Origin of the sequence: Flavobacterium endoglycinae (genome assembly GCF_017352115.1) — a bacterium.
GTDB classification, from domain to species: domain Bacteria; phylum Bacteroidota; class Bacteroidia; order Flavobacteriales; family Flavobacteriaceae; genus Flavobacterium; species Flavobacterium endoglycinae.
In genome coordinates, this window is the sequence record NZ_CP071448.1 from 3,858,356 (window position 1) to 3,973,698 (window position 115,343).

The following is a 115,343-nucleotide window of genomic DNA, read 5'->3' on the forward strand; positions in this document are numbered from 1 at the left end:
GAAAAAACGATTACAATAAAGATTATCGCGATAATGTTTGGCAGAATGAATTAAGACAGCGTTATAATGTTGCTTTTTCGGGTAGTACAAGCAAACAGAATACGTATGTTTCGCTTAATTACGATGAATCAAAAGCTCGTATAAAATACAATAAAGGGCGCGCGTTTAACCTTTATGCAAAAAGCAGTTTTCAGGTAAACAACTGGCTGAATGCAACATTTGGAGTAAATGGAACTTATAGTAACGATGAAGCGACTGAATATGATCTTGGCAATTACGATATTCAAAAACGATACGAACGCATAACCGATGATAACGGAAATTTGGTGCAATCAACAGGTGTAGCAATTAAAGATGGCTTTACTTCTAGTAATGTTATAAATCCGGCAATGGTTGAAAAATTACAAGGTTTGACAGGTTTCAAATCTTTGAATTTTAATGTTTTAGATGCACTTCAAGATGGTATTACAGAGCAGAATTCATTAAGTTTAAGAACTTTTGCTAATATAAAAGCCAAATTGTACAAAGGTTTGAGCTTTAATACCCAATTTCAATATGAGGTAAGAAAAAACGACAGCGAACAGTATTACGACGTTAACTCTTATAGAATGCGTTATGCAATTAATGCATTGACAGGATATAACCCGACTACAAATGCCTATACCTATGTTGATGGTTTTTCAGCAGGTGGAAGGTACAAGCAAATGAGCAGCCAAGCGAGTAATTATTCTTTTAGAAATCAATTAGATTTTAATCAAGAATTTGCAGATGGTAAGCACTCTATAAATGCTTTGGCAGGTACAGAAATGCGTGAGACTTATGTTCCGAGAACAATAGAACAATTAAGATACGGTTACGATCCAGTAACGTTAACTTCTGCCGTACTTAATAACCTTGCATTAAGCCAGACTGGAGTTTCTAGTTATATTTTTGGCAGCAACCGTACACTCGCAGCTTTAGGAAGATCGCAAACGGAGGTTTTACACCGTTATTTTTCTATTTTTAGTACGGCGAGCTATACTTATTTATCAAAATATAATATCACAGGAAGTTACCGTGTTGATCAAGCCGATTTATTTGGTGTTGATCCAAAATATAAAAACCGCCCGTTATGGTCTGCAGGTTTAGGATGGAACATCAGTAACGAAGATTTCATGAAACCGCTAAAATGGGTAAGTATGCTTAAATTGAGATCAACTTATGGTATTAACGGAAACGTAGATCAAAGTACAACTCCTTACATAACTGCAACTAGAAAAAACGATAACTTGTATCAGTCTTTACAATATACAAATATCACCATGCAGCCAAATCCAATGCTGAGATGGGAAAAAACGCAAACTGCCAATTTTGGGGTAGATTATAGTTTGTTCCGTGCCAAATTAAATGGTTCCATAGACATTTATCGCAAATACAGTACTGATTTATTGGCAACCACAGATCTTGATCCTACCGTTGGTGCCTTGTCAAGAAGGATTAATGCAGGAGCGTTATTAAATAAAGGTATCGAATTTACTGTAGGTTCTGAGTGGTTTAATAATGGTGATTTACGAATTAATTCAAATTTTGTTTTTGCCTTTAACCAAACAACCGTAAAAAAAGTTACAAGAGCTGAATCTACGGCGTCTGTTTATGTTTCTTCTCCAGCTAGTTACTTTGTAGAAGGGGATTATTTTAATAGCATGTATGCGTACAAATATGGCGGAATGGTTAATGGTTATCCTTATGTTTTGGATGAAAATGGAAATCCCTCTATTACTTTTGATGCAAATGGAAATCCAATTTCAACAAGCATAAAAACAATTACAAATCCAGATGCCTTACAGAATATGGGCTCTTTAATGCCAACTTATACAGGTTCATTATCACAGCGTTTTTCTTATAAGCAATTTGATCTAAATTTCTTATTTGTATTCTCTGGAGGAAATGTAATGCGTAAAGAAACTCTAGACATGAGTTCTGATAATGTAAACCTTTCTGGAATTACAGATCGTTACACCGATATTAATAGAAATGATAATACTCGTTTGTTCGTAGATCTAGACGAAAGTGTTAGAAATTATGCTGGAACTATGAGCAGCCAATGGCGATATTCTACTGCAAATGTCGTAGATGGCGATTATATTAAATTGAGAAATGTTTCTTTGGGTTATAACTTACCAAAGGCTTTCGCCAATAAAATTAAAATAGCATCGGCAAAGTTTACTTTCCAGATGAATAATATCTGGTATTGGAGCGCGGCAGGAAATCATATCGATCCAGAAGTATATTCTGCAAATAATGGTACACGTAATTTACCATTACCGAAGACTTATTTATTTGGGTTTAATCTTACTCTTTAAAAAAATGAAAAACATATATATAACACTTTTGTCGTTTGTAATGTTTGCCGTAACATCGTGCGAAGATTATACAGATGTAACACCAAAAGGAGCTCTAGTAATCGAAACTCCAGAACAATTCCTAGAATTGGTATCACTACCGGGAAGAGGTTATCCTATTACTAACTTTCAGTATTTATCAGATGATCAGTGGATGAAAGAATCAAATGTAATTGGAAGAACATCAAACATCGATATCATTAATTTTACTTTTGATGAAAATACAGATCGAGTTTCTTTAATGACTGGTTCAAGTTTTTACAATCAAGCTTATGCATATATCAACCGATGGAATACAATTATTTCTTTAGTTGATAATAGTAAAGGAGATGAAAATATAAAACGATTAGCAAAAGCAGAAGCTAAAATTTACAGAGCCTACGATCACTTTTTGTTAGTGAATACCTATGCCAAAGCGTACGATGCGCAGACTGCAGCAACAGATGGCGGAATCTGTATCATGGATAAATTTGACCTCGAAGCGCAGCCTTCAAAATCTACAGTAGCACAGGTTTACGATTTTATACAAAAAGATATTGAAGAAGCTTTGCCATATCTTCAGGAAAAACCAGCAGATGTTTACCATCCGTCACTAGCATTTGCTTATGCTTTTAAAGCCAAAGTACATTTGTTCAAACGTGAAATTGCAAGTGCGAAGGAAGCCGCAGAAAAATCATTAAGTTACAGAAATCAAATATTTGATATGGTAGCCTATAATACACAAGGCGGACCAGCATCAGTTTCTGTTCCCGCAGCAGATAATATCGAAGTATTAAGTTATATGTATATGAATGGTTACAATGAACTGAATTTTGGACAATTGTATATCATCAGTCCAGAATTGCGAAATTTATTCGGAACCAATGATGCACGTTTTAATTTATTCTTCAACTCTACCAGTGCAACCAATTTAGATCAAGGATCGAATACAGCGTACTGGGGAATACAATACACCAAGTTTTTTTATCCAACAGTTGGTATGAAAACCACAGAAGTATATTTAATGCTGGCTGAATGTTATGCTAGAGAAAATAAACTTAATGAAGCTGTAGATGTTTTAAATACTTTGAGAGCAAAACGCATTTTGTCAGGAACTGTAAACTTAACGGTGCCAGCGACGAGAAAAGAAACCATGGAACTTGTAGTGAACGAGCGAAGAAAAGAACTGCTTTTTGGTTTTAATCGATTTTTTGATTTAAAAAGATTGAATACAGAAACCGAATATGCAAAAACAATTACAAGAGTATTTCCACTTGTAAACCAAACTGTTCCGCAGAAAACATACACATTACAACCCAATTCCAGATTATACATTATTCCGTTCCCCTTATCGGCACTTACCAAAAATCCAAAACTTACATTAAACACAGACGAAAAAGTTCCGTTTTAATTACAATGAAGAAACTAATTATTTTACTAATCATGCTGTCTGCCGGACAGCATGGTTTTTCTCAAAACTCCGAAAAAAAAGCCGACAGTACCAGCACACTGCCAAAAGGCGTGCAGGCGTATAACAAAGTAATTACTGATAAAGCCAAAAGCAAATCAGGGCTATTTACAGTTAGCCAGGTAGATGCGAAATATTACTTTCAGATTCCAGACAGCTTGTTTAATAGATACCTGCTTGTAGTAACACGTTATCTTTCAACACCCGAAGGATTTGGACGTTTTGGAGGTGAAAAAGCCAATGAGCAGACCGTTTATTTTGAAAAAGGGGTAAATAATACCGTTTATTTACGATCCTTGCAATACAAGCAAGATGTTCGTTCAGCCGATTCGATGCTGGCAAAAGCATTAGCAGGAAGTAATGAAAACCCAATTGTTGCTGCTTTTCCAATCAAAACAACGCATCCAGATACTGGAAATGTGGTGATTGAAGTAACAGATGCTTTTAAAAAAGAAAATCCGGTTTTTTCTATTGGAAGTACCGAAAAAACAGAAAAAAAATTGACCTCTCTTGCTGACGATAAATCTTTTATTGAAAATGCAGATACATATCCAATTAATATCGAAATAAAAACCACGAAAACTTATACAAGTTCTATAGCAAGCAGCGGTACTATAACATTAAGATTAAATACTTCAATAGTTCTGCTTCCAAAAATACCAATGCGTAAACGTTTTTTTGATGAAAGGGTAGGATATTTTGCTAACAAATATGTTTTGTTTGATGATGATGAACAGCGTGCTCAAACCAAATATATTATTCAGCGGTATCGTTTGGAACCCAAAGATAAAGACATTAAAAAATACCTTAATGGCGAATTGGTTGAACCCAAAAAACAAATTGTTTATTATATCGATCCGGCAACACCAAAAAAATGGAGGCCCTATTTAATTGCAGGAATAAATGATTGGCAGAAAGCTTTTGAAGCAGCCGGATTTAAAAACGCAATTGTAGGTAAAGAATGGCCGGAAGATGATAAAACCATGAGTTTAGAAGATGCTAGATATTCTGTTGTACGCTATTATGCTTCTGAAACCCCAAATGCCTACGGACCTCGTGTAAGTGACCCTCGAAGCGGAGAAATTATCGAAAGCCATGTAGGCTGGTATCATAATGTGATGAAATTAGTGCAGAGATGGTATATGATTCAGGCTGGTCCTTTAGATCCAAGAGCCAGAAAAATGCATTTAGATGATGAATTAATGGGACAATTAATCCGTTTTGTTTCCTCACACGAAATTGGACATACTATTGGTCTTCGTCATAATATGGGAGCGAGCAGTGCTACTCCAGTTGAAAAATTAAGAGATAAAAAATGGGTGGAAGCCAATGGGCACACAGTTTCGATAATGGACTATGCTCGTTTTAATTATGTTGCGCAGCCGGAAGATAATATTAGCCCGCAGGGAATTTATCCTAGAATTGGAATGTACGATAAATGGGCAGTGAAGTGGGGATATGGCTATTTTCCAAAGGCAAAAGATGAATTCGAAGAAGAAACTTTATTAACTAAAATGACAACTGACAGTCTAGCCGTTAATCCTAAATTGTGGTTTGGAGGCGAAGGCAAAGATGAAGATCCGCGAAGTCAGACAGAAGATCTTGGAGACGATGCAGTACTTGCCAGCGATTACGGAATTAAAAACCTAAAACGAGTAGTTCCTAATCTAATAGAATGGACATATCAGCCTAACGATGCTTATGATAATTTAGCAGATATGCATAAAGCTGTTGTAAGACAGTATACCACGTATTTATATCACGTATTAAAATATGTCGGAAATAATTATGTTACAAAAAGAACAGTTGATGAAAAGGGAATAGTCTATCAGCCCGTTCCAAAAGCAAAAGTAAAAGCAGCCATAGAGTATATTGGAAGACAATTATTTGTAGCGCCGCTTTGGATGTATCCGCAGGAAATTGACCAGCTTATTGCTTTAAAGAGAGAAGATCAAATATTAGATCAGCAGAATCAAGTTCTCAATATGCTTTTAAGTTCAGGAATACTTTACAATATCAGTTTAAAATCAATGCAGTTCGAGGGCGCTTATACTGTTCCAGAATTTTTAAACGATTTGCAGCAGACAGTCTGGGTAAAATTTAGCGTCAACGAAAAACAAGACTTTTACAGAAGAAGTTTACAGCGCAGTTATATCGAAAAAATGAATTTATTATTACTGCCAAAAGAAACCGAACCAGGAAAAGCATTAAATACCGCACAGCGAAGTGATATAAGATTATATGGAAGACAGCATATTTTAAAACTAAAAGCTGATATCACAAAGTTGATGAGTACCACAACAGGACTCAATAAAGAACATTATGAAAGCATCCTTATAGAAATAGAAAAAATCATTATCAAATTAGACAAACCTACAACATGAAAAAAATATTAATTATTGCATTCATTTTCTTAAGTACTCTGACTTATGCGCAGTTAACATCAAAAGAAGAAGTTGCTCAGGATTTAGTAGCAAAACGAGAAAAAGAGAAAAAAGAAATCACACAAAGTTACTTGAATTTAAAAAACAGTCTTTTAGTTTCAGATAGTCTTGCCGTAGTTAAAAACGCAGAAGCATTGAAAAATTCACTAAAAAATTTCAAATTTAAAAAGCTGAGCCTAGAGCAAATGAGTGAAGCAACAAAAACAAGAAAAGAAATTATAGAATTATCAAGTGCTGTCGCAGCGACCAAAAACATCAATAAACAACGTAAAATTTTCGAATCGCTTTCTGCCAAATATTGGAGCCAAGCAGCAAAATTCAAACCAGCAGATGCTACCCTCCATTTACAGGTTTGTCCAATGACAGGCGCAACGTGGTTAAGTGATTCTAAAGAAATTAAAAATCCTTATTATCCAAAAAATATGCTGACTTGCGGAGAAGTAAAAGCAAGTTTATAAAATCAAAAATTGAATTAGTTCGTATGGATACGGTATTCTGAATAAGGAGCCGTATTTGTCGTTTAGACGCAAACATCAAAATAAATAATTGTGAAATAAAAAAAGCCTGTAAATAAAGAGTTTACAGGCTTTTTTGTGGAGTCGCCGGGAATCGAACCCGGGTCCAAACAAGCAGCTAAAGAGCTTTCTACACGCTTATTTCCTGATTGGATTTTCGTTGTTGAGCTAGGTCAGAAACAACCACCCAACACTTATCTTCTTAAATTTCGAAATCCACCCGAAGCTCATGAATATCTAGGTTTATTTTTACGGTTCCCCTTGACAGAACGCCACAAACCAAGGCTTTCTAGGAGAATCCAGCTTCCCTACCTTGTAGGGACGTGGCTAATCGTACTATAATTCAGATTATGCAGCTAAAGCGTAATTATTTTCGCCGTTTAAAAGTGTGAGATCTTATATTTACGAGCAAGGTCTCAATGCTCGGCGTGCTTACTGTTCAACTCGACTCGCTGTCAAAACCAGTCGACCCCAAAAATAAGTTTGCAAATTTAGACTTTTTGAAATTACTTTCTATTAAAATTTTTTAAAAAAAGTCATAAAGTCCAAAGTCGATAGTCCAAAGTCAGCATTTGCAAATGTTTTTAAGACTTTACGACCTTTAAACTTTCGGCTTTACGTCTATAATTTTACTCTTCGTCCTTGAAATTAAAAGGATAATCTCCAAAAATAGGAGCTAGTTTACGAACAGCATACGTGTTTCTCGTCATTTTATTTGACAACGCTATTATCGTAACATTTTCCTTCATTAAAGTAATGTATGATGAGGTATTGCCATGCCACCAGCCATTGTGGAAATAGTAATTTTGTCCAGTTTCCCAATTAATCATTCGAATTCCTAAACCATAATTCTTAGTTCCTTTACGCTCGTTGCTGTAACCTGTATAAACTTGTTTTAATAACTCAGGTTTTAAAAAATCTGGCGATTGTCTAGCCCTGTCAAATTTTAAAAGATCTCTTGCTGTCGAAAAAACGTTTTTATCTCCGTAAACATTATCCAGATAATCAAACCCAATTTCTACGCCATTACCTTTATAAGAAGGAACAATTTTCTTTCTGTCTTTATCATCATCAAAAACATAGGTGTGTGTCATTCCCAATGGTTTGAAAATCATTTCAGACATAGCTTCTTTATAACTTAGACCTGTAATTTTTTCAATAATAAGTGCTAACATCGCATAATTGGTATTGCAATAGCTGAAACGAGTCCCGGTTTTAGATTCCAGACCAATATCTTTGGTAGCCAGAATTTCTAAAATATCTTTATTGGTTAATTGATTATGTCTGTCCCAAACCGATTTATCATGATCTGTAAAGTAAGCATAATTACGCATTCCAGTACGGTGACTTAAAAGCATTCTAATCGTGCAGTCTTCGTACGGAAACGTTTTTAAAATCGTATTTACTTTTTGATCTAGATCAATTTTACCAGCATTTACCAATTTCAAAACTGCTGTAGCCGTTAAAACCTTGCTTACAGAAGCAATCTGTACAGGTGTTTCAGGTGTTATTTTAGTACCTTCATTTTTATTCGCAAAGCCATTATAACGTTCAAAAATAATTTGTCCGTTTCGAGCGACTAAAAAACTGCCATTCATTGTATTGTTTGGCCAGTTTTTATTATAAAAGTGATTTATTCTGCCAGCTACCGAATTTTTATAGGCCTGTGAAATTTTCTTTTCAGGACCTAATGGTTTCATTTTAGGTAAAGTATCTTCGACTGTTGGAGTATTGACTGTATCTGTTTTTTTGTCTTTGCCACATGAACTTAAAACTAGTATAGAAAAAAGTATTTGTGGTATATTTGTTTTTTTAAGGAAAATCATTTGCATCGTTCTTTAAAAACAAATATATCGAATTCAATTTTGTTGTTTTCTCAATTTTTAGGCTTTAAAATGTGTTTTTTAACATAGTTTTAACGAGTACTTTTTTTAGTGCTTTGTTTTTCAGCTTGTAACGGTTTCGAAACATTCTAAATTACATTTTTAAAACAAAATTTTAACTATATTTGTTATATTTGAAACAAATAACCTGTAAAAAGTTATATTTATTAAACTAGCAAAAACCTATTTAAATGAAGTTTGGAATTATAAAAGAAAGAAAAAATCCGCCTGACAGAAGAGTTGTTTTTTCTCCTAATGAACTGACAAAATTAAAACAAACCTACCATGATGCTTCTGTAAAAGTAGAAAGTTCAGATATCAGAATATTTTCTGATGAAGAATATAAAAACATGGGAATAACCGTTTCTGATGATGTTTCAGACTGTGATGTTTTATTTGGGGTCAAAGAAGTTCCTGTTGAGAATTTAATTCCAAATAAATCCTATTTCTTTTTTTCGCATACGATTAAAAAACAACCTCATAACCGAAAATTGCTTCAGGCAGTTTTAGAAAAGAATATCGATCTGTACGATCATGAAACCATTGTTGATGCGCACGATCATCGTTTGATTGGCTTTGGAAAATATGCAGGAATGGTTGGAGTTTATAACGGAATTCGTGCTTTCGGAATTAAATTCGAATTGTTTAAACTTCCAAAAGCAGAAACTCTTTCGGGAAAAGAAGCTTTGATCATGCATTTAAAACGCATAACAATGCCTGCTTTAAAATTTGTAGTTACTGGAACCGGAAAGGTTGGAAGCGGGGCAAAAGAGATTTTGGATGCCATAAAAGTAAAAGAAATCACAGTAGATAATTATCTGACGAAAAAATACGCACAAGCAGTTTATGTACAGCTTGATGTTTTAGAATACAACAAAAGAAAAGACGGACAGGTTCTGGATTTTAAGGATTTTGTAAATCATCCTGAAGAATATGAATCTGATTTTGAAAGATTCACAAAAGTATCTGACATCTATTTTGCAGGACATTTTTATGCGAACAACGCACCTATGATTTTAACTAAGGAAATGTTGAATGCAAAAGATTGTAAATTAAAAGTGGTAGCCGATATTTCTTGCGATGTAAACGGTCCAATTGCGTGTACAGTGAGATCTTCTACAATTGCTGAACCTTTGTATGGTTATTTCCCTTTAGAAGATAAAGAAGTTGATTTTTTCCATCCAGCGGCAGTTGCAGTAATGGCAGTAGATAATCTGCCGTGCGAAATCCCAAAAGATGCAAGTGAAGGTTTTGGTGAACAATTCATGGAACACGTAATTCCAGCTTTCTTCAACGGTGATAAAGACGGAATTCTAAAACGAGCCAAAATCACTGAAAACGGAAAACTGACCGAAAGATTTAGTTATCTACAGGATTACGTTGATAATGGAGAATTGTAAATGGTTAATTATAAATTGAAAAAAGAGCTTTCTAAATTTAGAAAGCTCTTTTTATTTGAATGTGATGAAAATTAATAATTCATCATTAACAATTTACAATTAAACTAGACCATATCCTCAGGTTTCACCCAAGCATCAAAATCCTCAGGAGTAACATAGCCTAAACGGACAGCTTCTTCTTTAAGAGTAGTACCGTTTTTGTGAGCGGTTTGGGCGATTTCGGCAGCTTTGTAATATCCAATTTTAGTGTTTAAAGAGGTTACCAGCATTAGAGAATTGTCTACTAATTCTTTGATTCTTTTATGATTTGGTTCAATTCCTTGAGCACAATGCTCGTCAAATGAAACGCAGGCATCTCCTAATAATCTTGCCGATTGTAAAAAGTTAGCTGCCATAACTGGTTTAAAAACATTTAGTTCGTAATGTCCCTGCATTCCACCAACAGCAATTGCCATATCATTTCCAATAACTTGAGCACAAACCATTGTTAAAGCTTCGCATTGAGTTGGATTTACTTTTCCTGGCATAATTGAAGATCCTGGTTCATTTTCTGGAATGTGAATTTCTCCAATTCCAGAGCGAGGACCTGAGGCTAACATTCTAATATCGTTGGCAATTTTATTTAAAGAAACGGCCAGCTGTTTTAATGCGCTGTGAGTTTCTACAATGGCATCGTGAGCTGCAAGTGCTTCAAATTTATTCTCAGCAGTTATAAAAGGATGATTCGTAAACTTTGCTATATATTCTGCTACTTTTACATCGTATCCTTTTGGAGTGTTTAATCCAGTTCCCACTGCGGTTCCGCCTAAGGCGATTTCAGATAAATGCGCTAAAGTATTTTTCAAAGCTTTTAATCCGAATGCCAATTGTGCTGCATAACCTGAAATTTCTTGTCCGAGTGTTAAAGGTGTCGCATCCATTAAATGTGTGCGTCCAATTTTTACAACATCCTTAAATTCAGTTGCTTTTTTAACTAGAGTAGCATGTAGTTTTTCAATTCCCGGAATTGTAGTTTCTACCACCATTTTGTAAGCAGCAATGTGCATTCCGGTAGGGAAGGTGTCGTTTGAAGATTGTGATTTGTTAACGTCATCATTGGCTTTTATAAACTGTTCGCCTTCGCCAATTTTAAAACCTTTTAAAACTTGGGCGCGGTTGGCAATTACTTCATTAACATTCATATTGCTCTGTGTTCCAGAACCAGTCTGCCAAATTACTAACGGAAACTGATCGTTTAATTTCCCTTCTAAAATTTCATCGCATACTGCCGCAATAGCGTCTCTTTTTTCGATTGGTAAAACACCTAAATCGTAGTTTGCATAAGCAGCGGCTTTTTTGAGATAAGCGAAACCTTCTATGATTTCTGCTGGCATCGAACCTGAATTGCCTATTTTAAAATTGTTTCTTGAACGTTCTGTCTGCGCACCCCAATATTTATCAGCAGGCACTTTTACTTCGCCCATGGTGTCTTTCTCTATTCTGTATTCCATTATATTGTTTGTAAAATGTTATTTGTAAAATGTGAAATTTTTGAATTTTTATTTGAAATTTGTTTTGAAAATGAATGCCTTAGCCCTGATGGGAGCGGCATCCTTTTTGTTCTGCCGCGGCGGAACAAAAAGATACAGCGGACAGCAGGTTTCAGCTCTTGAAAAATATACAGCTCTTTTGCATCCCTTTATTTATGTGGACTTGATGCTTGAAAAAAGCCTTATTTAAAATGAGTATAAATATACGCATAAATGTTATTTAACGAAAATTGATTTGGATTTTATTGGCGAGAAAAAAATATATACGCTACATTTGTCGTAACATTCAAAAATTCCGGAAAACATGTTTGAATTTTCACAGTACTTAGGCTTTTTACTTTTCTTAACCATACTAACTATAGGGTTTTGGTTAATGTTTTTCTTAGTTGGTTTCGTATCTTACTGGGTTACGGGTGCTAGCTGGGAAATGATCAAAGAAAAAAGAGCTAAAAAAAGACAAGAAGAACAATCTATTTAATTTTAGATTGATGTCATAAGAAAAGGACCCGTTTTTACGAGTCCTTTTTTTTGTGCCCAAAAAAAACGAAATTCCAATATTGAAATTCCAAATTCCAATCCCGAAGTTTCGGGATAAATTTGAATAAAAAAATCCAAATTCCAATTTAAAAATTGGAATTTGGATTTTTTTTTTTGGAATTTCCCAAAGGGTTGGAGTTTAAAAAATATTATCCAGGAAATTCTCCGCCGCCATCTCCGCCGCCTTCATTTCTAGGCTGTGCGTTTTTATCTCTTTCACCTTTTGGTTTGTTAAAACGATACGTGAATGATAAATTGAATTGACGTTTACGGAACTGCATTTCACTGTACGATTTTTGGCTTTCGCCCGTAACATCATTTTGAAGGTACGTATACGATCTCATGATTCTTGAGTTGAAAATATCGCTGATATTGAAAGCTATTGTTGCTTTGTCTTTCATAACATCTTTACTTAAAGCCGTATTCATTGAAAACTGGTCTAGGTTTTTCCCTTGAGCAGTTTTTTGTGATCCGTTGTAAGTTCCGTTTAACTGCCAGTCAATTTTGTATGGCAATGTAACTTTTGAATTGATTCTGGCAAACCAAGTGTTGGCTTGATTGTCAAGATTTTGAACTACAGTAGCTCCATTTGTATCTATATAAGTATTCTCTCCGGTCGTTTTTACATTATAAAGGTTGAAATTACTATTTAATCTCCACCATTTATACGGAGTATAGTTGAATGTAAACTCGAAACCATATTTTTGCTCTTTTCCTAAGTTAATCGGACGACTTAAAATAACTGGAATTCCGTCTACAGTATCTCCATTTGGAGTTCTAACAAAGCTGAAAACATCTTTTGTGTTTTCGAAATAAGCAGAAGTGCTAAAAGTTACTTTTTCCCATCTTTTAATATATCCTACATCATATTTATCAGTTAATGAAGGGTCTAAATCTGGATTTCCTTGAAAAATATTAATATTACTAGAATAGTTAAGTGCCGGATTCATGAAACGCCCTCTTGGTCTTGTCAAACGTTTGCTATAGCTGGCAGTAAAATTACTTTGATCTGAAATTTCATAGCTTACAAAAGCACTTGGGAACAGATTGTTGTATTTCTTGGTGTTAAATTCACTATTGTCTAATAGGTTTACGTGAATGTCTGTGTCTTCCCAGCGTAAACCAAATAAATAAGAGAATTTATTTACTTTCAAACCATATTGTGCGTAAAGCGCATTGATGTTTTCTTTGTATTGTAAAGTGTTTGATTTTTTTGGATCTTTTACATAATTTTCGTCTGTTACGTAATACTCGTTTTCTAAATCTCCAAAACTTCCTTTATAACCTGCTTCAAATTGGCTTCCTTTTCCCAGTGGTAAAACATAGTCAGTTTGAAATAAGACTTGTTTTTGTACTTGATCGTTTAGCGTTGTGTTAAAACTTGGTGAAGCCGTAATGATACTGTTGCTGTCGTCTGTATTTCTTGAAATCGATAAATCGGCAGTAAGTTTATGACCTTTATCGTTGAAGTTTTTGATTAAGTTTGAAGTAAATTCTACGTTTTCGCTTCCAGTATCAGCATTGTTAAAACGAGAAGTTGCTCCTGTGAAAGCATGCGCAGCATCAAAATTATTGTAGTTGATTAAATCTTTATCTTCTCCTGTATTTTTTTGATAATTAATAGCGTTTGTCCAAAATGTAGTAGGAGTAATTGACCATTCAACTCCACCTCTTGCATTAAAACCATTTCTAATTCTTTTTGTATCACGGTCTTCATCTAAATACCCTTTAGGAGAACCGTCAGCATTATAATAAGATGTATTAGTCAAACCTCCACCTTCATTAGTTCTGTAGTTGTAGCCTGCAGTAGTAAAGTAGTTTAATTTTTCGGTTTTGTAATTTACGTTAGCACTTAACCCATACGTTTCAGGAAGCCCTGTTGAAGCTATCAAAGTACCGTTGAAACCTTGATTTTTACCTTTTTTAAGAATTATATTGATGATTCCTGATCCACCTTCTGCATCATATCGTGCAGATGGATTTGTAATAACTTCTACTTTATCGATAGCATCAGCTGGAAGCTGACGTAAAGCTTCGGCAATGTTAATCGCTTGAGAAGGTCTTCCATCAATTAAAATACGAATATTGTCGCTTCCTCTTAAACTTACGTTTCCTTCAGAATCGACAGAAACAGAAGGAACGTTGTCTAAAACGTCACTTACAGTTCCACCTTTTACCATCATATCCTGACCAACATTGTAAACTTTTTTGTCAAGCTTAATTTCAACTGTTGATTTATCGGCACGAACGACAACTTCACTTAATTGTGCAGCATCTTCAGATAAGTTAACAACGCCAAGATTGGTGTCGTCTTGAATATTCTTTTGTTTGAATTCTGTTGATTTAAACGAAATGAATTCAACTTTTATATCGTAAGTTCCTGGTGCAACGGCAACTTCAAATTCACCTTTTGGATTGGTAATACCACCTGCAATAACTTTCGTGTCATTTGGTGCCATAATTGAAATTGTAGCATATTCAAGTGGTTGTTTGCTAACTTTTTCGAATACTTTTCCAGTAACCTTAACTTTGTTTCTTGCGGGTGGTCCTTGCTGTGCATAATTGCAAAAACTCGTGAGAATAAGCACAAGTAATACAGCGAAATTGATTTTTTTCATTTTTTTCTGGTTTCTCTTTTCTTCTTAGACGGCAAATTTACCTTTTGGTTTAAAGAGAAAGATCACAAAAAAATGTTAACAATCTATTTTAGAATCAGTCTAAAAAAGAAGCTACTTTGTCTAAATCTCTTCCAATAATGGCTTTTCCGTCTTTTACTACAATTGGTCTTTCAATTAAAATTGGATTATCAACCATAGCCTGAATGGTTTGTTCGTCAGTGAGATTTTTGTTTTTGTAGTTTTCAATCCAGATTTTTTCTTTGGTTCTCACTAATTGATTGGGATTTAAATCCAGTTTTTTTAAAAGTTCTTTCAGCTCGTCAAACGTTGGAGTGTCAGTTAAATAAGAGATTATTTCATACTCTTGTTTGTTCTCATCTAGAAATGCAAGACAGTTTCTGGATTTTCCGCAGCGTGGATTATGGTAAATTTGTATCATTTTGTTATATTTAAGGTGTGATAAAATAGATTTATCAAAAAAGCTGTTGTATTAATAGCAAAAATAGGATTTAGTATTTAAATCGGATTCTCATTTAAATAATTTTAAAAAGATATGTTTTTAGAGCAAGGAATTAAACCTGAAAATCATTTTTGGAAATATCTAATTGGTTCAGTTTTTATCATAACAGCTTCGTTTATAGGTCAGATTCCTTTTTCGGTTGCGGTTTTGTATAAAAGTTTTGTTGAAAAAACGGGTTTTCCAACAGATAACGATGCTGCATTAAAAGTATTTGAGCCTAATCTTACATTGTTTTTGGTGATGATTTCGTTTGCTTTTGCTTTTGCGGGAATTTATTTTGTTGTGAAATATGTACACCGTCAAACGCTTTTGTCAATAACCACAACAAGAAAAAAAATCGATTGGAACCGAATCTTTTTTTCGTTCTTTTTATGGTCTTTGTTTTCTGTAGTGAGCTTTTTTATAATGTATTCGCAAGCTCCAAAAGAATATATATGGAATTTTAAATTAGTCCCTTTCCTGATTTTGGTGGTTATAGGAACTATTTTAATTCCCATTCAAACCAGTACCGAAGAATATGTGTTTAGAGGATATCTCATGCAGGGTTTTGCTAATCTGGCTCGAAACAGATGGTTTCCATTGATGATGACTTCGTTGATATTTGGTACTATGCATATTCTAAACCCCGAAGTTACCAAAATGGGATATGTAATTATGGTATACTATATTGGAACAGGATTGTTTTTAGGAGTAATTACACTTATGGATGAAGGAATGGAACTGGCTTTGGGTTTTCATGCCTCTAATAATCTGGTTGGAGCATTATTAGTAACCTCAGATTGGTCGGTTTTTCAAACGCATTCTATATTTAAAGATATGTCTGAGCCATCGGCAGGTGCAGATGTTATTCTTCCGGTGATAATTGTATATCCTTTACTGCTTTTTATTTTTAGTAAAAAATACAATTGGTCCAATTGGAAAGAGAAGTTAACTGGAGAAATTAAAGAAACTGATATTGAAGCAAAAGAATTTTTAAATTCAAATTAATACTATTATGCCAAACTTAACTCATAAAAATGTTCATAATTACTTTAAACTAAATGGCTATCATCTCAACGCAGCTGATTTATGCCGAATAGGATATAGTTATATTAAAGAAGGTGATGCTTTCGAACGTGCTATTGGAGAATTTTTTCTCGACTGGTTTGATAAAAAAGATTATGTCGAAATGACTACTTCTGGTACTACGGGACTTCCTAAATTAGTCAGACTTGAAAAGCAAGCTATGATTCAATCTGCGCTCGCGACAGGAGATTTTTTCGGATTAGAGCCTGGAAATCGTGCTTTACTTTGCCTGCCAACACAATTTATTGCAGGAAAAATGATGCTGGTACGAAGTCTGATTTTAGGATTAGAATTAGATGTAGTTTCGCCAAGTACAGAACCGCTGGCTTACAATAACAAACACTATGATTTTGCTGCTATGGTGCCACTGCAGGTTCAGAATTCTATAGAGAAACTCGGAAATATCAAAAAACTGATTATTGGCGGGGCTAAATTGGACAGTTCATTAGAAGAAAAATTACTGCCCTTAAAAAGGGAAATTTATGAGACGTATGGAATGACCGAAACCATAACTCATATTGCCGCCAAAAGAGTAGGAGAGAAAGCATTTTCGATTCTGCCAAATGTAAAAATAGAAAAAGATGAGCGTGGCTGTCTGGTTATTTATGTTGCGTCAATTTCTGATGAACCAATTGTTACCAATGATCTTGTTGATTTGGTAAATGAGAATCAATTTGTCTTTTTAGGAAGAATTGATAATATCATTAATAGCGGTGGAGTAAAACTGATTCCAGAACAAATCGAAGCTAAGCTGATTGATAAAATTCCAAATCGATTTTTTGTAACGGGTGTTCCTGATACTACTTTAGGAGAAAAACTTATTTTGGTTATTGAGGGAGAGAAATATGAGTTTTCTCCAGATTTTTTTGATGTTTTAGGAAAGTTCGAAAAACCAAAAGAAATTGTTTTTGTTCCGAAATTCAAAGAAAACGAAAACGGAAAATTGCTACGTAAATCTAGCTGGAAAGCTTAAAAATAATTGAAAATTAAAAATTAAAAATCCCAAATTCCAATAACTCAGATTGGAATTTGGGATTTTAAATATTGGTTTTTTAAATATAAAAATATTTTATTTTTTACGTTCCATTAATGCCATATAAAATCCGTCAAAACCAGATTCTGAAGCTAGCATTTTACGGTCTTCTATAAAAGTAAATTGCTGTCCGATTTCTGTTTTTAAGAATTTCTCAACTTGCTCTTGATTTTCAGAAGGTAAAACCGAACAAGTAGCATATACAAGTTTTCCGCCTGGTTTTACAATTTTAGAATAGCTTTCTAAAACTTCACTCTGAACTTTACGGATATTGTCGATAAATTCAGGTTGTAATTTCCATTTAGAATCAGGATTTCTTTTTAAAACTCCTAATCCGCTGCAAGGTGCATCAATTAAAACACGATCAGCTTTTTCGTGTAATTTTTTGATCACTTTTGTACTGTCGATAATACGGTATTCAATATTAAAAGCGCCATTTCTTTTTGCTCTTAACTTTAACTGCTTTAGTTTGCTTTCGTACAGATCCATTGCAATTAATTGTCCTTTATTGTTCATTAAGGAAGCCATATGCAATGTTTTTCCACCTGCTCCTGCACAAGTATCAACAACGCGCATTCCCGGCTGAACATCCAAGAAATTTGCTACTAACTGTGAATTGGCATCTTGCACTTCAAATAAACCTTGTTTAAAAGCATCTGTAAGGAAAACATTTGCTCTTTCTTTTAATACCAAAGCATCAGGTTGATCTTTTAAATATTCAGTTTCAATATTTAAATCCATCAACGTATTTCGTAGACTTTCTTTAGTTCCTTTAAGCGTATTAGTTCTTAAAATTACTTTTGCAGGCTGGTTTTGTGCTGCAATTTCTTTAGCCCAAACTTTTTCTCCAAGTTCTTTTACGCCCAATTCGTCCATCCAGTCTGGAATAGATTCTTTGATCGCTCTTGTTTTTGAAAGTTCATCAAAACGACCTTTTATTTTTCTTTCAGGAGTTCCTTCTAATTGTCTCCAATCTGGAATTGGATATCCTCTTAAAACAGCCCAAACGGCAAACATTCTCCATAGGTTATCTCTGTCGTAAGGTTCTTTAACTTCGGCAATTTCTGCGTACAGACGTTTCCAGCGTACAATTTCATATATCGTTTCGGCAACAAACTTCCTGTCGGAACTTCCCCAACGTTTGTCTTTCTTTAAGGCTCTGGCTACCACTTTGTCGGCGTATTCTCCTTCATTGAAAATAGCATTCAAAGAATCAATGGTAGTATAAACTAAATTTCTGTGTAATCTCATTTCTAATATTTGAGCTGCAAAGGTACTATTAATTGATTGAAAGTTAAATTTTTAATTTGAGTTGTTGATTCAGCTTTCTTTTTTAAAAGAAAAACACTCTGATAAAAGTTTAAAAGAGTGTTTTTCTGAAATAGTTTTCTGCAAGCAGTTTTTATTTTGTTATTCTCGTTAATCCGATATTTTCTGGAGCGTGAAGCACCATTGGGAATTTTTCTATTTTTACAGAACTACTGTCTAAACCAAAGGCTCTTTCTTCAGATAAACTTAGTTTTTTAATGAAGAAATACGAGTTCATAATAATATTTTCATGCCATCTTAAATCATTGTCATTTGATAAGAATTTCTCAGACAATACAAATTTAAAGTCACCAATAATATTGTTTTTGTTTAATGATTCGTAACGGCTGGTAATATCCACTTCGCCGCGTTTCACCATGTCACGAATTACTTCTCTAAACATTAAATTAATTTTGGTTGGCTCTCTAAAACCTAAGTTAAAGTCGATTCTGTAAATATCGTCTTTAGCAATTTCTGTAACTTTATATTGTGTTTTATAAGGTTCAGTTAGAATGTTTACGTGTACAAACCAATAAATGTCAGCTCTTTTTGGACGTTTTTGTAAAATCGAATAAATTACTTTTTCCTCCAATTCATCCACACGATTAGCATTGGTCATATATACCAAATGTGTTGCATATTTCGGGATTGATAAATCTTGGCTTAACTCCATAAGTACTTTTTTGTAATCATCAATTTTGACCACTTTCGTGTAGTTTTTGTTGATTTTCTTAGCCAAATACCAAATGGTCATTATCGAAATCAATAGAATTGCAATAATAAGGGTTACATAACCTCCTTCTGCAAATTTGGTAATATTAGCAATCAAGAAACTAAATTCAATTAAAAGATAAATAGTAATAAGCGGTACCATGAAATACAATTTTACACGCTTCATGATTAGATAATAATTCAAAAGAATCGTTGTCATAATCATACACAGTATAATGGCAAGACCATAAGCATGCTCCATATTTCCTGATTTTTTGAAGTGAAGTACGATTCCCACACAACCAAAAAACAATAACCAGTTAATAGAAGGAATGTATAATTGTCCTTTTACTTCGGTAGGATATTTGATTTTTACTTTTGGCCAGAAATTCAAGCGCATTGCTTCGTTGATTAATGTAAACGATCCGCTGATAAGTGCTTGAGAAGCAATTACGGCCGCTAAAGTTGCTACTACAATCCCAAATGGTAAAAACCAATGTGGCATAATCAGGTAAAAAGGATTTCCGTTTTCACCTCCTAATTGCTGTAAAGTGCTTCCTTGATGGTGTGTTAAATAAGCAGCTTGTCCAAAATAGTTTAATACTAAAGTCCCTTTTACAAAAATCCAGCTCATTCGGATGTTTTTTCTACCACAGTGTCCCATATCTGAATACAATGCTTCTGCTCCGGTAGTACATAAAAAGACAAAACCAAGAACGAAGAATCCATCAGGATGAATGGACAATAAGTGATATGCGTAATACGGATTTATTGCTTTAATTACTTCTGGATAGTGTAAAATCTGAATTAATCCTAATGTTCCCAGCATAGCAAACCAGATAAGCATCATTGGGGCAAAGAATTTTCCCACCAGCTTAGTTCCGAATTGTTGTATGGTAAAAAGGATGAAAAGAATGGTAATTACAATACCAATAATGGTTTCAGTTTCCATTGTTGGATAAAATGCCCTAATTCCTTCTACAGCAGATGAAATTGAGATGGGCGGCGTAATGATACCGTCTGCGAGTAATGCACTTCCTCCAATAATGGCGGGAACAATAAGCCACTGAATTTTAGTTTTCTTGACCAGGGCATATAGGGCAAAAATACCTCCTTCACCATGGTTGTCAGCGCTTAAAGTTATAAGAACATATTTTATTGTAGTTTGTAATGTCAAGGTCCAGAAAACACAAGAAATACCTCCTAATACAATATCGGCATCGATGGTATGGCTGCCAAGTATGGCTTTCATTACATATAGCGGAGAAGTACCAATATCTCCATAAATTATCCCTAATGTTATCAATAAACCCCCAATAGACAACTTACTATGTAAGTTTTTATGCGATGCGCTCATGTATATTTTTAATAAAAGACGGATGCAAATTTACTGTTTTAAAACAAATTAGCGACAATAATAATTAAAAAGATAAAAAAAAGCACAATCCCCAAATTGTGCTTTTAATTTTAAGTGTAAATTGAAATATTCTAATTATCCTCTTCTTCCGCCTCCTCTTGAATTAGATCCGTTTTCTCTCTGCTGTCCGCCGCCTCTTGATTCCTGACTTGCTCTAGGAGCTTCAGAGCGCTGAACATTTTGAGATCTTGAAGCATTTGATCTGTTTTCAGAATTTCCTCTGTTTTCTGAATAACTTCTTGGTGCTTCTGTTCTTTGTGTTGGAGCAGGTCTTGAAGTATTCATTCTGTTTTCTGAATAGCCTCTTGGTGCTTCATTGTTTTGAGCAGATGATGTTCTGCCTGTATAAGTTCTGTTTTCAGAATTTGATCTTGTAGAGTAAACATTTGAATTGTTTCTTCCATAGTCATTTCTTGAATCATTTCTTGTTTCTGCTCTGTTTTCATTTCTTACCGGAGCGTTTACACCAGAATTATCTCTATTAGCAGTACTTACACGATTGGTGTTATAAGTTCTATCAGAAGAATTTCTGTTTGAATAGTTTCTGTTATCAGAAGGCGATGCACTTCTATCAGAATTAGATCTGTTTGTATTGTATGTTCTGTTAGATTCTCTGCTCGCAATTCTTCTTTGGTCAAGATCATATCTGTTGCTTACATTTGAGTGTCTATCTGCAAAACTGTAATTAGGTCTCATTCTCTCGTAACCGTAAGTACGTCTTGTTTCGTAGATAGCAGGTGCTCTGTAACTTCTTCTGGTATTTACGTAATTATAAGTATTGTGTACATTAATACATACATTTATATTGTTTCTATATCTGTAAACTGGATAAGGTCTCCAAGCTGTATAATACGTTGGATAATAACCCCAATTCCATGTTGAATAGTAAGGTCTGTAATTAGTAACCCAGAATGAAGTATAAATAACCGGAACTACGCTGTAAACAGGCTCATAGATGTAATTTGCTCCATATAAATAAGAGTTACCTACAATTTGAACGTTTACTTTGTTGTAGTTGTCTCTTTCTACATCAATAGTAGCAACATCCTGATAAACATCACGATCTAAAACGGCTTGGATAATTACAACGTGTGTTCTGTCTTCTACGGATTCGATTACTCTTAAGTAATCTACTTCGTCGTCTCCATTTAAGTCCAGATTGGATATTTGATATTTTGGATCGTTCAATCTTCTTTCAAAATCCTGAAGATTGGCAGATTCCCCAAACATAGAAGCAACTGCTCTAAGATCTAAGTTATCACTTATGTCTGAGTTTTTTGCGTAAACAGTAGTTTGACTTTGTGCAGAACAAGAACCAAAAACTAATGCTACAAGCGCTATTAAAAGTAGTTTCGTTTTCATGATAAAATCATATTAAATTATTGTATTACGAGATATCCAATTACTGTGCCACAATTTTAAAAAGCTATTCGATATGGTTTAAAGTACTTATAGTGAGATTGTTAGTTTTTGTTTAATGATTTTTAATTTTGATTATACAATAAATGGCTTTAAAAATTATTATTTCTTAAAAAAAAGAAAACATATTTGAGATGTTATAAATAATTGTATTTTAGCATTAACCAAAATCTAATTTTATATGAGAAAAATTATACTATTTTGCAGTGTTTTTGTCTTATTTGTTTCTTTTAAAACGCTTAATGGAAGTAATAAACCGATGAACAGCGGTTTTACTTCGATAAAAATAGATACCTTGTTTCAAGATAAAATCAGTATTCGTGCCATAGTAATTGATAAAAACAAAGTTTGGTATGGAGCCGATAATTCTCGTTTTGGTTATTTTGATCTTGATAAGAAAGAAAAATTTGAAGAACGTATTTATCGTGATACACTTAATTTAGAATTTAGAAGCATCGCCCAGACTTCTAAAGATATCTTTCTATTAAGCGTGTCAAATCCGGCTTTATTGTATTCTATTTCAAAAAAAGATCACAAAGCCAAATTGGTTTATAAAGAAGTAAATCCAAAAGTGTTTTACGACAGTATGCAGTTTTGGAATGATAAAGAAGGAATTGCTATTGGTGATCCAACAGAAGATACTTTTTCAGTAATTGTGACAAGAGATGGAGGGGAAACCTGGACTAAATTACTTTCGGATAAATTGCCAACCAATGCTTCTGGTGAAAGTGCTTTTGCGGCAAGTAATACAAATATCGTAATAAAAGGAAATGATACATGGTTAGTTTCGGGAGGGAAAAAAGCACGTGTTTTTTATTCTCCAGATAAAGCTAAAACATGGAAAGTAGTAGAAACTCCAATTGTGCAAGGAAAAACAATGACGGGTATTTTTACAGCTGATTTCTACGATGCAAAACACGGATTTATCGCTGGTGGTGATTATGATCTTCCAAATAAAAAAACAGACAATAAAGCTTTTACTCAAGATGGGGGAAAAACTTGGGAACTAATAGGGCAGAACATGGGCTTTGGTTATGCATCATGTATACAGTACGTACCAGGAGGAAATGGAAAAGAAATTATTTGTGTAGGTTCTGAAGGAATACAATATTCTCAAAATGGCGGCGAAAACTGGATGCAGTTATCTACTGATTCTAAATTGTTTACTATCCGTTTTGTAAACAGGAATACTGCAATTGCTGCAGGATATAACAAAGTAGTCCGACTTAACTTTAAATAAAAAATAAATCCCCTAAATAATAAAGTAAGTATTATTATATAGGGGACTTATCACTGTTGTATTTTTAAAAACTTAATTTTTTCCAGCCTTATCTCGATATTGTTTCAATAATTTGCGGCTGAAATCATCTTCTGATCTTTTAAGTTTTAGTATTTTCTTCGCAGGCAGCACTTTTTTAAGGCTTGTCATAAATTTATCACGTAAAACATAAAGCTCCTTATCTGTGCTTTCAATTTGTGATAATAAGACAACGGCTTCTTTTTCTGAAATAGAATTCAAATTATCATCGTCCAGTTTGCGGAGGTATGTTTTCATTTTTTCATGACGAAGTTCAAATTGCTTGTCATCGTAGGCATTGTAAATTGGCCAGAATTTCTCGGCTTCTGTTGGAGTAAGTTCCAGTTCTGTTGTTAAAAAAGAAACTTTAAGCGCTTTAATTTTTTCACGTTTTTCATCTAATTTATCTTGCGCATAAAATGAAAAAGTGGCTAAAAACAGAATTACTGTTACTATATTTTTGATTTTCATATCGTAATATTTTTGTTTTTATTCAGAAATTAAATTTTCAATGTTTGGGTTTGATGCTAAAATGTCTTCCAGAGTTTCATCTTCAAGGGCAACATTTTTGTTAAGTTTATCAATGTCCTTTGTATCTAGTTCTCTAATTAAATCGTATTGGTTTAAATTAGATTGATAAGCAAGATACGTTTCCAGAGTTGATTCGTCCAATTCTTTCGAAGCCTTATAATAATGATTTGCAGTTGGAATCATAAAAGCAATAAAAATAGCTGCCGCTGCCGCTATCGAAATCACTTTCTTGCGTTTGTAAAGCGGAATTACTTTTACTTCTTTTTCGTTTATCTGTTCTAAAACTTTTGCCGAAAGTGTGTCAAAATAATGGTCTGGAGTTTTAAATCCTGACTTTATTTTCGGTTCGTTTTCTAATTTAAATTCTTTCATAATGTCTGTAAGATTAGATTAGTTACAAAAGGTTTAATTTGATGTAACATATAATTCAATTTTTTTTACCGCATGATGATACGATGCTTTTAAAGCACCTACCGATGTTCCTAAAATTTCTGCGATTTCTTCGTATTTTAATTCTTCGAAATATTTCATTTTAAAAACCAATTGCTGCTTTTCCGGCAAAGTGACAATTGCTTTTTGAAGTTTGAGCTGGATTTCATCGCCGTCATAATGCACATCCGATCGTAGGTTTTCAATCGTTTTGTTTTGTAAATCTTCAGAAGAGATTCCTTTCAACTTTGCCTTTTGATTCAAAAAAGTCAGTGCTTCATTAGTTGCGATTCTATACATCCAGGAAAAAAGTTTACTTTCTCCTTTAAAGTTTTTCAAATACTGAAATACTTTCACAAAAGTGTTCTGCAGAACATCGTCTGCATCGTCATGATTCAAAACAATGTTTCGAATATGAGAATACAGCGGTCTTTGATAATCGGATATGAGTTTTTGAAACGCAGTATTTTGCGTTTTAGGATTCAATAATTGTTCTATAAATTCCTTCTCGTCGACCAAACTTCTTGATTTATCAAACTTTATAAGCAGTTAGATTGAAATTTATATAAAAGGTTTAATCAATCTTCAAAAAAAAATTAAAATTCTGAGTCTTCCTCTGCTGGCGGAGTTGTAGCTGGAGTTGTTGCAGGTTTTTTTACTGGTTTCTGAGCCGGCTTTTGTACGGCAGGTTTAGCAACAGCAGGTTTAGAGCTTGGAGTTGTTTCTCCGGTTTCAGAATTGTAAACAGGTTCTTCAGTTGGTGTTACAGTTGTAGGTGCGGCTGGAACAATTTTCGGTTTAACTGGCAAATAAATTTCTGTTATTAATTTAGATGGACTTTTTGTATCTAATTTACTTACGGTTAAAACTTCAAGATGCGACCAGCTTAATTCTGGGGTTATTTTTTCTTTGTTAATATAAGCAGTCGTTTTGGCAATTGCTTCATTAGTATGAGAATAATCTCCTGTTAATGTTGTTTTTACAGCATCAAAAGCATTTAGTTTTCCTGTCAAAATATCACTTCCAGAACTAGTGGAAATCTCTTTGTTAATAGGTAAGCAAATAGAGATTTTTGCTAATCCTCTCGCAGTATCATAAGTATGGTAAATAATAAATGGTTTTCCGCTGGCACTTAATCCATTGGTTTCGCTAAAATGGATAAGTTTCGGAATAACAATTCTAGCGTTTTTATTGATTTTTGAAATCTCACTTGTAAAAGTCTGTTTGATGTATGGCGTTTCAGTTTTCTTTACTGGTCCGTCTACTTTTACAGCGTAAGTTTTGGTTTCGTAATCTAAGTTTTTGTCAATGTTTACAAGGCTTTTTTCGTAAATAGTTCCAATAACCTTGTCAGATCCTCCGTTAAGTGCGGCGTATATTTTAAATAAGAAACTCATCGTTCCTTTTGCTTTCCAAGTAACTTTTGTTTTTCCTGCTAAAGTATCTTTAAACGTCCAAATTACATCGGCTTCTGTACCGTCGTATTTCATTTTTTGTTCGATACTTTCACCGTCTTTCGCTTTTATTGTTATGGCATTTCCGGTCCCTTCATCGCCTGCCCATGAAAAAGAACCGCCATTTCCAACTGTTTTATTTGGAAAAGTAAACTGCAGTGTTGAATCTTCAACTGCCCAAGATTCAAAATCTTCGTAGTTTCTAAAATCATTTACATAATTGTAAACCGTTGCTTTTGATGAATTAATTACTTTGCTTCTTTCTACAGAGAAAACTCCTTTTTGAGTAGCAACAAAAACAGTAAGAGCAACTAAACTTAATAATAGTAAAAGAAATAAATATTTTAGAATCTTCATTGGGTGCAGGTTTTGCGTAAAGTTATAAATTTTATTGCGAGTCTAAACTAATATAACTAAAAATAAAAAAATAGATTGTGTTATCTTTTTAGAAAGATTTTGATAACAAATAGAATAACAATAAAAAGAAGAAAACCAATTAATACTTTGTAATTTCCTTTGTAAAATACTTTATGAAGCTTAAGATCTCTGCGGTAAGCGAAAATCATAACGATTACAAATGCAATAAAAAAACAGACTCCGAATATTAATTGTCCCTGACTAAACATAGCTAAAAATTATTTTTGGCAAATTTAGAGAATTGTACACGAATTGTTGCTAATTTGCCATTCCATTTAATAAAATAAAAAATGAAAAAACAACTTGATGCGGTTACGGAATTTCATACTGCTTTTAAAATAGGACACAGCCATACTCCCATAGCTGATTTGGGGGCAACAAAAAATCTGCTTCGTTATAATTTAATGAAAGAAGAAAACGAAGAATATCTTGAAGCAGTGCAAAATAATGATCTTGTCGAAATCGCTGATGCTCTTGGCGACATGATGTATATTTTATGCGGTACTATAATAGAACACGGTTTACAGGATAAAATTGAAGCTGTTTTTGATGAAATCCAACGCAGTAATATGAGCAAACTTGGCGAAGACGGCCAGCCGATTTATCGCGAAGACGGAAAAGTAATGAAAGGCCCAAATTATTTTAAACCAGATTTTTCTAAACTTTTATAAAATTAAAAACCCGATAGATTTTAATTTATCGGGTTTTGTTTTAATTAATGATTAATTTTCTTTTTAACAAGCTAATATTTTATATTACCTAATTCATATATTTGTAAGATAATACTTTTATTTTTTAAAATTGGTTTTTATAAATTACAAAAATGGTTATGAAAGATACATGGAAATTAATTTTGCAAGAATTAAGCAGAATTGTTAAAGGTAATAGGAAAGTTAATGCGCCTGCAACAATAGAGGAAATTGAATATTTAGAAAAAACATTAGATGTAAATTTGCCAGATAGTTTTAAAAATTATCTTTTAACTTTTAATGGTCAATCTTGTGAGCTTAATGGGATTCAACCATTGATAGGATATAATAATTTTTTATCAATCGAGGAAATTATAAAGACATGGAGAATGATGAGTGAATTGTTTGATGATGGAGAATCTATTGACTGGGTTAAAGAAAATAGAATTAAACCAGTAATTTGGAATAGAAAATGGATACCTTTTACAGATTATGAAGGTTCACAAAAAATAGTAATTGATTTAGATCCTGGGAAAAATGGTAAGATTGGGCAAATTTTTTGTTATCACTCAGGAATGGATTATGAAGAAACTGAATTTGATGAAATAATTTCTGGTTCTTTTGAAGACTTTTCAAATGAAATATTATATAGATTAAAACAAAATATCATAGAAGTGGATGATGGTATTATTGAATTTACAGATGATTTTATTGTTTAATAACCAATATTTTGTTTAAAATAAAGCTTTCAAAATTAAAAACTAAAAACCTCGATAAATTTTGAATCTATCGAGGTTTTATTTTATTCTGATTTTGGGTTTATTGAACCTTAACTGTCCATCCGTAAGTATCTTCAGAAAGTTTATTTTGAAGACTTGTTAGTTTTTCTTTTAAGAATGAAGCATAAGAGTTTTCAATTGGTGCCATTTCAAAATACTCATCTTTATATGAGAATCCTTTGATAACACTAATAACCGCTGCAGTTCCCGCTCCGAAGATTTCTTTCAAAGATCCGTTTTTAGCAGCTTCAACCAATTCAGAAACAATTACTGGGCGAACTTCTACATTTAATCCTTCTTTTTCTGCCATTGCAATCAAACTTTTTCTAGTAACACCATCTAAAATTCTTTCGCTTGTTGGAGCAGTTAATAAAGTATCATTAATTCTGAAGAAAACATTCATCGTTCCTGCTTCTTCTAATTTTGTGTGTGTTGCATCATCAGTCCAGATAACTTGTTGGAAACCATCTTTGTTTGCCAAATTAGTTGGATAAAACTGAGCAGCGTAATTTCCTGCTGCTTTTGCAGCTCCAATTCCACCATTTGCAGCACGGCTATAGTGTTCTGCAATGATTACTTTTACTTCACCACCATAATAGGCTTTTGCAGGAGAAAGTAAAATCATAAATTTATATTCGTCAGATGGATTTGCGATCACTCCAGGTCCTGTAGCAATCATAAAAGGACGAATGTACATACTGGCACCATTTCCTCTTTGAACCCATTCCTGGTCGATTTTTAATAATTCATTTAAACCTTCCATGAAAATGTCTTCAGGTACTTCTGGCATTGCCATACGAACCGCAGAGTTGTTGAAACGTTTGTAATTTTCATCAGGTCTAAATAACCAAACATCATTATTTTCATCTTTATAAGCTTTCATTCCTTCAAAAATAGCTTGACCGTAATGAAAGACTTTTGAAGAAGGATCCATTAAAATGGGAGCATAAGGCTTAATGACCGGAGTCTGCCATTGTCCATTTTTGTAATCACATTCAAATAAGTGGTCTGTAAATACAGCACCAAAGCTTAAGTTTTCAAAGTCTACAGAACTTATCTTAGACGATTCAGCTTTTCTGATTTCGATTTTGCTTGTTTGAGTTGTACTCATAATTATGTAAAGTTTTTATCTAATTTGTATTCTTACAGATGAAATATATAACGTAATGATCTGGTGAAGAATAGGTTTTACTGAATGCAAAATTACGGAAAAATATATAATTTTCTTAGCGGAAAAACATTAATTCCTCCTTTTGATTGAGATTTATTTATCTTATAATAAACCTAAATTTTTGAGGAAGTTTTATAAAGAATTTATCAAAAAAGTGTCATTTTTTAAGGCTTTACGCATTAGTTTTGATTAATTTTGAGGAAGAAAACGGACTGAAAATCAGTAAAACGCCATTATTAAATTCGAAAAATCGTGAAAAGAGAAATAATTAAAACGCTAGATGGTTCAACCACAATTCATTTAGAAGAATGGAATGAAAGTTACCACTCGAAGCATGGTGCTATACAAGAAGCCAAACACGTATTTATAAAGAATGGACTTTCATTATTTGAAAATAATCCTGTACGTATAATGGAAATTGGCTTTGGAACAGGACTAAATGCTTTTATTACTTTTTTAGAATCTGAAAATAAAAATCAGGAAATTGATTATGTTGGAATAGAGGGATATCCAGTAAATGCTGATGAAGTTTTAGCTATGAATTACGTTGAAGAACTAGAGGCGTTGGAATTTCGTAACATTTTTCAAGAAATGCATAAATCAGAATGGGGTAAAAAAATAGAAATTAGCAGCCGTTTCTCGTTAACTAAAAGGAAACAATTTTTTGATGAAATAAACGATTTTGAAATTTTCGATTTGATTTACTTTGATGCTTTCGGATACCGGGTACAGCCGGAGCTTTGGAGTACTGAAATTTTTCAGAAAATGTACAATAGTTTAAAACCTAATGGAGTACTTGTTACTTATGCAGCCCGCGGAGTTGTGAAAAGAAGTATGATTTCTGTTGGGTTTACAGTCGAAAAATTAGCAGGTCCTCCAGGAAAACGAGAAATGTTTAGAGCCTTTAAAAAGGTATAATTTAGTTGTTTAGAATGGTTCTATATTGATTTATATGTACTAAGAAAACGTATTCGTTGATAAAGTTTTTAAAAAAATAAGTTAAAAAGAAACTTTATATGTGATTAATGTTTACATTTGGTGCGAGTTTAAAAATATAGATAACCCCCAAAAATCTTATTTTATTATGTCAAAAATGATGTTTGATTACACGAAATCAATACTTGAGAGAGTAAGTTTCGATCCGGTGCTTTTCTGCAAAGAGCTAGAAAAAGCTATCAAAACACTGTTACCATACGAAATGGAACAATTGCAAGAGTGGTTATTAAGTTTTGTAATCGAAAAACCAGAATTAAAACAAAGTCTACTACTAATTAAAGTATAAAAAAAAGGAGCCGAATTGGCTCCTTTTTTTATGATTACTTTTTTTGCAGCGGACTAATGATTTGAACATTTTGAAAAACAATTGCTCCTTTTACAACTCCAGCAATTGTAGATCTGATGGCGTCAATGATTTGCATTTTTAATTCGCTCTTTGGGTAAATTAAACTTACCTCGCGAGCAGGTTTTGGTTCCTTAAAATTACGTAGTTTCAGTTTATCGGATTCTTTTAAGTCTAAGGTGTGCAAGTACGGAAGTAACGTTGTGCCCAGACCTTCGTCGGCTAACTTAATAAGGGTTTCAAAGCTTCCGCTTTGGATCTGGAAATTATTTTGGTCTGCATCTGAAACACTTTTGCAAAGATTTAAAATTCCATCTCTAAAACAATGTCCGTCTTGTAAAAGCAGGATTTCATTTAAATTTAAATCAGCAACTTCAATTTCTTGTTTTTGAAAACTCGCATGATGCTCTGGAATATATGCTACAAAAGGTTCAAAATATAGTACAATTTCTTTTATTTTTTCGTCTTCAAGCGGAGTTGCCGCAATAGCAGCATCTAAATGACCGTTTTTTAGTTTTACTATAATTTCTTCTGTATTAAGCTCTTCGATTAAAAGTTTAACTTTTGGATATTTTTTAATGAAGTTGTTTAAAAACATTGGAAGAAGTGTAGGCATGATAGTTGGAATAATTCCCAGACGGAATTCACCTCCAATAAAACCTTTTTGCTGTTCAACAATATCTTTAATACGTTCTGCTTCGTTTACAATATTCTTTGCTTGGTTAACAATCTTCTGACCTATATCAGTCAGCTGGATTGGTTTTTTGCTTCGATCAAAAATTAAAATGTTTAATTCTTCTTCAATCTTTTGAATCTGCATACTTAAAGTAGGCTGGGTTACAAAACATTTTTCGGCTGCAAGAGTAAAATTTTTGTGCTCGGCAACAGCTAATACATATTGTAATTGAGTTATCGTCATTTTGATAGTAAATTTTGATGCAAAAATAAGAAAATATAATTTTTAATTATATAAAATTTTTCAAACTTACTTTAAATTTGTAGTAAATTAGTGTAAAAAATAAGATTATGAAAACAAATATTTTAGGGTTGCCTGTAAAAGAATCAGAATTATTAGTAAAAGAATTAAATACATTATTATCAAATTTTCAGGTTTACTATCAAAATCTGCGCGGAATTCACTGGAATATTCGCGGAAAACGTTTCTTTGATTTGCATGTAAAATTTGAAGAATTATATACTGATGCTCAATTAAAAATAGATATGATAGCCGAAAGGGTTTTAACCATAGGAGGAACCCCTTTGCATACTTTTGACGACTATATTAAAAACAACAAATTAACGGTTGGGAAAAATATTTCAAATGACGAAAAAGCAGTTCAGTTGATTGTAAATTCATTATCTGATTTGTTAAAAATCGAAAGAGAAATATTAGACAAATCTGGAGAAATCAATGACGAAGGAACAAATTCTATGATGAGTGACTTCATTTCAGAGCAGGAAAAAACGATCTGGATGATGAATGCATGGCTAGATGAAAGCTTGTAATGATTTGTTTGCTACTGTATTAAAGCAGAATAGTCAGTTTTGACTATTCTGCTTTTTAATTTTTGTTAAAATTGTATAAAAATTTTACTTCCTGGCTTTGATTTTATTTGTTTAACGTTATTTTTGTTTCAATGAAATTAGTAGCACGCATATTATTATTCATATTTATAGCCTTTTTGTCGACCCCAACTATTGTTCAGGCGATCAAGAAAGGCAATAATTCCTGCGTGTCTTTTAGTATTGCCGAAGAAGAAGTTCATAAAGAACTGAAATCTATAGTTCATCCTACAATTTTAGAACATGAAATTTTAATTCCGGTTTATATCGAGAAGAAAACGATCATTTCTGAAAATATCGTAAAATTAGATAACATTTCTCCGAGCATATTTGCTCCACCTCCCAATTTAGTATAATACTTCCGATTGTTTAAAAGCAGCTGTATTTAAATAAATGCAGTTAGATCTTTATGTATCAATTTTTTAGTATTGTATTATGACAAAAAAAATCAATCTTTTTGCCAACCTTAAGTCTGACTTTGCTTCAGGGTTAGTGGTTTTTTTGGTGGCTCTTCCATTGTGTTTAGGTATTGCAATGGCTTCTGGAGCGCCGTTATTTTCTGGAATTATTGCGGGTGTTGTTGGAGGTATAGTGGTAGGATATTTAAGCCAGTCACATATTAGTGTTTCTGGTCCAGCTGCCGGTTTAACAGCTATTGTTTTGACTGCTATTACTGATTTTGGCGCTTTTGATGTGTTTTTGCTGTCAGTATTCATTGCAGGAATTATTCAATTAGCATTAGGATTTTTAAAAGCCGGAAGTATATCCAATTATTTTCCAACCAACGTAATAGAAGGAATGCTGGCGGGTATTGGAATTATTATTATTCTAAAACAAATTCCGCACGCATTTGGTTACGATGCAGATTTTGAAGGAGATCAAGCTTTCATTCAAAATGATGGAAGCAACTCATTTTCATTTCTTTTTGATGTCTTAAATCATATTCATTTAGGCGCAGTTGTAGTGTCGTTACTATCACTTGCTGTACTTATTTCTTGGGATAAAATACCTTTTTTAAAGCGATTAAAATTGGTTCCGGGAGCTCTTGTAGCCGTTATTCTAGGAGTAATTTTAAATGAAATTTTTATATCTACAGGTAGCTCATTGGCAATTGCAAAAGACCATTTGGTTTCCTTGCCTGTTCCAAAATCTTTTGATGAATTTAAATCAATTCTTGTTGCACCAAACTTCACTGCTATTACAAATCCGCAAGTTTGGGTTGTAGCTGTTACAATTGCCATTGTAGCTTCTATTGAAACACTTTTATGTATTGAAGCATCTGATAGAATGGATGTTCAAAAACGTTATACAAACACCAATGTCGAGTTAAGAGCTCAAGGTATTGGTAACATGGTAAGTGCACTTTTAGGAGGACTTCCTATGACTTCGGTTGTGGTTCGATCTTCTGCGAATAATAATGCAGGGGCAAAATCAAAAATGTCTACCATTATTCACGGTGTGCTTTTATTAATAAGCGTCTTATCTATTCCTGCCATTTTAAACAAAATTCCGTTGGCAACACTGGCTACCGTTTTGATTTTGGTAGGATATAAATTAGCTAAACCAGCAACCTTTATGCATTTCTGGGAAAAAGGAAAATACCAGTTTATCCCTTTCATTGCAACTTTGGTCTTTGTCGTTGCGACAGATTTGCTAAAAGGTGTTGCGTTAGGAATTATCATTAGTATCATTTTCGTTTTAAGAGGAAACCTGAAAAGAGCTTACAACTTTAAAAAAGAAGAATACGAAGATGGCGATATCATTCATATCGATTTAGCTCAGGAAGTTTCTTTCCTTAATAAAGCTGCTATTAAGCAGACCTTAAATGATATTCCTGAAAATTCAAAAGTAATTATCAATGCTCATGATACAGAATATATCGCGCATGATGTTCTGGATTTAATTCGTGAATTTAAAGAAACCCGTGCTGTTGATGAAAACATCACCGTAAAACTAACTGGTTTTAAAGAAGCTTATGAATTAGAAAATACTCCTGAAAACGGTAATCATGTTACTATAGAGCATTATTACGATATTGTAAAAAGAGAAGTCGTAAGAAAAGAAGAAGTCAAAGAAGATTTTTAAAACAAATTATATCAAAAGATATTTATCAGGTTTGAGAACTATCAAAATTTAAATAACTTTACAAAAATTAAAAGTCTTTTTGATATGCTTAAGCATTGATAATACAAAAAACTAAAAAAAAATGAGAGAGTTTTATAAACAAATACTTGAGAACAACAAGAAATGGGTCGAGGATTCGTTAGCGAAAGATCCTAATTATTTTGCTGATTTGGCAAAAGGACAATCTCCGCCTTTATTATGGATTGGTTGTTCTGACAGCCGTGTTCCTGCAAACGAAATTATCGGTGCTAAACCAGGTGAAGTTTTCGTGCACAGAAATATTGCCAACATGGTAGTGCACTCAGATATGAACATGTTAAGTGTACTGGATTATGCAGTAAATGTTTTAAAAGTAAAACACGTGATTGTATGCGGACATTACGGATGCGGCGGTGTTAAAGCGGCAATGGGTAAACAATCAGTTGGAATTATTGATAACTGGCTTCGTCACATTAAAGATGAATACCGTTTACACGACAAGTATTTGAACTCTATTGAAGACGAAACAGAGCGTTTCAACACATTCGTAGAAATCAACGCAAAAGAACAGGTTTACAATCTGGCAAAAACTTCAATTGTGCAGGGCGCTTGGAAAAATGGCCAAGATTTAATGCTTCACGGATGGGTGTACGGATTAAATTCTGGTTTCGTAACCGATTTAAATGTAACGATTAGTTCAAACGAAGAACTGGATGAAGTTTATCAGCTTGATCTTTAATATAAAAAGAAAAAAATCGCCTCAAGAGGGCGATTTTTTTTATTCGTTTTCATCTAAATTTTCATTAAAGGCAGATGGTAACATAGTTGGAATAAACTTAATTAATATCGGCAGTAATAAACTTCCGCCCGGAAGCAGGAAAATTGTTAATGATGGTATGGTTTTACAAATATCCAAAAGTTGTTTTTTGACTTTCTTTTTTTCTTTCGGATCAAGATCTCGAGTTGTTGAATAAGCCAGTAAAACCATTAATTCCTTACTTTGAACAATTTCTTTAATCAATCTGTTTTTATTTCTTACGATTAATTTCATAACGCTGTGCGTCATCTGGTCATAAAAATGTTTTACAGGATTTGAATAATTGAAATACGGAATTTTCTGCTTATGAGTGGTAATAAATGTGTTGGTTGTACTGATGCTTTGAGTTACAAAATCATCAGAAACTCCCATTGTTGAACCCAGTGAATATAAAAAGTACGATTCTTCGTTTTCTACAACACCATCGCTCCAAAGCGCCATTCCAGCCATATCAATTAAATAATATTGCTCTAATTTGTTTTTGAAGTAATCGAGGTGCAATGTTTCTAAGGTTTCAACCGTAACTTTCGAAAATTTCGAATATCGGATTGAAGCTTCGAAAAGTTTAATTAATAAATCGTCGTGCTGCGATTTTACAGTTTTGGTTTTTAAAGCCAAGCCTACAATTCCCAACACGGTTTCTTCAATACGTTTTAGATATTTTTCCGGAATTTCTCCGTGCTCCAAATATTTTCTAAAGGCCAAAACATCAATAAATAAAAGCGCATTGGTTACCAAATGCGAAAAGTTTTTACTGATGATACTGTCATTTGTTTGAACTCTTTCGTCAATTATGGTTTCTAGCGATAAAGAAGGCGTATCTTTTGGGAGTAACATTTTAAACAAATTAAACCCTTCAGGATTCATCTGTTTGTAGAATTTTAAAACTTCATTGATAAAGTTTCTAGGTTCGGAATTCCTTTTTTCTAAACAAAATACATGGTAAAGTGTATTTAATAAAGCTACTTTAGAGATTTCAGTTTTAAACCAGCCTTTTATAGCGATGGGAACTTGTGAATCAATTGCAATAATATGGCCGTATATAAAGCCGGTTTCCCTCACTTTATAGTAGAACGAATCTGTAGTCTCAAAAGGGATTGCCTCTGAAAACTTCTGCTCACTAAAAAATTTATCTATCCAGCCGTGTGCTGATGGGTTAATCATTGCATTACATTTATAACTGCAAAGCTATATCTTTTTCTTGTTACAGAATATATTAAAATAAAATAACCACTAGATTTTTGTGAAAAATAGTGGTTATTATAATTTTTTCTTATTTAATGATTCCTGCACAAGCTACTCGTCCTCCAGCATTTCCAGTCGGTTGAGTTGTAAAATCATCTGTTCCTTGGTGTACGATTAAACCTTTTCCGATTACGTTTTTAGTAGCGTCGTCGCAACCAATACACCATTCGTCAGTAGTAAAAGTGATTGTTCCGTTACCTTTTGCATCAGCTGTAAAGTTTCCAATATCACCTTTATGATATTCTCCAACTCCCCATTTTCCGTGTTTTTTGAAAGTTGGGTTCCAGTGTCCGCCTGCAGAACTTCCATCTGCCGAGCTGCAATCTGCTTTTTCGTGAATGTGTATGGCGTGAACTCCCGGCTCTAAACCGCTTACTTTAGCAGTAAAAGTTACTTGTCCGTTTTTTTCAGTAAAAGTCGCTGTTCCGGCTACTTTACTATTACTTTTTGGTTCTAATGCTACAGTTAGTGTTTTAGCATCATTTGATTTTGTATTTGTTTTACAACCAATAATTAAGGCTGAAATTATAGCGAATGATACGATTAATTTTTTCATATGAATGGGCAATTAAATTAAAGATTAAGTAAATTTAACATAAAATAACGGAATTGATTAACTCAAAAAGTTAAAAAAAAGTCAAACTATACGTTATAATTTAAGATCGATTGAGTTCAAAACCGGAAAATATTGTTTAAATTCGTAAGTGATTTAACGAATAATTTCTGAAAATATTAATCTCTAATTCACTCATATTTAATTCTTAAGGTTATGATGAAAAAGATTTTTTCCTTCATTTTTATAAGTATGATAGCAGTTTCCTGTAATTGTACTAAAAACAAAAAAAGTAATATTTCGCAATTAGAAGGAAGCTGGGAGCTTAATTATATCACCGGTCCAAAAATTGCTTTTGATGGTTTGTACCCAAATAAAAAACCAAGTATTAATTTCGATTTGAAAGAAAATCGAGTTTCTGGAAATAACAGCTGTAATACATATTCAGGGAAATTAGTTTTGGATGGAAACAAAATTGATTTTACACAGCCTATGATGTCTACCAAAATGATGTGTTTAGACGGGCAGGGAGAGAAGATTTATATGAATACACTTCAAAAAGTCACTTCATATGATATTACAGATGACGGCAAAACGCTCAATTTTATTTCGGGAGATATTGCAGTAATGAGATTTACAAGAAAATAATAATCGAATGAAAACGAAGATATACATTGTAATGCTTATAAGTATTTTGAGTTTTTCGGTTTACGGACAGGAAAAAACAAAAAAAGAACTTAAAGCTGAAAAGGAGCTGAAAAAACAAAAAGAAATCGAAGCCCTAATTGATGCTAAGAATTTTGTTTTTGAAGCACAAAAATTGACACCACAGGGTGGAAGGTTGATTAATTTAGATTACGGAGTGTATTTTTTGAAATTTAATGAAGAAAAAACAACTTGTGATCTTCCTTTTTTCGGACGTGGATTTAATGTTGGTTATGGAAGTGACGGTGGAATTAAATTTGAAGGCAAACCTGAGAACCTTAAAATTGAAAAGAAAAAGAAGAGTTTTATATTGAAAACAACTGTAAAAGGAAAAGATGACGTTTATGATTTAATGTTCACGATTTTTTTTGATGGCGGAACTTCACTTTCAGTAAACAGCAACAACAGATCACCAATTTTTTATGATGGAGAAATAAGCGCTCCCAAAACAGATAAAAAGTAGAATTGATTTTTTTGTTTTGAATAAGGCTTAAAATAGTGTAATGAGTTAACAATCAGAATGCATAATTATTTAGAAACAAAATTTAAAAATCGAAACTATGAAAAAAGTAAGTCTTATTTTTATGATGGCTTTTGCCATGTTTTCATCTTATGCACAGTCTTCCTTTAAAGAAGATGTAGATGTTTTACAAAGTGTTTACGGAAAATCTAAAAGTGATTTGGTAAAACAGTATATGAATTTGTCTGATGCACAATCTGCTGCTTTTACAAAAGTTTATGATGATTATGAAACAAAGAGAAAAGCCCTCGGACAAACCAAATTTCAACTTATAAATGATTACGCTGCGAATTATGAAACTTTGACTAATGCTAAAGCCGACGAGCTGGCTAAAGGAACTTTAAAAAATCATATTAGTTACGAAAAACTATATTGCAAAACGTATTCAAAAGCTAAAAAAGCAATTGGAGCTATTAATGCAGCAAAATTCATTCAGCTTGAAGTATATCTGCAGACTATAATCAGAGCAGAGATTTTAGAATCTATTCCGTTTATTGGAGAATTGGATAAAACTAAAATTCAATAACTTTTATATAAAAAGAAAAACGGCAGTCGCTCCAAGAGTTACTGCCGTTTTTTTTATTTAATGCTGTATTTATTTAGCTGTTTTTACTTCATAGATGGCATTTACCATTCCGTCTCTAAAAGTGTCTAAAGTCAATTCCCAAAACATAATACCGCCAAGTTTTTTAGCTTTTGCATATTCAGTTTTAGCTTTAATAGATTTAAGATCGTCAGAAGTTGCAAATGTTTTAGTTTGTGCATTATACCAGTATGGTGCTTTTGCTTTGTCATCCCAGAAATATTTCCATCCGTTTGCTTCTGTATAAGTAGAGGCAAAGTTTTTAAAATCAACACCTTGAATATGTTCTCCCGCTTGATATAATCCATTGTTGATGTTTTCTACATTTTTCCAAGTTCTAGAATAAAATGCACCTCCTATGATTAATTTTTCAGCAGGAACTCCTTGATTTAATAAATAAGTAACCGCACGGTCTGTAGATTCTTCTTTTGGGTTTGTGCTGTATAAAGGCGTGTGGTGTCCAGTAACAGTAGAATATCCGTTTACTAAATCGTAACTCATAATATTGATACGATTTACCAAAGGAGCTATTGCATGCCAGTCAATTGATTCGTCTAGATATTTTTGAAAACCTCCGGCAGCAAAACTTAGTTCGTATTTTTTTCCTAAAGTAGAACGTAAAATTTTGATTAATTCAGTAAAATTAGGTTTGTCAACCGGTTGGTATAAATGTCCAGGAAGACCTTCGATGGCAGGATATTCCCAATCTAAATCTAAACCGTCAACTTTAAAATAATCGCTTACTTCTTTTACTGATTTAGCAAATTTTAGTCTTCCTTCGGCTGTAGAGAAAGCTTGAGAGCAAGGTTCGCAGCCTCCCCATCCGCCAAGGGAAAGTACAATTTTTAACTGCGGATTTTTAGATTTAAGTGAAACTAAATGTTTAATAGTAATAGAATCCTTTGCCGAATCAACGCTTAATTTTCCATCTTTTAAATGACAAAAACTAAAGATAATTTGATTCAATTTATTGACTTCGTATTCATCGATAAGTTTCGAGTCACCTGTATAGTAAGCTATAATGTCCATTTTTTTGTTTTTCTGTGCGTGGATGTTTGTGGCAAAAATGCACAAGAAGATAAAGGCGAATAAATTGATTTGTTTCATTGTTTATTGTTTTTTGGAGTTTTAAAGCGTTAAAGATAAAACATTAGAATTGAATGTTTGCTATGAATCTAGTAACATAAAATCAATTTTAATAAAGATTTGTGAAATGAATGTTGCTTATGAATGATATAAGTTCATTTTTTAGACTCAGTAAAACGAGATAAAATAGACTTATAATACTTATACCGTTTACGTTAAGTTGTGTGAAAAAATAAACCCGCACAGTTTCGGACAAGTGCGGGTTTAAACAAATTAAAAGCTAAAAACTATCGTGATATTAGAAGCAGTAAGTGTTTTCTGCTACTAATTTATCTGCAATTTTATCTCTCAACGCTACTACGTTTGGAAGATTAGTATATTTTGTGAAACGTTTAAGTCCCATTAACATCATACGTTGTTCATCTCCTTCAGAGAATGACGCAATTCCTTCTTTTCCTCTTAAGTTTACAATATCTACGGCTTTGTACAAGTATAATTTTGCCATTGCAATCTGCTCTTGTACTTTATCTTCACCTTGAGATTTTGCTAATTTCTCAGTTCTCAAGATTGTACTTTCAGCCATGTAGATTTCGATTAAGATATCAGCCGCTGCCATTAATAACTGTTGGTGAGAATCTAATTCTGGACCGTATTTTTGAACAGCGCTTCCAGCAACCATTAAGAAAACTTTCTTTAAGTTGGCTATAATTGTTTTTTCTTCAGAGAATAATTCTGAGAAATCTGGAGTATCAAAAGATGGAATTCCCATTAATTCTTCTTGAACTTTCATTGCTGGTCCAAGTAAATCAACGTGTCCTTTCATTGCTTTTTTGATCAGCATTCCTACAGAAAGCATTCTGTTGATTTCGTTTGTACCTTCGTAGATACGCGCGATACGAGCATCTCTCCAAGCACTTTCCATCGGAGTATCTTCAGAGAATCCCATTCCACCGAAAACCTGAATTCCTTCGTCAGAACAGTTTTGAACATCCTCAGAAACCGCTACTTTCAAGATAGAACACTCGATAGCGTATTCTTCAACACCTTTTAATTCTGCTTCTTGGTGAGAAGTTCCTTCTGCTTCACGAGCTGCGATTCTGTCTTCGATGTCTTTTGCAGCACGGTAAGAAGCACTTTCTCCAGCGTAAGCATTTGTTGCCATTTCAGCCAATTTAGAACGGATAGCTCCAAAAGATGAAATAGAAGTATTGAACTGAATTCTTTCATTAGCATATTTTACAGCTCCAGAAGTCACTCTTCTTTGTGCATCAAGACAAGCAGCTGCCAATTTAATACGTCCAACATTTAAAGCATTCATTGCGATTTTGAAACCGTTTCCTCTTTCAGATAACATGTTTTCAACCGGAACTTTTGTTTCGTTGAAGAAAACCTGACGAGTAGAAGAAGCACGGATTCCTAATTTATGCTCTTCTTCATTCATAGAAATTCCGTTTGAGGGATCATTTTCTACGATGAAACCTGTAATATTTTTATCATCTCCAATACGAGCAAAAACGATGAACAAGCTGCAGAAACCTGCATTCGAAATCCACATTTTTTGACCTGTAATAGAGTAGTATTTTCCATCTTCAGATAAAACTGCTTTTGTTTTTCCTGAGTTAGCATCAGATCCTGCGCCTGGCTCTGTTAAACAATAAGCACCAAACCATTCTCCAGAAGCTAATTTCGGAACGTATTTTTTCTTTTGTTCCTCAGTTCCGTAAAGTGTAATTGGCATAGTTCCAATTCCGGTATGAGCACCAAAAGCTGTAGAGAAAGAACCTGTTGCTCCAGAAATGTAATCGCAAACTAACATTGTAGAAACGAATCCCATTCCTAATCCGCCGTATTCTTCTGGAACCGCAACTCCTAAAAGTCCCAATTCACCAGCTTTACGCATAGAAGCTTCCGTATACGCGTAATCTTTCTTTTCAAAACGATCTTTATGCGCCCATAATTCTTTGTCTACGAACTCTTTTACAGAGTCACGCATCATTAACTGCTCTTCTGAGAAATCTTCTGGTGTAAAGATATCCTCGCATTTTGTTTCTTTAACCAAAAACTGACCGCCACGAGTCACGTTTTTTTCGATTGTATCTGCCATTTTGTTTTTGTTTTTTATGAAAGAAAATAGAATATAGAGTATAGAAAATAGACTTTTACTTTAGTCCGTTTTGAAAACCCATTGTCATTCTTTGGAATTCTTCTATTTTAATTTCTAATTGGTTAAATTGTATCTCGTTTATATATTTTCTATGTTTAGCAATCAATAATTGTGTAATTAGTTCAAATGAAGAGCCAAGAGAGATGTCTAAAAAGTGACTAAAAGACTTATCAGTTCTTGAAGATCCTTCAGCAATATTACTAGGCATCGAAACCGAACATCTGCTTATTTGAGAACTTAAATCGTATCGTTCATGTTTTGGAAATTCTATTAATATGTCTGAAATTTCATTGGCAATTGCTATTCCGATCTTCCAAATCTTTAAGTTCTTATAATTATGTCTCATGTTTTTTTGAGTTCAAGGTAAGAAAATAAAAAGTAAGAATTTTACTATTTTATTTGTTTTCGAAACTTTTTATCATTCCAAAAAGTATATCTCTTTCTTATCAAGAAAACATCTATTCTCTTTATTCTATATTCTATTCTCTTTTTAAAGAACTTCGTAAATCCCCGCACTTCCTTGCCCAGTACCTACGCACATAGAAACAATTCCGTATTTATTACCTCTGCGTTTCATCTCATCAAATAACTGAACAGAAAGTTTAGCGCCAGTACAACCTAGAGGATGTCCTAAAGAAATTGCTCCACCGTTTACGTTTACGATATCTGGGTTTAAGCCTAATTCACGAGTTACAGCTAAAGCTTGAGAAGCAAAAGCCTCGTTTAATTCGATTAATTCGATATCGTTTAATGTTAATCCTGCTTGTTTTAAGGCTTTCGGAATTGCTTTCACAGGTCCAATACCCATAATTCTTGGCTCGACACCAGAAGAAGCAAAGTTTACCAAACGTGCAATTGGCTCAAGGTTTAATTCTTTTACCATGTCTTCACTCATGATTAAAACGAAAGCAGCACCGTCGCTCATTTGAGAAGAGTTACCAGCAGTTACACTTCCGTCCGCAGCAAAAACGGGTCTTAAGCCTGCTAAAGCTTCTTTAGAAGTTCCAGCTCTTGGTCCTTCGTCTTTATTCACTACGTATGATTTCGTTTCTTTTTTACCATTTTCGTTAATGAAAGTCTGCTCAACCGTAATTGGAACGATTTGTTTGTCAAATTTTCCTTCTGCTTGTGCTTTTAAAGCTTTCATGTGAGAATTGTAAGCAAACTCATCCTGATCTTCTCTGGAAACATTGTACTGTTTAGCAACCGCTTCGGCAGTGAGACCCATTCCCCAGTAGTAATCTTCGTGACCTGCAGCAGCAACTTTATAATCCGGAGTTGGTTTGTAACCTCCCATCGGAATATAACTCATACTTTCTGCACCACCAGCAATGATACAATCTGCCATTCCTGATTGGATTTTAGCCGTTGCCATTCCGATAGTTTCCAATCCAGATGCACAGTAACGGTTTACTGTAACTCCAGGAACGTCTTCTACTTTTAATCCCATTAAAGAGATCAAACGACCAACGTTAAGTCCTTGTTCTGCTTCTGGCATTGCATTTCCAACCATAACGTCATCAATACGTTTTTTGTCAAAATCAGGCAGTTCATTCATCATAAACTGAATGGTTTCCGCAGCTAATTCATCAGGTCTTTTAAATCTAAAAACACCTTTTGGAGCTTTTCCAACTGCTGTTCTATATGCTTTTACTATATATGCTGTTTTCATTTGTTTTTTGTTTTTTAAGATTGGTAGAAGAAAGATGCAAGAAGCAAGATTTCAAAACAGAGTTTTGTCTTTTCTCTTGCTTCTTTCTTCTTTTTATCTATTTGTCTAGTTACGAAGTGGTTTTCCTTTAGTCAACATGTATTGAATTCTCTCTAAAGTTTTACGCTCTGTACATAAACTCAAGAAAGCTTCACGTTCGATATCTAATAAATATTGTTCAGATACTAAAGTTGCTTCAGATAAGTCACCACCAGCCATTACGTAAGCTAGTTTATTAGCGATTTTTTTGTCGTGTTCAGAAATGTATTTTCCAGCTTCCATTTGATCCGTTCCCACTAAGAACATCCCTAAAGCTTGTTTTCCTAAAACTTTAATATCATTTCTTCTGATTGGCTGCGTGTAACCCGCTTCTGCCATTAACAAAGCATGTTTCTTAGCTTCCGCAATCTGACGGTCTTTGTTTACTACGATGATATCTTTACCATGTTGTAAAAGTCCTGTATCAAAAGCTTCATAACCAGAAGTTGAAACTTTTGCCATCGCGATTGTTAAGAAATACTCTTGCAGAACGTTCAATTCCACATCATTTTTGCGGAACAAATCTGAAGCTCTTAAAGTCAATTCTTTAGAACCACCACCGCCAGGAATAACTCCAACACCAAATTCAACTAATCCCATATACGTTTCTGCAGCAGCAACCACTTTATCAGCATGTAAACTCATTTCGCATCCACCACCAAAAGTCATTCCGTGAGGCGCAACTATTACTGGAATTGAAGAGTAACGAACACGCATCATAGTGTCTTGAAACAATTTGATAGCCATATTCAATTCGTCATATTCTTGCTCAACTGCCATCATGAAAATCATTCCGATATTAGCTCCTACAGAGAAATTCGCAGCTTGGTTTCCAATAACTAAACCTTGATGTTCTTTTTCAGCTAATTCAATTGCTTTATTAATCGCTGAAAGAACGTCACCGCCAATCGTATTCATTTTAGATTGGAATTCTAAGTTTAAGATTCCGTCTCCTAAATCTTGGATGATTGCTCCGCTATTGCTCCAAACTTTTTTGCTTTCGCGAATGTTGTTTAGGATAATGAAAGAATCTTGTCCAGGAACTTTTACCTGAGATTTTGTTGGAAGGTTATAGAAATAAGTAGCACCTTCTTTTACAGTATAGAAACTCTCGCTTCCAGAAGCTAACATTTCGTTTACCCATGCAGCAGGCTCTAAACCTTCTGCTTTCATGATTTCGATTCCTTTTGCAACACCAATGGCATCCCAGATTTCGAATGGGCCATTTTCCCATCCAAAACCAGCTTTCATAGCGTCGTCTATTTTGTATAATTCGTCTGAGATTTCAGGAATTCTGTTGGAAACATAAGCAAACATTCCGGCGAAACTCTTACGGTAGAATTCTCCCGCTTTGTCTGTTCCTTTTACTAAAACTTTAAAACGATTAATAGGTTTATCAATAGTTTTAGTTAATTCTAAAGTGGCAAAATTTGCTTTTTTTGCAGCGCGGTATTCTAATGTATCTAAGTCAAGAGAAAGAATATCTTTATCTACTTTTTTGTAGAAACCTTGTCCAGTTTTGCTTCCTAACCAATTATTTTCCATCATTTTGTTGATGAAATCTGGAAGTTTGAACAATTCGTGTTGCTCGTCAGTTGGACAGTTTTCGTAAATACCGTTGGCAACGTGTACCAAAGTATCTAAACCAACAACGTCAACTGTACGGAAAGTAGCCGATTTTGGACGGCCAATAACTGGTCCGGTCAATTTATCCACTTCTTCAATCGTTAATCCCATTTCTTTAACTAAATGGAATAAACTCTGAATTCCGTAAATACCAATTCTGTTTCCAATAAATGCAGGAGTATCTTTGGCAACAACCGAAGTTTTTCCTAAGAATTTAGAACCATATTCGTTTAAGAAATCCAATACTTCAGTAGAAGTTTTTGGACCAGGAATAATTTCAAATAATTTTAAGTAACGTGCAGGGTTAAAAAAGTGCGTTCCGCAGAAGTGCTGTTGGAAATCTTCGCTTCTTCCTTCGCTCATAAAGTGAATTGGAATACCAGAAGTATTAGAAGTAACCAAAGTTCCCGGTTTGCGGAATTTGTCGATTTGTTCGAATACTAATTTCTTAACGTCCAAACGCTCTACTACCACCTCGATAATCCAGTCAACATTAGCAATTTTTGCCATATCGTCTGTCGTATTTCCAGTAGTAATTCGGCTTGCAAATTTCTGACTGTAAATAGGAGAGGGTTTCGATTTTAATGAGTTCGCCAAATGGTCATTTACCACACGGTTGCGAACGGCTTTGCTTTCAAGCGTTAATCCTTTTTTAGCTTCAGCTTCTGTCAACTCGCGAGGAACGATGTCAAGCAGTAAAACTTCAACACCAATATTGGCAAAATGACAAGCTATACCCGAACCCATAATTCCGGATCCAATTACAGCAACTTTTTTAATTGTGCGTTTCATACTTTGTTATTTGTTTGTAGGAGCAAATGAATCGTTGATTATTCGTTTGCTGTGTTTTCTGTTTGATTAAATATGTTTTTGTCCTGAATTAATTCGTTGATAATTTCCGAAACTTCGATAAAATGTTTCAGCTTTTCGTCTGATACATGCTTTCTAACGGTTTCATTAAACTTCAGAACTGTATTTTTAGATAATTCTCTTTTTTCTTTTCCAAATTCGGTTAGGTATATTAAAACACCTCTTCCGTCGCTTGGGTTTTTTTTGCGAACAATCAAGCCTTTGTCTTCCATAGATTTTAAAGTTCTGGTTAAGCTTGTGGCTTCCATTCCCATTCTTGGCCCTAAAGCGGTCGATGGAGTTCCTTCTTCTTTGTCAATACTTAACAGAGCAAATCCGGTTGCCATTGTAGCATCGTATTTTGCCGCCTCTTCATTATACATTCTTGAAACAGCCTGCCATGTTGCTCTCAAAATATAATCTATCGTTTTGTCTTTCATAGGTAACTATATCGATTTCAAATATAAAGAAAAAATACTATGCATGCATATTATTTTTTCATAAATTTTTGGTTAGTTAATTATTTTCCCTGATTTACTGGGTTTTGCGGTTATTTTATTTTGAAATATACTATTCTTTTCTTGGATTTTAACAATTTTAATGCTGTAAAAATCCTTTTTTAGTTTTTAAAACGCATTTAATTCTGTATTCTGTAAAAAATTATGTATTTATTTCAGTTGGTTCTTCTGAATTATAGCGAGAAATAGCGTCCTGAAGTATCTTTTTCATACGATTTCTCAGACCTTCTGGCCTTAAAATCTCCAAACAGCTTCCGAAACCTAATAGTAGACGTTCCATTTCATAATTTGGTATTACATATATATGTATAATAACACTTCCGTCTTCATTTTGCTTAATTATGCGCTGAGAAGTATGTAAAGGTTTGGTAAGCACATAAGGCGCATTCGAAGCATCGACCCATAATTCAATACGTCTAGCTTTTAAACCCGAATTGACCGTAACGCCAATTACATCTTTATAATAAATGTCAGCATCAAAATCTTCTTCTAAATAAGGATGATTAAAATCGTAATCAATTGAAATAATTCTGTCCAACGCTAAATTGGTAATGGGCTGTGATGCTTTTTTCTTTCCAATCAAAAACCAACGATTGTTAAACTCCTTCAAAATAAAAGGATGAAAATGGAATTTCGTTTCTTCTCTCGATTTAAAAGATTTATAAGTAATAATCAGAACCATTTTTTTGATAATTGCCTGATAAATTTCGTCCAGATAATGAAGTCCTTTTAATTTTTCGTTTTTATCCAAATAAATAACGGGTTTGGTATGCGATTTTTCGGCGTAGATTTTATCTTCTAATCGTTGTAAAATATCCGATACATCGTTAAAAAGAGAGAAATCTTTGAACTGCTTCAACATGGAAACGGTTTCGGTTAAAACATTCATGTCGGTTTCCGTCAGCGGAATATCCGTTATCGAAAAATCTTCGTCTTCATATTTATAATACTTTTTATCGTAAACTACAATTGGAGCATTGTATCCCAATTTTTCGCTTCGCATCATCTGAATGTCCATTTGAATGGTTCGTTTACTAATTGGAATTTTGCGTCCCTCATATTCTTCTAAGGCCTGAGAACAACATTCGATTAAATCTTCAAGTGTCCATTGTCTGTACTTATTTTGCAGACATTTGTCGATTGTTTTATAGCGGATTAAGGCGTTTTTGTTTTGTGACATATTGTGTGTGTTTGCTCGCAAAGTCGCGAAGACGCAAAGTTTTTTAATTCAATGATTATTAAGATTTGTTCCACGCAGATTTAAAAATGATTTAGGCAGATTCAGCAGATTATTTGAAAAAATAAAAATCTTTTTAGATCTGCTCTAATCTGTAGAATCTGCGTGAAACAAAAAAACTTTGCGACTTCGCGACTTTGCGAGAATTATTTTTTTCTTTCTAAATAACTTATTTCTTTTTCAATATTTCGTCTCGCTTTCTCTTCATATAAACCTCTGAATTCCTCCGTTTGAAAAATAAATTCATATTCAAGAAAATGTTTCAATGCTTTTGCACGCCCAGGTTTATAGAGAAAATCAGGATAAATGCGGTATTCTTTTCGTATTTGCTCAAAATAGATTTTATAATCTTCCCAGTCTTTGGCAAGAATTTTCAAATCAAAATCAATTAGCCAATTAATATCTTCATTTGAATTATGTGCATGAAGCTGTGTTGCACAGATGGCATCAAACACGAATTGCTTATCTAAATGGTGTTTTTCAGATAAAATAGACAAAGCAAACTCGGCACTTTTTAATTCATTATCTTTTTTTGAAGCCGAATACACAACATCATGATAAAAAATAGAAAATAATATTTCATTCGGATTTTGAATACGATCGCGATAGGTTTCAAAACTCTCAATCATTTCTTCTAAGTGCATCAGATTATGATAATGTCTTGATTTCTTGGAATATGCTTTTTCTAAATCAGTCCAGTTTTGCTGAATTTCATTTTCTGAAAAGCCAATATTTAGAAGTAAATCGGTATAGATTTTTTTTAAAATCATATTAATAGGTGTTTGAATAGAGCTTCGGAGAAACGAAATATTTATAACCAATTTATAAGACCAAATCGTAAAGCTCCAGCGGAGCGACACTTTATGAAAAATATTTCACCCCGCTAGGGCTCTTTGCTAACAATCATAAAATAGCTATAAATATGCCGTCCCGCTGGAACTTATAAGCTGTTGCCAAATAAATGTTTTACTCAAATTTAAAATTCTTTTTTTACTGCGCAAAATAATTGCGTAGTGGTTTAGAAATCTTTGTCCTATCAAAATGAAACAATTATGAAGACTATAAAAATTTATTGTAAAGAATGTGAAATTGAATTGACTTCTGAGTTAACAGAATTTCCTGAAACAAATTTACATTGGGAAGATTATGATCAGAGTATTATAGAAAAAGGGAAATTTTCATTTTTAAAAAATACAGGATCAAACAAAGAGTCTATTGTAGTTGCGATCGATGATTATAATTTAGTAAATCATTCTGATAACTACAGATTTTATGGATGTTGCAGAAGTGACGGCACAAATGGTTTAAATAAACTTTGCGTTAATGGTCACGAAGTTGCAACAGAATTTTCGGATTGTTGGACAGGACATTATATTGAATTCGATGATGATAAAGTAATTATTGAAGAAAAAAATAGAACAATAGTATTTCTAAAAAATGAAACAAAAAATTTACTGCGCAAAATAATTGCGTACTAGTTTAGAAATCTTTGTTCAGAAATAAAAAACAAACGTTCATAGTAATAAAAAATTGAAAAAAGCAGGTCAAGTTTAAGTTACTTCTAGAAACCTTTCAACGATTTATACTTATACCATTACCGCTTCATTCAATTCTCAAGAGGCAGTAGCTCAGCGGTAGAGCAGGTAGTTTTGAAATTATCCTTAAAAGGTCAATCCAAACTTACTTCGTACACTTTTAATGTCCGGGTCGTGGGTTCGAATCCCATCTGCTTCACTATTAATGGTCAATTCAAACTTACTTCTTAGGTTCGATTCCTAACTCCCTCATTGGGAGTTTCCGGTTATAAGTTTTAAAATTATCATTAATAAAAAACGAGGGTCAAAATTAGCTTACTTCTCGGGGATAACCCACAAACTTCCAATTTGAATTAGCTAATTCATTACCCTCCAATTTAAGGTCAAGTGCTTCTTACTTCAAAATCTTTTAGGTAGAACTCAGAAGCACAATTATCTAAATTTTAAAAATTAAAAAAAATGAAAACAAAAGAATTATTAAAAATCAGTTTACGTCAGAACGCTATTTTCATTCCATCAGAAATCATTACGAATGAGAACAAGAATTTATCAGGAACAACATCGGTTTTAGCAGCTAATGTTTCAAAACTCGGATATACATTTTCTGAATCGTTACTGCATGCTTTAAATAATGTCAGCCCTAATTATAAAATCGAGGTTTTAGAAGTGCTGAGAGAAGTTTTAGGAACAGATAAAAACTGGACGCCATTGGTGAAAGAATGGAATGTGCCAACAAATGAATCTGCGATAGATCATATCATCACATTTTTCGGAAATGTTTTCCAAACTAAAAACGGAACAGTTTTAGAATGCGGACATACAATTCCGGATAACACTTTTCCATTAGAAAGATACAACGGTTGCCCTTTCTGCGGTACTCCGTTTGAATTTGGTAAATTGGAAAACACAGGTCAAGGAAGTAAATTAAAAGTCCTTGAATTGTGGAATGAAAAAGATTTAGAGGATTTTTATATCTCGTTATTGCAGTCAAAAACAGCTTTAGACGCTACTCAGGTAGATAGTTTAAAAATGACGATGAAATATTTGCCTTTGCCAAAAACTGAAATCGCAATGAAGGAAACTTTAATGCTGGTGATCGATCTTTTGATTGAAAACGGTAATGAAGAGTTGGCTTCTCAGTTTTTGAAAACGCCAACCGATATCTTACGTTATTTATGGTATAAAAATACCGGAATGTTACAGATTATCGAACCAAAAACGATTATCAAAAGAGTTGCTAAAAACAATCAGCACTTTCATTATTCTTTGGATACAAGTGCGCAGGCAAGAATTGCATCTAAAAAAGATTTGAAACTAAAATATTCTCGAAAAGAATGTTTAATGGTGGCGAATTGGTTAAATAATATGGAGTTGGATGTCGAAGTAATGTGCGAAATCATGCATCCAAAAAGAGGAATGTGGGTTCGTTTTATCCGAGCGTTGCGTTTGGCAGAATACAGCAAAAGAAAAGGATTTGAGAAATTGAATTTTTTAATGGATGTATTCTACAACCAAGTGTACGATGTTTGGCAAAGCAAAGTGAACTCGTCAAGATTGAAATTTGATGCTGATAAAACTTTTGGATTGTTGAAACAACGTCCAGGTTTGTTTGCTCGTTCATTATTTTCGAATATGCTTTGGTTTGGAGCCGATGAAACAATCGCTCATTTCGAAGAAGTTATCGATAAAGTTCCAGCGAGATTGGTGTTTACCTTAAACATGTATGCGCAAAATTATTTTGATGTGAACATGCAGAGAAGTGTGAAACCTTTGGGTGGAACAAACAAACGTGTGGGATCAAACACATTGTTGAAGTTGTACGATGATAATCAGTTGGAAACAATGAAAAATCAAATCGAAGACTTGACTATTTTGGCTATGAAAAAACGATTTGCGTCGGTTTCAAATCCAAATAAAACAATATATATAGATCCGCAATTGTTTAATATACCGGTTTCTATTGGAGACCGAAGCGAGACCATTCAAGATTTGCCAGTTGCTTTAATGGGAACACGTTTCCCAGTTGAAGGAAACGAAGTGCGATTGTTTATGCAATGGGGTAAAGACTTGCCAGCGCAGCATTTAGATATGGATTTAAGCTGTCATATCGCTTACGAAGACCGTTCAGATATTTGCTCGTTCAGCCGATTGACAACTACGGGTTGTCAGCATAGCGGTGATATCAGAAGTATTCCGAATAAAATTGGAACGGCTGAATACATCAATATCAACATCGACGAATTGGCGAAAGCTAAGGCAAAATTTGTAACTTTTACTTGTAATGCGTACAGCAACGGAAGTATTACGCCAAATCTAGTTGTAGGTTGGATGAATAGCAAATATCCGATGAAAATTTCGGAGAAAACGGGTGTTGCCTACGATCCGTCGTGTGTAGACCATCAGGTTCGTGTGACGCAAAGTGTTGCCAAAGGTTTGGCTTTTGGAGTGTTGGATGTAGCCAAAAGAGAAATCGTTTGGTTAGAGATGACTTTCGGAGGTCAGATTGTGGGAGGTTTGGATTTCAAAGGAGTTCAGGCGCTATTGGCAAAATTGAACAGCAAATTGAATATTGGTAATTTATTACAGCTAAAAGCGGAAGCTCAAGGCTTAACCATTACCGAAAATGAAATCGCTGATGAGGTGTACACAGCACAATGGGCGATGAACCCAGCGGCGGTAACGCAATTGTTAATAGATTAAATTTAAGACCACGGATTCATTTCGTTGATTTCGTGGTTTTTTACCTTAAAAACAGGAATATGTTGACAATTAAAGATATCAAATACAAAGCTGAAAAAAAGTTTAAAAGAATAAAAATCAGAGATGATGTTTGGGGATTTCAAGTACAATCAAATGCTAAATTTTTAAAAGGAATAAGTAGAAAGAAAATTGATGAATTGCAAACGTTGTTTGGATTTGATTTTCCTTGGGAATACAAAGAAATGCTATTGATTTTTTCTAATATAGACACACATTTGATTTCAATTAACCCTGATGACGAAACAGATATTGAATATGATAGAGAAAACCTTTTTTATGAGTATCCGGAGGATTACGAAAAATCACGATGGATTATAGACGAAATTAATGAAAATAAATCGATAGCAGAATTGGTTCTTACAGAAGCGGGTTTTGATATTTCAAAAATCGTAGGATATATTCCAATGCATAATCATCGCGTTTTGGTGGTTTTTGAAGATAAATATCTTTCTCCCGTTATTTCTGCTTGGGGTGCTGATATTATTATGTTTGGAAATAATTTGAAAGAATATTTAAAAAATGAACTTTTAAGATTTTAATACATCTACACAAAATAACCGCGCAGATATGTTTGAATCTTTGGAAAAACAAATCAATAGATATGAGAAATTCAGAATTTGAAATCCATCCTTTTAATGAAGATTTCTATGTTGAATCTTTATTTAATAAAACACGTTCAATTTTGAATGATGTTGAATCATTAAACAAATTTTGGAAAAAACGGAAATCATGATTGCAAAAACGATAATGCGATTCTAGATTTACTTCAAAATATTATTCTAAATGTGGGAGGAATTTCTCGTTTTTTTTGGCCTCCAAGCAGTGATGCATATCATAAAAGACGAGGAGAAAAACTAAGAGAGGTTTATCATATTAGTGATTCAAGTATTTTAAAAAATAGAGATATGCGAAATCTTATGGAACATTTTGATGAGAAATTAGATGATTTTTTAAGAAAAAATAGAATATACAAAGTGATGAAAAAATACGTCGGTCCAATAACTTACGTAGATGATGATAGAACATTTTTTAGAGCTTATTTTTATGATAAGCAGATTTTTAAAATGCTCAATGTGGAATATGAAATAAAGCCAATAATAGCTGAAGTTAGAAGAATTCATGAGATTTTGTTAAGACAAAAAGAAAGTAGTGGTCGATTTAAATTGGAATAAAAATCTAAAAATAAATGTGTTAGAAAATAAATAATTAATAAGAAATGAAAACCAATTTTCCATATCCCTATTACTTCTATGGTTCTGATGATTCTACAGACGAAGACGTAATTATTGTTATTTCAAAAGAAGAAATGCCTGAAAAGCAGGAAGACAGAAAAAATACAGTATTGGCACTTTTGAAAGAATATGATCTGAATTGGAATGCAACTTTGGCGGTAATAGAAAACGGAAAAATATCAGATACTATTTTTACCAAATCGTGGATTGATTCACTTAACAATGCACTGTTTGAAACATATTTTTTGCATCAACAAAAACACGAATTATTAATAAAAGAAAAACATATCAGAAATAAAACATTGGCTATTTACAAAGCTGTCCGTACCGTTTTGACAATGCTGACAAGAACTGAATATCGAACTCAAATTCGTCCAATTTTAAAAGGAATTCATGATTTTAATTTAAAACTAGAAGCGCTTAATAAAATAGATTTTACTTCGATTTCTCAATTCAATCAAAAGAATACAAATGATATTGATATTTGGAAAATTATTGCTTTTTATATCGGACAAAATATTGCTTTAATTGAGAATGATATTGAAATATATACGAAGAAAAAACTCATAAGCCATTTCCCAGATTTGGAACCATTTATTTATCGAAAAGTGCTTGTAGAAAGTGATAAAATAATATTGCAAAACCACATTAATCATTGGTTGTTGTTAATACACAATTTTGGGGAATTTAAATCGGCTGATGGATTTCTGACTTGTAAAAATGAGTGTATTGATATGTTAAATGAAAAGTTTTAAAAAATGAAACCAATCTATCAAATATTCGGTTCTGAAAATTCTCTGGATCTCGATTTGGTTTTCTTTATTGAAAAAATGCCCAAAACGATACTAGAAAAACTTGCACTGTCTAAAGAACTCAGCCAATCGATTATTCCATTTTTTCATGAAAAAGAAATCAACGCTAATCTTGCAATGCAAAAAAATGGTCATTTAGTTGAGGTTTACAAAGGCACAACAGACGAATTGAATAATGCATTGTTTTACACCTATAAAAATCATAATCAGAAATTCGAAAATCAGATAACAAAACTTTTGGTTAGAGATATTGATTTGAAATTTTTAAGAAGTACACGTATGATCTTGTCGTTTTTAAGTAAAACCGAACACAGGATTTTAATTAAAAATGCTTTAAAAGGAAATTTAGACGAAAAGATTCAGGCGTTAGAAAAAATAGATTTAAATCAGATTACTTCTTTCGGGAAAAATACGAATCATTTAGATATTCTAAAATCAATTGCATTTCAGTTAGGACAAGCAATTTCGCTTCATGAAGAAAAAGAATTGTACACCAAAAATGAAATTGCAAATGCATTTCCAGATTTAAAAAAATATCTTTTAAGAGAAGAAAATTCCAATTTTGAAAATTTACAAAAATGGTTTTTCAATTTCATTACGATTCTCAAAGAAAGAAGTCTTAAAATGAAAAATAAATCCGAATATAAATATGAAGATGAAAATGATGTTTTTGAAAAATAGAAAAATTTAGATTCATCTTTTTATATGCGTCGTTCCTACGGAACTCAATTCTGAAAACGTCTCTTTTTCAACGGATTAAAATCCGTTGCTACAGCATTAGCATTCCTACGGAATTTTATATATAAGTTTCGTAGAAACGATTTATTTTGTAGCAACGGATTTTAATCCGTTGGAAAATAATCAGCCACAAAATAAAATTCCGTAGGAATGATAGATATTAATTTTTAAAACTACTACGCAAAATCTCTGCGCAGTAACTTTTGAATCTTTGTTCAAAGATTAGAACTCATGAATACAACATTATTAAAAGAGATGATTTCGCAGAATTATGTCAAGGTAAACAAGCATCCTGAACATGATTTGTATATTTATAACTACACTCAAACGGCTCAATTTGAAAGAGTGTGGAATGAAATTACAATAACCTGCCGCGGACTTATTCTAGATGCTCAGGGAAATGTTGTGGCAAGACCTTTTCCTAAGTTTTTCAATTTGGGTGAAATGAAAAATGAAATCCTTCCAGACACTTCTTTTGAAGTATACGATAAAATGGACGGTTCGCTTGGCATTTTGTATTGGATCAACGATAAACCTTTTATGGCAAGCCGTGGTTCATTTTCTAGCGAGCAGTCAGATAAAGCAAATGAAATGCTGCACGGAAAATATAAAAATACCTGGTCATTATTGGATAAAACCAAAACCTATTTATTTGAAATTATTTATCCTGAAAACCGAATCGTTTTAGATTACGGAGCATCAGAAGAATTGGTTTTATTGGCCGTTATCGATACAAAATCTGGAGAAGAATTTGAACTTGAAAACATTGGATTTCCAATAGTTCAAAAGTTTGATGGAATCAAAGATATTCATGCTTTATCAGCTTTAAATCAAAATAATAAAGAAGGATTTGTGATTAAGTTTGCCAATCATTTTCGGGTAAAAATAAAATTTGAAGAATACCTTCGTTTGCATCGAATTATTACTCAGATTTCCAATTTAAATATTTGGGAATATCTGAAAAACAATCAGCCATTTGATGAAATTTTAGAACAAGTTCCAGATGAATTTTTCAACTGGGTAAAGCAAACAAAAGCCGATTTAGAAAATGAATTTAAAGCAATCGAAGATCAATGTAAATTAGATTTTAAAATTCTGGAATCCCGTAAGGAAACCTCTTTTTATTTTCAAACTTGCAAACATCCCAAAGTGTTATTTTCAATGCTTGACGAAAGAGATTACTCAGAAATAATCTGGAAAAAAATTCGGCCAAAATTTGAAAAACCTTTTAATAGAGAAGAAGAATAAACCTGTTGGGTGTAATTTTTCAACACATAGAAACAGAGTCTTATAAAGATTTAAAAAGACGTTTCACTAATTTAAATACACATAGCCATGTGAGGAAACCGGTTTCTTTTAATATCTTTTTAAGACGTAAAAAAATCTATGTTTCTATGTGTTAAAATTAAATTGTATTCAATTTCAGTCAACAGCTAAAAAAAATAATTTTAAACTGCGCGGAATTACTGCGCAGTGACAAAACTATATTTGTCACAGAAAAATAAACGCCATGATTATAAAAATAAAATCAGATAATAAATGCTTTTTGGACATCCTTCATAAAAACCCCAATACAGATCAGGGACTTTATTTGAAGGAGTTGAAAAACGGAATTTTAATTGGAAATGTAATAGCCGAAAACGAATATCACTGTCTGTTTTTAGATGGTAAACACAGTTATCTGCCTGAAGAAGGAAATCAAATCGATTTTCAGAGTCATTGCAGTCCGTTATTGGCATTAAACATAATGAGCGAGTTTTTTAATCATCTGTATAAAGAAAACAACACTTTGGCAGCAACTGTGATTCCGTGGTTAGAGAAAAATTACCAAGCAGTAGATACAGAGAAATGTACAATAGAAGTTCCTACATTTTTTATTGATTCAAACTGGTACAAAAACGGAAAATATCTGTTATCAAAATATATTGACGGAATTATACTTGTCAATAAAATAGGAAACAATTTCGAACTAAAAATCGAAGGCGCTACAGTGAGAGAAGCGATGCAGAAATTCTCGTTGGTATCATTGTTTTCGCATTTTACAAACAAATATGCGGTGTACACTTTTATCGATGATCATTTCATTCAGAAACATATCACAATGTTTACCAATCTTACTGGAATTCCGTATTTCGTATTTTACCTTTTTATAAAAAGAATTATGCGTTCTCCAAGTCAGTTTGAGAAATTTAAACCTCAGTTAGAAGCCTATTTTAATAATGAAGTTCAGTTTGTATTTACAGATACACATCAGTCTAGAAAAGAATTTATTTGCAGTAGAATCAATTTTGAAGAATCTGTTTTAGACTTTGGCTGTGGCGAATTGCAATATTACAAACAGCTTCATAAAAAAGGATTTAGAGAAGAATATTATGCTTACGACGAAGTTGATTTTAAACATATTGCCTATAAAATTCAGGAATCAGAAAGAACAGAAAATCTAATCTGGGTAGAAAGCTTAGAAGAAATAAAAGACTTTGAAGGTCAGATTGTTTTAAGTGAAGTAATTGAACATAACTCATTGGAAGAAGCAAAAAACATCTTGATTTGGATAAGAGACAATACAAAGTTCACCAAACTTTTTGTTACAACGCCAGACAAAGACTTTAATGTAAATTATGAATTGACAGAAGAATTCAGACATGATGATCATGATTTCGAATTATCAAATGCAGAGTTCGTATCGCTTATAAATGAAATTTTTCCAAATCCTAAAGAATTTCACGGAGTGGGAGATTGTGTAAAAGGAGTTTATCCGACAAGTGCGGTAATCATTCAAAAAAAGTAGAAAATGTTAGACTTTAGAGTAAGAAATAGAATAGACTGGTTTTGTGAAAACAAAATCAATGATTTTTCGCCAACCATTTCGCCAGCACCAAAATACAAAGCAAAAAACGAAATAGAGAGTATCGAAACGGCGATTCATTATTATATGGAAAATGGTGTGACCGAATTTGTAGTTCAAAAGAAATACATGGGATCTTACTGTACCATTTATTTGAAGAGAAATATTGAAGAAACGTATTTTGTTTCCCGAAACGGTTTCAAAATGGATCATATCGATACTGAACAAGCCATTGAAAGTTTGAGAGATTTACATGCTAAAATGCTCGTAGATTTCCCTGAATTCGAAACCCTTTTAATTGCTTCTGAATTATTGCCTTGGAAAGTGCTTGGAGGAGGATTAATCGAAAAAGAATTCACAGGTTATTACGACGCTTTACAGACGCAAAATTTGTACTTGAAAGAATCTGGATTGATTGAAAAAATAATCAAGGTCAAAAATGACGAAGCGTTTACAACCTATGTTTCAGATAAAGAGAAGCTTTCTAGAAAAGAATTTGCTGCGAAACATAAAACGCACATTATACGTCAGTATGATGCTTTGCAGGCGATAAGAATTCCGGATTTAGAGAAACAGCAAGAATCATTGAATGTATTTAAAAATCAGATCGATACCTTTGGTATTGATGGTGAAATCTATTTTAAACCTTTTACAATCTTAAAAGAAGTAAAAATTTCTGGTGAAGAAATATTGCCAAACAGCAATTTGACTTACGAATTGATAAACAACGATCCGTTTTTGCATTTAGAAATTAATGCTTCAAACAGAGAAGAAAAGCTAAAAGAAATTTATGCCTTTTTTGAAAAACTTACCGAAGCAAACGAAGAAGGAATCATGATAAAACCGGTTCAGAATTACATTAAAGGTTTGCCACCCTGTTTTAAAGTCAGAAACAACAATTACCTGACGATGATTTATGGAGTGAATTTTCATCAGGATTTCGATTATTATTTAGATAAAAGAAACGTAAAAAGAAAATTAGAACAGTCTATAAACGGCTGGGAAATCAATCAGAAGATGCTTCAGATTCCGTATAAAGATTTAGGAGATGAAAATTATTTAATGCGTTTGCTTCTTTTGAAAAGAATCAACAATGAAGAAATAGAAAAAACATTAGATCCAAGATTATAACATGATTATAAAATGAAAAAGACACCAACATTAACGATATTAGTCGGATGCCCGGCATCAGGGAAAAGTACGTTTGCCGAATGGAAAGTGAGAACTGAAGCCAAAACCATGCGAATTAGTCGTGATGAAATCAGGTTTTCTCAATTTCAGGAAGTAATGGATCCATCTGTTGAAAGTATGATTTCTAAAATTATCAACGTGCAGATTAAAACCCTGCTTTCAAATGGATGGAATGTAATTTTGGATACTTGTAATGCTAAAGCAGAATATCTGAAACAACCTGTAATCGAATTTTCTGAAATGGCAAATATTGAATTCAAAATGTTTGATTTACCATTGGAAGAACTTTTTACCAGAAATGACAAAAGAGACCGAAAAGTGCCAAGAAAGATAATCGAAAAGATGTATTACGAATTGAAGAAAACCAAAGAAAAATTTGATTTCAAACCTATAAAAAAAATCGAAAAAAACTTGGAATACTGTGATCAAAACCCAGATTTGCCAAAAGCAATTATCTGCGATCTTGACGGAACTCTGGCTTTAATGAACGGAAGAAACCCTTTTGATGCCAGCAAATGTGATGAAGACGAAATCAACAATCCGGTTGCAAACATATTGAGAAACTATAAGAAATTAGGATATGCGATATTACTGGTTTCTGGAAGAGAAGACCGATACAAAGACCCAACCTTGCGATTCCTTCAAAAACATGAAATTGAATACGATGATTTAATCATGCGTAAAACCAAAGACAGCCGAAAAGATTCCATCATCAAAACTGAAATCTATAACGAATTTATAAAAGATAAATACTTCGTAGAATTTGTTCTTGATGATAGAAACCAAGTTGTCGATACCTGGAGAAATGATTTGAAACTTCCTTGCTTCCAAGTATATTACGGAGATTTTTGATCTTGAAAGGAACAAAGGAACAGAGCAACAAAGCGGCAAAGGTTTTTTAACGCATCAATTGTAGAGACGCACTGCAGTGCGTTCTATAAAGAAATTAAAATATCCAAAAGACGAGGGTTCAAATTCTTCCTGCGCCGCCAATAAGTCGCGGTAGTTTAGCAAGGGAAAATAATTGGGTTTTTATTAAGTGTAAAGTTTGTTTCACTAAGATTGAAATCATTGTTAATCTACGGCAAAAAACGTAGCACCTTAATGGCAAAATAAAAATAATAAATAAAAAGCACAAAGAGGAGAAAACCTCTGAACCTCTGCCTCTTTGAGCCTTAGCAACTTAAAAAGAAATGAACAAATATGAGCGACTGAAAACAGAATTAGAAACAGTCGGAAATGGAAAGATGAAAGCGTTTGGAGATTCAATGCTCCCGATTCTAAAAAATGGAAGTCTGCTGACTTTCGAAAAAAGCGACGATTATCAAATAGGCGATATCGTCTTCTGTAAAGTAAAAGGCCGATATATTGACGCCCACAAAATTATAAAAACCGATAAAAGCAAAGGTTTCCTAATCGCCAATCACCACGGATTCGAAAATGGCTGGACCAAAATTATCTACGGAAAAGTGATCGAAGCAGAATTTAAAAACCAGATTATTTACGGGAAGAGAGAATAGAGAATGAGAGAGTGGGATAGAAGCAAGAAGCAAGAGGAAAGACTTTTGAAACTTCTGTAAAATTTAAATAAGAAAAAATTAAAGACTCAAAGAGAAGAAACCTTTGTCACTCTGTCCCTTTGAGCCTTTGTAACTTTAAAAAAAATGACATATATAGACATAGGAATCAACCTAACCAACAAACAGTTCCAAAACGACATAGACGATGTTGTACAAGACGCTATCGATGCCGACGTATCGCAAATGATATTAACTGGTACAAGTGTACGAAATAGTGAAGAATCAGCTAAAATTGCGCGACAATACCCAGGCGTGCTGTATGCGACGGCAGGAATTCACCCGCATGATGCGAAGAGTTTTGATGCACAGAGCATTTCGAAATTAAAAAATCTATTACAACAAAAACACGTAATTTCCGTTGGAGAATGTGGACTCGATTTCGATCGTGATTTTTCCCCTAGAAACAAACAAGAAGAATGTTACAAAGCCCAGTTAGAATTGGCGATCGAAGTTCAGAAACCTTTGTTTTTACACGAAAGAGCCGCTTTTAGTTCTTTTATGAACATCACAAAAGAGTATCTGCCGAAACTGCCAAAAGGCGTTGTACATTGTTTCACAGGAAGTCTGCAAGAAGCCAAAACCTATCTTGATAACGGATTTTATCTGGGTTTTACGGGAGCGATTTCAGATACCAAACGTTTCAGCCATTTAAAAGAAGTCATTCAGTACGTACCGCTCGACCGAATGATGATTGAAACCGATGCGCCATTTATGCTTCCTAAAAACGTTCCGAACAGCCTTTTAAAAAAATACCACGAACGACGATGCGAACCGTCTTTTCTGCCTTATGTAGCAGGAACAATTGCGCAGTTTAAAGGAATTGCTTTGGATAAAGTAGCGACAGAAACAACTAAAAATGCCAAAAGCTTTTTTGGGATTTAAAAGAATCCCATGGGGATGAAATATTTATAGAAATTATAAGATTATGTCGATAGAGCCCCATCGGGGTGACATATTATACATTTGCAAGATCATGACCAATCTTAAAAACCGAGGAAAAGAAGCCAGCGACGACGCTTTATTCGGAACGGCAAAAATGCAGTTCAAACTGAAAGAAGCCGTAACCGATATGCATTATTTTTTGAGCAGAGGTTATGGCGAAAAATCGACTTTAACCTTAGTTGGAAACCGTTATCGCTTAAATGCACGTCAGCAGCAAGCGGTTCGTGGCATGAGCGCTTCTGAGCAGCAAATCGAAAACCGAAAATCAAAAGAAATCCAAAGCCAGGATTTGGAAGGAAAAGAGATTTGTGTCGACGGATTTAATGTTTTGATTTTACTCGAAAGTACGTTGTCGAATGCTTATGTTTTTAAAGGACAAGATGGTTTTATCCGCGATTTGTCGAGTGTTTACGGAACGTATAAAAAAGTAAATCAGACTTCGCAGGCAATTGAAATTATAACCGACTTTTTTAGAAAGGAAAAAATTAAAAAAGCAGTCTGGTTATTTGATAAACCCGTTTCAAACAGCGGAAAGTTAAAACAAATGATAGAAGAAATCGCTCTAGACAATAACTTAAATTGGGAAGTACAATTAGTAAACAATCCCGATAAGGTAATTGCCGAAAGTGATTATATTGCCATAACTTCTGATGCTTGGATTCTGGATAACGCTTCTGCTAATTTCAATTTAATGAAATATGTTTTGGCACAAATAGATGCAAAAGAAACGGTAATAGATTTGTAGAATATGTCCCATGGGGACATTTCGTTGGTAAAAAATATAGGTAAGGTATTATGTCCCATCGGGACATTTGATTAACACAAAAAATGAATTCAAATCTTCTTTTTAATGAAATAAAAGCAGTAATCCCTCTTTTGAATAAAAGCTGGAAAGAAAGGTATGCTAGATTTTTAACAGACGAAAATCTGTGTCTTTTTTCGGAAAATCTGATTTTATTTTATAATCAGAAAACAGAAATTTCGAGATTGCCTTATTTCAAAGAAGAAATTATCGTTTCATTGCAAGATGCTGTTTTTTATTTTAAAACTGCGCTGGAAAATTTTGAAAATGAATCAAATGAGTTTCAAACCAGTTTAATTCAAGCATTCGAAAAAACACCTTTCGAAAGTATTTTACTTATTTTAGGACAGCGTTTAACACCAGCGAGTGTGCGTGATGAAAACGGAATTCCGCCTGCAAAAGAAATTCTTTTAGAAAGTTGTTTTCAGCCTTATAATAAAGAAATTTCGATAGCAGTGAGAGCTTGGGAAAAACACGTGGGAAGAAATAAAAACAGTATTTTCGGAGAAATAAAAGGAAATACAATCCAGAAAAAAGAAAAGGTAGAAAACCTCATTCAGTACATCATCAGCCATAAAACGTGGTGGAATATTTTCTACCATTACAAACACAATCTCGTATACGAAATTCGAGTAGAAAACGGACAAGGACTACGCTGGACTTCCGACGGAAAACAGTTCATAGGATTTTTAGAAGACTTTTTAGAAGAATAATTTTTCTAAAGGTTCAAAGGTACAAAGGTTCAAAGGTGCAAAGGTTTATTTTTCGCGAAAAAAAAAAACTTAGCGACTTCGTGCCTTAGTGGCATTCAAAAAACAAAACAATCATGAAAGAAAAAATACTTGAAAAATTAAAACAAATTGAACTCGAAAAAGACGTAGAAATACTCTTTGCCGCAGAATCTGGAAGCCGTGCCTGGGGATTTGCTTCTCCAGACAGCGACTATGATATCCGTTTTATATACAAGCACAAACTTGAATATTACTTATCGCTTTGGGAAAAAAATGACGTAATCGAATTCATGACCGAAGACGATCTTGACGGTTCTGGATGGGATTTACGGAAAACCGTAAGGTTATTAGCAAAATCTAGTGCATCTTTGATGGAATGGTTGTTTTCGCCTGTTGTGTATTTTGAGAATGAAGAATTTACAAAACAAATGCGTGAGATAGCCACAGAATGTTTTTCGCCAATAGCAGTTTTGCACCATTATTTAGGAACGACAAAAAACTTTATGGAAGTCTGCGAAATGCAGGAAGTAAAACTAAAAAGTTATTTCTACGCCTTACGCACCGCTTTAGCCGGAAAATGGATTATAGAAAACAATACTTTTCCGCCCGTAGCTTTTGCCGAACTATTGCCAATTGCACCGAAAAACATACAAGAAAAAATACTGGAATTACAACAAATAAAAGCCTGTCAAAACGAAAAATACCTGCACCCAAAAGAAACTTTAATAACTGATTTTTTATTGGAAACGGTAAAATTTAATCAGGAAAATGCGAGTAAGTTAGGAAGCGGGAAAAAGTTGAATGAGGAGTTGGATTTGTTTTTTAAGGGAATTGTTAAAGATTAAAACTATGGGATACAGCATTATATTTAATGATAGAAGCGTTGGAGATGATTTAAATAATTATTTTATAGATGATGAATCTAAATCACTTCTTTATTTTCCAAATTCGAATAAAATAAATATTATCGTAGGAGCTAATAATAGTGGGAAAAGTATGTTCATGAGATCCTTTATGTGTTCTGACATTGTTGGAATAGATATCAATAAATTTGAAGAGTATAATACAGCTCTTTTAAAAGCAATGGTATATATTCCACGTAATATTAATAACTTATTAGATGTATTAGAATTTGAAAAAGATGTAGCTGATAAAGTAAAAAATAACCTTGATGTGATAAATGGAATTAGACATAATTTACCTGTGGAAAAATACGATGATTTTATAAATGCCAATGCCAATTTAATTAAAGAATTTAAAAATGTGAAACGCTACTATATTCCTACATTGAGAACAGCTCATTCATTATTTAAATTAAATAATTCAGTTTATCAGAAAATAGAAAATGATATTTTTTTAGAAACACTTACAAATTACTATAAGTTAGATAAGAAAAAAGTGGATGTTTTTACAGGAATTCATCTTTACAAAGAAATTCTTAATAGTAGAAATTCAAAAAGAGAAATCAGAGAATCTTTTGAGAAGTTTGAAAATTTTATTGGAAGATACTTTTTTGATAATAAGAAAATCGATATTGTTGCTGAGTTTAATAAAGATGAAAGTTTAGCAGGAAATAATAATCTAGAAAATATTTGTGTTCACATTGAAGGAGAAAAAGATAGAGATTTATTTAGATTAGGTGATGGCATACAGGCAATCATTATTTTGATGTATAAGATTTTTATGGCTGAGGATAATTCTTTGATATTTATTGATGAACCAGAATTAAATCTTCACCCTGGAATGCAGCGTTTATTTCTAGAACAAATAACTAATAATGATGATTTAAAAAAGAAAAATCTAACTTATATAATTACTACACATTCTAATCATTTTTTAGATTTAACTATAGAGAAAGATGATGTTTCTATTTATTCATTTACTCCAAAAAAAACTAAAAACGTAGAAAAACAATTTAGTATTAAAAATGTAAACCGAGGAAATAACAAATTGCTTAAGGAATTGGGTGTAAATAATTCTTCTGTTTTTATGGCAAATTGTAGTATTTGGGTTGAAGGAATATCAGACAGGAATTATATTAAAGCCTTTTTAAAATCGTACTGCGATTCTACTAAAAAATCTTATCCAAAAGAAGATATAGATTTTGCATTTTTTGAATACGCAGGTTCTAATATTGATCATTATATTTTTGACGACAAAGCAGAAAAGGATGATGTTGAAGTTATTTTGAAAGATATAAATTCTTTGGCAATTAGTAATAGAATTTTTCTTTTAGCAGATTCTGATGCTTCTGAAGAAGATATTAGTAAAGCAATTAGATTAAAAGGATTACAAGATGCAGAAAATGATAATTTTATTCCTAAGATTATTTGGAATGTGAGAGAGATAGAAAATCTTTTGACTAATGAAATGTGGAAAGCAATCTTAATTGAATTTTGTAATAAGAAGTTAGTTAAGTCACACGAAAAAGACATTTTTTTGAAAATTGAAGAAGCATTAGCAGAAGTCAAATATTCTGATTATGCAAAAAAATATGTTGGAGAATTTTTAGAAGAAATAAGAAATAAAATGGGAAAAATTTCTTCAACTTTCATACTTAATCAATCTACATACGAAGTAAAGTCAGACGGCTCTTTTGGAACAATAATTAATAAACGAGAACTAAGTGAGTTAGTTTTTAATCAAAATTTTTCATGGGAAGTTTTATCTGAAAATAAAGAAATTGAAACATTGACAACCGAAATTTATGATTTTATCACACAGAAAAATTAATGTCATCATAAACAAAAAACGCGCAAACATCTATAAAAAGTTTGCGCATTTCCATTTTATATAAAAAAAGAAAAAAACAGTTATTTCCCTTTCATCAACTTTTCTAAATATTCAACTTTATCTTTTTCGGCTTGAACCAAACGTTCGTAAAGTTCGACAACTTTATCAAGAGGATTAAAAGTAGCATTCATACCTTGATTAAAGCTATTTCCTTGACTTGAACTATTATCATAAAAGTTATTGAAGAAATTAAAAACAGATTCTTCAGTAAAATTTTCAATCGCTTCTACTGTCACGCCAAGTGCTTTTGCAATTAGTACCAGTTTTTCGAAATCAACAGTTTCGCTGGTTTCAATTCCGGAAATAGTCTGCTGGCTTGTGCCAATGGCATCAGCGAGTGCTCCTTGTTTCATTCCGCGAAGCTCTCTAATTCGGCTGATATTTCTACCGATATGTTTGGGTTTAGTTGCTGTACTCATACTTCAAAGGTATTTAAAATTTTTAATAAAAACAGCAATCCGTAAAATACAAGATGATTTGGTAGAAAACCGTTTTTGTTGTTTTTTGCAAACCGTAAATATATTCTTTTTCTTACTTTATTAAGAGTTATTTTTGAAAAGAACTTCGGTTATCGAAACTTTTATCTTCTATATTTACAGTATTTAAAAATACATAATAATTTAAAAATGACCATTCAAGATTTAAAATCCCAAAACCTAATTCTTTTCGAAGCCATTTCGGGAAGCAGGTCTTTTGGGCTAAACACACCAACTTCGGATACTGATATAAAAGGCGTTTATTATCTTCCAAAAGAAAAATTCTTTGGTTTAGATTATATTCCGCAGATAAGTAATGAAACCAATGATGAGGTGTATTACGAAATAGGTCGTTTTGTAGAATTACTGCTTAGAAATAATCCTAATATTCTAGAGATTTTGGCTTCGCCAGATGATTGTATTTTGTACAAACATCCGTTAATGAATCATTTGAAACTAGAAAATTTTCTGTCGAAACTCTGCAAAGATTCTTTTGCCGGTTATGCCGTAACGCAGATTAAAAAGGCGAGAGGTTTAAACAAAAAAATCGTAAATCCGCTGCCAAAGGAAAAGAAAAGTCTTTTGGATTTTTGTTATGTTTTGGAAGGGTATAAAACGGTTTCTGTTTCAGAATTTCTGCAGGAGAATAATTTTCAACAAGAACAAATTGGTTTGGTTGATCTGCCCAATTCAAAAGGAATGTTTGCAATGTTTTACGATCAGGAAAAATCGCTGGGTTATAAAGGCATTATTCAGAAAGAAAACTCTAACGAAGTTTCGCTGTCGTCGATTCCTAAAACCGAAAAACCAATTGGATATTTATCCTGCAATCAAGACGGATATTCGAAATATTGCAAAGAATACACCGAATACTGGAACTGGATCGAAAAACGCAACGAAGACCGTTACAACACGAATCAGCAGCACGGAAAAAATTACGACAGCAAAAACATGATGCACACCATTCGACTTTTGCAAACGGCAGAACAGATTCTTTCAACTGGAAAATTAAATATCAGAGTTTCAAACCGAGAAGAACTTTTAGACATAAAAGCCGGAAACAAAGAATACGAGGATTTACTCGAAATGGCAGATGCATTAATTGCTTCAATCGAAAATTGTTATTCGATATCAACTTTGCCTGAAAAACCAGATGAAGAAAAAGCAATTCGGACTTTAATTCAAATTAGGGAAGAATTATACAATCAGAAGTAAATTAATACTGGAACGGATAGGTAAACAATAAACGTGTGCCTTTTTGCACGGGAATAATTTTAAAAGTTCCGTTTATGTTTTCCATTCGGGCAGACATATTAGTGAGTCCGTTTCCTTTTTGAATTTTCTCAGAAAGTCCAATTCCGTCATCGATTATGTTAATGGTAAAAGAGGTTTCGGTTTGTTGAAATTCAATAAAAAGATGATTCGCCTGGCTGTGTTTAAAAACGTTATGTACGGCTTCTTTAGTCACTAAAAAAAGATTTCGTCTTGCTTTAACCGATAAATTAGTTTCGGTTTCTAAAATACTAGAATTGAATTGCAAATCGATTGTCGTTTTATTTAAAAAACGCTTGATGTACAAAGTGCTGTATTCTATAAAGTTGTCAATAGTATCATTTTGCGAATCCAAACTCCAGAGAATTTCCCGCATAGCGAGATTCATATCTTCAGAAGTATTGATAATAGCTTCCAGATCTTCGGAATAACTTTCTTGCGGAATTTTATATTTTAAAAACTCAGCCTGAAGTTTTATAGCCGAAATCCCAGCGCCTAAATCATCGTGCATATCCTGAGAAATGCGTTCTCTTTCTAACTGAATTGCTTTTTGTCGTTCTAACTCTTTCTGTAATAATTGATTTTGGAATTCGCTTTCTTTTATTTGGTTTTCCTGCTGCTGAATGAGTTGTTTTTTGTTGTAGATAAAGACTATCATAACAATGAAACATACAAAAAGAAGCATCACAATAATAGCAATTATATACGTGAGTTTTATTTCATGTGGAAGCTCTCTCATTTGTTTCGTTCTTTGGCTATAGCTTCGTATTTTAAGAGAGAAAAATAAAATAAAGCGTACATGATAAAGTTTACTACAGAACCAATTTTTCTTAAAATGTTTAGAAAAATCTGATCTTCTTTTTCAAACAAATACATTGGTGTAAACCTAAAAATTATGTAAGTACTCCAAAAAAGTAAAGCAGTCGAAATCCAAAAGTTGGGATCATCTGTAATTTTTCCTTCCACAGGAAGTTTCAATTTTTGAAAAAACCATAAGATGGAATTAAAAATGTAAAATAAAGCGACCAATATCCCAAGCTGAGGTAAAAATTGTTTGCTTAGAATTTCAACAAAAAATAAAAGATAAAGCAGAAGACCCGAAGTTGCGAAAATTCCAATTCGTTTAAAAGTTCTAATGTAAACTCTAGAAAAATAAACTCCAAAGAAGAGAATACAAAACACTGCATAAATATTGAAAAACACTGCAAAATTAAATTGTTTTAAAAGAGTTTTAATGCTACCATAAAATTCTAGACCAAGTGTACCAATTAAATAAACAGCCAAATAGTTTTGGAACTGGAGAGAATATCTCCAGCCCAAAACTGTTGCTTTAATTGTTGCTGCTACTAAACAACAGATGTACAGAATTTGTAATACCTCCATTTTTTATGGATAAACGGTTCCGAAGTCGTAAGCATCGCCTTTATTATCTATAAAGATGTCAGTACCTTGCGCTCGAACTACTAAACTCAATTTATTTCGATTATTTTGTTCCTCAGTAGTTTTTTCAAATTGAATCATTTGAAAATATAATTCAGTGTATTTATAATTCTGTCTGATTAAAAAATGTTTAATAATAAAAAAATAAAGATCTTTAAGTTTATAACTAATTGTTTCTGTATTTCTCATTGGAAGACCATTAATCATGGTTTGAGAATTAATTCTTGGAAGTAATTTGTTTTGATAGTTTTTAGTATATTTTATAAATTCATTTACATCCATTTTTTCTATTTCTCTACCATTAATTTTAAAAAAGAAATCATTGGTTACAGACTTTTCGGTTTTTTCAGAAGATAGAGCAAAGCAGATTGAAAAGCGATTATCATCATCCTGTATGAAATAGATCTTGAAATATTCTAATGTCTTCTTTATTTCTATAGGCATAGAGTCATAAAAAACGAATATTTCATATACAAAACTTTTTGAATTAATAAATATATCATATTCCATATCTTCAAGTTCTAAACTTTTCAGATTAGCGATTCTGGAGATGACTTGATCTTCTTTCATAATATCAAGAACCTCGATTTGAGATATTAAATCTGGTAAAAGTGCTTTACCATTAATTTCTTTTTGTAATTCATCTGAACTCATAATTTTTTAGTTTTTGGTGTTAAACTTATTAATTGCTTCAATTTTGTTGCTTACTTTCAGTTTTCTGTAAATATTGCCAATGTGTTTTTTTACGGTGTCGATTGTGACATTTTTTTTATCGGCGATTTCTTTATAAAGCAGACCTTGTGCCAGCAATTCAAGGACTTCTTTTTCAGTTACTGTAAGTAAGGCTAAACTTTGTACTTGTGCCTTTGATTCCTGAAAATGCTGTAAAACACGCTTTGCAATGGAAAAACTCATTGGGGCACCTCCATTATAAGCTTCGGTTATGGACTGAATAATTTTAGCCAAAGGATCACCTTTTACAAGATAACCGCTTGCACCAGCCCTCAAAGCCGAAAATATTTTTTCGTCATTTTCAAAACTGGTGCACATTATAAAACTAGTTCCAGGCATAGCCTCAGTTAATTCAGAAACGATATCGATTCCTGATAAATCCTGAAGATGAATGTCCATTAAAACCACGTCTGGTTCTATGGATTTCAACTTCTGCATTGCGCTTTTCCCATTAAAAAACTGAGCTGCGCATTCCATGTCTTTTTGAAAGTCAATGATATTTTTCAGCGCTAGATTGTAATTCTTATCATCTTCTACTATGGCAACTTTTATTTTCATGGTCTAAACATTTTCATTACAAAGTTGAAGAATAGAACAATTGTCTGCAATTACCCTTTTGGGTGATTTTGCTGTTTAAGCTTAACGTGGATAAACTTACAAAAAAAAGATATAGGATTTTACAAAATAAATATCACCCAAAAGGGTAATTGATTGATATACTGTTCTCAGAATACATTTGAAACGTTAACTAAAAAACATAAAAAAATATGAAAAAACTAATGACAACAGTACTTGTTTTTCTAATGAGTATTTATCTGCTAAAAGCGCAGGACAAACCTACGAAATGTGAAAATTCAGTAACACCTTTTGATGCCAGTATGAAAGGTAAAATAACGAGTCAGGTGAGAACAGCTCATCAATATTATATTTTTAGCACTGACCCAAATGCAGGAAATACTTATGAACAAAGAACTTTAAATTTACAAAACGAGATAATTAAAACTTTCCAAGCTTTTATGAAAGTTCGAAGAGAAGAATATAGAAAGACGATATGTTATTACTATAAAACAGATTGGAATAGGGGAGGAAGCAGCAGTTATAGAACACTAACAGTTCAGCCTGGATTTTATTTATTAACAGGTACTTTAAAAAGAACAATGAACGGAGATTGGAAAAGAGGGCCGTATTGGCTTCCAAATGGAACTAGACCAACATCAATAAAATGGAAAACAGGAGGACATAGGAGAAATGAAACATTTGTTGATATCCAAGCCGTGTATAATGAAGATTTTATTAAAAATACTATAATAAACGAATTAAATCAAGCAAGAAAGGAATTGAATGATTTAGGAATCCCTACAGAAATACCACCATTTTTAGAAGAATAAAATTATCTGTAATAAAAACAAAAATGTACAAAGTCTAAAAATGATTTTGTGCATTTTTTGTAAAATTTCTGTTTTTGAGACATTTAATATACTTGAAAAATATCACCCGAAAGGGTAATTGATTGATATATAGTTGTTAAGATACATTTGAAATGTTAACTAAAAACATTAGAAATCATGAAAACAACCTTATTTTTTTATTTTTTATTTTTTGGATTTATAGGCTACAGCCAAGTAAATACCAAAATTATTGAAGTTGATTTGGGAACACCTCATAAACACAGTATTCGAGTTTGTAAAGATGCCGTATGTGATTTAGTAAAGACCAGATGGCTTTCTGTAAAATCGAAAGACATGGTCTCCATTAGATTAATAAATGGAGATTCCTCTAAATATACTTATAAAATTGACACCAAAAGTATATCTCTATTTAATGATACTGATGGAAATAAATTTAAAGGAGCTATTGCTGATGCCGAAAGAGGTATGTATAGTAATAATAAAATGCCGAGAACAATTGAGGATATTTTTAAAGAAAGTGACAGTTTAAGTGTAGTGATAAGTTCTTTGGATAGTAAATTACTAGATTTTAATAAACAGGAAATGTTAGATAGTGGTGTTTATGTAGAAAAGAAAGATTCATTATTAGAATCTGCAAAAGAAAATTATGGTCTTAATAATAAATTATTGAGCCAGTTAAATCAATTTAAATATGATAGAAAATATGCACAAGTTGAAAAAAAAATAAATGAAACTAAAGGAAAGGCTGAAAATAGTATTAGGGAAGTAATTCAATATTTTGATACAGTAAATTCAAATGCGTATACTTTGCCAATTGATTTACAAGGAAAAAATATTGATGTATTAGAATTTAAAATACGTAGGTTTGATAAAAAGACAAACGAAGAAGATACCAAATTTGCCCCGAATCCTTATAACGTTTGGATAAAAAATGGTTTAAAAATAGATGTGAGTGCTGGATTATTTGTTACGTCACTATTTGATGATGAATTTGATAAATATGATGATACTGCAATACCGGGAAACAAAATCATAACCTTAAAAAATAAAGGAAATTATGATTTAGCTATCGGAACGACCATTAATACCTATATCAGAATGAATTCTTGGATTGTTCCCACCATTAATTTTGGAGCAGCATTTACCCAAAACGAAAAAATACAAATTATGTTAGGCGGCGGGGTTATATTAGGAAAACAAGAACGTATTATTTTCACGGCAGGTTTAACTATGGGGAAAGTAACCAGAATTGCAGATTCGTATAACGTTGGAGGCTCGTATAATTTAGGCAGTTCTGGAGATGTACCAACACAAAGCCAATTCAAATTCGGTCATTTCTTCGGAATAACTTATAATTTATCAAAAGTTAAAAAAATAAGCCTCGATAAAGGAATCGAACAAAACTAGATATAGAGATTTTATGTTTTGTTAAAAAGAAATCTCTACCAATAAAAATCAAAACCCTGCAAATACCAATTTGCGGGGTTTCACTTTTTAGACAGATCGTATTTTTATGTAAACTTTATTTTTGTCCTAATTTAATACGATAAAGACATAATTTTCCTGTTCTTACTGTTTAGGATTTATTATTTTGCAAGTTGGAAATGTTTATACGATATATAATGAAAAAAAGTCTCAAATACATCGAAGGAAATTCAGATAAATTCTGGGAAATCGAAGTTACAGGATCAAATTATACGGTAACTTATGGAAAAAACGGAACATCAGGAACAACGCAGACCAAAAGCTTTGCTTCTGACGAGGAATGTTTGAAAATGGCAGAAAAAATACTGGCCGAAAAAGTTAAAAAAGGATATTCTGAATCTGGAGAAGTAAATATGGCTTCGATTCCAAAATCGGCTAAAAGTAAAAATTCTGATGAGGTTATTGAAGAATATGACGCTATTATAAAATCAAAAAATATTGATTTGTTGCTTCCTTTCCTAAAAGAAAAATCAAAAGGAAATATTGAAGCTTTAAAAAAGCACATCAAAAAATGTAAACGTTATTGGATGACGTATACAGATTTGAGTAAAGATCCAGGTTATGTAAAAAAAGACAAACATGATTACGGATGGGGAACAAGAGGCGACCAAAAACAAAAAGAAATCATTACTCTAAGTGCGATAGCTTTATTTGATAAAACGGATATAAATTCGTGGGATGAAGCACTTCAATTACTGGACGAAGCCAATCAGAAACCTTTGATTTTAGAAACTTTATTGTGGGCAAAACCAAACTGGCTGGAAACTTTTATTCTCGAAAAAGTAAAAAGAGACGACTGGCAAAGCTTTAACTATCACATTTTGCGTTTATTTGAAGAACAAGGTTTAATACAATTCAATCCTGAATTGTATGCTGTTTGTTTGGCTTCTATAAATGAATGGCGTACTAAAATTAAGACGAGAGTTTTTATCCAAAAAGTATTAGAAGATAAAATAACATTGCAGAGAGATATTCCTGAGTTATTTAATTATGAAACAGTACTTCATAATATGTCTTTTACTGAGGATACTAATAGAAATGAAGTATTTACTACTTGGGCTATTATTTATAAAGAATTGGTAGATCAGAAAAAAATGGGTCGTGCTTTCTTTTTTGAAAATGCGATTCAGATTCAAACCAAAGAATGGAATAATAACATTAAATCGTTTTTTAGAAAAAGAATCGAAGAATTTAATGCTACAGAAGACGAGTTAGTTGTGTATCAGGAAAATATATTTTCGCTTTTACATAATGCTTATCCACCAGTTACGAGTTACGGAATTGAATTGGTGAAGAAAATTTATACACATCCGAAATTTAAAACCAAATCATTTTTAGAATGGCTGGAGCCGATGATGATGCGAAGCGACTGCAAAGCAGGAATCAAAAGTGTCTTGCCGATTTTAGAAAAAATAAGCAAGTCAAACCCAAAATTGAATAATCAGATTGCTTCAATCATGGCTGATATTTTCGTAATTGCCGATTTAACATTGCAGGAGCGCGCCAGCAAAATCCTTGTAAAATTAGGTTCTGCGAAAGATAAAGTTTTGAAAGAGAAACTATCTTCGTATGCCTCATTAATGCAGGGAAATATCAAATCGGGTTTAAGTCAGTTTATGGATGAAGATTCATTGGCTGTTGATGATTCTGGTTTTGAAGAATACCAATTCGCACCTAAAAAAGAATTGTTATTGACAGAAGAAGTTCAGTTGCCAAAAGACTGGAACGAGATTTTGTTTCAGTATGGAAATTTTATTAGTTCAGATGAAGCTTTAGATACTGAAATCTTAATGAATACCTATATTCAGCAGAGAGATTTATTCCCTGTCGATTATAGTACACAATTACAGCCGTATGAAAAACAGCTTCAAAAACACTATTTTGAAAGTGATCATAAAAATGTGATGAAATCATTTTTATCTCAAAAAATAGTAAATAGTAACGGAGGATTTGATAGTCGCTTCAAACATTATTCAAAAATAAATACCAATCTTCTAATCAAACCTTTATTAGAAAAAGTACAGCAGAAAATTGAATCCAATTCGAAACTGCCAATGCTTTCTTTTCCAAGCCATAAACCGTATTGGGTTGCGCCGAAAGTTTTGATCGAAAGAGTAATAGCCTATCAAAAAGTAAATGAAGAAATTGATTCTCTAGATTTAGCTATTGCGATTGCCAGAATGCCAAGAGAAAATACCGAAGAAGCGATTCTGTTATTAGATCAGGTTGAAGGCGAATTAAAACCATTATTGTCATTTGTTTTAGGAGTTGAAGACAAACTAACGATTGATTCTATTTCATTAGTTTCTAAATTGTTGGCAACATTAGGTAAAACAACCAAAGAAACCGGAAACCTATCTTTATGGGCGGTTGCTGCAAGAACTTTTTATCCAGATAACACATTCTCTGAATTCGAAAACACGTATTTAAAAGATGTTGCGTTTGTAGTTTCGCCATATACGCCAGAGATCAAATTTAAAGAACAATGGAATGAATGGAGAAATTATCAAACCAAAGAAAAAGAAAGATCGCCATCTTGGTATGAACTTCGTTTTGATATGCCAAACTATACGAAAATTCCAAATTATCTAATTTATAGCCAAGACATATACACCAGATCGAATAGCTGGGATCATAATTTAAATTATGCTGGAAATACCTATTATTGGTATAGTTTGACACCACAAAACTCAGATGCTTTAGCACTCACTTTATTGAATAATTGCAGAATTCCAGATGGCTCAAAACCAGAATTACGAGGTTTTCTAGATGTCATGAATAGACCAGAATTTAGATTTTCTGAAAATGCTTTGACTTTATTTGCAGCGTGCTTCTTCCAAGAGAAAAAAGATTTACGTTTATTGGCTTCTGAAACATTAATAAATCTTATAGAAAAGCAAACTTTAGATATTGAGAAATTTGCTCTGAAAACAGCATTTTTGGCTTCTGAAAAATACGGTGCTTTCTCAAGATTAACTGACGGAATAATTGCTTTAAAAGATATTTCGCCTTTACATAATAGCGCTTTACTTCAGTTTTTTAATACCTTTTTTGCGAACTTAGTGGTACTAGAAAAACTACCGACTAATTTTAAGAAAATGGTAGAAAACTACGTCGATGTTTTAATTAAAACGAATCAGAAACCATCAGAAAAAGCAACTGCCTTTTTTGAGCAATGGAAAGATAATGCTTCGCTTAAATCATTAATTAAGCAAATTTTAAAATAAAGAAAATGACAGATTTAGAATATAACTATAAAGGAATTTCGACTTACAGTAAAACGAAAGGAATCAATAATCTTGTTTTGGCACATCAAACCGAAATTGAGGAAGTAAATAATATTCCGTGTTTTTTCTGGGGAAGTCTGACCGATCCGTATGTTACTGCAAAATGTTGGAGTACAATTGCCAAAGTAGTTCGTTCGAGTTTTGGCCCAGTTCCACCAAGTCTTCGTGATCCAATTGTTTCTGCAGGATCAGAAAAATTGCGTTTTGAAGGATTTTCATCTTGTAACGGAGTGTATGTAAGACTCGACATGAAACCTGAAGCAATCGACGGTGAATTTATTGCCAGCGGAACAACCAATGTCGATTTCAATGATCCAATGTTGAACGCACTGAATGCCATTCAAAAAAATGAAAAAGTAACCTTAGCTGTTGGTCAGCAGGACGTTCAAGTAATTACGAGCAAAGCAAAAGTAGTAGAGAAAAAAGTGACGTTACCAATGCGTTGGATAAAAGGTCTAACTAGCGTTCAACTGTATCTTGCCGATATGGATTTGAAATTTGAGATAAATAAAATTCAAACCATTCAGCTATTTCAAAGTCTGCCGAAAGGAAGTGTTAAAGGCGATTTCTTTATAACCAAAAGAGCTGGAAAATTTATGTTTTCGACTTTGTCCACAGCCGACAGTGTTAGAATTGGAGGTGTACAAAGATTGCGATTGTTAGAAGGAATTCTTTCGATAGTCGATAAAATCTTCGTTTACGAATCATCAGACAAACAAACGTGTTCGATTGTATGCGAATTTGGAAAAATGCAATTGCTTATGGCGTTTTCTCCAGATTCTTACCGCGGATTTTCAGGAGAAGGAAATGTATTGGAAACCATGACCGAAAATCTGCCAATGGAATGGGTGTATGGGTTAAACAGTTTATTAAAGTCCAATGAAATGTTTGATCCAACAATGCTTTCTATCGAAAATGATATTGATTTTGGAACCATGGATAATTTGACTTCTAATTTATCTTCAATGGGATTATTAGGTTATGATTTAAGTGAAAAAGCTCATTTTTACAGACGTCTTCCGTTTAAAACCGAAAGAATACTTTCTTTAAATCCAAGACTAAAAAATGCCAAAAAACTAATCGACAACGAAGAAGTAGAAATTACTGAACGAAGAGCTGATTATATCGAAGCCAAAGTAAAAGGATCTGGCGTTGTACATAAAGTGATTATCGACAACAATTCTCAAAAATGTACTTGCGATTGGTTTACGGCTTATCAAGGAAAACGAGGAATCTGCAAACATATTTTGGCTGTAAAAATGACTATTTCATAAAAATCGAAGTAGGTTCATTTTTTAAATTTTCATAAAAATTTGTTAATTTAAGATATAAAAAACTACATTTGCACCCGAAATGAAAATACAAAACCAACATATCGACCTGTCAGCAGGACTAAAAAGAAGCTATTTAATGGGAGAATTTCCACTTAATAATGCTGGACGCGATATATATTTTATAAAATAGAACCGTAATTTGTAGTTACAAATTCGAAAAAATATAAAAAGCGTCTTGATTTCAAGGCGCTTTTTTTTGTTTAGGACAGTAAAAAGCAAAACAAAAAATGAGTAAAAACACTTTTATCAAAAATTATTTAAAAAATTATTGCAACAAATGTTTAATGAGTAGTCAAAATAGTGAAATACAATCTTAAGAAGTAATCCGATGAGAGACAGTCATTTGATACGATTAAGGAATCTGCACCAGTATGCGGACAGGAATTTCTATCTATTTACTTAAGATGTAACTAATTGATAATCAATGAAATAATTTCAAAAATAATTTGGATAATTGATTTTTTCGACTTTATCTTTGCCGAAGAAAATCGGAACAAAGATTTCCAGATAAAAACGATTTCAAAATATAATACAGCATATAAAATGAATTTTGATTTAAAAATATACAGTGAAAGACTACTACAATCAAGACTAGATCTTGGATGTAACATAATACAGGTGCATGAATATGGACAATAGGATAGGTATATCTTATAAATCTTGAAGCACCTTTAATCGGGTGCTTTTTTTATGCCCTAAAATAAATGATTTTGTAGCTCAGTTGGATAGAGCGTCTGCCTTCTAAGCAGATGGCCGAAGGTTCGAATCCTTCCAAAATCACTTGTTCTCTAGAAGGAACTGGCTCATTGGGGTTACTGGCTAACCTTCCCGACTGTCTCTCGGGAGAAACGGGTTCGACTCCCGTATGAGCCGCTTTTTTTAAAGGCACTGAGATGCTAGTTGCTAAGGTACTAGGCAAAGATGTAAAGTTTAAAAGGAAAAAAACTCAGCCTCTCAGAATCTTAGTTCCTTAGAACCTTAAAAATAAAAATGAGAAGAGAACGATGGTCGTTCGTCCGCCTTATATGCGGGAGGCTGCAGGTTCGATTCCTGTTTCTCATTAAAAAAATATTTTGCCACAAAGGCACAAAAACTCAAAGAGAATAAAAAAACTTTAGGATTCTGTGACTTAGCAAAAGATTCAGTCAAAGTATAGAAAGAAAACTTGGCGCTTTAGCGTCTTTGTGGCAAATAAAAAAGCAGGAGTGGTGAAATGGTAAACACGGCTGATTTAGGATCAGTTTTTTGAGAGTTCGAGTCTCTCCTTCTGTACAAAATTTTTCTTGCGAAGATGCAGAGAGAAATTAAAAATTAAGAATTAAAAATTAAAGCTTAGCGAATCTGAGAGAGTTAGACAATGTATAGAAAGTATACAAGAAAAAACTTAGTGACTTAGAATATTAGCCGCTTCAAAAGAAGGTGAATTAAAAAAATAAAAATTTAGAAATCATGGTGTTATATGATAAAATTATAGTGATTGATATTGAAGCAACTTGTTGGGAAACTAAGGAAGAAACACTCTTAAACCAGAGAGAAATTATCGAAATAGGAGTATGTAAGTTAATCTTATCGACGGGAAAAATTGAAAATAAACAAAGTTTTTATATCAAACCAGAAGTTTCTCAAGTTTCTTCTTTTTGTAGCCAATTAACTGGAATTACAAATGAAAAACTACAGATAGAAGGAACTTCTCTTGAGAAAGCATTAAAGAAAATTAATTCCAAGTATTCGGTAAAGTATAGAACATTTGCAGGTTATGGCGATTTTGATCAAGAAATATTAGAACAAGAATGTAAAGCAAAAGCAATTGAAAACCCATTTAGAAATGATTATTTGAATATAAAGACACTTTTCAATTTAGTTTACCTTCAGGAGAAACCTCAAGGATTATTGAAAGAGCTAGAACTAATAGGAGAATCTTTTGAAGGAAAGAATCATAATGGAGCCGATGATGCTTACAATGCAGCCAAATTACTGCATAAAATTTTGCAGAGATAACAATACAATAAAAAATGAAAAAGATAAGTACATTATTTGCTAAAAACCCTGCCGATTTAGGAAGGGTAATTAATAAAATCAATATAGAAAACGATTGGGTTTTCAATGGAGAAGCCATTGCAACCAGAAAATTTGACGGTACATCAGCAGCTATCATTGGTGGCGAAATATTTAAAAGATTCGATGCCAAAAAAGGAAGAACAATTCCAGATGGTGCAATTCCGTGTCAGGAAGCAGATCCAATTTCAGGACATCACCCGCACTGGTTAAAATGCGACCGATCAAAGTCTGAAGACAAACATTTCTTCGAAGCTTTCGACCGTTTAGAAAACAAAACAGACGGAACTTACGAATTATGCGGACCAAAAGTACAAGGAAATCCTGAAAAATTTGAGAAACATACTTTGGTAAAACACGGTAGTGAAATCCTTGATTTTGTAAATCTTGATTTCGATGATTTGGAAAACTTCTTATTAGAAAATGATATTGAAGGTATTGTTTTCCACCACATTTTAGATGGAAGAATGTGCAAATTAAGAAAAACAGATTTTGGAATTAAACGCTTAAAACTCGAAGCAGTGTAGAAATAAAATAAGTAACATTAAAATTTAAAACGATGAAACAAAAATACAACCGAATTGCCCTTGTGGGAATTGAACAGGAAGAATATGATAGTATAAAAGCCCAATATCATGGACATATTATCTGGCACCAATCTATACCAAAAATTGTGGTAAAAGATGAGGTTTTGTATATGGAAAAATCGAACGGAATTGGAATGTTACCTGTAGATAAAGTTGTCTATTACGGAATTTACGATAATGATTTTGATTTTATTTCAGGTCTTGCGATCTGGAAAGGAGATTGTTATCCAAATCCAGCTGCGATGCTCGAATGCCGATTTAAGATTCCTTGTCTTGTAAAAGCGTTATCTCTTTCGAGATTCAGCTCACCGAGAGGTTTTGTAAGCGCAGGAGCTTCTGTAAATACTACAAATGATACAGTTGCAAAATGGGGTAACTGGCATTGCGGTGAAAATAAACACCGTTTTACCGGAGAATGGGAAAGTGAGTTTGCCGCTACCATTGAACCGTATTATGAAGGTGAGGCCGTTCGTATTATGATGATAGGCGATACCTATTGGCAGATTAAACTGGAAGGTGATGACTGGCTGAAATCGATTCATCCTGACAATGCTGGTTTTATGCCTGTCGATGATGATTTGCTTGCCGACACACTTCATATCAAAGAAGCTTTGAAAATGGATATGATTGGAAATGATTATATCGTGGCAAAAGACGGTTCGAAATATTTACTTGAAGTAAATCATATTCCGAATATTACTCGATTTGAAGAAGTCAGACAAGTCTATTTATCGACTGTAATTGAATGGATTAATTAATTTTTTTTACGCTGCGCAAAATAATTGCGCAGTGTAATATGAATATTTGCTCAAGAAATAAAGCAAGTTCTTTTCTAAAATGAAATCATATCAAGGGAAACTTTGATCGACAATATCAAACAAACCTTGTTGCGTGTTTCTGTATAATACCATTGTAGAAGACTTTTCGCGAAAGCGTATTATGCTTTTCTATGCAGCTTGATTTGGAGGTTTTGATGATTTTCCAAAAAATTATCACACGATCTATGGGACGTGGGTTCGATTCCCATTCGCAGAAATGCGATAGCTCAGCTAGGTAGAGCAATAGAAATATGCAGGTTCGAATCCTGCACTAATCATAAAGGTTAGTTAGACAAATTGGTAAAGTCGACAGACTGAAAATCTGTATTTCCAGAGAACATCACTCTTAAAAAGATGATTGTCAAAAGAAAACTAATTTGTCTTTGTCAATGAAATCAGGATTTTTGGATCCGAAGTTTCATACTCTGATAAAGCCAGTACAAATAGTAATGTATTTTGAAAAGTTGTTTTCTTTTTGATTTGATTGTTAAGAGAATTTGGGGATTCTCTCAATAAAAAAGAATCAGAAACAATTCAGACAGACAAAAGAACAAACTATTTGTCCTTTTTTCTTAGAGGAGAAAGACAAAGAGGTTTTTTTATTAGAAAGAAAATACAATAAGAAAAATAGAAGAAATAGAGGTTTACGGATTTAGAACCTTAAACTTCAAACAAAATATTATGATAAAAAGAATTAAAATCGAAATGTACCAAGTGGGCTTGGTATTCGAAAATAGAAAATTAATTAAAGTAATTGAAGAAGGATTGCACTGGATTCTTGGAAACAAAAATGTAATGATTTACGATCTAAACGGATCTTTTCAGGCTCCTTTTGAGTTGGATATTTTATTGCAAAATGAAGTATTGACTTCACTTTTAGAAGTGGTTGAGGTTGCCGATAACGAAATCGTATTACAATTTGTGAAAGGTAATTTCAAAGAGATTTTAACACCGGGAAAATATGCTTTTTGGAAAGGAGTTGTAAAAAACGGATTCATTAAAGCAGATTTGTCTAAGATTGAAATCACAGAAAACTTTCCAATAAACTTATTGGAAAATGTTAAAATGAGATATTTTACAAGAAAATTCATTGTAGCAAGCAACGACAAAGCTTTGTTGTTTGTGAATGGAACTTTTGTAAAAGAATTAAAATCAGGAACACATTATTTCTGGAATAATGCCATTACTATCGAAGTGAAAACTGTTGATACAAGACAACAGCGACTGGAAATTTCTGGACAAGAGTTGTTGACAAAAGATAAAGCTGGATTAAGAATCAACTTTCTTGTGAGATACCAAGTTGTGGATATTATGAAAGCTTTGGTCGAAAACAAGGACTTCGAAAAACAATTGTACGTAACTATGCAGTTGACTTTGAGAGCTTTTGTGGGCGGATTGACTTTGGATGAATTATTGTCTAAAAAAGATGCAATCGCAGAAGCTATTTTGGAAGAAGCTAAAACAAAAATCGAAGATTTAGGTTTGAAAATTTCTGATGCCGGAATTAGAGATGTAATTCTTCCAGGAGATATGAAAGAAATCATGAATCAGGTTTTGGTTGCTGAGAAAAAAGCTCAAGCCAATAGCATTATGAGAAGAGAAGAAACTGCAGCAACAAGAAGTTTACTAAACACAGCAAAGCTGATGGAAGAAAACGAAATGTTGTGGAAATTGAAAGAGATGGAATATGTTGAAAAAATCGCCGATAGAATTGGTGAAATTACCATTTCAGGAAGCGGTAACGTCATCAGTCAATTGAAGGAAATCTTCGTTAAGTAAAATAAACTAACAGCTTGTTTACTGTTGGTTTAAAATTAAAAAAATTAAAAAACAATGAATCAAAATATATTTTTTACGTCTGATCATCACTTTGGTCACACGAATATAATCAGGTTTAGTGAACGCCCTTTTGCCTCGGTAGAAGAAATGGATGCGGAACTCATTAAACGATGGAATGAAAAGGTAAGTCCGCGGGATATTGTCTATCACTTGGGCGATATTTCTTTGGCAAGACCAGAACGAACAAAAGAAATTTTAGATCAATTAAATGGTTCTATTTTTCTTATAAAGGGCAATCACGATAAATCGGCATTGAGTTATGCAAAACGATTTGAATGGATCAAAGATTACTACGAATTAAGTGTCGCCGACGAAGATGCGCCAAACGGCAGACAAAAGATAATCCTATTTCACTACGCAATGAAAGTATGGAGAAGTTCTTTTAGAGGCACATGGCACTTATACGGTCACTCTCACGGACATTTGTTCGATGATGAAACGATGCGATCTTTTGATGTTGGCGTAGACTGCCATAATTACGAACCGCTTTCTTATGATGAGGTAAAAACCCGCATTTTAGCGAAAGATTGGAAAGCTCCTTTTGGAGACAGAGAATTATAAATTTTTTAAAAATTAGAAAAAATGAAAACTACAGATAAAATTATTATTATCGATTTAGAAGCCACATGTTGGCAGGGTCCCGTCCCGAAAGGCCAGCAAAATGAAATTATTGAAATTGGTCTGGCTTTACTAGATACAGAAACAGGCCAGATTTCCAAAAATAAAGGCATATTAGTAAAACCACAACGCTCTAGCGTAAGTTCGTTTTGTACAGAACTAACAACCATTACTCAAGATTTACTGGATAAAAACGGAGTATTTTTTGAAGATGCCATCAATCAGCTTATTGATGATTACAATCCAGATTTGTACACTTGGGCAAGTTACGGTCAGTACGATTTGAATATGCTGAAAAACCAATGTAAATCATTTGGTGTTCCCTATCCAATGGCAGAAGATCATATCAACGTAAAAGAACATTTTGCTGAAAAGTTTGGTCTTAACAGGCAGACGGGTATGAACGGTGCTTTGCAAATGTTGAATATTCCATTAGAAGGAACACACCATAGAGGTATTGACGATGCCAAAAACATCGCTAAAATTTTGAATTGGTGCCTAAAAAATTAGATTTTAATTTGTTAATCGCAGTTATCAAAAGGGATAGTTGATAGCTGCAGAAGGAAACTGCATATCTTTGTATTTGCAGTTTCTGTTTTTAGATGAATTATTAAAATATTAAAAAGGCTGTCTTATAAAGACAGCCTTTCCCTTGGTTAAATTATTTTGATTTATTAATTGTTTCCGTAGATTTTAGTGTAAAGATCTTTATAGGTCTCTTTAATAATTTTTCTTTTTAATTTTAAAGTAGGAGTAAGCTGTCCACCATCGATTGACCAAACATCTGGAGTTAATTCAAAACGTTTAATTTGTTCCCAGTGACCAAATTTTTTATTGATACTTTCTACTTCTTCGTCAATTCTTTTAATGACATCTGGATTTGAAGCGATTTCAGCGTCAGTACTTCCTAAAGTAACTTTGTGGATTTTAGCCCATTCTTTTACAAACTCAAAATTTGGCTGAATAAAAGCAGCTGGCATTTTTTCGCCTTCACCAATAACCATAATCTGCTCAATAAAACGAGATTGTTTCATCGCATTTTCAATCATCTGCGGAGCGATATATTTTCCTCCTGATGTTTTGAACATTTCTTTTTTACGGTCGGTGATTTTTAAGAAACCTTCACTGTCAATTTCTCCAATATCTCCCGTATGGAAATAACCGTCTTGTAAAGCTTCAGCTGTTTTTTCAGGATCGTTATAATATCCTAACATTACGTTTGGTCCTTTACAAAGAATTTCTCCATCTTCAGCAATTTTCACTTCAAGATTACGGATTGGTTTTCCAACAGTTCCAATTTTAAAACCTTTATTTCTTTGATCATTTACCGCAATTACAGGAGAAGTTTCTGTTAAACCATAACCTTCCATAACCGGAATTTCTGCTGCAGCAAAAACTCTAGACAAACGAGGCTGTAAAGCGGCACTTCCAGAAACCATTAAATCTAATTTTCCTCCCAAACCTTCTTTCCATTTACTGAAAATTAGTTTGCGGGCAATTTTTAATTGGAACTCATACCAGAAACCGTTTGCTCCGTATGGCTCGTATTTTAAACCTAAATCAATAGCCCAGAAAAACAGCTTTTTCTTGATACCAGTTAATTCGGCTCCTTTGGCATAAATTTTATCGTATACTTTTTCAAGAAGTCTAGGAACAGCTGTAATAACTGTTGGCTGTACTTCTTTTAAATTGTCGCTGATTTTGTCGATCGATTCTCCAAAATAAACCGAAACACCATAATATTGATAGATGTATAAAATCATTCTTTCAAAGATATGGCAGATAGGAAGGAAGCTCAATGCAGTACTGTTTCCCGCATCAAATGGAATTCTAGGTGCGCTGTCTAAAACATTCGAAACAATGTTTTGGTGTGAAAGCATAACACCTTTAGGCCTTCCTGTAGTTCCAGAAGTATAAATAATCGTTGCCAGATCATTTGTATGAATACTTTCTTTTCTAGCTTCAACTTCATTTTGGTTGCTTTCGTCTGCTCCCAAATTCAGTAATTCTGACCAGTGTTTACAGCCCGAAATTTCATTAAAAGAATATACCTCTTTTAATGTTGGCACATTCGCTTTGATAGCATTTACTTTCTGAAGTACTTCTTCATCAGAAACAAAACAGTAAATACTGCCGCTGTGGTTTAATATATATTCGTAGTCTTCTTCAGCAATTGTTGGGTAAATAGGAACATTTTGAGCTCCTGTCTGCAAAATTCCAATATCCATTACATTCCATTCCGTGCGGTTGTTGGAAGAGATCAAAGCAATTTTGTCATCTTTCTGAACCCCCATACGCAATAATGCTCTTGAAATAGCATTAGCTTTTGCAATATATTCCTGGCTAGATGTTTTTTCCCAGACTCCATTTTTTTTTGTTGCTAAAGCAACTGGAAGGTTGTAAGTTTCTTGTTGATAATAGGGAAAATCAAAAAGTCGAGTGATTGAAATCATGTTTAATATATTGAATTATATTGCAAATTAAATAAAAATTGGGAATGATTTTTAGTTTTCTAAAATTAAATAGGAAATTTTATGACAACTATTAAAATTTTACGAAAACGTTTTCTTTTTAGTAGAAATTCTTCCAAAAACCAATAAATATTTAATTTGAAGCCTGCTTATGACTGTTATTGTACGTTGTAATCTTCGTATTCTTTTACTCTTTCGCCCATTAAAAACATTTTTTTCTTAGCAAAATGAATGGAGAATTGAGAGTAAAACCATTCATTGCTGTCATTTGGTCTGTACCAAAATGTATAGGATTTACTATTGAAGCCTTCTTTGAAAATAGGAGTTCCTTCTTCAGTACATTCAATTCCCCAGTTGATTTTCTGTTTGCTCAAATCATCGGCTTGAATGGAACCTGTTCCATCAGGATTTAAAACGGTAATAGGCTGTTTCATGCCAATTGGGGCATAAGTTCCCTGAACAGGATAACCAATAGTTGTAGTGATGTAGCGTTCTTTAGAATTGTGGGTAATTTGATCTACTTGTACTTGAGAATAGGATTGAAAGGAAATAAAGAATACTGTTGCCGCTAATAATTGTAAAAATTTCATCTATGTAGGATTAAGTGTTTTTTGTGACTGAAAAAATCGGTTGGGGCGATTTCTTTCAGCGAATATAATTCAATTTTTCAATAGAATTATAAAGTGCCTTAATATACTAGTAAATTAAATTTAGGGTAAGTTAACAGTCTTAAGAAAACGAGTAGAGAAAAAGGTGTTTTTAACATTAAAAACAGGAAAAAGCAAATTAGATTGAACTTAGAAGACTAATAATCTACACTTTGACATCTAGTCATTTTTAAAATATGATTTTCAAAATAAGTTGCTGTATATAACTTTGAATCCGAATAAAATGCAGATTACAGAAGAAATTACGATTAACGAATATTGAAGTTTTTTAGACCCCAAAACATTTTTTGTAAAAGGAATGCTGAAAAGCCCAGCAGCAGCAAACATTCCTAAAATAGAACCAATTCCAAAAATTAAAATATATACTAATCCTTCTAATGGTGTTTTCATTTGAGAGATAACCAGTATAACCAAAGATCCGCTGCCTGCCAATCCGTGAACTAATCCTACCCAAAATGCCGTTTTATAATTAGCAGTTTCAGAGTGATTATGCGGGAAGATAGCTATAGGGTGAGAATGGGTGTAGGTATGAGCGTGCATATGAGTATGGGTAACACCATTGGTATGCGTATGCTGATGGCTGTGGTAATAAGTATGAGAATGTTTTTTCTTGTAAAATAATTTTGCCATACGATAAACTCCAAGAAAAACAAGCATTATACCGACACCAGCTTCGAGATAACTAAAAATATTTTCGCTAATCGAAATTTTAAAACCAATCATAAATATGCCCACAATAAATATGGTTGAAGTATGGCCAACTCCCCAGGATATTCCATCTTTTAAGGCATCTTTGATCTTACTTCTATTGGTAACCAAATTATTTACTGCTAACAAATGATCGGCCTCAAAAGCATGTTCTAATCCGGCATAAATTGTAATTAAAAATCCAATCATAGTTTTACAAATAGTTGAAATATGCGGCACAAGCACCTTCAGAAGATACCATTGGCGCGCCTAAGGGATTAGACGGCTTGCATTTTTTTCCAAATTCAGGACACTCATTGGGGCGTTTGTGTCCCGTTAAGATTTGTCCGGCAATACAAGATTGGTCTTCTTCTTTGTTTAAAGTTGCTATAGCAAATTTTTGGCTGGCATCATACATTTTATAGTCTTTTCTCATTACAAGTCCACTGTTTTTAATTGCACCAATGCCTCGCCATTCTTGAGTTCCGATGGTAAAAACAGTATTTACCACTTCTTTTGCTTTTATATTGCCTTCTTCCTTAACTAATCTTGTATATTGATTTTCTACTTCATATTTTCCTTTTTCTAGTTGAAGTACGGTATGGTAAATTGCTTGAACCATATCCGTAGGTTCAAATCCTGAAACTACGATTGGAATTTTGTATTTTTCGGCAATGGGATAATATTCTTCCAATCCAACAATAGTGCATACATGGCCAGCTCCTAAAAAAGCATTTATGGTGCAAAACTCATCAGATAAAATAGCTTCCATTGCGGGCGGAACCAAAACGTGAGAAACCAGTAAGCTAAAGTTGGCAAGTCCTAATCGTTGGGCATAAATAACGGCCAAAGCATTGCTGGGTGCAGTAGTTTCGAAGCCTACAGCAAAAAAAACGACTTCTTTGGACGGATTTTTCACGGCAATATTTACTGCTTCTAAGGGAGAATACAAAATACGAAGATCGCCGCCTTCGGCTTTGGCTTGCAATAAACTTTTTGACGACCCAGGAACACGAATCATATCTCCAAACGAACACATTATGACACCTTTTTTCATTAGCTCAACAGCTTTGTCGATTAATGAAATAGGAGTTACGCAAACAGGACAGCCAGGCCCATGAATCATTCTGATATTTTTTGGCAATAAATCTAATAATCCGTTTTTGACCAATGAATGGGTTTGTCCGCCACAAATTTCCATGATATTCCACGGTTTGGTCGTGATTTTATGAATTTCATTTATATAATGATTGACCAATTCTGGATTACGATATTCAGACATGTATTTCATTTTAAACAATATTTACGAGTTCAATAATAAATATCAAAGTAGAGTTGGGCTGAATCATTGGTGGCGCGCCTATGTGAGAATAAGCCAAGTCATGCGGAATATATATTTTCCAGCGAGAGCCTTCGGGCATTAATTGCAGTGCTTCCTGCCAGCCTTTTAAAGTTTGTGCAACCTGCATTTTTTGGGGTCCAGTTTCTTTTGTAGAATCAAAAACACTTTTATTAAGCAGAGAACCTTCGTATACAACATTTACGGTATCTGTAATTTTAGGCAACTTCCCGTTTCCTTCTACCAAAACTTCGTATTGCAAACCAGAAGGAAGTGTTACAATGCCTTCTTTTTCAGCATTTTTTTCTAAAAAAGCTCTTCCAATTTCGGCATTTTTTACTTTTAGTTCTTCCTGCAAAAGAGCAACGTAATTATTGAAGATTTCGATTGAACGTTTAGGAGAAATTTTTTCAGAAGTCTTTTCGAAAACAGACTTCATACCATCTGTAAAATCTTCGTACATTATTTCTTCAAATCCAATATCTTTTAAGCTTAATGCCATAACAACACCAGCAGAATAAGAGATTTTGTCTTTTTCTTCTGTTTTTCCTATATGTCCTAATAATTCAAGAATGTCCATAAATTATTTTTTAAAATGTAAATAATGATTAAGCTGACCAAACGAAATGTTTTCATCGTTGGGCGAAAGCATTTTATGAAAATGTAATTTGTATTTTGTTTGCAAATGATCTTTTATGAGATCGATAAGAACGGCATTCTGAAAAACGCCACCGCTAAAAGCGATTTCTTTTGATTTGGAAAAAAAGGCAATCTTCTCAACGCATTTTACCAATGTGTAATGAAAATTTAAAGCAGCAATTTCTAGATTGGTATTGCTTTTTACTGCTTTGACCAGATTTAATAAAAGTTTTTTTGTCGGAATCGTATTGGTTATTTTTTCGTTTTGCAAATAGTCTTTCAATTTTACATTAGAGCTGTTGTAAGCTTTTTGAGCAAGATTTTCTAAATACATACCTGCTTCGCCTTCAAATAAAATAGGACTTTTAAACCCTAGTGTAAAGGCTGCCGCATCAATCAATCGTCCCACAGAAGAAGTTCTGATCGAACTGTCTTTAATATACTTGGAGTAAATTTTGATTTCGTTTTTGTCGCAGTATTGCTGAAAATATTTGTGATTCCTACTAATTGAAACTGCAGCGATTTTAGGATTTTTAGACATTTGATCGCCTAAAATCCATTTAAAATACTCTAAATGTCCAAGCCTTTCTATTGGTTTATTAATGCTGTATGCAAAAAATTCTCCACCCCAAATCTCTGTTTCATTGCCAAAACCCATTCCGTCCCAAATAACACCTAAGATTTTTGATTTTTTCCATAATTTCTTTTCACTTAAAATGGCCGCAAAATGCGCTTCATGATGCTGAATTTTAAAGGCCTTTACTGTATTATTCTGGGTGGTGAAATCAATAATTTTTTTGGCGTTTTCGTAATCGGGATGACTGTCATAAATAATGGTTTCGGGAATGAACCCGAAAAAATCCTGATAACGGCTTATTTTTTTATCAAATCGGTTATAAGTATCGTAATTGGATAAATCGCCAATATATTCGCTCGTGTAAATTTGTTCGTTTGGTGCAATAGTGATCGTATTTTTTAAATCGGCACCTAAACAAAGCAAGTGATCCGCTTTGGGAGCAGAAAAAGATAAATCAAGATTTGGCGCAAATCCTCTTGCGCGACGCAGTATAATTTTTTGTTTGTGCTTTCTTGAAAATTTAATGACAGAATCATCCTGCGAATGTTGAATGTCTAAATTATGATGCAGATAAAAATCAGCCACAAAGCGTAACGTTTCCATTACTTCATCTTGATCTGTACATATGGTTGATCCGTTAAAATTGCCGCTGGTTGCTACAAGCGGTTTTTGGAACAGATTTGAAATTAAATGCAAAATACCTGAATTGGGCAGCATGGCACCAATTGAATTCAGGCTTGGTGCGATTTGCTGTACCGCCAGATTGGCTTGATTTTTTAAAGGTAAAATGACAATTGGCGCTTGAACAGAGCTGATTGCTTTTTTTTCTGTTTTGTTGCAGAATAAAAAATTGTCAATTTGATCCAAATCTGTAAATAAGACTGCAAATGGTTTTGTGAGACGTTTTTTTCTGTTTCGCAATTCCTGAACAGCTTCTGGATTTGTTGCATCACATAAAAGCAGATAACCGCTGGTGTTTTTTACCGCAACTATTTTTCCGTTGTTTAGTTTCTCCGAAAGTGCTTCGAAGATTTCCCTGTTTGTTCCGGAAATAACTGCTCCTGAGTTATCTGTAAGTAAAATTTTTACTCCGCAATCCGTACATGAATTGGTTTGAGAATGAAAGCGTATATCTTTTGGATTATGATATTCTTCAAGACAATTTTCGCACATTTCAAATTCTTTTAAACTTGTATTTTCTCTTTCAAAAGGAAATTTGTGTGCAATTGCATATCGAGGTCCGCATGAAGTACAGCTTATAAAAGGATAGTAATAGCGATTGTTTTCGGGATCGAGAACTTCTTCTTTGCAATTTTTACATATCGCAAAATCAGCAGTAAGCTGCGAATTGATAGAAATGTTTTTGTCGGTGGGTTTTATAATAAAATCATGATACTCTTCCTCAATTAAAATTTCCGAAATTTTGATATTGCTTATTTGGGCATTTTTAGGATGTTTCTTTTTAACCTCTTTATAAAAATCAGCTATAATTTCCTTTTTGTTCTGTGCTATTATAATTACTCCAGATTCAGTATTGGAAACATAACCCTTTAAATCGTAGTTAAGAGCTAAATTGTATATAAAAGGTCTAAAACCAACGCCTTGCACAACGCCAAAAATTGTTATTTGAAATGTTGGAATCAAGAAAAAAGGAATTATATATTTTTAAAATTTTCAATCTGAGAAATGATTTTTGCGGTGACTTTTTGTATCGCTTCGTCTACTTTTGGCGAAAGATTGAGTGACATTGGCTCCATTTTTAATATTGTAATGGTGTACAGATAGATTTCGGGCATGGCGTTGAGCATCGACAAAATATCTACCATGTCTTTAAGTCCAAAATTATGGCCGCTTAATGATGGAGGAAAATCTTGCGTAAAACGCGGTTTTAAAAGTGTAATTGTTCCTTCTGGTTTGCCATCCATAGTAGCATCTACAATAATTACTTTTTTATGATTTTCGATATACGGAATTAAAGTAAAACCGCCAGTTCCTCCATCAATAAAGGTAATATTTTCAGGAAATTGAGTTTTGTCGATTCTATTTATAAAATGTACGCCAACACCTTCGTCGCCCATTAAATAATTGCCAATTCCGAGCACTAAAATTTCATTTCCGTCGGTATGAAACTCATCTGTTTTTTTCGCAATAATTTCTTCTTGCATATCATTTTATTTTCGAAACCTATTAAACAATTTACGTGCTATTGCTGCTGCGCTATTTGATCCTGTTTCTCGAGATTATCGTCTTTTTTAATTCTTTCTGTTCGTACAAACTTATAACCGCTTACCATGGCCGATGTTTCGCCTAATCCTTCCAGCCAATCATGAAAGAAGACCAAGTAAATGTGAACAATGGCAAACAAAATAAAAGTCCAAGTGGTAAAATGATGAATCGTTCTAACATTAAAATCACCTCCAACAAAATTGGTTACCCAAGCAAACATTTTAGGAAAAAACCATGTTGAAGTAGGAGCATACATCGCAAATCCTGTAGCAATCATGATAAGTGCCATAAAAAACATTATTAAATAAGAAGCTGCTGCCACACTATTGTGACCAACAGCACCTGTTGGTGAACCATTTGTATTTTCGTTTTGTAGAAAAATATCATATTTAATAACATGCCACATTCGTTTGAAACCTTCCTTTTTGAAAGGAAAAAACACGCGCCAGTTAGCATATTTATTTCCTTTGAAAGCAAAATAAACTCTCAAAATCATCACTGCTGTTAACAAATAAGCACACCCAAAATGGATTTCTCGAATGTATCCAAACCAAAACTGATTTGTTGCTTCTTTTGTCGAAATGATGCCAGGCGGATGGCCAATCATAAAACCTGTTGCAACCAGTCCTGTAATAGCCCAAGCATTAACCCAATGAAAAATGCGTATTGGCAGCTGCCATATATAAGCTCTTTTATAATCGTTAGTTTTTGTTGGCATGTTGTACAATGTTTAAATTAGACAGTACAGATAGAGATGTCGTTTACTTCTTTGATAATACTGCCATTTTCATCATATAAATGCACTGCGCAAGCAATACATGGATCGAATGAATGTATTGTTCTAATGATTTCTAAAGGAAGTTCAGGATCTGCGACAGGAGTATTTAATAAACTGCTTTCGTAAGGCGAACGCTGTCCTTTAGGATCTCGAGGCGAAGCATTCCATGTAGAAGGAACCACCTGCTGATAATTGGCAACTTTGGCATCTTTTATTACAATCCAATGGCTTAATGCTCCTCTGGGTGCTTCTACTAGTCCTACGCCTTGTGTTTCTTTTGGCCAAGTTGAAGTTTCCCATTTTTCCATATTGGCCATTTTGGTATCTCCTTTTTTAATATTTTCAATTAATTGGTCAAAGAATTCCAGGTTCCAGCCTGCTACTAATTTTGATTCTAAAGCCCTGGCTGCAGTTCTGCCTAAAGTAGAAAATAAAGCTTCGGCAGGAATTTGCAGTTTTGACAATGCCGAATCTATAGTATCTTTAAATTCTTCTCTTCCAGAGGCATATCCTACGAGCATTCGCGCAAGCGGACCAGCCTCCATAGCATGGCCTTTCCATCTTGGCGTTTTAATGAAACTGTATTTTTCATCCACATTCAAATGAGTATACGGCGGTTTTGGACCTGTATAATTTATTTTGGTTTCTCCGCTCCAAGGCTGTCTTCCGGTATTGCCGTCTCCTTCATAATCATACCAAGAATTGTTTACATACTCTTCAACTGTTTTTAAGTCTCGTAAATCCAGATCGTGAACTTTTGTTAAGTCTTTATTCAATATAACCCCAGATGGAAATTTGAAGGTATTGTTATTGGTGTTGTTGTACCCTTGAGTTGGAAAATCTCCAAAAGTCATGAAGTTATGAAAACCTCCAATTGCACCCCAATCTTTGTAAAAACTCGCTATGGTCATAACATCTGGAAGATAAACCTGTTCTACAAATCGTTTTCCTTCTTCTAGCAGCTGTCTCACAAAAGCTAATCTTTCAGCATTTAAACCACTGGCATCATCAAGATTGATGGAACAAGCCATTCCTCCAACAAGAAAATTAGGATGCGGATTTTTACCGCCAAAAATGGCATGCACTTTTACAATTTCTTTTTGCCATTCTAAAGCTTCCAAGTAATGTGCCGTGGCCATTAAATTGGCTTCAGGAGGCAGTTTCATTTGAGGGTGTCCCCAATATCCATTTGCAAAAATTCCTAATTGACCGCTTGCTACAAACTTTTTTAATCTTTTCTGCAAATCAGAGAAGTAGCCAGGCGAACTTTTTGGCCAATTGGATATAGATTGTGCCAATTGAGATGTTTTTACCGGATCTGCATTTAAACCGCTCAATACATCGACCCAATCAAAAGCATGCAAATGATAAAAATGAACTACGTGATCATGCAGGTATAGCGAACCTAACATAATATTTCTAACAATTTCAGCATTAGGCGGTACAACAATACCAAGTGCATCTTCAACAGATCGTACAGATGCTGTAGCGTGTGTTGAAGTACAAACACCACAAGTTCTTTGCACAAATGCCCATACATCTTTTGGGTTTCTGTCCTTTACAATATTTTCTAAACCTCTCACCATTGTAGAAGACAAAAACGCTTCTTTTATCGTACCATCAGAAATTTCTACTTCTGCTCTAAGATGCCCTTCAATTCTGGTAATTGGATCTACAACTATTCTCTCTGCCATGTTTGTTTTTATTTAGATTATAAATCCTCTAAGTGTTTTTCGTTTTCAGTTCCCTGATTGATTCTTTGTGTAAGCTCTTTTCTTTTGGATACATTAGAAAGTATAGCATGAACTCCGATGCCTGCAGCAACACTTCCTAAAGCAATTTTTCCTAAAGTATCTGCATTGGCTTCAATATTTCCTGGATTTACAGCTGTATCTCTAGAATAAAAACTTCCTGCATCCCAAAAATCCTTCGCGCTACAGCCTATGCACCCGTGACCGGATTGAATAGGATAACTTACGCCGCCGTTCCATTTCATATTACCGCAAGCGTTGTACGTACTTGGGCCTTTACAGCCTACTTTATATAAGCAATATCCTTTTTTAGCATTTTCGTCATCAAAATTTTCTGCAAATAATCCCGCATCAAAATAAGGTCTGCGGTAACAGCTGTCATGAACCCTTTTGGAGTAAAAGGCTTTTGGACGTCCAGAACTGTCTAATTCAGGCAGTTTTCCAAAGGCCACTACATGAACAATAATTCCAGCCATTACTTCACCGATAGGCGGACAGCCAGGAACGTTTATAATAGGTTTGTCGGTTATAATTTTATGAATTGGCACAGCACCAGTCGGATTTGGTTTTGCAGCCTGCACACAACCAGATGTAGCACAGCTTCCCCAAGCAATAATGGCTTTTGCTCCCGCTGCCGCTTCTTTTAGAATATCAACAGCGCTTCTACCTCCAATGCAACAGTAATTTCCATCGGCACCCATTGGCACAGAACCTTCAACACAAAGAATATATTCTCCTTTGTATTTGTCCATCGTTGCCTTTTTGGCCGCTTCGGCCTGATGTCCAGATGCCGCCATTAAAGTCAAAGTATAGTCTAAAGAAATTTTATCGAGAATAATATCAGCAACAATAGGATGGTCAGAACGAATAAAAGATTCGCTGCAACAAGTACATTCCTGAAAATGTTCCCAAATCACAGGCAGACGCGGAGTGGTTTCGAGTGCTTTGGCAATTTGGCCAATTGCAGAACTCTGAACTCCCATATAGGCACCAATATAAGCTACAAACTTTAAGAAATCTCTCCTGCTGTAGCCTTGTCTTTCAATACTATTATAATAGGTTTCGTTTCCTTGTTTTTTTTCCTCCATTCTGATTCTGTTTTTAATTATCGATGAAAAAACTTTTTAGTTGTTTTTTTTAGGAATTTAAAATTATCTAAACCTTTACGGTAGGAATGTGATAAATATCAGTTTTTGAGATTTATTTTATGAATATCTTGCGAGATTGAAATATACTTTGAAAAGTAGATAATTATGCATGAGCTTTCGGTAGTTACGTCAATTGTAAAAATTGCAACACAAGAAGTAGATAAAATCAAGGGAACAAAAGCGCTTGAAATCTATCTTTCGATAGGGAAATTATCAGGGGTAGAAATGAGTTCTTTCCATTTTGTATGGCCACAATGCATTGATGGAACGGTTTTAAAGGATGCCGCATTATTTATTGAAGAACCAGAAGGAAAAGCAAAATGTGCTGAATGCGGTACAGAATTTCAAATTGAAAGGAGTTTTGATAATTGCCCTGAATGTAACAGCCCTTTTAAAGAAATTACCGCTGGAAAAGAATTAAAAATCAAGAAAATAATCATAAAATAAGTTGAGTTATGTGTACTACTTGCGGCTGCAGTTCTGATGAAAACGAGATTAGATTTACCAAAATTGGAAGTAAAAATTCCTATTCCCATTACCATTCGGGACATTTTCATCACCATCATGATCACGAAGACCATCATCATGAACACCATTACGATCATGATCATGAGCATGATAGCCATGACCATGAACATAATCATGATTATAAACACTCGCATTCTCACGAAATAAATGTAGTGCAGTTAGAAAAAGATATTTTGTATAAAAACCAGCTTACAGCAGAAAGAAACAGAGGCTTTTTTGAAGCACTGAATATTTTTTCAATTAATTTGGTAAGTTCTCCTGGTTCTGGAAAAACCTCTTTGCTGGAAAGAACCATTTCGGATCTGAAAGCCAAAATAGCATTTTCTGTGATAGAAGGAGATCAGCAGACGACAAATGATGCCGATCGAATTCATAAATTGAATGTTCCGGTGCTACAGATCAATACAGGAAAAGGATGCCATTTGGATAGTGAAATGATAGCAAAAGCGGTGAAAGAATTAAAACCCGTTCAAGACTCTATTTTAATGATTGAAAATGTTGGGAATTTGGTTTGTCCAGCAATGTTTGATCTTGGAGAGTTGAAACGAATTGTTATTATATCGGTTACCGAAGGAGAAGATAAACCGCTTAAATATCCTGATATGTTTTCAGGATCTCAGGTCTGCATCATTAACAAAATAGATTTACTGCCTTATCTGAAATTTGATTTAGAAAAATTAAAAGAATATGCCAAAAAAGTCAATCCGCATTTGATTTTCTTCGAACTTTCTGCAACGTCAGGCGAAGGACTTCATGAGTGGTATGATTATTTGGCGCAATCTATAAAACAATAAATATGTGTTTAGCAGTTCCAGGCCGTTTAGAAAAAGTCACAGTAGAACTTGATGAAACTTTTAGAATAGGAAAAGTATCATTTGAAGGGATAATAAAAGAAGTCAATTTAGCCCTTGTGCCAGAAGCCAAAATAGGAGATTATTTGTTAGTGCATGTTGGTGCGGCCATCGGCATTATTGATGAAGCAGAAGCTAAGCGAACTATGGAGGTTCTAAAAGAAATGGGCGAAGAAATTTAAGTATGAAATGAATAAGAATAGCGAAGTAATTCATCTGCATCACGGCAGTGGCGGCGAGCATATGACCAAATTGCTCAATGAAGTAATTTTTAAGATTTTAAAAAATGATGTTTTAGAAGTTCGCCACGATGGTGCATTTTTAAACCTTCAAGGTAATTTGGCATTTTCAACAGACAGTTATGTGGTTTCTCCGATATTCTTTAAAGGCGGTAATATTGGCGAACTTGCTGTAAACGGAACGGTAAACGACCTTTCGATGTGTGGCGCTGTTCCTAAATATCTTTCTCTGGCTTTAATTATAGAAGAAGGTTTTGGTTTGGACGAATTCACCCAAATTATTAAATCCATAAAAGAAGCCGCTGACAAAGCAAATGTTCAAATAGTTACCGGAGATACCAAAGTGGTCGAAAAAGGAAAAGGCGATCATATTTATATAAATACATCAGGTATTGGTGTTGTGCACGAAAAAGCCAATATCAAAATTGAGAATATAAAAGAAGGAGATGCCATTATTATAAATGGAGCAATAGCCTCGCACGGAATGGCAATTATGTCTGAAAGGGAAGGGCTGGAATTTGAAAGCGATATTCTTAGTGACACTATTAATTTGAATCATACGATTAAAGATTTAATGGATCGTTTTGGAGATAAAATCCATTTTTTGAGAGATGCAACGAGGGGCGGACTAGCTTCTGTATTGAATGAAATAGCGGTTGATGCAAATCTCGGGATTGCAATTTTTGAAGAAAAAATAAAAGTAGAGAATCAAGTAAGAAGCGCTTGCGAATTATTAGGTTTAGATCCTTTGTATGTTGCAAATGAAGGTGTTTTCGTGTGTATAGCAGCCTCTGAAATTAAAGAAGAAGTAGTGCAGATTCTACAGAAAATAAATCCTAATGCTTCTGAAATAGGATTTGTTACAGCCGAACATCCGTCAAAAATAATTATTGAAAGTGCTTTTGGCGGAAAAAGAGTCATAAAACCTCTTGTAGGTGAACAGCTGCCGAGAATTTGTTAAAAGTTTTTCTTGTAAGGTTTCAAAACCTTGCGGAATTATAATAAAAAAAGCGCCCGATAACTTCGGGCGCTTTCTGTAATAAAAATATATTTTTTAGTTTTTCTCAATCCATTTTCTTGCGTTTACAAAAGCTTCATGCCAAGGAGAAACTTCGTCGTTTCTGTCTTTTGGATAATGGGCCCAGTTCCATTGGAAAGTTGAACGCTCAATGTGTGGCATCATAACCAAATGTCTTCCCGTTTTGTCGCACATCATTGCCGTATTGTAATCAGAACCGTTAGGGTTTGCTGGATATCCTTCATAAGCATATTTAGAAACAATGTTATAGTTTTCTTCTGCAAGAGGCAATTTAAATTTACCTTCTCCGTGAGAAACCCAAACTCCTAAAGTACTTCCTGCCAAAGTCGATAACATAACTGAATTGTTTTCCTGAACTTTTACAGATGTAAAGATACTTTCGTGTTTCTGGCTTTCGTTATGAAGCATTTTTCCGTGAACTTCATGCTCAGGATTAATTACTTCTAATTCCATAAACAACTGGCATCCGTTACAGATTCCAACCGATAAAGTATCTTCTCTTTTGAAGAAATTATCCAAAGCTGTTTTTGCTTTTTCGTTGTATAAGAAAGCTCCAGCCCAACCTTTAGCAGAACCTAAAACGTCAGAGTTAGAGAACCCGCCAACAGCTCCGATGAATTGAATATCTTCAAGAGTTTCGCGACCAGAAATTAAATCGGTCATATGAACGTCTTTTACGTCAAAACCTGCCAAGTACATTGCATTTGCCATTTCACGCTCAGAGTTACTTCCTTTTTCACGGATAATCGCTGCTTTTGGTCTTGGTTTAGAATTATCGATTTCTGGTTTTTTTCCTGTAAAATGTGCTGGGAAAGTATAATTTAAAACTTGATTTTTATAGTTTTCAAAACGTGCTTGAGCTCTTCCGTTTTTAGATTGTTTTTGGTCTAATAAATAAGAAGTTTCAAACCAAACATCTCTGTAAGTTGGAATATCTAAGTTCCAATTTCCAACTTCTAAAGTTGCAGTTTCTTGAACTGAACCTAATTTGAAGAATTCGATATTGTTCGTTTTTAATTTAGCTTCAACTGTTGCATCTGATTTTGCTTGGAATACGATTCCGATGTTTTCCGCGAAAAGGATTTTCAATAAGTCTTTTTCCGCGAAAGCGCTGAAATCAATTTTAGCTCCCAAATTTACATCAGCAAAACACATTTCTAACAAAGTAGTGATTAAACCACCGCTTCCGATATCGTGTCCTGCTAAAATTTGGCTTTCGCCGATTAATTCTTGAACCGTATTAAATGCATTTTTGAAAAAAGCCGAATCTTTAATAGTAGAAGTTTCGTTTCCGATTGCATTTCTGATTTGTGCAAAAGACGAACCTCCTAATTTGAAGTCATCTTGAGACAAATTGATATAATAAATTGATTCTCCGTTTTTCTGTAAAACAGGTTCAACCACTTTTCTAATATCGGTACAGTTTCCAGCAGCCGAAATAATAACCGTTCCAGGCGCAATTACTTCATCATTTGGATATTTTTGTTTCATTGAAAGCGAATCTTTTCCTGTTGGAATATTGATTCCTAATTCAATTGCAAAATCTGAACAAGCCTGAACAGCTTCGTATAAACGAGCATCTTCACCTTCGTTTTTACAAGCCCACATCCAGTTTGCAGATAATGAAACTCCTTTTAACTGATCTTTAATTGGAGCCCAGATAATGTTTGATAACGATTCTGCAATTGCATTTCTAGATCCAGCAGCAGGATCAATCAAAGCCGCAATAGGAGCGTGCCCTATAGAAGTTGCAATTCCTTCTTTTCCTAAGTAATCCAAAGCCATTACACCCACATTGTTCAATGGCAATTGTAACGGACCTGCATTTTGCTGTTTAGCCACTTTTCCTCCCACACAACGGTCAACTTTGTTCGTTAGCCAGTCTTTTGAAGCAACAGCCTCTAAACGTAAAACGTCTTTTAAGTAGCTTTCAAAATCTCCTGCGTTGTAAGCAACATCAGCATATTTTCTGTCTACCGTTTTATCGGTCATGATGGTTTTTGGAGAACTTCCAAAGAAATCTTCCAAAGCATAATCCATTGGTTTAGAACCATTCGATTTTGATTCGAAAGTAAAACGGTGATCTCCCGTTACATCTCCAACTTCGTACATTGGAGAACGCTCTCTGTCAGCGATTCTTTGTAAAGTATCGATATCTTTTTGGCCAATAACCAATCCCATTCTTTCTTGAGATTCGTTACCAATAATTTCTTTTGCAGAAAGAGTAGGGTCTCCAACAGGCAATTTGTCTAAATCGATCAAACCTCCAGTTTCTTCCACTAACTCAGAAAGACAGTTTAAGTGTCCGCCCGCACCGTGATCGTGAATCGAAACAATTGGATTATTGTCGCTTTCTACCAATCCTCGGATTGCATTTGCAGCACGTTTTTGCATTTCTGGGTTTGAACGCTGAATCGCATTCAACTCAATTCCCGAACCGAAAGCTCCTGTATCTGCAGAAGAAACTGCAGCACCACCCATTCCGATTCTATAGTTTTCACCTCCCAAAATAACGATTTTATCGCCTTCTTTTGGTTTGTGTTTTATCGATTGGTCTAGTTTCCCATATCCAATTCCACCCGCTTGCATGATTACTTTATCGTAACCAATTTTTCTGTTTTCTTCTTCGTGTTCAAAAGTCAAAACAGAACCAGTAATAAGCGGCTGTCCAAATTTATTTCCAAAATCAGAAGCTCCGTTTGAAGCTTTGATCAAAATATCCATTGGTGTTTGGTACAACCATTTTCTTTCTTCCACCGCATTTTCCCATTTTCTGTCGTCCTGAGCGGAGTCGAAAGATTTCAAACGAGAGTAAGAAGTCATGTAAACAGCAGTTCCAGCTAAAGGAAGCGAACCTTGTCCTCCTGCTAAACGGTCACGGATTTCTCCTCCAGATCCTGTAGCAGCACCATTGAAAGGTTCAACAGTAGTTGGGAAATTGTGTGTTTCGGCTTTTAAAGAGATAACAGAATCAAATTCTTTTATTTCGTAAAAATCAGGTTTATCAGCCGATTTTGGTGCAAATTGCTGCACTTTTGGTCCTTTTACAAAAGCAACGTTGTCTTTGTAAGCAGAAACAATATCGTTAGGATTTTCCTGAGATGTTTTTTTGATTAATTTGAAAAGAGAAGTTTCTTTTTCTTCGCCATCGATCACAAAAGTTCCGTTGAAAATTTTGTGGCGGCAGTGCTCTGAATTTGCTTGAGAGAAAGCAAAAATCTCAGAATCCGTTAATTTTCTTCCCAGTTTAGCTGAAAGATTGTTTAAGTATTCAACTTCTTCTTCGCTTAAAGCTAAACCTTCAACTTTGTTGTAAGCCGCAATATCATCAATCTCCAAAATTGGTTCTGGCTGAATGTTGATAGTGAAGATTTCTTGATCTAATTCGTTGAATTTTTGGAAAAGCATAGGGTCAAAATCAGTAAAATCTGCCGTTGCCGGATGAAATTCTTCAATTCTGATAATGCCCGGAACACCCATATTTTGAGTGATTTCTACAGCATTTGTGCTCCACGGTGTGATCATAGTGGCACGGGGACCAACAAAAAAACCCGTCAGTGCGGATTTTTCGATCTTATTTGCGTCGGCAAAAAGCCAGTTTAATTTTGAAATGTCTTGAGCTGAAATTTCGTTTTGCGTTTGTACGGCAAAAACAGTTTTGCTTTGGTTTTCAAAGAAATGGATCATTGTGATGTGTAGTTTGTTGTATTGAGCTGCAAATTTAGTTTAAATAAATAGCAAGCGCAAATTTGATAACAAACTCTTTTGAAAAAAATGAAATTGAACTGAAATTAAGTTAAAAATTAAGAATGTGGTTGGTTTTTGTAGAGTTGCTAAGATGATGAGTTTTGTTTCACGCAGATTTAGCAGATTTAGCAGATTTATTTTTTTTACTGAATTAAAAAACTTTGTCTGTAATATATTTTTGATCTGCTTATCTGCGGTAGAAATATTTCCCAAAAGAGGCAGAGTATTTTTATTTCACGCAGATTTGGCAAATTGTACAGATTTAATTTTTTGAGTTATTTAAAAATCTGTGTCAATTAATTTTTAAGATTTAATCTGTTTTTGATCTGCCAAATGCGTGAAAAAAATTATTCTATTACAATTTTCTTAATGATCGTTTTTGAATCTTTTTGGATTTTAACGACATAAATTCCTTTTACGAGATGAACAGCTGTAATGACAGCATCGGTACTGTTTTGTTTTTCGAAAACTTTTTGTCCTGTAAAAGAGAAAATTTCTAAGTCGTAAGGAGAATCAAAATTGTCTAAACCTATATTGAAGATTCCATTTGACGGATTTGGGAAAATCAAAACTTCATTAGATGTTTCAACCACTTCTTCTTCAATTGGGCGAGCCATTTTGCTTCCTAAATTATTGCAGGTATCTTGTGAAAACGAATCCCATTGTGCACTTAAGTTAAAAGTGGTGCTTGGAGAAGTTACGGTTGATTTTCTTCTTAAAGTAACATCAATAGCAAAATTGGCTGTTCCGCCATTAAAGGTTCCGATGATGTCAATCAAAACGCCATTTTTGAATAAACCTACGGCATCATTTCCATTGAAAGTTAATTCGGTTGCCGTTGTTGAGATATTAGCTGAACTCGTAGAAAAACAACTTGATGACATTGAACTGTTTACCACAACAAATTTGCTTCCTGTTGCTAATGTACCACTCAGAGCCAATCCTGTGCTCCATGAACCAGCACCGTTTGTCTGTTTTTTGATCGTATAAGCAGATAAGTTTACAGAACTTCCAGTATTGTTGGCAATTTCTAAAGCTTTGTTATTTCCAGAACCTTCAATGTATTCAGAAAAAAGAAGATCTGTTGCAGTTCCTGTTCCGCTGCTGTTGGTTGTAACTGAAATAGTATTGCTTGAAGCAGAAGCATTTCCAGCCGCATCTTTTGCTTTTACATAAATTGAATAAGTGGTAGAAGCGGTTAAACCCGTAATGGTAGCTGTAGTTCCAGAAACAGTTGTTTTTAAAACGCTATTAGCATAAACATCATATCCTGTTACGGCCACATTATCTGTAGAAGCGGTCCAGCTAAGCGAAATTGAAGTTGCTGTTTTTGTGGTTGAAGCCAAACTTGTTGGAGTTGTTGGTGCTTGAGTATCTCCAGAAGGAGGAGTGCCGCCCCAAATTTGATTTACATATTCAGGATGATCGATAAATGGATTTCGGTTGTTCTGACGTGCGTAAATCGCATTGTTTCTTGCAATTTCTCTTGCGCTCACAGGGTCTTGAGCGTGCCAAGCTAAAAGCATGTTTAAGAATGCTGTCGTAAAAACTTGATTGCTTGAGCCATTAAACATGGCATATGAATATCCTGCAACGGTGTTTTCATATCGTGTTGCAAAATAGAAATACATTCTGGCAATATCTCCTTTAAAAGCATTTATTGGCTCGAAAACTGTTCCCGAATATCCAGAAACGGCACTTGAACCCAATTTGCTTCCGTTTTGAGAAGTATAAGTAGCTGAATTTACATTTCCGTGAGGGTAGTTCGAACGCATTCCGTTTACTTTTCCGTCAGTTGGGGTAATAAAATGCGCATCCGCAACCATTGGGAACTGTTCATTAAAAACCGACTGTGGAATAATGTGTTCTCTATTATAGCAATCTCCTTCGGCAGAATAGTTTCCGCATCTTTGGGTTGTTCCTGTGGTGTAGTTATATGGATCTGTTCCTGATGGATTTTCAGAATACATGTCTAAAATAGTTCCGTCATTTTCATAAAAATTATCAACGTCAGAAGTTTGATAAGTGGTGTAAAGTCCGGCATAACCGTTATTGGTGTGGTCTTTAATAATGTTATACAATTGTGTTTTTAAAGTATAACCCGTTCCGGTTGCAGTGCTGTAATAACCCGAAGGGATTTGAGCAAAACCAATTGTGGCAAACATCAATAACAGTAAAAAGTAGTTTTTTTTCATAAATTAATAGTTTAAAATTTGGTTACGGTTTTTTGTTTTTAACTTTTAAATATTTGAATTTTAATTGATTAAAAACGAATTGTAACAAATCTACTACTTTTATGAATGCAATACGTTAAGCGATGTTTAATTTTAGATATATTTTCTTACGGGTGTTTTGAGGTTATTTAAAGTAACTTTTTTGAGCCTGAATTTTGTTAATTGACAATCCTCTAAATTTATTTTCCTTAATAGCTTTTTCAATGATTTGAGTAGTTTTAACGCCAAGAATAAAAGATGGACTTATTTCTCTTCCGCTTCCAAAACCTACACTCGTAGAGAATATTCCTTCTTCAATTATTTTACCTGTTTTGTGAAAGAAATCTGGAACAGGAACGACTTGATCATTGTATTGATTGCATTTATTACAAAATCTATCCTTTTGCCAAGCAGAAAACTCTAAAATTTCTAAAGGTTTCATTAAAAATAAAGAGTTATCTTCATTAAGTGGAAGAAAATCAACATTAAAATTTAATCCTTCAATGTATTTTTTAAATTTTAAAGATGAAATAAACCTACGTTCATAAGTGGCGCTAAAGTCGGCTTTATTTCTTATTTTAAAACCAGTAGGTAAATACGAAAAATCGATACAACATTCACACTCATCACAGAATACGGATTTAGGTGCATTTTCAAAAAAATACTCATGATTGTTAATACAGCTAAGATTGTATGCTATTGTAATATTCTCTTCCATTTTTTGTCTAACAATTTGTTATGCAAAAATAATATTATTTAAAGAAAAAACTTACTTTAATTGCTCAGAAAAAATAATGAGTTTATTCAAAGATTCACTTTTTTGCTGAAATCTTTTTTATGGCTTTCTGGTATTCTTTTTCAAAATTCTTTCCGTGATCATCAACTATTGTGATGCCATAATCGTAAATGCGGTTCTTTTTTATTTGGTAAAAGGAAACCCAATCTTGACCAGATGCAGCATAACTTTCTACAATATTATATTTTGGATTGTATGTCGGATTTTTGATTTCTTCAAAACCAATGACTTTTATAAAGTTGTTTGTTTTTGGATTGTAGAGATACAAGTTATACGTCCAATTGCTTCTTACATCAGAAATGTTCTGAATCAAAATATCTTTTATGCCGTCATTATTGAAATCTTGGAATTCGATTTTTTGAGTACTGCTAAAAATCGAATCTTTTACTAAAACAGAAGATTTGTTATTTGTCTTTTGAATTATACTTAAAATTGAATTTTTTTCACCATCGTAACCGTCTTTTTCAGTCTCGAAGTTCTTGAGTTGTATTGTAAATCCTTTGTTTTTATAAATAGAATCACACTGAATCGTTTTTGTATTTTGTGCAAACGTGCTCATGCAGGCTAGAATAAAAACTGCGATAGAAAGATTTCTCTTCATTTGATAATCGTTTTAGATAAAAAACTTTTAAAACTTAGAGTTTATACTCTGTATCTTTTTACTTCGGAAAATCTTTACTCTGATAAGCGCCCAAATCCGGTGGAGAAGTTCTAGTAATTCCTAAAATATCTGTTGGAATGATGAATGCCTGATTCCCTTTCGCGAAAGCGGCAGAAGTTTTATCGATATTCAGCTGATTTTTTGAAACGTTGTAAAACTTCGGATTTTCATTTAAAATGATGTTGTTGTAGTGTTCTGTATCGGTTTTGAATTGATAATCAGCATTTGTTGAACTTCCAAATTTCAGCAGGCAATTGTTTAATTGATAAATGAAAGCTGCGCCTGTATTTTTGCTCAAATTGAATTCATACGATGTTGAACCGTAAATAATGCAATTGTTGAAAGTTGCCTGAGTCAGCGGATTGGTTTCGGGTGATGCTCCTACCAGACTATTACTTAAATTAACGGCAAACTGAGAACTGCCTGACCAATTATTGTTAAAAGTACAATGCGTAAAACTGTAATTTCCGCCATAAACACAAGATAAACCTGCTAAACCAGCATAATTAATAGCGATATTTTCTCCTGTAATATGTGCATTTTGAGCTAAAATTCCGTACTCAACGCAATTGTAAATTTGAGTGTTTTTAATTTCAATCGTATTTGACGGACTTCTGAATTCTAATCCCGTAACAGCATTTTTTAAAGTCAAATGATTGATAGAATGATTGGCACTTCCTTTTTCAAAAATCACAGATTTCCATTGTCCTGGAATATCTGAGTAAAGTGATTCTAAACGATCGCCTTCAAAAATGACTTCTTTTTCAAGTTTGTCAGTTGTAGAAACCGCTCCGTTAATTTGAAGAGAAGCTTTATCGCCAACATATAATCCTGAACCGGCATGAAAATGAACTCTTGCGCCGGCTTCAAACGTGATGGTTTTATTTTCGGGAACTCCAGCGTACCCATAAATTACATAAGGTTTCGTATTCGTAAAAAGAAGTTCATTTCCGTTTACAGCATCATTCTCGTCCAGATAAAATCCATCAACAGCTTTACCGTCGATTTGGATTTTTTCTTTTGTTCCGTCAGGATTTTGTTTTGGATATAAAAATACTGCATCTTGAATCAATGTTACCAAAGCGACTTGTTGAAGATTTGCACCGCTGTCAAATTGAATTTCATCGGTATACAAGAAATCAGTTGGATTGGCATCCGTAATATCGGCAGTGGTTTCTATAAAAATATAGAGGCTGTCTTTTGCTAAAAGTGTAACATTGTTGAAAATCTTTCCGTTGTTGCCATTCATTCCGTCAACGGTCATTCGGTATTTAGAAGCCAGACCTTTTTTCAGCTGTATAATCGGAATTGAAATGTCGTTTTTGCTTCTATTAAAGACTTTTAATTGGTAAGTGCTTGAACCGATGTTTTTGAAAACAGTATCCAAATATACAGTGTCTTTTGAAAACTTTAAATCTCCAGTGCTGGCAACGGTATCAAAATCAGTTCTACAGGAACTCATCGCGATGAATAAACCAAAAATAAAAAGTATAAAATATTGACGCATTTGAATAGTTTTACCGCGGATTAAAGATTGTATTTTCTACATCATGCAAAAAAATAATCTGAGATAATCTGTTTCATCAGTGGCAAAAAAAATATTTTTCAGCCAAAGATAGTTTCCGATTGTTTTTGTAAAAATAACAAAAAACTTACATGTTTGAAGTTGAATTTTAATTTTCGAATGGGATTTTTCAATTTGTGTCAATATCTTCTTTAATTTTACGATTTTAAAGAATAATTTAATGAATCATACAAAAGAGCAGATTTTGGCGCGCTGTAATGAGTTTACAAAAAACACATTAATGGAAACGTTGAAAATAGAATATATCGATGCCGGAGAAGATTTTTTAACTGCAAAAATGCCTGTAAATCCAAGTGTTCACCAGCCAATGGGATTGTTGCACGGCGGGGCTTCGGTAGCTTTGGCAGAAAGCGTTGGAAGTGCTGCTTCTTTCTTTTTTATCAATCCAAAAGAGCAGGAGGTAAGAGGTATCGAAATTTCGGCAAATCATCTAAAAAGTATTCGTGAAGGTTATGTTTTTGGGACAGCCAGAATTATTCACAAAGGAAGAAGCCTGCATCTTTGGGAAATCAAAATTACCGACGAAGAAGGAAATCTGGTTTCACTTTGCAAACTGACGAATATGGTTTTAGACAGAAAGAAAAGTGAATAAATTATGAATCCATTTTTCTTAAAAATTAAAAATCATAAAGAACAAAATTTACCCTTTGTACTTTATTCAAAACCGAATACCGAAAACCTAATTGGGATTTTACAACAAAATAATACGTTACATACCGTTTCAGATTACAGCGAAAAAGGATTTGTTTTTGCTTCTTTTGATGAAAAACAACTAATTCTGATTCCAGAGAATGAATCGGAAATTATTACGGCGAATAAAGAAACAACTGTATTTGAACCTATTGAAATTGATGATTTAAGTTCTGATTCAGAAGCTAAATTTCAATATGAATATTTGGTCGCGCAAGGAATTCAGGCAATTAAGAATGAAGAATTCAAAAAAGTGGTTTTGTCACGAAGTGAAGAAGTGACTTTAACCGAATTTGATTTTATTGAAACGTTTCAGCACTTGGTGCAGTTATATCCAGCGACTTTTTGTTATTGTTTCTTCCATCCGAAAATCGGACTTTGGATGGGAGCAACTCCAGAAAAACTGTTGAAAGCCAATGGAAATGTTTTCGAAACAATGGCTCTGGCAGGAACGCAGAAGGATAATAATGAAACTGAAATCGTTTGGCAGCAGAAAGAAAAAGACGAACAGCAATTTGTGACTGATTTTATTGTAAAACGTCTTCGAGAATTTACAGCTTCGGTTGTAGTTTCTGAACCTTACAGTTTAAAAGCGGGATCGATCTGGCACATTAAAACGGATATTTCTGGAGTTTTAAAGGATAATTCAACTTTAGAAGAGGTGATTGATACTTTGCATCCAACGCCAGCAGTTTGTGGTTTTCCAAAGAAAAAATCGAAAGTGTTTATTATCGAAAATGAAAATTACGACCGTACTTTTTATACTGGTTTTTTAGGCGAATTAAACAGCACTTTTGCTGGAGCTGATGCAAGTTCTGATTTATTTGTAAATTTACGATGCATGCAGATTCAGGATACTAAAGCCATTTTATACATGGGCTGCGGTATTACCAAAGAAAGCATTCCCGAAAAAGAATGGGAGGAAAGCGTGAATAAATCCATGACGATGAAAAGGGTTTTGAGAGTTATGAGTTAGAAGTTATGAGTTATGAGTTGTGAGTTAAAAGTTATGAATTATAAGTTTTAGAACTGAATCTCTTTAAACAAAGTTTGAATTCGTGTGTCACCCTGAGCGAAGTCGAAGGGCACAAAGGGCTTCGACTCCGCTCAGCCTGACAACTTGAAACCTGAAACCTGAAACCTGAAACAAAATAAACAAAAAAATGAAACTAGATATATTAGCTTTTGGGGCGCATCCGGATGATGTTGAATTAGGTTGTGCCGGAACTATTTTAAAAGAAGTTTCCCTTGGAAAAAAAGTGGGAATTGTTGATTTAACGCGAGGCGAATTAGGAACGCGTGGAACTGCAGAAATAAGAGATCAGGAAGCAAAAGATGCTGCGAAGATTTTAGGGGTTCTGATTCGTGAAAATTTGGCCATGCGCGATGGGTTTTTCGTTAATGATGAAAAACACCAATTAGAAGTCATTAAAATGATTCGTAAATACAAACCTGAAATTGTATTGTGTAATGCTGTTGACGATCGTCATATCGATCATGGAAAAGGAAGCAAATTAGTTTCTGATGCTTGTTTTCTTTCGGGTTTGATGAAAATTGAAACTTCGATTGACGGAGAGAAACAAGAAGCTTGGAGACCCAAAGTGGTTTATCATTATATTCAGTGGAAAAATATCACTCCGGATTTCGTTGTAGACATTACAGGATTCGAAGAAAAGAAAGTCGAAGCGATTATGGCGTATAAGACTCAATTTTACGATCCGAATTCAAATGAACCTGCAACGCCAATTACGAGTAAAAACTTCTTTGAGAGTTTAAATTATCGTGCGCAGGACTTGGGAAGGCTAGTTGGGAGAGATTTTGCCGAAGGATTTACAGTTGAAAGGTGTTTGGCAGTCAATAGCTTAGAAAATTTATTGTAATTTTTTCATTTTTTTCTTTGTAGAACTCAACCTTTGTTCTATATTTGCACTCGCTAAGCAAAAATGGTGGTTGTAGCTCAGCTGGTTAGAGTAGCGGTTTGTGGTGCCGCGGGTCGCCGGTTCGAACCCGGTCAGCCACCCAGATTTAAAGCCTTGAAGAAATTCAAGGCTTTTTTTGTTTTCGACCGAAAACAAATTTCAATAATAGAAAATCCAAATTCCAAATTGTAAAGATTTGGAATTTGGATTTTTATTTAGAACTATAAAGCTAGCTATTTTAAGATAAGGGAAAATCTTCTCAAGAAATACTTGGAATCTTTGTCAAAGTTTAAAACTTTGACAAAGATAATTTGTAAGCATTATTATTAAACTTTATGAAAGCTAATTACGAAGATTTCCAGCTCTTTAGAGAACCGAATTTGGAATTTACAATTTAAAATATTCGTATTTAATAAAAAAAGCACAACGGTTAAGTTGTGCTTTTTGGAATAGTTATTATATTTGGTTTATGTATTATCAGATTTCCTCAAATGTAGTTCCTTCTTTAATGTCGCCAGTTTTATAACCTTTTTTAAACCAGTACATTCGTTGTTCAGATGATCCGTGGGTAAACGAATCGGGAACTATACGTCCTTGCATTTTACTTTGAATAGCATCGTCTCCAACCGCATTTGCTGCACTTAACGCTTCATCAATATCATCGGGATCTAAGTTTTCCTGATTGTAATGTGCCCAAACTCCCGCATAAAAATCAGCTTGAAGTTCTAAGGCTACAGAAAGTTTATTAGCTTCGGCCTGACTTTTTCCCTGCTGATCGCGACGCATTTTTTCAGATGTTCCTAACAATGTCTGAATGTGATGTCCAATTTCGTGAGCAATTACATAGGCAATAGCAAAATCTCCGCCTTTGGCCCCAAATTTGGTTTTAAGTTCTTCAAAGAAACCTAAATCCATATAAACAATTTGATCTGCCGGACAATAAAATGGTCCAGATGCCGAAGATGCTCCTCCGCAAGCGGTATTTACAGCACCTCTAAAAAGTACCAATTTAGGTCTTTTGTAAGTCATTCCATGTTCAGCGAATATTTTACCCCAGATGTCTTCAGTATCGGCCAAGGTTACTTTTACGAAACTGCCCATTTCTTTGTCTTCTTTGCTCAGTGGAGCTGCAGCTTCAGTTTGTGTTGGCTGACCGCCTTGCATTTGTTCTAAAGCAGATCCTACAGCTTGGCCCGTTTCACCGCCAAAAATATTTAATAGCAAAATAATGATTCCAATAACTCCACCGCCAATAGCGACTTTTCCTCCAGATAAACCTCTTCGGTCTTCAACATTATCACTTTCTCTTCTGCCTTGCCATTTCATAGTAAATAGTTTTATGCTTATATGTTATTTGTTGTACGAATTTATATATTTTTTATGAATTAATTAACATTTATAAGATTTAGTTTAAAAAATTATTTCAGCCATTTTACCAAAGTTTCTTCAACCGTTCCTTTCATAATAGGTTTTGAGATATAATCATCCATTCCTGCAGAAATACATTTGTTACGCTCTTCTTTTTCAGCCCCCGCAGTTACGGCTATAATGGGCGTATTTTTGCCTAAAACGGTATTTCGTATGGCTTTTGTGGTTTCATAACCATTCATAATAGGCATCTGAATGTCCATAAATACAAGTGTTGGATTAATAGATTCAAACTGCTGTACTGCTTCGTATCCATTTTCACATTCAAAAATAAAAGCATTATTATACAGGTTTTTTACAATAGTTTTTAAAAGCAGCATATTGACTTTGTTGTCTTCAACAATTAGAAAACGGATATTTTTATTTGCCGGTTCGTCTTCATCGTCGTCATAATCGGATTGCATGTTTTTAAATTCGGCGTTGTATTTTTCGCTGATGCTTTGATTGCTGGTTTTTAAATTCAAATCAAAGAAGAAGTTGCTTCCTTCGCCTATCGTACTTTCAAGCTGTAATCGGCTTTCCATTAAGGCTAATAATTGGTTTGAAATGGTTAATCCTAATCCAGTTCCTCCAAATTTTCGGGTTGTGGAACTATCTGCCTGCGAAAATGCTTTGAAGATTTTCTTTTGGTTTTTTTCTAAAATTCCAATTCCGGTATCAATAACAGAGAAACGTATGGTGCAATTGTTGTTTTTGTTTTTTTCTAAAACCGAAACATTCAATTTGATTGATCCTTCATTGGTAAATTTTACAGCATTTGAAAGCAGGTTGATCAAAATTTGTTTGATTCTCACAATATCGGTCCAGATGTATTTTGGAACATTAGGATCGACGTTTAGTTCCAGCTGCAGGTTTTTCTGGTTCGATTCATACACGATTAAATCAAATACTTGCCCGAGAACTTTTTTAATATCGTATAGGTCAATAAAAAGTTCTAGTTTTCCAGCTTCAATTTTAGAAAAATCAAGGATATCGTTTATAATCTCCAACAGTGAATGTGCCGACTGATTAATCGTAGTCATGTATTTCTCTTGAATTTCTTCTAATTCGGTTTTCATCAATAAATGTGTAAAACCAATAATACCGTTTAGCGGCGTTCGGATTTCGTGTGACATATTGGCCAGAAAATCAGATTTTGATTTATTGGCTGCTTCCGCTAATTGTTTGGCTTTAATAGCGTCTTCGGTTTCTTTTTTATTGGTAATGTCAAAGTAAATTCCACCCACAAATTCAATTTCGTCGCCTTTCTTAATTACGTCGCCAAATTCTTCCACCCAGATATATTCGCCTGTTTTGCGTTTAATACGGTAAACATTATGCAGAGGCATTCCGTTTTGAAGATTGTCGATTTGATTGTTAATGACTTCGTCGCGGTCGTCTTGGTGAATAAGGGATAAAAACGATAAGTTATTTTCAATAAATTCTGTTTTTGAATATCCGGTTAGGTTTTGGATTTCATCATTTAGAAAGATTTTTGTAGAAAAAGCATCAAACTTAGATAAGTAAACGGTTCCTGGAATATTGTTGGCAATAAGTTTGAATTTTTCTTCACTTTCAATGATTTTACTTTCGTTTCGGTTTCTTTCTAATGCAGATGAAATGTTGTTTGCCAAAATCTGGAAGATGTAGATTTCTTCTTCAGACCATTTTCTTTCTTCGGTACAATCATCAAAACCAATGAAACCTGTAAATTCATCATTAACGTACAATGGCAGAATCAAAATCGATTTGATCTCATTGTCAAGCAGTAATTGTTTGAAAAAGGCATTTTCGAGTTTTCGGGTAAAAGAGCTTAAAATGCGTTTGTTTTTGGCGGCATCAAAGATTTCTTGAAGATTCTCTTCGGTCATGTGTCGCAGAGGCGTAATCTGATGTCGGATTCCTTTTCGCGACCATTTGTATTTTTGGCTGACGGTATTTGTTGAAAAATCCCTTTCGTAATAATACATATGATCTGCTTTGGAAGCTTTTCCAATTAAATCGTACGTTTCCTGAAACATTTCTTCGGTTGATTTACTCAGCAGGAATTTTTCGGTACAAAGCGAAAGTGCGGAAAGCAGCTGACTCTTAAATTCCAGTCTCTTCTCGGCTTCCAAACGCATTTGAGATGAAATGGCAAGTGAAATTACGTCTGAAATAGTTCTGGCATAATTGATATCTTCATTGTCCCATTCCCGCTGTTCTTTTGTGCTTTCAAAGCAAACTACTCCGGCCAGTTGTCCGCTTAAAAATATAGGAACATCAAGCATGGATTTAATTTGGTTTTTGGTGAAATAAACTCTTTCAAATTCTGAAGTTTCCAATTTGTTAAAAACATCAGGAGCGTTTATAATGGCTTTATTCTGCAGGGTTTCAAAATAAATAGGATAGGATTCTTTACTTAAAATATTTTTATCATTCAGATTTTGATTATCCATGCTGTACAAATTTTTGCAGGTAATCAAATCCTTGTTATATTTCCAAAAACTCACTCTATTGGCTTTACTGACTGTAGAAGCTTCTTTGATAATGTAATCTATAACTGTATCTAAATTATTGTAAGTGCTGAAATCTGTAGTCGAGAGTTTTTTGGTTGAATTGTTGAAAGCTTCAATTTTTTCGAGTCGTCGTTTTTTCTCGTTTTCAGCATTTTTTATTTCAGTAATATCACGGGCAATTCCCGCAAATCCGATAGTTTGTCCCAGATCGTTTTTACGGATAATGATTTTCTGGGAAATCCATAATTCCTGACCATTTTTCTTTAATATCGGAATCTCGATGATAGGGAAATTAGCGCCGTTGCTTTCAAAATTTTCATAAAAATCAACGGCACTCAAAGAATATTTTTCATGAATAAAGTTTGAATAATGTTTGTTGATTATTTCGTCTTCGGCATACCCCAAAAGCGCATACGCAAATTCATTTATAAAAGTAAAATGACCTTCTGCATCAATTTCGAATATAATATCAGTCGCGGTCTGGATAAGGTTTTTATATTGGTCTTGAACATTAACCTGTTCCGTAACATCTTGTCCAATACTGATAATCAAATCATCAGAGAACTTTTTATCTTTCCATTGAATGTATTTGAATTCTCCGTTTTTGCTTTTTAATTTTCGGGTATACAGTTTATTTTCTTCCCGATTTTCGGGATCATTTTTTTCGCTGAATTCGTCGCTTTTAGTAAATTTCCAAAAGTTAAGTCCCATTACTTCTTCGGGTTGATATCCTAAAATTGGCGTAATAGTTTCACTGCAGAACAAGATCTGGCCTTTTTGATCTGTGGCTATAGTTAGAGAATTTCCTTTGTGAACGATTTCATTGGCAAATCGGAAATTATTTCTGTTGTTTAGTAAAACGGCATATTTTACTTGATTGATAATGAAAATCAGAATACAGAAATTGAGTAGTAAAATAGACGATTTTAACGGAATTAAATGAAATACAATCGTTGCTACTAGAAAAATAAAAATAATGCTCACAAAAGCCCAGTAAATTTTAATGGGTTTTAGAATATTGTATGAGAAGAAAAATGAAATCAAGAAAACGATAATGGGAACAACATCATTAGCTAGATTAATGATATTGAAGCAGACATAACTGATGTAAAGAAAAAAGGAGAAAATAAAAATCTGCTGTATTTTATCACGAAGCCATTTTACTTTATCAGTTATCACATAGCAGAGCAAAACTGCAAAACCAATAGAAACATTTACAATCAGAAGGCTTTTGGGTCTGATTTTGAAGATTTCATTGATGATTTCAATGACAATAACCGCTATTCCAAAAAATAAGATATAAAGCTGATATTCTTTACTAACTGTTTCGGCTTCTTTTTTCTTTTCGATGAAATTACCAATTTTTGCTTTTATTCTAAAAAACTGATACACAAGGAGTCCCAAGAAACCAAACAGCGAAAGCCCAAGAATGATAAATTTTGGATTGTTGTAGAAAATAATATCAGAATTGAAAACGTACCAGTTTGTCACAATTGATTTCAGGGTATTACCAAAGCGGGTAATTCCTGAAACCAATAAATTGAAAAAACTATAGTTCGTTACCATAGATTTTGAGGGACTTTGGTTTAGTATACAGCGTTTTGAAAATTTCTGAAGAGTTGGTTATGCTCTATAATTCAGAGATTTTCAGTTTTTATTCAAAATCCGATTTTCCGATAAAATCAATAGAATCGGGTTGTTGTTGTTCTTCGAAAATAGCATAGTAAGTTGAATATGTGATTGAAGTATTAAAAACAATTGTAAAAATTATTCCAATACAACATCCTATCACTCCAGTCAATGAACAAAGGAATCCTACTACAAATAAGGCAAATATGGTAAATGGACTTTTGCTAACTACAATAAGGCTTGATTTGATAGCTTCTATAGCTGGTAAGTTTCCAAAAATGATTAACGGTAT

Annotated in this window: 101 protein-coding genes, 7 tRNA genes and 1 other RNA gene (2 of these 109 running past the window's edge); 62 read left to right on the forward strand and 47 right to left on the reverse strand. The window is 33.5% G+C overall.

Annotated elements, in window-relative coordinates; translation table 11 throughout:
• The 4 genes in view from J0383_RS17190 to J0383_RS17205 are tightly spaced (at most 5 nt apart) and all read left to right on the forward strand, a layout consistent with a single transcriptional unit that may run on beyond the window.
• Positions 1-2,342: the 3' portion of a SusC/RagA family TonB-linked outer membrane protein gene (locus J0383_RS17190; protein WP_207295205.1), read on the forward strand. 1,291 nt of this gene lie to the left of the window's left edge; only the last 2,342 of its 3,633 coding nucleotides appear in the window; its start codon lies beyond the left edge, outside the window; the stop codon is at positions 2,340-2,342.
• A gap of 4 nt (positions 2,343-2,346) precedes the next feature.
• Positions 2,347-3,771 (forward strand): RagB/SusD family nutrient uptake outer membrane protein, encoded by a 1,425-nt coding sequence (locus J0383_RS17195; RefSeq protein ID WP_207295206.1) that lies wholly within the window; start codon positions 2,347-2,349, stop codon positions 3,769-3,771.
• Positions 3,772-3,776: 5 nt separating this feature from the next.
• A complete protein-coding gene (locus J0383_RS17200) occupies positions 3,777-6,212 on the forward strand; it encodes a zinc-dependent metalloprotease (protein ID WP_207295207.1) in 2,436 nt (811 codons plus the stop codon).
• Complete coding sequence (locus J0383_RS17205) at positions 6,209-6,730, forward strand: DUF3347 domain-containing protein (RefSeq protein ID WP_207295208.1); 522 nt, start codon at positions 6,209-6,211, stop codon at positions 6,728-6,730. Before J0383_RS17200 ends, J0383_RS17205 begins: the two co-directional genes overlap by 4 nt.
• A 133-nt stretch (positions 6,731-6,863) precedes the next feature.
• Here the strand turns inward: J0383_RS17205 and ssrA are convergent.
• Together ssrA and J0383_RS17215 are read right to left on the reverse strand one after the other, a co-directional pair.
• Positions 6,864-7,260, reverse strand: a transfer-messenger RNA (tmRNA) gene (gene ssrA, locus J0383_RS17210).
• 156 nt (positions 7,261-7,416) lie between these two features.
• Entirely contained in the window at positions 7,417-8,619 is a 1,203-nt protein-coding gene (locus tag J0383_RS17215) for a serine hydrolase domain-containing protein (RefSeq protein WP_207295209.1), read from the reverse strand.
• 242 nt (positions 8,620-8,861) lie between these two features.
• Between J0383_RS17215 and J0383_RS17220 the strand changes: the two genes are divergently transcribed.
• Positions 8,862-10,070, forward strand: a complete 1,209-nt coding sequence (locus J0383_RS17220; RefSeq protein WP_207295210.1) for an NAD(P)-dependent oxidoreductase — start codon at positions 8,862-8,864, stop codon at positions 10,068-10,070.
• 104 nt (positions 10,071-10,174) lie between these two features.
• On the opposite strand, the gene fumC is transcribed toward J0383_RS17220, so the two are convergent.
• The gene (fumC, locus tag J0383_RS17225) at positions 10,175-11,560 is read right to left on the reverse strand and encodes a class II fumarate hydratase (RefSeq protein WP_207295211.1); all 1,386 of its coding nucleotides are present in this window, start codon (positions 11,558-11,560) and stop codon (positions 10,175-10,177) included.
• Between the two features lie 70 nt (positions 11,561-11,630).
• On the opposite strand from fumC, the gene J0383_RS17230 reads away from it, so the two are divergent.
• Positions 11,631-11,789, forward strand: coding sequence for a hypothetical protein (locus J0383_RS17230; protein WP_207295212.1), 159 nt, complete (start codon positions 11,631-11,633; stop codon positions 11,787-11,789).
• Between the two features lie 114 nt (positions 11,790-11,903).
• Positions 11,904-12,077, forward strand: coding sequence for a hypothetical protein (locus J0383_RS17235; protein WP_044048118.1), 174 nt, complete (start codon positions 11,904-11,906; stop codon positions 12,075-12,077).
• 208 nt (positions 12,078-12,285) lie between these two features.
• On the opposite strand, the gene J0383_RS17240 is transcribed toward J0383_RS17235, so the two are convergent.
• Positions 12,286-14,754 carry an outer membrane beta-barrel family protein gene (locus J0383_RS17240; protein WP_207295213.1) on the reverse strand — a complete coding sequence of 823 codons (2,469 nt, stop codon included), beginning with the start codon at positions 14,752-14,754 and terminating at the stop codon, positions 12,286-12,288.
• A 94-nt stretch (positions 14,755-14,848) separates the two neighbouring features.
• Complete coding sequence (gene arsC, locus J0383_RS17245) at positions 14,849-15,193, reverse strand: arsenate reductase (glutaredoxin) (protein WP_207295214.1); 345 nt, start codon at positions 15,191-15,193, stop codon at positions 14,849-14,851.
• A gap of 114 nt (positions 15,194-15,307) precedes the next feature.
• Here arsC and J0383_RS17250 point away from each other — a divergent pair, with 114 nt between their 5' ends.
• Both J0383_RS17250 and J0383_RS17255 read left to right on the forward strand, forming a co-directional pair.
• Positions 15,308-16,261, forward strand: a complete 954-nt coding sequence (locus J0383_RS17250) for a CPBP family intramembrane glutamic endopeptidase (protein WP_207295215.1) — start codon at positions 15,308-15,310, stop codon at positions 16,259-16,261.
• Positions 16,262-16,268: 7 nt separating this feature from the next.
• Complete coding sequence (locus J0383_RS17255) at positions 16,269-17,312, forward strand: AMP-binding protein (protein WP_207295216.1); 1,044 nt, start codon at positions 16,269-16,271, stop codon at positions 17,310-17,312.
• A 96-nt stretch (positions 17,313-17,408) separates the two neighbouring features.
• On the opposite strand, the gene J0383_RS17260 is transcribed toward J0383_RS17255, so the two are convergent.
• The 3 genes from J0383_RS17260 to J0383_RS17270 all read right to left on the reverse strand — a co-directional run bounded on the left by J0383_RS17260 (position 17,409) and on the right by J0383_RS17270 (position 22,170).
• A complete protein-coding gene (locus J0383_RS17260) occupies positions 17,409-18,623 on the reverse strand; it encodes an RsmB/NOP family class I SAM-dependent RNA methyltransferase (protein ID WP_207295217.1) in 1,215 nt (404 codons plus the stop codon).
• Between the two features lie 151 nt (positions 18,624-18,774).
• Positions 18,775-20,748 (reverse strand): KUP/HAK/KT family potassium transporter, encoded by a 1,974-nt coding sequence (locus J0383_RS17265; RefSeq protein ID WP_207295218.1) that lies wholly within the window; start codon positions 20,746-20,748, stop codon positions 18,775-18,777.
• Positions 20,749-20,883: 135 nt separating this feature from the next.
• On the reverse strand, positions 20,884-22,170 hold the full coding sequence (locus tag J0383_RS17270; protein ID WP_207295219.1) for a hypothetical protein: 1,287 nt from the start codon (positions 22,168-22,170) through the stop codon (positions 20,884-20,886).
• Between the two features lie 238 nt (positions 22,171-22,408).
• Between J0383_RS17270 and J0383_RS17275 the strand changes: the two genes are divergently transcribed.
• On the forward strand, positions 22,409-23,467 hold the full coding sequence (locus tag J0383_RS17275; RefSeq protein ID WP_207295220.1) for a WD40/YVTN/BNR-like repeat-containing protein: 1,059 nt from the start codon (positions 22,409-22,411) through the stop codon (positions 23,465-23,467).
• Between the two features lie 72 nt (positions 23,468-23,539).
• Here the strand turns inward: J0383_RS17275 and J0383_RS17280 are convergent, their stop codons facing one another.
• The 4 genes from J0383_RS17280 to J0383_RS17295 all read right to left on the reverse strand — a co-directional run bounded on the left by J0383_RS17280 (position 23,540) and on the right by J0383_RS17295 (position 26,295).
• On the reverse strand, positions 23,540-23,995 hold the full coding sequence (locus J0383_RS17280) for a sensor of ECF-type sigma factor (protein WP_207295221.1): 456 nt from the start codon (positions 23,993-23,995) through the stop codon (positions 23,540-23,542).
• 18 nt (positions 23,996-24,013) lie between these two features.
• Positions 24,014-24,427: a hypothetical protein gene (locus J0383_RS17285; RefSeq protein ID WP_207295222.1), complete on the reverse strand. Its 414-nt coding sequence runs from the start codon at positions 24,425-24,427 to the stop codon at positions 24,014-24,016.
• Positions 24,428-24,460: 33 nt separating this feature from the next.
• Entirely contained in the window at positions 24,461-25,003 is a 543-nt protein-coding gene (locus J0383_RS17290; RefSeq protein WP_207295223.1) for an RNA polymerase sigma factor, read from the reverse strand.
• Positions 25,004-25,080: 77 nt separating this feature from the next.
• On the reverse strand, positions 25,081-26,295 hold the full coding sequence (locus tag J0383_RS17295) for an SRPBCC family protein (protein ID WP_207295224.1): 1,215 nt from the start codon (positions 26,293-26,295) through the stop codon (positions 25,081-25,083).
• A 350-nt stretch (positions 26,296-26,645) separates the two neighbouring features.
• Here J0383_RS17295 and J0383_RS17300 point away from each other — a divergent pair, with 350 nt between their 5' ends.
• Positions 26,646-27,026, forward strand: coding sequence for a pyrophosphohydrolase domain-containing protein (locus tag J0383_RS17300; RefSeq protein ID WP_207295225.1), 381 nt, complete (start codon positions 26,646-26,648; stop codon positions 27,024-27,026).
• A 158-nt stretch (positions 27,027-27,184) separates the two neighbouring features.
• Positions 27,185-27,763, forward strand: coding sequence for an SMI1/KNR4 family protein (locus J0383_RS17305; protein ID WP_207295226.1), 579 nt, complete (start codon positions 27,185-27,187; stop codon positions 27,761-27,763).
• A gap of 100 nt (positions 27,764-27,863) precedes the next feature.
• Here J0383_RS17305 and J0383_RS17310 read toward each other — a convergent pair whose 3' ends face one another.
• Entirely contained in the window at positions 27,864-28,934 is a 1,071-nt protein-coding gene (locus J0383_RS17310; RefSeq protein ID WP_207295227.1) for a branched-chain amino acid aminotransferase, read from the reverse strand.
• A 312-nt stretch (positions 28,935-29,246) separates the two neighbouring features.
• Here J0383_RS17310 and mnmD point away from each other — a divergent pair, with 312 nt between their 5' ends.
• On the forward strand, positions 29,247-29,912 hold the full coding sequence (mnmD, locus tag J0383_RS17315; protein WP_207295228.1) for a tRNA (5-methylaminomethyl-2-thiouridine)(34)-methyltransferase MnmD: 666 nt from the start codon (positions 29,247-29,249) through the stop codon (positions 29,910-29,912).
• A 166-nt stretch (positions 29,913-30,078) separates the two neighbouring features.
• Positions 30,079-30,276, forward strand: coding sequence for a hypothetical protein (locus J0383_RS23705; protein WP_026730370.1), 198 nt, complete (start codon positions 30,079-30,081; stop codon positions 30,274-30,276).
• Between the two features lie 34 nt (positions 30,277-30,310).
• Here the strand turns inward: J0383_RS23705 and J0383_RS17320 are convergent, their stop codons facing one another.
• Entirely contained in the window at positions 30,311-31,252 is a 942-nt protein-coding gene (locus J0383_RS17320; protein ID WP_207295229.1) for a LysR substrate-binding domain-containing protein, read from the reverse strand.
• A gap of 107 nt (positions 31,253-31,359) precedes the next feature.
• Here J0383_RS17320 and J0383_RS17325 point away from each other — a divergent pair, with 107 nt between their 5' ends.
• From J0383_RS17325 to can, 4 genes are all read left to right on the forward strand, one after another.
• Positions 31,360-31,839, forward strand: a complete 480-nt coding sequence (locus J0383_RS17325; protein ID WP_207295230.1) for a Dps family protein — start codon at positions 31,360-31,362, stop codon at positions 31,837-31,839.
• Between the two features lie 131 nt (positions 31,840-31,970).
• Positions 31,971-32,252: a hypothetical protein gene (locus J0383_RS17330; RefSeq protein WP_239023091.1), complete on the forward strand. Its 282-nt coding sequence runs from the start codon at positions 31,971-31,973 to the stop codon at positions 32,250-32,252.
• Positions 32,253-32,331: 79 nt separating this feature from the next.
• On the forward strand, positions 32,332-33,981 hold the full coding sequence (locus J0383_RS17335) for a SulP family inorganic anion transporter (RefSeq protein ID WP_207295232.1): 1,650 nt from the start codon (positions 32,332-32,334) through the stop codon (positions 33,979-33,981).
• Between the two features lie 121 nt (positions 33,982-34,102).
• Positions 34,103-34,738, forward strand: a complete 636-nt coding sequence (gene can / locus J0383_RS17340; protein WP_207295233.1) for a carbonate dehydratase — start codon at positions 34,103-34,105, stop codon at positions 34,736-34,738.
• Positions 34,739-34,777: 39 nt separating this feature from the next.
• Here the strand turns inward: can and J0383_RS17345 are convergent, their stop codons facing one another.
• Both J0383_RS17345 and J0383_RS17350 read right to left on the reverse strand, forming a co-directional pair.
• Positions 34,778-35,980: an LETM1-related biofilm-associated protein gene (locus J0383_RS17345; RefSeq protein ID WP_207295234.1), complete on the reverse strand. Its 1,203-nt coding sequence runs from the start codon at positions 35,978-35,980 to the stop codon at positions 34,778-34,780.
• Positions 35,981-36,089: 109 nt separating this feature from the next.
• Positions 36,090-36,617, reverse strand: coding sequence for a superoxide dismutase family protein (locus tag J0383_RS17350; protein WP_207295235.1), 528 nt, complete (start codon positions 36,615-36,617; stop codon positions 36,090-36,092).
• 249 nt (positions 36,618-36,866) lie between these two features.
• Here J0383_RS17350 and J0383_RS17355 point away from each other — a divergent pair, with 249 nt between their 5' ends.
• The 3 genes from J0383_RS17355 (at position 36,867) to J0383_RS17365 (ending at position 38,365) form a co-directional block, all read left to right on the forward strand.
• Positions 36,867-37,262 carry an META domain-containing protein gene (locus J0383_RS17355; RefSeq protein ID WP_239023092.1) on the forward strand — a complete coding sequence of 132 codons (396 nt, stop codon included), beginning with the start codon at positions 36,867-36,869 and terminating at the stop codon, positions 37,260-37,262.
• Between the two features lie 7 nt (positions 37,263-37,269).
• Positions 37,270-37,782: a DUF4251 domain-containing protein gene (locus J0383_RS17360; RefSeq protein WP_207295237.1), complete on the forward strand. Its 513-nt coding sequence runs from the start codon at positions 37,270-37,272 to the stop codon at positions 37,780-37,782.
• A 97-nt stretch (positions 37,783-37,879) separates the two neighbouring features.
• Positions 37,880-38,365, forward strand: a complete 486-nt coding sequence (locus J0383_RS17365) for a hypothetical protein (RefSeq protein ID WP_207295238.1) — start codon at positions 37,880-37,882, stop codon at positions 38,363-38,365.
• Between the two features lie 69 nt (positions 38,366-38,434).
• Here the strand turns inward: J0383_RS17365 and J0383_RS17370 are convergent, their stop codons facing one another.
• From J0383_RS17370 to J0383_RS17405, 8 genes are all read right to left on the reverse strand, one after another.
• A complete protein-coding gene (locus J0383_RS17370; RefSeq protein ID WP_207295239.1) occupies positions 38,435-39,529 on the reverse strand; it encodes a glycoside hydrolase family 18 protein in 1,095 nt (364 codons plus the stop codon).
• A 277-nt stretch (positions 39,530-39,806) separates the two neighbouring features.
• Positions 39,807-41,612, reverse strand: coding sequence for an acyl-CoA dehydrogenase family protein (locus tag J0383_RS17375; RefSeq protein ID WP_207295240.1), 1,806 nt, complete (start codon positions 41,610-41,612; stop codon positions 39,807-39,809).
• A 55-nt stretch (positions 41,613-41,667) separates the two neighbouring features.
• Positions 41,668-42,018: a four helix bundle protein gene (locus J0383_RS17380; protein WP_207295241.1), complete on the reverse strand. Its 351-nt coding sequence runs from the start codon at positions 42,016-42,018 to the stop codon at positions 41,668-41,670.
• Positions 42,019-42,162: 144 nt separating this feature from the next.
• Positions 42,163-43,344: a thiolase family protein gene (locus tag J0383_RS17385; RefSeq protein WP_207295242.1), complete on the reverse strand. Its 1,182-nt coding sequence runs from the start codon at positions 43,342-43,344 to the stop codon at positions 42,163-42,165.
• Between the two features lie 105 nt (positions 43,345-43,449).
• On the reverse strand, positions 43,450-45,840 hold the full coding sequence (locus J0383_RS17390) for a 3-hydroxyacyl-CoA dehydrogenase/enoyl-CoA hydratase family protein (protein WP_207295243.1): 2,391 nt from the start codon (positions 45,838-45,840) through the stop codon (positions 43,450-43,452).
• 38 nt (positions 45,841-45,878) lie between these two features.
• The gene (locus tag J0383_RS17395; protein WP_207295244.1) at positions 45,879-46,337 is read right to left on the reverse strand and encodes a MarR family winged helix-turn-helix transcriptional regulator; all 459 of its coding nucleotides are present in this window, start codon (positions 46,335-46,337) and stop codon (positions 45,879-45,881) included.
• A 220-nt stretch (positions 46,338-46,557) separates the two neighbouring features.
• Positions 46,558-47,595 (reverse strand): helix-turn-helix transcriptional regulator, encoded by a 1,038-nt coding sequence (locus J0383_RS17400; protein ID WP_207295245.1) that lies wholly within the window; start codon positions 47,593-47,595, stop codon positions 46,558-46,560.
• Positions 47,596-47,798: 203 nt separating this feature from the next.
• Positions 47,799-48,422, reverse strand: a complete 624-nt coding sequence (locus J0383_RS17405) for an HD domain-containing protein (RefSeq protein ID WP_207295246.1) — start codon at positions 48,420-48,422, stop codon at positions 47,799-47,801.
• 282 nt (positions 48,423-48,704) lie between these two features.
• Here J0383_RS17405 and J0383_RS17410 point away from each other — a divergent pair, with 282 nt between their 5' ends.
• From J0383_RS17410 to J0383_RS17490, 17 genes are all read left to right on the forward strand, one after another.
• Positions 48,705-49,130 (forward strand): hypothetical protein, encoded by a 426-nt coding sequence (locus J0383_RS17410; protein WP_207295247.1) that lies wholly within the window; start codon positions 48,705-48,707, stop codon positions 49,128-49,130.
• 139 nt (positions 49,131-49,269) lie between these two features.
• A tRNA-OTHER gene (locus J0383_RS17415) sits at positions 49,270-49,386 on the forward strand.
• Between the two features lie 260 nt (positions 49,387-49,646).
• Entirely contained in the window at positions 49,647-51,887 is a 2,241-nt protein-coding gene (locus J0383_RS17420) for a hypothetical protein (protein WP_207295248.1), read from the forward strand.
• 62 nt (positions 51,888-51,949) lie between these two features.
• A complete protein-coding gene (locus J0383_RS17425; RefSeq protein WP_207295249.1) occupies positions 51,950-52,486 on the forward strand; it encodes a hypothetical protein in 537 nt (178 codons plus the stop codon).
• Between the two features lie 246 nt (positions 52,487-52,732).
• Positions 52,733-53,119, forward strand: a complete 387-nt coding sequence (locus J0383_RS17430; protein WP_207295250.1) for a hypothetical protein — start codon at positions 52,733-52,735, stop codon at positions 53,117-53,119.
• Positions 53,120-53,163: 44 nt separating this feature from the next.
• Positions 53,164-53,934, forward strand: a complete 771-nt coding sequence (locus tag J0383_RS17435) for a hypothetical protein (RefSeq protein ID WP_207295251.1) — start codon at positions 53,164-53,166, stop codon at positions 53,932-53,934.
• 3 nt (positions 53,935-53,937) lie between these two features.
• Complete coding sequence (locus J0383_RS17440) at positions 53,938-54,672, forward strand: hypothetical protein (RefSeq protein ID WP_207295252.1); 735 nt, start codon at positions 53,938-53,940, stop codon at positions 54,670-54,672.
• 288 nt (positions 54,673-54,960) lie between these two features.
• On the forward strand, positions 54,961-55,977 hold the full coding sequence (locus tag J0383_RS17445; protein WP_207295253.1) for an RNA ligase: 1,017 nt from the start codon (positions 54,961-54,963) through the stop codon (positions 55,975-55,977).
• 262 nt (positions 55,978-56,239) lie between these two features.
• Positions 56,240-57,517: a methyltransferase domain-containing protein gene (locus tag J0383_RS17450; RefSeq protein ID WP_207295254.1), complete on the forward strand. Its 1,278-nt coding sequence runs from the start codon at positions 56,240-56,242 to the stop codon at positions 57,515-57,517.
• Positions 57,518-57,520: 3 nt separating this feature from the next.
• Positions 57,521-58,705 (forward strand): DNA ligase-like domain-containing protein, encoded by a 1,185-nt coding sequence (locus tag J0383_RS17455; RefSeq protein WP_207295255.1) that lies wholly within the window; start codon positions 57,521-57,523, stop codon positions 58,703-58,705.
• Positions 58,706-58,717: 12 nt separating this feature from the next.
• Positions 58,718-59,617, forward strand: coding sequence for a phosphatase domain-containing protein (locus tag J0383_RS17460; protein ID WP_207295256.1), 900 nt, complete (start codon positions 58,718-58,720; stop codon positions 59,615-59,617).
• A gap of 341 nt (positions 59,618-59,958) precedes the next feature.
• Positions 59,959-60,285 (forward strand): S24 family peptidase, encoded by a 327-nt coding sequence (locus J0383_RS17465; RefSeq protein WP_207295257.1) that lies wholly within the window; start codon positions 59,959-59,961, stop codon positions 60,283-60,285.
• A 144-nt stretch (positions 60,286-60,429) separates the two neighbouring features.
• Positions 60,430-61,227 carry a TatD family hydrolase gene (locus J0383_RS17470; RefSeq protein ID WP_207295258.1) on the forward strand — a complete coding sequence of 266 codons (798 nt, stop codon included), beginning with the start codon at positions 60,430-60,432 and terminating at the stop codon, positions 61,225-61,227.
• Between the two features lie 91 nt (positions 61,228-61,318).
• Positions 61,319-62,032 carry a DUF434 domain-containing protein gene (locus J0383_RS17475; RefSeq protein WP_207295259.1) on the forward strand — a complete coding sequence of 238 codons (714 nt, stop codon included), beginning with the start codon at positions 61,319-61,321 and terminating at the stop codon, positions 62,030-62,032.
• Between the two features lie 83 nt (positions 62,033-62,115).
• On the forward strand, positions 62,116-62,802 hold the full coding sequence (locus J0383_RS17480) for a hypothetical protein (protein ID WP_207295260.1): 687 nt from the start codon (positions 62,116-62,118) through the stop codon (positions 62,800-62,802).
• 113 nt (positions 62,803-62,915) lie between these two features.
• Entirely contained in the window at positions 62,916-63,665 is a 750-nt protein-coding gene (locus J0383_RS17485) for a nucleotidyltransferase domain-containing protein (RefSeq protein WP_207295261.1), read from the forward strand.
• Positions 63,666-63,669: 4 nt separating this feature from the next.
• Complete coding sequence (locus J0383_RS17490; RefSeq protein ID WP_207295262.1) at positions 63,670-65,553, forward strand: AAA family ATPase; 1,884 nt, start codon at positions 63,670-63,672, stop codon at positions 65,551-65,553.
• Between the two features lie 80 nt (positions 65,554-65,633).
• Here the strand turns inward: J0383_RS17490 and J0383_RS17495 are convergent, their stop codons facing one another.
• Positions 65,634-66,032 (reverse strand): helix-turn-helix domain-containing protein, encoded by a 399-nt coding sequence (locus J0383_RS17495; protein ID WP_207295263.1) that lies wholly within the window; start codon positions 66,030-66,032, stop codon positions 65,634-65,636.
• 207 nt (positions 66,033-66,239) lie between these two features.
• Here J0383_RS17495 and J0383_RS17500 point away from each other — a divergent pair, with 207 nt between their 5' ends.
• On the forward strand, positions 66,240-67,304 hold the full coding sequence (locus J0383_RS17500; RefSeq protein WP_207295264.1) for a nucleotidyltransferase domain-containing protein: 1,065 nt from the start codon (positions 66,240-66,242) through the stop codon (positions 67,302-67,304).
• 1 nt (position 67,305) lies between these two features.
• Here the strand turns inward: J0383_RS17500 and J0383_RS17505 are convergent, their stop codons facing one another.
• The 4 genes from J0383_RS17505 to J0383_RS17520 are packed head-to-tail and all read right to left on the reverse strand — an operon-like array spanning position 67,306 to position 70,091.
• Positions 67,306-68,100 carry a sensor histidine kinase gene (locus J0383_RS17505; RefSeq protein ID WP_207295265.1) on the reverse strand — a complete coding sequence of 265 codons (795 nt, stop codon included), beginning with the start codon at positions 68,098-68,100 and terminating at the stop codon, positions 67,306-67,308.
• Entirely contained in the window at positions 68,097-68,744 is a 648-nt protein-coding gene (locus J0383_RS17510; RefSeq protein WP_207295266.1) for a hypothetical protein, read from the reverse strand. Before J0383_RS17510 ends, J0383_RS17505 begins: the two co-directional genes overlap by 4 nt.
• 3 nt (positions 68,745-68,747) lie before the next feature.
• Positions 68,748-69,455 carry a hypothetical protein gene (locus J0383_RS17515; protein ID WP_207295267.1) on the reverse strand — a complete coding sequence of 236 codons (708 nt, stop codon included), beginning with the start codon at positions 69,453-69,455 and terminating at the stop codon, positions 68,748-68,750.
• A 6-nt stretch (positions 69,456-69,461) separates the two neighbouring features.
• A complete protein-coding gene (locus J0383_RS17520) occupies positions 69,462-70,091 on the reverse strand; it encodes a response regulator transcription factor (RefSeq protein ID WP_207295268.1) in 630 nt (209 codons plus the stop codon).
• Between the two features lie 209 nt (positions 70,092-70,300).
• Here J0383_RS17520 and J0383_RS17525 point away from each other — a divergent pair, with 209 nt between their 5' ends.
• From J0383_RS17525 to J0383_RS17595, 15 genes are all read left to right on the forward strand, one after another.
• Positions 70,301-70,921, forward strand: coding sequence for a hypothetical protein (locus J0383_RS17525; protein ID WP_207295269.1), 621 nt, complete (start codon positions 70,301-70,303; stop codon positions 70,919-70,921).
• Between the two features lie 177 nt (positions 70,922-71,098).
• Positions 71,099-72,349 (forward strand): hypothetical protein, encoded by a 1,251-nt coding sequence (locus J0383_RS17530; protein ID WP_207295270.1) that lies wholly within the window; start codon positions 71,099-71,101, stop codon positions 72,347-72,349.
• A gap of 215 nt (positions 72,350-72,564) precedes the next feature.
• Positions 72,565-75,654, forward strand: a complete 3,090-nt coding sequence (locus tag J0383_RS17535) for a DUF6493 family protein (RefSeq protein WP_207295271.1) — start codon at positions 72,565-72,567, stop codon at positions 75,652-75,654.
• A 5-nt stretch (positions 75,655-75,659) separates the two neighbouring features.
• Entirely contained in the window at positions 75,660-76,988 is a 1,329-nt protein-coding gene (locus tag J0383_RS17540; RefSeq protein WP_207295272.1) for an SWIM zinc finger family protein, read from the forward strand.
• Positions 76,989-77,754: 766 nt separating this feature from the next.
• Positions 77,755-77,828 (forward strand) — tRNA-Arg (locus J0383_RS17545).
• 20 nt (positions 77,829-77,848) lie between these two features.
• Positions 77,849-77,921, forward strand: a tRNA-Asp gene (locus J0383_RS17550).
• A gap of 117 nt (positions 77,922-78,038) precedes the next feature.
• Positions 78,039-78,110, forward strand: a tRNA-Ile gene (locus J0383_RS17555).
• A gap of 137 nt (positions 78,111-78,247) precedes the next feature.
• Positions 78,248-78,320: transfer RNA gene (locus J0383_RS17560), tRNA-Leu, on the forward strand.
• A gap of 177 nt (positions 78,321-78,497) precedes the next feature.
• Entirely contained in the window at positions 78,498-79,046 is a 549-nt protein-coding gene (locus tag J0383_RS17565; protein WP_207295273.1) for a 3'-5' exonuclease, read from the forward strand.
• 14 nt (positions 79,047-79,060) lie between these two features.
• The gene (locus J0383_RS17570) at positions 79,061-79,630 is read left to right on the forward strand and encodes an RNA ligase 1 family protein (protein ID WP_207295274.1); all 570 of its coding nucleotides are present in this window, start codon (positions 79,061-79,063) and stop codon (positions 79,628-79,630) included.
• A 32-nt stretch (positions 79,631-79,662) separates the two neighbouring features.
• Positions 79,663-80,448 carry an ATP-grasp domain-containing protein gene (locus J0383_RS17575; RefSeq protein ID WP_207295275.1) on the forward strand — a complete coding sequence of 262 codons (786 nt, stop codon included), beginning with the start codon at positions 79,663-79,665 and terminating at the stop codon, positions 80,446-80,448.
• A 281-nt stretch (positions 80,449-80,729) separates the two neighbouring features.
• Positions 80,730-80,786: transfer RNA gene (locus tag J0383_RS17580), tRNA-OTHER, on the forward strand.
• A gap of 403 nt (positions 80,787-81,189) precedes the next feature.
• The gene (locus J0383_RS17585; protein WP_207295276.1) at positions 81,190-82,287 is read left to right on the forward strand and encodes a slipin family protein; all 1,098 of its coding nucleotides are present in this window, start codon (positions 81,190-81,192) and stop codon (positions 82,285-82,287) included.
• 54 nt (positions 82,288-82,341) lie between these two features.
• Positions 82,342-82,908 (forward strand): metallophosphoesterase, encoded by a 567-nt coding sequence (locus J0383_RS17590; protein ID WP_207295277.1) that lies wholly within the window; start codon positions 82,342-82,344, stop codon positions 82,906-82,908.
• A 21-nt stretch (positions 82,909-82,929) separates the two neighbouring features.
• The gene (locus J0383_RS17595) at positions 82,930-83,475 is read left to right on the forward strand and encodes a 3'-5' exonuclease (protein ID WP_207295278.1); all 546 of its coding nucleotides are present in this window, start codon (positions 82,930-82,932) and stop codon (positions 83,473-83,475) included.
• 164 nt (positions 83,476-83,639) lie between these two features.
• Here the strand turns inward: J0383_RS17595 and J0383_RS17600 are convergent, their stop codons facing one another.
• The 10 genes from J0383_RS17600 to J0383_RS17645 all read right to left on the reverse strand — a co-directional run bounded on the left by J0383_RS17600 (position 83,640) and on the right by J0383_RS17645 (position 95,189).
• Positions 83,640-85,418, reverse strand: coding sequence for an AMP-dependent synthetase/ligase (locus J0383_RS17600; protein ID WP_207295279.1), 1,779 nt, complete (start codon positions 85,416-85,418; stop codon positions 83,640-83,642).
• A 176-nt stretch (positions 85,419-85,594) separates the two neighbouring features.
• Positions 85,595-86,026: a hypothetical protein gene (locus tag J0383_RS17605; RefSeq protein ID WP_207295280.1), complete on the reverse strand. Its 432-nt coding sequence runs from the start codon at positions 86,024-86,026 to the stop codon at positions 85,595-85,597.
• A gap of 261 nt (positions 86,027-86,287) precedes the next feature.
• Complete coding sequence (locus tag J0383_RS17610; RefSeq protein WP_207295281.1) at positions 86,288-87,001, reverse strand: sulfite exporter TauE/SafE family protein; 714 nt, start codon at positions 86,999-87,001, stop codon at positions 86,288-86,290.
• Positions 87,002-87,005: 4 nt separating this feature from the next.
• Positions 87,006-88,082 (reverse strand): hydrogenase formation protein HypD, encoded by a 1,077-nt coding sequence (gene hypD, locus J0383_RS17615; protein WP_207295282.1) that lies wholly within the window; start codon positions 88,080-88,082, stop codon positions 87,006-87,008.
• Between the two features lies 1 nt (position 88,083).
• Entirely contained in the window at positions 88,084-88,710 is a 627-nt protein-coding gene (locus J0383_RS17620; RefSeq protein ID WP_207295283.1) for an FKBP-type peptidyl-prolyl cis-trans isomerase, read from the reverse strand.
• 3 nt (positions 88,711-88,713) lie between these two features.
• Complete coding sequence (hypF, locus tag J0383_RS17625) at positions 88,714-90,990, reverse strand: carbamoyltransferase HypF (protein WP_207295284.1); 2,277 nt, start codon at positions 90,988-90,990, stop codon at positions 88,714-88,716.
• Positions 90,991-91,001: 11 nt separating this feature from the next.
• On the reverse strand, positions 91,002-91,511 hold the full coding sequence (locus J0383_RS17630; RefSeq protein ID WP_207295285.1) for a HyaD/HybD family hydrogenase maturation endopeptidase: 510 nt from the start codon (positions 91,509-91,511) through the stop codon (positions 91,002-91,004).
• Positions 91,512-91,549: 38 nt separating this feature from the next.
• Positions 91,550-92,290, reverse strand: coding sequence for a Ni/Fe-hydrogenase, b-type cytochrome subunit (gene cybH / locus J0383_RS17635; RefSeq protein ID WP_207295286.1), 741 nt, complete (start codon positions 92,288-92,290; stop codon positions 91,550-91,552).
• 17 nt (positions 92,291-92,307) lie between these two features.
• Positions 92,308-94,044 (reverse strand): nickel-dependent hydrogenase large subunit, encoded by a 1,737-nt coding sequence (locus J0383_RS17640; protein ID WP_207295287.1) that lies wholly within the window; start codon positions 94,042-94,044, stop codon positions 92,308-92,310.
• A gap of 17 nt (positions 94,045-94,061) precedes the next feature.
• Positions 94,062-95,189 carry a hydrogenase small subunit gene (locus tag J0383_RS17645; protein WP_207295288.1) on the reverse strand — a complete coding sequence of 376 codons (1,128 nt, stop codon included), beginning with the start codon at positions 95,187-95,189 and terminating at the stop codon, positions 94,062-94,064.
• 165 nt (positions 95,190-95,354) lie between these two features.
• Between J0383_RS17645 and hypA the strand changes: the two genes are divergently transcribed.
• Genes hypA through hypE form a run of 4 tightly spaced genes read left to right on the forward strand, consistent with a single transcriptional unit; the run spans position 95,355 to position 97,828 of the window.
• A complete protein-coding gene (hypA, locus tag J0383_RS17650; RefSeq protein WP_207295289.1) occupies positions 95,355-95,696 on the forward strand; it encodes a hydrogenase maturation nickel metallochaperone HypA in 342 nt (113 codons plus the stop codon).
• 8 nt (positions 95,697-95,704) lie between these two features.
• Positions 95,705-96,571, forward strand: a complete 867-nt coding sequence (hypB, locus tag J0383_RS17655) for a hydrogenase nickel incorporation protein HypB (RefSeq protein WP_207295290.1) — start codon at positions 95,705-95,707, stop codon at positions 96,569-96,571.
• Positions 96,572-96,573: 2 nt separating this feature from the next.
• The gene (locus J0383_RS17660; RefSeq protein WP_207295291.1) at positions 96,574-96,810 is read left to right on the forward strand and encodes a HypC/HybG/HupF family hydrogenase formation chaperone; all 237 of its coding nucleotides are present in this window, start codon (positions 96,574-96,576) and stop codon (positions 96,808-96,810) included.
• 7 nt (positions 96,811-96,817) lie between these two features.
• Positions 96,818-97,828: a hydrogenase expression/formation protein HypE gene (hypE, locus tag J0383_RS17665; RefSeq protein WP_207295292.1), complete on the forward strand. Its 1,011-nt coding sequence runs from the start codon at positions 96,818-96,820 to the stop codon at positions 97,826-97,828.
• A gap of 93 nt (positions 97,829-97,921) precedes the next feature.
• On the opposite strand, the gene purL is transcribed toward hypE, so the two are convergent.
• From purL to J0383_RS17690, 5 genes are all read right to left on the reverse strand, one after another.
• Entirely contained in the window at positions 97,922-101,593 is a 3,672-nt protein-coding gene (gene purL / locus J0383_RS17670) for a phosphoribosylformylglycinamidine synthase (RefSeq protein WP_207295293.1), read from the reverse strand.
• Positions 101,594-102,000: 407 nt separating this feature from the next.
• A complete protein-coding gene (locus tag J0383_RS17675; protein WP_207295294.1) occupies positions 102,001-103,848 on the reverse strand; it encodes an endonuclease in 1,848 nt (615 codons plus the stop codon).
• Between the two features lie 163 nt (positions 103,849-104,011).
• Positions 104,012-104,584, reverse strand: coding sequence for a hypothetical protein (locus J0383_RS17680; protein WP_207295295.1), 573 nt, complete (start codon positions 104,582-104,584; stop codon positions 104,012-104,014).
• Between the two features lie 94 nt (positions 104,585-104,678).
• Positions 104,679-105,263, reverse strand: coding sequence for an XAC2610-related protein (locus J0383_RS17685; RefSeq protein ID WP_207295296.1), 585 nt, complete (start codon positions 105,261-105,263; stop codon positions 104,679-104,681).
• A gap of 58 nt (positions 105,264-105,321) precedes the next feature.
• A complete protein-coding gene (locus J0383_RS17690) occupies positions 105,322-106,830 on the reverse strand; it encodes a hypothetical protein (protein ID WP_207295297.1) in 1,509 nt (502 codons plus the stop codon).
• A gap of 238 nt (positions 106,831-107,068) precedes the next feature.
• On the opposite strand from J0383_RS17690, the gene J0383_RS17695 reads away from it, so the two are divergent.
• The 4 genes from J0383_RS17695 (at position 107,069) to J0383_RS17710 (ending at position 109,618) form a co-directional block, all read left to right on the forward strand.
• The gene (locus J0383_RS17695; RefSeq protein ID WP_207295298.1) at positions 107,069-107,500 is read left to right on the forward strand and encodes a PaaI family thioesterase; all 432 of its coding nucleotides are present in this window, start codon (positions 107,069-107,071) and stop codon (positions 107,498-107,500) included.
• A 3-nt stretch (positions 107,501-107,503) separates the two neighbouring features.
• Positions 107,504-108,574 (forward strand): chorismate-binding protein, encoded by a 1,071-nt coding sequence (locus J0383_RS17700; protein WP_207295299.1) that lies wholly within the window; start codon positions 107,504-107,506, stop codon positions 108,572-108,574.
• 187 nt (positions 108,575-108,761) lie between these two features.
• A complete protein-coding gene (bshB1, locus tag J0383_RS17705) occupies positions 108,762-109,478 on the forward strand; it encodes a bacillithiol biosynthesis deacetylase BshB1 (protein ID WP_207295300.1) in 717 nt (238 codons plus the stop codon).
• Between the two features lie 66 nt (positions 109,479-109,544).
• Positions 109,545-109,618, forward strand: a tRNA-His gene (locus tag J0383_RS17710).
• Positions 109,619-109,994: 376 nt separating this feature from the next.
• Here the strand turns inward: J0383_RS17710 and ypfJ are convergent.
• The 3 genes from ypfJ to J0383_RS17725 all read right to left on the reverse strand — a co-directional run.
• Positions 109,995-110,843, reverse strand: a complete 849-nt coding sequence (gene ypfJ / locus J0383_RS17715; RefSeq protein ID WP_207295301.1) for a KPN_02809 family neutral zinc metallopeptidase — start codon at positions 110,841-110,843, stop codon at positions 109,995-109,997.
• 92 nt (positions 110,844-110,935) lie between these two features.
• Positions 110,936-114,988 carry a PAS domain S-box protein gene (locus J0383_RS17720; RefSeq protein ID WP_207295302.1) on the reverse strand — a complete coding sequence of 1,351 codons (4,053 nt, stop codon included), beginning with the start codon at positions 114,986-114,988 and terminating at the stop codon, positions 110,936-110,938.
• An 88-nt stretch (positions 114,989-115,076) separates the two neighbouring features.
• On the reverse strand, positions 115,077-115,343 hold the 3' end of the coding sequence (locus J0383_RS17725) for a hypothetical protein (RefSeq protein ID WP_207295303.1). Its footprint extends 528 nt past the window's final position; the window shows 267 of its 795 coding nt (coding positions 529-795); the start codon falls outside the window, past its right edge; its stop codon occupies positions 115,077-115,079.

Bases quoted from the DNA above. Each gene is read 5' to 3' on its own strand.
- arsC (WP_207295214.1), bottom strand. From the start codon at position 15,193: ATGATACAAATTTACCATAATCCACGCTGCGGAAAATCCAGAAACTGT.
- J0383_RS17525 (WP_207295269.1), top strand. From the start codon at position 70,301: ATGAAAAAACTAATGACAACAGTACTTGTTTTTCTAATGAGTATTTAT.
- hypE (WP_207295292.1), top strand. From the start codon at position 96,818: ATGAATAAGAATAGCGAAGTAATTCATCTGCATCACGGCAGTGGCGGC.
- J0383_RS17215 (WP_207295209.1), bottom strand. From the start codon at position 8,619: ATGCAAATGATTTTCCTTAAAAAAACAAATATACCACAAATACTTTTT.
- J0383_RS17380 (WP_207295241.1), bottom strand. From the start codon at position 42,018: ATGAGACATAATTATAAGAACTTAAAGATTTGGAAGATCGGAATAGCA.
- J0383_RS17460 (WP_207295256.1), top strand. From the start codon at position 58,718: ATGAAAAAGACACCAACATTAACGATATTAGTCGGATGCCCGGCATCA.
- J0383_RS17690 (WP_207295297.1), bottom strand. From the start codon at position 106,830: ATGCGTCAATATTTTATACTTTTTATTTTTGGTTTATTCATCGCGATG.
- J0383_RS17450 (WP_207295254.1), top strand. From the start codon at position 56,240: ATGATTATAAAAATAAAATCAGATAATAAATGCTTTTTGGACATCCTT.
- J0383_RS17360 (WP_207295237.1), top strand. From the start codon at position 37,270: ATGAAAACGAAGATATACATTGTAATGCTTATAAGTATTTTGAGTTTT.
- J0383_RS17275 (WP_207295220.1), top strand. From the start codon at position 22,409: ATGAGAAAAATTATACTATTTTGCAGTGTTTTTGTCTTATTTGTTTCT.
- J0383_RS17530 (WP_207295270.1), top strand. From the start codon at position 71,099: ATGAAAACAACCTTATTTTTTTATTTTTTATTTTTTGGATTTATAGGC.
- J0383_RS17285 (WP_207295222.1), bottom strand. From the start codon at position 24,427: ATGAAAGAATTTAAATTAGAAAACGAACCGAAAATAAAGTCAGGATTT.
- bshB1 (WP_207295300.1), top strand. From the start codon at position 108,762: ATGAAACTAGATATATTAGCTTTTGGGGCGCATCCGGATGATGTTGAA.
- J0383_RS17420 (WP_207295248.1), top strand. From the start codon at position 49,647: ATGAAAACAAAAGAATTATTAAAAATCAGTTTACGTCAGAACGCTATT.
- J0383_RS17675 (WP_207295294.1), bottom strand. From the start codon at position 103,848: ATGAAAAAAAACTACTTTTTACTGTTATTGATGTTTGCCACAATTGGT.
- J0383_RS17435 (WP_207295251.1), top strand. From the start codon at position 53,164: ATGAAAACCAATTTTCCATATCCCTATTACTTCTATGGTTCTGATGAT.
- J0383_RS17500 (WP_207295264.1), top strand. From the start codon at position 66,240: ATGACCATTCAAGATTTAAAATCCCAAAACCTAATTCTTTTCGAAGCC.
- J0383_RS17535 (WP_207295271.1), top strand. From the start codon at position 72,565: ATGAAAAAAAGTCTCAAATACATCGAAGGAAATTCAGATAAATTCTGG.
- J0383_RS17335 (WP_207295232.1), top strand. From the start codon at position 32,332: ATGACAAAAAAAATCAATCTTTTTGCCAACCTTAAGTCTGACTTTGCT.
- J0383_RS17640 (WP_207295287.1), bottom strand. From the start codon at position 94,044: ATGGCAGAGAGAATAGTTGTAGATCCAATTACCAGAATTGAAGGGCAT.
- J0383_RS17490 (WP_207295262.1), top strand. From the start codon at position 63,670: ATGGGATACAGCATTATATTTAATGATAGAAGCGTTGGAGATGATTTA.
- J0383_RS17495 (WP_207295263.1), bottom strand. From the start codon at position 66,032: ATGAGTACAGCAACTAAACCCAAACATATCGGTAGAAATATCAGCCGA.
- J0383_RS17440 (WP_207295252.1), top strand. From the start codon at position 53,938: ATGAAACCAATCTATCAAATATTCGGTTCTGAAAATTCTCTGGATCTC.
- J0383_RS17375 (WP_207295240.1), bottom strand. From the start codon at position 41,612: ATGGCAGATACAATCGAAAAAAACGTGACTCGTGGCGGTCAGTTTTTG.
- J0383_RS17405 (WP_207295246.1), bottom strand. From the start codon at position 48,422: ATGATTTTAAAAAAAATCTATACCGATTTACTTCTAAATATTGGCTTT.
- J0383_RS17630 (WP_207295285.1), bottom strand. From the start codon at position 91,511: ATGCAAGAAGAAATTATTGCGAAAAAAACAGATGAGTTTCATACCGAC.
- J0383_RS17520 (WP_207295268.1), bottom strand. From the start codon at position 70,091: ATGAAAATAAAAGTTGCCATAGTAGAAGATGATAAGAATTACAATCTA.
- J0383_RS17250 (WP_207295215.1), top strand. From the start codon at position 15,308: ATGTTTTTAGAGCAAGGAATTAAACCTGAAAATCATTTTTGGAAATAT.
- J0383_RS17200 (WP_207295207.1), top strand. From the start codon at position 3,777: ATGAAGAAACTAATTATTTTACTAATCATGCTGTCTGCCGGACAGCAT.
- J0383_RS17720 (WP_207295302.1), bottom strand. From the start codon at position 114,988: ATGGTAACGAACTATAGTTTTTTCAATTTATTGGTTTCAGGAATTACC.
- J0383_RS17385 (WP_207295242.1), bottom strand. From the start codon at position 43,344: ATGAAAACAGCATATATAGTAAAAGCATATAGAACAGCAGTTGGAAAA.
- hypD (WP_207295282.1), bottom strand. From the start codon at position 88,082: ATGAAATACATGTCTGAATATCGTAATCCAGAATTGGTCAATCATTAT.
- cybH (WP_207295286.1), bottom strand. From the start codon at position 92,290: ATGCCAACAAAAACTAACGATTATAAAAGAGCTTATATATGGCAGCTG.
- J0383_RS17305 (WP_207295226.1), top strand. From the start codon at position 27,185: ATGAAAGATACATGGAAATTAATTTTGCAAGAATTAAGCAGAATTGTT.
- J0383_RS17685 (WP_207295296.1), bottom strand. From the start codon at position 105,263: ATGAAGAGAAATCTTTCTATCGCAGTTTTTATTCTAGCCTGCATGAGC.
- J0383_RS17505 (WP_207295265.1), bottom strand. From the start codon at position 68,100: ATGAGAGAGCTTCCACATGAAATAAAACTCACGTATATAATTGCTATT.
- J0383_RS17660 (WP_207295291.1), top strand. From the start codon at position 96,574: ATGTGTTTAGCAGTTCCAGGCCGTTTAGAAAAAGTCACAGTAGAACTT.
- J0383_RS17295 (WP_207295224.1), bottom strand. From the start codon at position 26,295: ATGAAGATTCTAAAATATTTATTTCTTTTACTATTATTAAGTTTAGTT.
- J0383_RS17465 (WP_207295257.1), top strand. From the start codon at position 59,959: ATGAACAAATATGAGCGACTGAAAACAGAATTAGAAACAGTCGGAAAT.
- J0383_RS17280 (WP_207295221.1), bottom strand. From the start codon at position 23,995: ATGAAAATCAAAAATATAGTAACAGTAATTCTGTTTTTAGCCACTTTT.
- J0383_RS17205 (WP_207295208.1), top strand. From the start codon at position 6,209: ATGAAAAAAATATTAATTATTGCATTCATTTTCTTAAGTACTCTGACT.
- J0383_RS17400 (WP_207295245.1), bottom strand. From the start codon at position 47,595: ATGTCACAAAACAAAAACGCCTTAATCCGCTATAAAACAATCGACAAA.
- J0383_RS17595 (WP_207295278.1), top strand. From the start codon at position 82,930: ATGAAAACTACAGATAAAATTATTATTATCGATTTAGAAGCCACATGT.
- J0383_RS17570 (WP_207295274.1), top strand. From the start codon at position 79,061: ATGAAAAAGATAAGTACATTATTTGCTAAAAACCCTGCCGATTTAGGA.
- J0383_RS17485 (WP_207295261.1), top strand. From the start codon at position 62,916: ATGAAAGAAAAAATACTTGAAAAATTAAAACAAATTGAACTCGAAAAA.
- hypB (WP_207295290.1), top strand. From the start codon at position 95,705: ATGTGTACTACTTGCGGCTGCAGTTCTGATGAAAACGAGATTAGATTT.
- J0383_RS17330 (WP_239023091.1), top strand. From the start codon at position 31,971: ATGAAATTAGTAGCACGCATATTATTATTCATATTTATAGCCTTTTTG.
- J0383_RS17565 (WP_207295273.1), top strand. From the start codon at position 78,498: ATGGTGTTATATGATAAAATTATAGTGATTGATATTGAAGCAACTTGT.
- J0383_RS17365 (WP_207295238.1), top strand. From the start codon at position 37,880: ATGAAAAAAGTAAGTCTTATTTTTATGATGGCTTTTGCCATGTTTTCA.
- J0383_RS17345 (WP_207295234.1), bottom strand. From the start codon at position 35,980: ATGATTAACCCATCAGCACACGGCTGGATAGATAAATTTTTTAGTGAG.
- ypfJ (WP_207295301.1), bottom strand. From the start codon at position 110,843: ATGAAATGGCAAGGCAGAAGAGAAAGTGATAATGTTGAAGACCGAAGA.
- can (WP_207295233.1), top strand. From the start codon at position 34,103: ATGAGAGAGTTTTATAAACAAATACTTGAGAACAACAAGAAATGGGTC.
- J0383_RS17220 (WP_207295210.1), top strand. From the start codon at position 8,862: ATGAAGTTTGGAATTATAAAAGAAAGAAAAAATCCGCCTGACAGAAGA.
- J0383_RS17325 (WP_207295230.1), top strand. From the start codon at position 31,360: ATGAAAACAAATATTTTAGGGTTGCCTGTAAAAGAATCAGAATTATTA.
- J0383_RS17510 (WP_207295266.1), bottom strand. From the start codon at position 68,744: ATGGAGGTATTACAAATTCTGTACATCTGTTGTTTAGTAGCAGCAACA.
- J0383_RS17475 (WP_207295259.1), top strand. From the start codon at position 61,319: ATGACCAATCTTAAAAACCGAGGAAAAGAAGCCAGCGACGACGCTTTA.
- J0383_RS17480 (WP_207295260.1), top strand. From the start codon at position 62,116: ATGAATTCAAATCTTCTTTTTAATGAAATAAAAGCAGTAATCCCTCTT.
- J0383_RS17395 (WP_207295244.1), bottom strand. From the start codon at position 46,337: ATGAAAGACAAAACGATAGATTATATTTTGAGAGCAACATGGCAGGCT.
- J0383_RS17445 (WP_207295253.1), top strand. From the start codon at position 54,961: ATGAATACAACATTATTAAAAGAGATGATTTCGCAGAATTATGTCAAG.
- J0383_RS17410 (WP_207295247.1), top strand. From the start codon at position 48,705: ATGAAGACTATAAAAATTTATTGTAAAGAATGTGAAATTGAATTGACT.
- J0383_RS17700 (WP_207295299.1), top strand. From the start codon at position 107,504: ATGAATCCATTTTTCTTAAAAATTAAAAATCATAAAGAACAAAATTTA.
- J0383_RS17695 (WP_207295298.1), top strand. From the start codon at position 107,069: ATGAATCATACAAAAGAGCAGATTTTGGCGCGCTGTAATGAGTTTACA.
- J0383_RS17240 (WP_207295213.1), bottom strand. From the start codon at position 14,754: ATGAAAAAAATCAATTTCGCTGTATTACTTGTGCTTATTCTCACGAGT.
- J0383_RS17590 (WP_207295277.1), top strand. From the start codon at position 82,342: ATGAATCAAAATATATTTTTTACGTCTGATCATCACTTTGGTCACACG.
- J0383_RS17645 (WP_207295288.1), bottom strand. From the start codon at position 95,189: ATGGAGGAAAAAAAACAAGGAAACGAAACCTATTATAATAGTATTGAA.
- J0383_RS17230 (WP_207295212.1), top strand. From the start codon at position 11,631: ATGAATGCCTTAGCCCTGATGGGAGCGGCATCCTTTTTGTTCTGCCGC.
- J0383_RS17260 (WP_207295217.1), bottom strand. From the start codon at position 18,623: ATGAGATTACACAGAAATTTAGTTTATACTACCATTGATTCTTTGAAT.
- J0383_RS17255 (WP_207295216.1), top strand. From the start codon at position 16,269: ATGCCAAACTTAACTCATAAAAATGTTCATAATTACTTTAAACTAAAT.
- J0383_RS17265 (WP_207295218.1), bottom strand. From the start codon at position 20,748: ATGAGCGCATCGCATAAAAACTTACATAGTAAGTTGTCTATTGGGGGT.
- J0383_RS17540 (WP_207295272.1), top strand. From the start codon at position 75,660: ATGACAGATTTAGAATATAACTATAAAGGAATTTCGACTTACAGTAAA.
- J0383_RS17600 (WP_207295279.1), bottom strand. From the start codon at position 85,418: ATGATTTCAATCACTCGACTTTTTGATTTTCCCTATTATCAACAAGAA.
- J0383_RS17370 (WP_207295239.1), bottom strand. From the start codon at position 39,529: ATGAAACAAATCAATTTATTCGCCTTTATCTTCTTGTGCATTTTTGCC.
- J0383_RS17515 (WP_207295267.1), bottom strand. From the start codon at position 69,455: ATGAGTTCAGATGAATTACAAAAAGAAATTAATGGTAAAGCACTTTTA.
- J0383_RS17310 (WP_207295227.1), bottom strand. From the start codon at position 28,934: ATGAGTACAACTCAAACAAGCAAAATCGAAATCAGAAAAGCTGAATCG.
- J0383_RS17350 (WP_207295235.1), bottom strand. From the start codon at position 36,617: ATGAAAAAATTAATCGTATCATTCGCTATAATTTCAGCCTTAATTATT.
- J0383_RS17235 (WP_044048118.1), top strand. From the start codon at position 11,904: ATGTTTGAATTTTCACAGTACTTAGGCTTTTTACTTTTCTTAACCATA.
- hypA (WP_207295289.1), top strand. From the start codon at position 95,355: ATGCATGAGCTTTCGGTAGTTACGTCAATTGTAAAAATTGCAACACAA.
- J0383_RS17455 (WP_207295255.1), top strand. From the start codon at position 57,521: ATGTTAGACTTTAGAGTAAGAAATAGAATAGACTGGTTTTGTGAAAAC.
- J0383_RS17300 (WP_207295225.1), top strand. From the start codon at position 26,646: ATGAAAAAACAACTTGATGCGGTTACGGAATTTCATACTGCTTTTAAA.
- J0383_RS17270 (WP_207295219.1), bottom strand. From the start codon at position 22,170: ATGAAAACGAAACTACTTTTAATAGCGCTTGTAGCATTAGTTTTTGGT.
- J0383_RS17610 (WP_207295281.1), bottom strand. From the start codon at position 87,001: ATGATTGGATTTTTAATTACAATTTATGCCGGATTAGAACATGCTTTT.
- J0383_RS17585 (WP_207295276.1), top strand. From the start codon at position 81,190: ATGATAAAAAGAATTAAAATCGAAATGTACCAAGTGGGCTTGGTATTC.
- J0383_RS23705 (WP_026730370.1), top strand. From the start codon at position 30,079: ATGTCAAAAATGATGTTTGATTACACGAAATCAATACTTGAGAGAGTA.
- J0383_RS17620 (WP_207295283.1), bottom strand. From the start codon at position 88,710: ATGGACATTCTTGAATTATTAGGACATATAGGAAAAACAGAAGAAAAA.
- J0383_RS17680 (WP_207295295.1), bottom strand. From the start codon at position 104,584: ATGGAAGAGAATATTACAATAGCATACAATCTTAGCTGTATTAACAAT.
- J0383_RS17355 (WP_239023092.1), top strand. From the start codon at position 36,867: ATGATAGCAGTTTCCTGTAATTGTACTAAAAACAAAAAAAGTAATATT.
- J0383_RS17605 (WP_207295280.1), bottom strand. From the start codon at position 86,026: ATGAAATTTTTACAATTATTAGCGGCAACAGTATTCTTTATTTCCTTT.
- J0383_RS17390 (WP_207295243.1), bottom strand. From the start codon at position 45,840: ATGAAACGCACAATTAAAAAAGTTGCTGTAATTGGATCCGGAATTATG.
- J0383_RS17470 (WP_207295258.1), top strand. From the start codon at position 60,430: ATGACATATATAGACATAGGAATCAACCTAACCAACAAACAGTTCCAA.
- fumC (WP_207295211.1), bottom strand. From the start codon at position 11,560: ATGGAATACAGAATAGAGAAAGACACCATGGGCGAAGTAAAAGTGCCT.
- J0383_RS17575 (WP_207295275.1), top strand. From the start codon at position 79,663: ATGAAACAAAAATACAACCGAATTGCCCTTGTGGGAATTGAACAGGAA.
- purL (WP_207295293.1), bottom strand. From the start codon at position 101,593: ATGATCCATTTCTTTGAAAACCAAAGCAAAACTGTTTTTGCCGTACAA.
- J0383_RS17320 (WP_207295229.1), bottom strand. From the start codon at position 31,252: ATGACGATAACTCAATTACAATATGTATTAGCTGTTGCCGAGCACAAA.
- J0383_RS17195 (WP_207295206.1), top strand. From the start codon at position 2,347: ATGAAAAACATATATATAACACTTTTGTCGTTTGTAATGTTTGCCGTA.